This window comes from Agrobacterium sp. 20P9.1.2 (assembly GCF_057799395.1).
In genome coordinates, this window is record NZ_JBYOKI010000001.1 from 846,574 (window position 1) to 957,671 (window position 111,098).

Sequence of the window (111,098 nt, forward strand, 5' to 3'; positions counted from 1 at the left end):
GTATGACCAATGCTCCGTCTTCGCGAAGCGTCAGCTTGATATAGGCTCTGCCGCCGGCGGTATCTGCATGGTAGACATCCTGCCAGACGGTGTTGTCGCTATGGGTTGTCATCGACTTATAGAGACACTTTGCATTCAGCCTACAAATGACGTCGATCATTTCGCTGACCGTCAAATCCATCCGCCGCCCGCCATCGATGGCGGTTTTGGTGAATGCTGCCGCGCGGCGCTGTTTTACGACGGCGATAATGGTCTTGAGATCGTAATGGGCGAGCCGCTTTTCCATAACTTACATTACCCTTAAAGGGTAATTTTGCAAGATGGCATCTTTGTGGTGGCCCTGTCTCACATCGGGTCCGTACTGCCCCGTTTAGCCTTGAAAAACATCTTCAGCCGCTGGATTTCGGCGGGTGTCCAGCCCTGTGGTTGGGTCACTTCCAGCCACGCGTCGATGTAGTGTTCCGGCGCGTAGACGTGGCCGTAGCCCACGGGGGCAGTGGTGGCGGCGGCGACGTCGAGGAGCAGTTGCAGTTCGGTGACGACGGGGAACCAGCGGAAGGAGGAGGAGACGTCGCGGCCGCGCGGTTGCTTCATCCATTCCGGGCGGCGGTAAAGCGCGGCGGTTTCGAAGAAGGTGATGGGGTCGCTGGCATATTGCAGATAGACGATGCGCATCGGCCCCCATGGCTTATCCGGCATATGGGCGTTGGTGTATTGGTCTGCGAAGCGGATGACCGAGGAATCGCGGAATTTCGGCAGCCAATAGGGTGAGCCTTCGGTGCGGCCTGATGTGGCCATGCGCCATGTGGGGCTGGAGAAGGGCGGGCCGCTCCACAGCGCGCCCTGGAAGGGATCTGCCAGCACATCGTAGAGATCGGAGGATTTCTGGCTGTTCAGCGCACCGAGGCTGAGACCGTGCAGGTAGAGCTTGGGGCGGGTGTCCTTGGGCAGTGTCGTCCAGTAGCCGTAGATGGCTTCGAACAAGGCGCGGGCGGTTTCCACGCCGTAATCCGGTTCCGTCAGAAGGGCGATCCAGCTGGAGAGGTAGGAATACTGTACGGCGACGGTGGCGACATCGCCATTGTGCATATATTCAAGCGTGTCAATGGCTTCGGGATCGATCCAGCCGGTGCCGGTGGGGGCGATGACGACGAGTGTGTCTCGCTCGAAGCCACCAGTGCGCTTGAGTTCTTCTAAGGCGAGTTTGGCCCGGTCCGCTGGTGTGGCCCCGGCATTCAGCCCGGCGTAAACGCGGATGGGCTCCATGGCCGGGCGGTTGGTGAAGGCAGAAATGTCTGCGCTGTGCGGGCCGGTGGCGACGAATTCGCGGCCACGGCGTCCGAGCGATTCCCACGTCATGAGGGAGGCTTCGCTGCCGGTTTTCATGGGGTCGGAGGGGCGCGGCACATCGGGCTCGATGAGGCTATCCACCTGTTTCAGCGAGCTATCCATGAACCGCAGGCCGACATCGACCACCAGCCCGTTGAGCAGCAGCACAGCGATGATGACGGCGGCGGCAATGCCGACGACATTGGCGAGCGGACGCGGCAAAAACCGGCGGCTGCGCAGGGCAAACAGCCGCCGCACGATCTGAAACAGGCGCCCGAAAGCGATGAGCAAGGCAGAGACGCCAACGGCAATGGCCCCGGTTTTGACGCGGTGGGCGCTGTCCAGCGGGTCAAGCTCCATCAAGACACGAATGGAGTTTTGCCACGTGGCAGCCTGCCACAGAAAGCCGAGGGCAGCGACGATTGCCGCCAGCGATATGACGAAGAGAATGCCGCGCTTATCATGCCGGGAGGGCTGCGGCAGGCCGAGATAGATGGCGACGTCCTTCAGAAAAACGCCGATGAGATAACCGATTGCAAAGGAAAATCCGCACAACACGCCCTGCATGACGAAGGTGCGGGGCAGCAGCGATGGCGTGAGCGAAGCGCACAGCAGCACCGTGCCGACGACGATGCCGGTGCTGGACAGCGGCATGACCAAACGCCTGATCCATCTCAAGATTCTGCTTCCTTCCCCGGTTGGTTGTTGCGGCAGTGTAGTATGGCGGCGGGGTGGGTGGAAGGAAGGGTACGGAATAAATTTTGAGATGAATAGGAATTTAATCCTTGACGGCGTGACGGTGGTTTGGTAGTGTTTGGGTATAGTCGGAGAAGTGTGGGTGGTGGAGTTGGTAGCGGTTTTTGCCGCTGGAACTTTGGGTGTGGCTTACCCCCCTCTGTCCTGCCGGACATCTCCCCCACAAGGAGGGAGATTGGCTGGGCGTAAACGCCTCGCTCTCACCGCGAGGTTTGAGATGGGCGAGAGTTTGCCTCCTGCCGATCTCCCCACCTGTGGGGGAGATGCCCGGAAGGGCAGAGGGGGGCGAGCTTGCTCTGACGTTTAACGTTCCAACCAGCAGGCAAACCATGACATCGATGCTTGACCAAGACCTCTCGCTCTACCGCGAGTGGCCGCGCACGCCTGTTTACGCTGATAATCCTGCCGTGCTGGAGTTGAAATCCGCGCCGCCGGACAAGGCGAGCGATGATTTGTGGCGGTTGCTGAACGAGATGACCGCTGAGATGCGGGAGCAGTTTCAGTTCTTTCGCTCTCTGCGCGAAGGGGCAGGTGCGGCGCTGGATGAGGCGGCGGACGATGCCGCTGGGAAGGGCGCCCGGGCCGATGTGAAGGCCGCGACTGATGCCATGTCGCTGATCGTGCGGACGCTGGAAAAGATCGATGCGCTGCAACGGCAATTGGCCCGCGATCGCGAGGCGGCGGATGAAGACGCGGCGGGAGCGCAGGATTATGAGGACGCCGTTGCATTCTTCCAAAGGCGCATCGACGACCTCGTCCGGCAAAAAGTGCGGGCAAGGCTTGTCTCTGCCGGTGTTTCGCCGGACCAAGACCCGGCTGAAGCCGGAAAATGAGGCGGGACAGGCGGCGGTGCCGGTGATCGGCTCTCCCGTTCCTGACATTCGCAGGCAGGAGATTGCGCAAGGCATGGCAGCGCCGCTGGCAGAAAAATACCAACGGCAACACATTGCCCGCTTCAACCGCGACTGGCGCTTCGTGGGAAACCACCCGCAGCAACAGCCGGATGGCGACTGGCGCAACTGGCTGCTGATTGGCGGGCGCGGCTCTGGCAAAACCAGGGCCGGGTCCGAATGGGTGCATCTCATCGCCTCAACCGGTGACCGATCCGATCTGCGCATTGCGCTGGTGGCGGAAACGCTGGGCGATGCGCGTGAGGTGATGATCGATGGCGTCTCCGGGATATGCCGGGTGGCGCGGTTCAGGCGGCCGGATTTCGAGGCATCGCGCCGCAGGCTGGTATGGCCGAACGGGGCGATGGCGCAAATCTTCTCCTCCGAAGACCCGGAAAGCCTGCGCGGGCCGCAGTTTCATTTCGCGTGGTCTGACGAGCTGGCGAAGTGGCGTTATGCGCAGGAAACCTGGGACATGCTGCAATTCGGCCTGCGCCTGGGTGACAATCCCCGGCAGCTGATTACCACCACGCCAAGGCCGATACCGCTGTTGAAGGCGCTGATGGCCGACCCGGGCAGCCGGGTGGTGCGGATGCGCACGCATGACAATGCCGACAACCTCTCGCCGGGCTTCATCGATGCGATGATGAAGCGGTATGGCGGCACGCGGCTGGGGCGGCAGGAGCTGGATGGCGAGCTGATTGCCCAGCGCGACGATGCGCTGTGGAAGCGCGCCGATCTGGAGGCGATTTTCGATGACAGGCCGGAAACTTTGGCGCGGATCGTCGTTGCGGTGGACCCGCCGGCGGGCAGCGGCGAGGGCTCCTGCTGCGGCATTGTGGTGGCGGGCATCGGCATCGATGGGCGGTTCCGGGTTCTGGCGGATTGTTCAGCCGAGGGCGCGACGCCTGCTGGCTGGGCGCGGGCGGTGGTTGCCGCCTTCCGCCGCTTCGAAGCCGACCGGGTGGTGGCCGAGGTAAACCAGGGCGGTGAGATGGTGAGCGCCATGCTGAAAAGCATCGACGCCAACCTGCCCATTACCATGGTGCGCGCTAGCCGTGGGAAATTCACCCGCGCCGAACCGGTGGCGGCACTTTATGAGCAGGGCCGGGTGCGGCATGCGGCGCGGTTTGAGAAGCTGGAGGACCAGATGGTGGATTTCGGCCCGGACGGGCTGTCTTCCGGCAAGTCACCCGACCGTCTGGACGCGCTGGTCTGGGCGCTGACTGCGCTGGCGATGGAGACAATGGCCGAGCCGAGGGTGCGGGGGATGTGAGGGGTGGCTGCGGTGGTTATCTCTCCCCTTTTGGGAGAGAAAGCGATTTCAACATCTTAAGCTTGGCTTAAGTGTTAGAAATCGCAAGTGAGGGGTCTATGCTCGGCGCAAGCGGCGGACCCCTCACCTGAAAAATCTATGACTTAGCTTCCAGCTAAATCATGATTTTTCTTCCTCTCCCACAGGGGGAGAGGTAGCTGCGGCAATCTTCATGCGTTCACCAATGACGATTTTGTAGCAGATATCGTGAAACGCAAAACGCCCGCGACGGCGTAAAGCGCATCACGGGCGGTTTCAAACTGTTTAGCAACGGGCGGGCATCATGCCCTGACCATCACTTCTTCGTAGACTGGTCCGGCTTCTGCTGTGTCCCGACTTCGCGCATCTGGCGCCATTCGCTTTCGAGGCGGTCGTAGGTGGTCTGCGGAATTGTTGCTGTCATGGCATTCCTCCTTGGCGGTTGGGCGCTGCGTTTTGCGCGGCGTGAAACCGAGTAAGCGGGCGAAAGTTCCTCAATTCAAGGTAAAATTTTCTCTTAAAACGGTTCGCATGAATTAAAATCGATTAAGATATTTTCAAATCGATTTAGGTCACGCGCGCTGACATGTGGAAAAACGGGGGCTTAGCCACCCGTCATTCAGAAAGGTCATAATGGTGATCGACAGGCAGCGGTTTTTTGCGGCGATTCGGACAAATCCTTTCGCGGGTCGGTTGAGTGCAAAGCAGGTGCAGGCCACCGAACTGGTGCTGACAGAATTCGGAAATCGGGCGCCCGGCGCAGACCTGCGGCACCTGGCCTATATGCTGGCGACGGCGTTTCACGAGACCGCAGGCACCATGCAGCCGGTGCGGGAAACGCTGGCGGCGAGTGATGAGGCGGCTATCTGCATTCTGGACCGGGGCTATGCGGCAGGGCGTCTGGGGCATGTGCGCACGCCCTATTGGCGGCGGGATGCAGACGGCAAAAGCTGGCTGGGGCGCGGGCTGGTGCAACTGACGCACCGGCGTAATTACGACGCTATGTCGGCGGTGACAGGCATCGATCTGGTGGAACGGCCAGAGAGGGCGATGGAGCCGGAAGTTTCTGCCGCGATTCTGGTGGAGGGCATGCTGCGTGGCAGTTTTACCGGCAGGCGGCTTTCGTACTCTTTTAACTCATCCCGCGCGGATTGGGTTGGGGCGAGGGCGATCATCAACGGCAATGACAGGGCCGAGCTCATTGCGGGCTATGGCAGGTCATTCCACGCGGCGCTGACGGCAAGCCGGATTGAACCGGCGGCATTGGGGTGATAGGCGGTTTTCACCCGAGATTTTTGCATGACAGGTGCTTTCATGATCCGCCACATCGTTTTCTTCACCGTGCCAGAAGCCAACCGCGACGCTGTGCGCAAGGGCCTCTCAGGTCTCACCGCCATTTCCCACGCGCTGAAGCTTGAGATTGGCGAGAACGTGAAGAAGGACCAGTGGGGCAATTCGGTGGACTTCATCGTCTACGGCGAATTCGAGAATGAGGCGGCACTGGCAGCCTACAAGGCCGACCCAGCCTATGAGCTTTCCACCAATACGGTAAAGCCGCTGCGGGAGACGCGGGTGGCGGCGGATTTTGATAGTGATAGGGCGGTGAAAGAGCCGATCAAGTAAGTCAGCTTTCTGGCCCTCCATCTTAGCCACCTGCAGGGTGGCTTTTTTGTTTTCTTTCAAAGGAAATATCCATGCGATTTTTTGGTTCTCTGCCGTGGCGGCGCCCGGTGGGAGGTGGAACTGTGCGCGAAGAAAAGGCGGCGGGCGGGTTTCTGGTGCTTTCGGGCGAGGCGGCGCGGGCGCATTGGTCGGGGCGCGGTTATGGTGCGCTGTCTCGCGAAGGCTTTATGCGCAACCCGGTGGCGCACCGGGCAGCGCGGATGGTGGCGGAGGCTGCGGCTTCCGTCAGCTGGCTGCTGTATGAGGGTGACGCGGAGATTGGCGAGCATGCGCTGTTGCGGCTGCTGGCGCGTCCCAACGGGCAGATGAGCGGGCCGGATTTTTTCGAGGCGCTTTACGGGCATCTGCTTCTCTCAGGCAATGGCTATATCGAGCCGCTGATGGTGGGCGAGAGGCTGCGGGAACTGCATCTGCTGCGCCCGGACCGGGTCAGCATCATCGAGGGGGCGGATGGCTGGCTTGCGGCGTTTGATTACCGCGCCGAGGGCCGGGCGGCGCGGCGGATTGCGGCGGATCGGGATGGGTTGGGGCTGCTGCATCTGAAGCTGTTCAACCCGCTGGACGACCATTGCGGATTTTCACCGCTGGCGGCGGCGGGGGCGGCGCTGGATTTGCACAATGCGGCCAGCATCTGGAACAAGCGGTTGCTGGACAATTCCGCTCGCCCTTCCGGGGCGCTGGTCTATCAGCCCAAGGAGGGCGGCAATCTTTCCACCGACCAGTACGAGAGGCTGAAGCGGGAGCTGGAGGAGGGCTATGCGGGGGCGGTGAATGCCGGGCGTCCGCTGCTGCTGGAAGGTGGGCTGGACTGGAAGAGCATGGGGCTTTCGCCGAAAGACATGGACTTCATGGAGGCCAAGAATGGGGCGGCGCGCGACATCGCGCTGGCACTCGGCGTGCCGCCCATGCTGCTGGGGATTCCCGGCGACAATACCTATGCGAATTATCAGGAGGCCAACCGGGCGTTTTATCGGCTGACGGTGCTGCCGCTGATCAACCGCACGGCGGCGAGTTTGTCGGCTTGGCTTTCGCCATTGTTCGAGGGTGCGTTGCGGCTGGAGCCGGATCTGGACCGGATTGCAGGCTTGTCTGGCGAACGCGATGCGCTGTGGGCGCGGGTGGGGGCGGCGGGGTTCTTGAGTGATGAGGAGAAGCGGGAGGCGGTGGGGTATTAGTTTGGCGTTGCTTCATATTGGGCGGTGATGGGTGTGGCTTACCCCCCTCTGTCCTGCCGGACATCTCCCCCACAAGGAGGGAGATCGACTCGTTGAGATCGCTCGGCCATCTTGAAGGCTGCGAATAGAGCGGGAAGCGGGCGCCCAGCCAATCTCCCCACCTGTGGGGGAGATGTCCGGCAGGACTGAGGGGGGTGAGCCACGGGCGATGAGAGACAATAGTTGCTGCTGCAACACCCCAATTCCCCGGAGACACCATGACCTATACCACACTAACCCCGCCCCAGGCGGAGGCGTTGACGCTTGCCGATGTGAAGGCGCATTTGCGGCTGGATGGCGCGGATGAGGATGCGCTGCTGGTATCGCTGATCACCACCGCGCGCGAGCATCTGGAACGCCAGACCGGCCTGTGCCTGATGCGCCAAAGCTTTCGGCTGTATCTGGACGCGTGGCCGGAAAGCGGTGTGATTCAGATTGCGAAGGGACCGGTGCAAGCCATCGAAACGATTCTGGTTTTCGACGATGCGGGCGAGCCTGCCGATATCACCGACAGGGACAAGCTGCTGGACGGGCAGGCGCGACCGGCGCGGCTGTGGCTGCGCCAGCCGCCTGCGCCGGGGCAGCCGCTGAACGGTATCGAGATCGATTTTACCGCTGGTTTTGGCGAAAGCGGTGCGGATGTGCCGGATACGCTGAAGCGGGCGATGCTGGTGCACATTGCGCATATGTTTGCATTTCGTGGAGCGGTTTCGCCTGCCGACCAGCCCGCCGGTGTGCCGGTTGGCTATGAACGGCTGATTGCGCCGTTTTGCAGATTGGGGCTTTGAGCGATGAACCTGACCTTTCTCGACCCCGGCCAGCTGACGGCGCGGCTGGAGCTGGAGGCACCGGAAGAGCTGCCTGACGGGCAGGGCGGTGTGACGGCTGGTTGGCGGTTGCTGCGCTCTCTCTGGGCGGCCATCGAGCCAGTTTCGCAGGGGGCTTACGAGCGCGCATCTGCTGATGGTGTGGCGGTGACGCACCGCATCTGGGCGGGGTTTCGCAGCGATATCGAGGCGGGCATGCGGCTTCGCAAGGGGGCGCGGGTGTTTGCGGTGAAATCGGTTGTCGACCCGGATGAAACGGGCCGCTTCATCGTCTGCCGCTGCGAGGAGGAAAGCCGATGGCGAAGGCAAGTCTGCCCAGGCTCATTACAAGTGCATGCCGATCGACGAGATCAAGGCCATGCCAGTTCTCGATCTGGCATCGGAAAACTGCATCCTCTGGCTCTACGCGACCAATCCGATGTTGCCACAGGGTTTGGAAGTCCTGAAAGCCTGGGGCTTTGAGTATGCAACAGCGGGATCGTGGGAAAAGACCACGGTCCACGGCAAGCAGGCATTCGGCCCAGGCTACATTTTCCGTACGTCGAATGAGCCAGTTCTCATCGGGAAACGCGGTGAGCCTAAAACCACGAAGTCGGTTCGCTCGTCGTTCCGTGGGCTGGCTCGGGGCCATTCCGTGAAACCTGAAGAGGGCTATCGGCAAGCGGAAAAGCTGATGCCTAAGGCCCGCAGACTTGAACTCTTCAGCCGCACAAACCGTCCAGGCTGGACGGTATGGGGTGACGAAGCCGGAAAATTTGGAGAAGCAGCATGAGCATGCAACGCGCAATCTTTGGCGGTTTCCGCCAGTTGGATATCACAGATGAGGACGCCCAGCGCGCCATCTACACCCGCGTGACCGGCCAGTCCCGCCTTTCGCTGATGACAGCGCCGCAACAGGATGCCGTCCTGGTCGAGTTGCGCCCCCTCGGCTACAAGCCTGTCGCAGTTACCCGCCCAAACGGTCGTCGCAAGCTCGACGGCCGGTTTGCGCCGAAGATGCAGTCGCTCTGGATTGCGGCTTACAATCTCGGCATTGTCGAGAACCGCGACGACGCGGCGTTGACCGCCTTTGTCAAGCGCCAGACCGGCATCGACAGCGCCCAGTGGGTCAACAACGCCGGTGATGCAGCCAAGGTGGTCGAGGCGCTGAAAGGGTGGATCAGCCGTGAAGGCGGTGTGGATTGGTCTGATCGCAAACCGTGCCAGCCGTACGAACCTCGCTACGGCTATAAGATTGCCCTGGCACAGCATGCGATGTTGCAGGCGAGCCTTTGCGAGGGCTTCTGGCCCGTTGTCACTGCCATCCTCGATCGCGGAATCAGTTATCGCGGTGTCACGGATGCCGAGTGGGTCATGGTGATGAACCATTTCGGTAAAATGATCCGCGCCCGTAAGCCATCGGGCAAGAAAAAGGCGGTCAGCTGATGGTCGCGTACAGCTTCAAATCGTTTTTCAGTGGCCAGATCGAGAGCGGCTCGAAGTGCCAGACGGTGCGCGGTCATCGCCCGCGCCACGCCCGGCCGGGTGAGCGCGTGCAGCTCTACCAGGGCATGCGCACGAAACATTGCCGCAAGATCATGCCGGACGTTGTCTGCAAGGCCGTGCTGCCGATCGACATCGCCATCAGTGACCTGATTGATGAACTGATCGCCAGCATCATTGTGGACGGCATCCATCTTCATCGCGATGAGATCGAGGTGTTTGCGCGACAGGACGGTTTTGCGCCGGAGCTGCTCGGCGATCTGATTCCGGCAAAGCTTCGTGGCCGCACAGCACGCGAGACCATGGGAAGGTTCTGGATTGCCAACCATCCCGGTGTGACGACGTTCTCCGGCGTCCTGATCCGTTGGCAAGCGGAGGCTCTGTCGCCATGAAACAGGGCGTCGTTTCCTCTGCTGTCATGCCGCTCTTCGGCTGGCCGGAGCAGCGGGAACTCGACGCCCTGCAATCCAAACGCGATCAGCTGGCGCAACGTGCTGCCAAGCTTCCGCGTTTCTCTCACAAACGTCTCGAACTGGAAGTGCGACTGAAAACCTTGACTGAAGAGCAACTCGAACTGTCGAACAGGATTACACGGGCATGCCGCACCTGACAGACCGCGCATATATGACGCCGTTGCTCAACCGGATCGCCGATGCTGTCGGTGAACCGGCTGCTGTCATTTTGGGCCGCGAGAAAGCGGGCGAACGCATTTCTATTCCGAACACCATGTTGCCGGGCCACTGGTTGGCTCAACTGATCGGCATCGAAGCCGCCAAGGTCATGTCAGAGAAGTTCGGTAGCCAGAAACTAGACATCCCCCCAGCACTGGGAGGCGACAAGCGCCGCCGTGCCGTTACCATTGCCCAAATGATCGATAAGGGTTATTCCATCAACACGATCGTCCGCATGACCGGCGTTTCACGCTCAACGGTCAAGGAACATTTGAAGAAGCGGCCACGCGATGACGGGCAAGGATCGCTTTTTTAGAAATGGTTCCCAGGGGGCCGTTTATGGCCCGCCGACAACCACCCCGAACCGCTCCATTAGTCCAGTCTACCGAGGCGATTTAAAGCCTCTTTGACGGGGCTTTTAATGACCACCAATTCCTCAGTTTCTATTCAAGTCAGCCCCAAGGGCCGCAAGTTCATCTACGGCCATGAAGGCGTTGTCACAAAGGCCTATCGCGATGTCGTCGGTGTCTGGACGATCGGGCCGGGCCTGACCGCCGCTTCGGGTGTCATCACGCCGAAAGCTGGCATGATCATCACGTCTGAAGAGTGCGATCGCCTCTTCGATCTCGCCGTTGCCAAAAACTACCTCCCGCGTGTCAAGAAAGCGATGGGCAACCTTGCAGGTCAGCAGGCGATCGACGCTGGCGTTTCCTTCGACTGGAACACCGGCGCAATTTTGAAAGCTTCGTGGGTCAAGTCCTGGCTGGCCAGCAAAACTGCCGAAACCCGCAAACGTCTCGGCCTCTGGAACAAAGCTGGCGGCAAGGTCTATCGCGGCCTGACGCGCCGCCGCGAGGAAGAGGCCGACATCCTGCTTCGCGGTTTGTACGCCGGTCAGATCGATGCTGCCCCGGTCGTTGATGAGGCATCACGCTCTGCCGTGTTCGTTATTTCCGTCACGGCTGCCGAGGCGGACGAGATCCGCTCCGGTCTCAACAAGATCGGGTTTGACGCCGGTCTGGTCATTGGCAAGGTTCGCCGCGTGGCCGTCACCGATTTTCAGAAAGCCTACGGGCTGACGGTTGACGGCAAGATTGGCAAAGCAACGCTCTCGACCCTTCAACGCGAGATCGATGCCCGATCCAAGACGAAGAAGGGCGTGACGGCGACAGCAGGTAGTGTTGCATCCGTCGCTACGGACCAGGCTGTTTCCAGCGCGGCGACTCCAGCGCCAGTCGATCCAACGGCTGTCGTGCCAGATTACTTGGCATCATGGGTTGGTGGAGGTATCGCGATTGTGGCGCTCGCCTACCTTGCATGGCAGGCCTACCAGTATCGTGACATCATCGCAGTGCGCGTTGCCGACAAGGCTCCGCGTCTGGCGAACTGGCTGCGGAGCTTTTGATCATGAGCGCAGCCATCATCTCCATCATTCTGGGTGCGGCCGCAAAGGTCGGTGCACCCATCATCAAAAGCGTTCTGGAAAAACACGTCGGCGGGCTGGCCGGAACGCTGGCCGGTACCGTCGTTGACCAGGTCGCTGAACGCCTCGGCGTCGAGCCTGAAGCGATCCCGACCGTAGACCAGAAAGAGATCGACAACGCCGTCAGAGATGTCGATGACGCCATGCCCGAGGTTATTGCGCTTTATCAAAAGGGATTGGAGGGGCAGTTTGCCTTGCTCCAGTCCGAGCAGGCCGAAGGCTTCTGGCCGTCTGCCTGGCGCTGGGGCTGGATGTATCTGCTCGCCTTTTTCTGGGTTTGCGCGCTTTTGATATTCCCGATTTTTCGCGCACTCGGTTCCACGCTTGAAGCGATGGACCTTGCCACGCTCATGACGCTCACCGGCTGGTTTATCGGCCTCTACATGGGCGGTCACACTGTGAAGGAACTGGGGCGGCAGGCCGTTGACGCCGTAAAGACATGGAAGCGCACTCCATGAATTTCGGCGGTAATGCCGCCCTCGATCAGGCGGAACTGCGCGCCGAACAGGAGCGCGAGACAAGCATAGCTGCGGCGTCCGCCGTAGTGTCAGCGGCTGGCAGGAGCGTGTGCCAGGACTGCCCAACCATAATTTCCAAAGAGCGGCGTGCTGCGGCACCTTTCGCCCGGCGCTGCATTGAGTGCCAAGAGTTCCATGAAATGGAGAAGCGGCACAAATGACAACTGCGGAAATAGCCCTTTACGTCAGCCTCGCCTTGGGTGTGATCGCGATCTTCGGCCATGTCAAAGTCTGGATGAACTCCGGTGAAAAGGAACTCACCAAAGATGTGACAGCGATCAAAGCGGACCTTGCGGCCAATGTCGCGGCGCTCAAAACCGAAGACGAGGCGCATCAGCGCAAGCTGATTGATCACGACCGACGCATCCAGAGCATCGAAAGCGACATGAAGCATCTCCCCGACCGGGAGAGCCAGCACCGTCTGGAGCTTGCCCTTGAGAAGGTCAACGGACGTCTCGATACCCTCAACGAAACGCTAAAGCCGATCAAGGCAAACGGTGAAGCGATGAACGAGCTACTAATTGAAAGGGCTAAGCAGACCAATGTCTAACATCGGTATTGACTGGGTACGCATACGCCGCGAGCGCGCCCGGCTGATCATTCTCAAAGCGCTGGCCGAACAGGAAAACGGATCGCTCGACAGCAGCATGATTGAAGAAATCTTGCCGCTGTTCGCTATTCGTGAAACCCGTTTGTGGATTCATGAGCAGATGCAGTTCCTGGCCGATCGGGACGCGGTGACACTGGCGAAAGCCGGAACCGTCATCATCGCTACGCTGAACAAGCGCGGACGCCGTCACCTTCAGCGCGACACGACGATCGAAGGCGTGACGCGCCCATCCGAGCCAGGCGAATGAGCATGAAGGGGCGCGGTCGACTTTCAGGCATTGAGATGCTGCCCGAGGCTTGCGGGGATGCTGTCGCATGGGCTGCCTCAGAACTCCAGAATAGAGAGCGGACACAGACCGACATTTACGAAGAATTTGTTGGCAAGCTCGAAGCGATCGACCGTGAATATCGCGGCGAACTGGAGTTCTCGATTCCCTCGTTCTCGGCGTTCAACCGGTATTCGATCCGCCTTGCAACTTTAACGCAGCGGCTTAACCAGACGCGTGAGATCGCCACGACGCTTGCCAGCAAGTTCGATGCAGCTGCTTCCGACGATCTGACCCTGATCGCATCGGAGGCCATCAAGACGCTTGTGTTCGAACTGGTAGCTCCGACGGTTTGACGGCTGCAACGGCCAACCTGCACACGGATGTTGTCACTTGGAACCTTCCTGCAACATCGCAGGCTCTGCCTGCGCCACTTCCAGTCCAGCCGGGGCAGCGCTCAATCCGTATTGACAGCACCGGGCTGAAAGTCGCTAAACCCGGTTACGATGTCGATATTGCAACGCCGTCGCAGCTAGCCGTTTCCTCGGCTATGCGCCCGATCAAGATAGTTGCGGCTGATGATATAGCCATCCCGCAAGGGGCAAGCGAGCATCTGTTACCGGTCACCATTCCCGCCAACAGCGTCTGCGATGTTCAATATTACGTTGGGTCTGAGCTGGTCTATCCCGCCCTTCCTCGTACGGAGACAATAGGCGCAGACTGGCGGCTGTTGAGTGACCGCATTCAGTTTCAAAACTCTGGTGTCGCCTGCCGCGCCCGCTTTGTTGTGATGGCGAATGACCAGATCAGCCAGACCACTGGTGATAATGAGGTTTTTCGGCAGTTCGATTTCAACGGCGAAAACGTGGTGCAATTCCTGAAGCCGGGGGCAAGTCAAAATCCATCCTTTGCCGACACTGTCATAGATAGTCGTTGGCCCGCCCTGCGCATTCTCAAGGAAGGATACTTTGATGTAGCTGCCGGTGCCCAAATCACCAATGTTCCGATCGACACCACCGCCTACTTCCCGTTCGTGAAGTTCATGGTCAATTGCGGTGGCAAATCGATCAACAATATCGAAAACTATCAAGCGTCGGTCAGGCCTCCGACTGTTGGTATGGCGCGCCTTAATAGCTCTGACGGCTGGTTTGAAACAGGCGACACCACCTACGCAAAGGTAACGGCAGCCAACGTCGCCTTTCACACTTTTCGAGGTAGGGTCAAATACTACTACTGGATTTACAATTCCAGTTCCGGTTGGAGCCTGAGAACAGTCACGCCCGACGAAGTCCGTGGCATCCGCTACTACATTTTCGGCATCCCCAAAAAGGAAACACCATGACCGCTCTCTATAAAGACGGCACGATTTCGCTTGTGAACGGTTCACCCATCATCCTTGGCAACGACACAGCATGGAAGGTCTCGCTGATCGTCGGGGGGACTGTCTTCGTTGAGGTGGACGGTGGCAACCCGTTGCCCATTCTACCGGACGATAGCGGAACCGCTAACGTCCATCCGATCAGCGACACGCAAATGACCTCGGCCATCAACTGGACCGGCCCGAGCGGCACTTACAAGTATGCCCTGGTTCGCGAAGCCTCCTATACGCGCCAGCAGTCGTTGAATGCTGAAAAACTCGGGAGCCTCATTAGTTTCTACGATAACGACACCATCGCAGCGTTGTCATCCGTGGACGGTTTGCAGGACCACATCTTCGTGTTTACCGGACCAACCACCGGCGCGCTTGTTTCGCGGACTTCTTTGATCCGTGGTGCGCAGTTCAACAAGGCGGTCGCAACGCTCGACCAACTGGCGCAGTATGCGAGCGAGGCTGCAAACTTTTCCGTCCTCGTCGGTGATATCGGCGACGGTCGAGCCGCTTTTTTCATCAAGCGGAGCGATGCTGACGGTGACTGGTTGCCGCCATCGTATGTGACCGGTGTGCAGGGTGATAAGGGTGATTTCACCACTATTTCTTTTGATCCGGTTGAAACACTCCCTGCAGAAAACAATGCTGGCCTGATCGTGACGGAAGACGTTCCCGGTTCGGTTCGCATCAAGCTGCAAATCCCGCGTGGCCTTCCCGGCGACATGGTGGGGCCGAACATTGCAGTGGTCGGAACACCTGCGGGGTTTGCCGATACTACCGGTAAGACATTGCGGGCACTGGTGCCTGCCGAGTTGCGCGGCTGGCTTGGCCTGTCTGCCCAAAACGTGTCGTTCGACAACAGCACGGCGAAGATCACCGGCGTACCGGCCACGGTCCAGACGGCAATCGAAAATGTTGCTTCCGTCGCATTCTCTACCAGCTCCACCATGGCGCTTGAACTGGCCGATATCAAAGGCACGGTTTACGCGATGAGTGGTCTGATTGCCGATACTTTCGATGACCAAAGCGGCGTTAACCTCGGCGTCGGCGGCGTCGATCAATACACAGTTTCATTGCTGCACTTCGATAACGTTCCGGGTAAAAACCAGATATCGGATGTGGGTTTCCCGCAGGTAAAGCACTCTTGGTCGGCTTTGGGCGACGCGACTATTAGTTCGGCTCAATCAAAATTCGGCGGTTCATCGTTGGCGCTGGACGGAACCGGAGATTACATCATTGGTGAGAGCCACCCAGACTTCACCTTTGGAACGGGTGATTTCACAGTCGAGGCATGGATTTTCCGAAATGTCATAGGTGCCAGCCATTCGATATTCGAGGCCCGTACCGCAGCTACGTCTGTAGCGCCTTACCTGTATATTCCGGCAACTAATTTGCTTGTTTACTACGTCAATGCTGCTGCGCGTATCACTTCAACCACTGTTTTTCAGGCTAACCAATTTTATCATATTGCGATAAGCCGAACGAACGGCGTGACCAAGATGTTTGTAAACGGGGTGCAGGAAGGTGTAGATTATGTAGATGCTAACAATTACCTTTTGAACGCTGCGGGGCCACGCATAGGCGTGGACCTTAGCGCGGCAAACGGGTTCAACGGGTTTATTGATGAATTCCGTATCAGCAAAGGTATTGGTCGCTACGCCGCAAACTTCACCCCCGAAGTTGCACCTTTCGGAACAGTGAGCGGAACCGCGTCTGCAAACTACGTCTACGATCAAGCGAACGGCTGGTATGCCCCTGCTATCCATGGTCGAATGTCATGGACTACCGAACTTACCGCCGAAACAGCCTATGCAGCCTACAACTTCCGAATGGTCATCAACCCTGTAGCTATCCGGCTTTCGGGCAGTAGATTCCGCCTGCAATTCAGCGGAACGGTCGGGGCCACGAATAAGCAAATAGATAACGTCTTCATCGGAAAGAAAGCCGCTACAGGTAACGCTTGGGATTTTGCAGAAGCCCCGATCCGAGTAACGTTCAATGGTGGGCAGAACTTCGTAATCCCTCCAACCAACGGGTTTATCTGGTCTGACTGGATCGAAATGCCAATCGACAATACCCAAGCCTACGTTGTGGCGGTGCAGTTCGCATCCACTGTTTCACAACTCGTCAGGCACAACGGGGGTCTACGCGGCGGCTTGTCTTACACGGCCTTCAGCAAGGCCAGCGCCGTCGATGAAAGCTCTACGTTAGCGCCTGTGACCTATACAGCCAACGCCGGATGGACATGGTCTTTGAACGGTATGGAGGTGAAAGACACCGCCAGCGTTTACCGGGCGCAAACTCTGCAATCCAAATCGTTCAACTCGGTGACTGTGCCTAAAAGCTTGCGGCTTTCGCTTCAGGTGTACGGAACTGAGCCAATCGTGCCGAATGTCGATTTGATTGGCCGCGTTTCTCGCAATGGCGGGGTGACCTGGTCAGATGTTCCTTTGAGCCTTGGCATGGACTACGGCACCATTCGGACGTTCGAAGGCATTGCCGATGTTCAGGGTCAGCCTTCCGGCCACGCTGTCCAGTGGCAGGCCGCAACGGCAGACGGAAAGAACGTCGTTCTTTCCGGCGTCGTCGAACAATTTAAATGAGCTAATCCGGCATAGACCGGGTGGCCGGGGTGATTCTACGCACCCTAGCGATGGGCCTAAGTTTGGCGACCAGACCCATCCGACAGCGCAAATCGATAACTGTCACACCCGTACCCTGCAGGGCGGGTTTGCTGTGACTGAGTCGAGAGATATTTCAAATGGTGAATCTGATGCCGGTGGCTCCGGCCGCCCCTGCCGCTCCTTATATCGGTGGAAAACGTATTCTATCAAAGACGATTATCGCCAAGATCAACGCCACGCCGCATGAAGGCTATGCCGAGGCGTTTGTTGGAATGGGTGGCGTCTTTCTCCGTCGCAGTCTTCAGCCGCGTATGGAAGCGATCAACGACATCAATGGCGATGTGGCGAACTTCTTCCGCATTCTGCAGCGCCACTATCCGCAGTTCATGGACACGCTTCGTTTTCAGATCACAAGCCGACGAGAGTTCGATCGGCTCTCGAACGTTGATCCGTTGACGCTGACCGATCTCGAACGCGCCGCGCGATTCCTCTATCTTCAGCGCACGGCCTTCGGCGGCAAGGTCGATGGGCAGAGCTTCGGCGTCACGATGCTGGGTGCAAGGTTCAATCTAATGAAGATCGGGCCGCAACTGGAAGCAATCCACGAACGGATGGCCGGTGTCGTCATCGAGCATCTCCAGTGGCGCAAGTTCATCGAGCGCTATGATCGGCCGGGCATGCTCTTCTATCTCGATCCGCCGTACTGGGGAAATGAGCGAGACTATGGTGACGGCGTCTTTGGCCGGGCAGACTTTGCAGAGATGGCCGGTATTTTAAGCAGTCTTAAAGGGCGCTTCATACTGTCCTTAAACGCCGTTAAAGGTGTCTTCGAAACGTTCTCGGCTTTTAAAATTGAGGAGGTTGATTGCACATATTCGATTGGCGGGATTGCCAAGCCGGTTCGCGAGGTGATCATTTCGAGCCAGTAGTGCTTCAGCTCTTAGACTGGTGAGGGTGGGCCAGGCGATTATGTTCAGCGACCTGCTTATCAAAGTGTTCCTCGACGCTCCTAACCGCTTCTGATCTTGAGGGGGTGTACCCACCCTGCGGCATCACTAGAACTCTTATCTTTCTTGAGTGACCGCCGTTCCACAGCCACTGGCCCTTCATCGGGCCAGCCTCTTGGAGCGATATTCTACCCACAGCCTCGCCTTCGATGAAGCAGGAATAGTCCTCAAGCGGCTTGCCGTCTAAGCCACTCTCACCCGGCCACGTTCGACGCCATGGGTAGCGTCTTTTGTATTCCTCATCATGGTGGGTCTGGTCACTCATTCGATGGCCTAGGTCGCGTCCGTTGGGGCACAGGCTTATCGAACGAAACTGTTGCCAACCGTTCTTGCGCTTAGCGCCATTCGATTTTGCGCGCTACACCTAGAAAATCTACGACTTAGCTGATGCTAAGATCGTGATTTTCTTTCCTCTCCCACAGGGGGAGAGGTAACCCAGCCGCGCTGTCTCCATCTCATTTTCTTTTTATGAAAGGACACATCATGGTGGCGCAGAAGGGGAAAGACCTGCTGCTGAAAATCGATAATGGCGGGGCGTTCGTGACCGTGGCCGGGCTCCGCACGAAGCGGCTGGCGTTCAATGCCGAAAGTGTCGATGTGACGGATGCGGAAAGTGCCGGGCGCTGGCGGGAATTGCTGGCGGGGGCGGGCATTCAGCGGGCGGGGCTGACGGCATCGGGCATCTTCAAGGACCAGCAGAGCGATGCGCTGGTGCGTGGGCAGTTCTTTGCCGGGGCCATTCCCGGCTGGCAGATCGTGATCCCGGATTTCGGCACCGTATCTGGGCCGTTTCAGATCACCGCGCTGGAATATTCCGGGCGGCATGATGGCGAGGTGCAGTTCGAAATCGCGCTGGAATCGGCAGGTGCCATCAGCTTCGGAGCGCTGTGATGGGGGCCGCGAATTTCGGGCGGGCCAACCGCAGGCGCGGCGAGGTGGAGGCGGTGCTGGATGGCGAGCGGCGCATTCTGTGCCTGACGCTGGGTGCGCTGGCGGAACTGGAAACCGCCTTTGCCGCCGATGACCTGACGGGCTTGGCGAGCCGCTTTGCCAGCGGACGGATGAAGGCCGCCGACATGATCCGCGTCATTGGTGCCGGGCTTCGCGGTGCTGGCAACGTGTTTTCCGATGACGATGTGGGGGGCATGAGCATCGAGGGTGGAATTGCCGGTTATGCAACGATCGTGGGAGACCTCCTGACCGCGACCTTTGCCGGAACCGGCACGGAGGGGCAGGCCACGGCTTCCCCTTGAGTGCCGCAGCGGGTTCAAGCCCTGATCATGGTGCCAAGCCCTTTCCCTGGGGGCAGGTGATCCATGCGGGCCTGAGCCTGCTGCGGCTTTCTCCAACTGTTTTCTGGGCGCTGACGCCCATGGAGTTTTTTGCCATGACGGGTGGGATGAGGCCCAGGCGTGATGGGTTGGATCGCGGTGGGCTGGAGGGGTTGATGCGGCGGTTTCCTGATGGGTGAGGCCTAATTTGTCGCATAGCGGAGCTGTGGAGATTATCTCTCCCCTTGTGGGAGAGAAAGCAATTTCAACATCTTAAGCTCCGCTTAAGTGTTAGAAATTGCAAGTGAGGGGTCTGACCTCGGCGCAAGCGGCGGAACCCCTCACCTAGAAAATCTACGACTTAGCTTTCGCTAAGATCGTGATTTTCTGTCCTCTCCCACAGGGGGAGAGGTAACCCAGCCGAAACCGCAGCAATTCCAATTCCCTAGCTTCCCAATTTGAATCAGAAAGGCAAGGCCGATGGTTGATGAGACGAGTTTTGCTGGCCAGCGTGATGAGGCGCAGGCTTTGGCTGATGTGATGGAGGATCTGGAGCGGCGGTCGCAGCGGTTTGGGTCGGCTTTGACGTCTGCGCTGCAGGCCGCGACCACGGGTGGGAAGGGGTTGGACAGCGTGTTGCAGGGGCTGGGGACGCGGCTGTCCAATATTGCGCTGTCTGCCGGGTTGAAGCCACTGGAGAACATGCTGTCATCGGCGGTGAGCAACCTGACATCGGGAGCGGGATCGCTGTTTGCCTTTGCCAATGGCGGCGTGCCAGGGAGGGTGACACCGTTTGCCGAGGGCGGGGTGGTTTCGAGCCCGACGTTTTTTCCCATGGGTGGCGATATGGGGTTGATGGGTGAGGCGGGCAGCGAGGCGATCTTGCCGCTGAAGCGCGGGGCGGATGGATCGCTGGGCGTGGCTTCTGCCGGGGGCGGTGGAGGCACGCAGATCGTGTTTAATGTGACGGCGAGCGATGCGGCGAGTTTTCGGCGTAGCGAGGGGCAGATTTCGGCGATGCTGGCGCGGAGTGTGGGGCGGGGGCAGCGGGGGCTTTAGGTTGGCGTGGACGTGTTTCGTGGTTGGCGTTGCGGGTGGGGCTTACCCCCCCTCTGTCCTGCCGGACATCTCCCCCACAGGTGGGGAGATCGACTCGTGGCGGCCACTCGGCCATCTCTGATGTCGAGATTGAGGTGGGTGTTCGCGCCCAGCTGATCTCCCTCCTTGTGGGGGAGATGTCCGGCAGGACAGAGGGGGGTGAGCCACACCCGCTGTCGCTTGATGGCGGAAGAACGCAAGCGGGATGCTATCCGCAAAAAATTTCACTTAAATTTAGGAAAATCAAATCCATGGCAGCATTTCATGAGGTGCGGTTTCCGTTGCGGTTGGCGTTGGGGACCAGTGGTGGGCCGGTGCGGAGGACGGATATTGTCAATTTGTCCAATGGGCGGGAGAACCGGAACCAGCGGTGGCGCAATTCCCGGCGGGCTTATGATGCCGGGTCGGGAGTGCGCTCTGTGAGTGACCTCTATGCGGTGCTGGAGTTTTTCGAGGCGCGGGGCGGGCAGCTTTATGGGTTCCGCTTTCGTGATCCGGTGGATTTTAAATCCTGCCCACCGCTGGCGGTGCCGAGCGCGATGGATCAGCGGATCGGGACCGGGGATGGGGTGACGGCGGCGTTTTTGTTGCAAAAGACCTATGCCGATGCCGGTGGCGGGTGGACGCGGGCCATTGCCAAGCCGGTGGAAGGATCGGTGGTGGTTTCGGTGAATGGCGTCGTGACCACGAATGTCAGCACGGACCATGCGACGGGGATCGTGACGTTTGCGGCGGGGCATGTTCCTGCTGTCGGTGCGGCTATACGGGCGGGTTTCGAGTTCGACGTGCCTGTGCGGTTCGATATCGACCGCATCGATGTCAGCCTGAGCGCCTTCGAGGCCGGGCGTATTCCGTCCATCCCGCTGGTGGAGATTTTGCCGTGAAACAGGTGCCAGAGGATTTTGCCGCGCATCTTGGTGGTGAGGCGACGACGACGTGCCAGTGCTGGAAAGTGAGCCTTCGCGATGGTGCGGTGCTTGGTTTTACCGAGCATGATGAGCCGCTGACCTTCGGCGGTGTGACCTATTTGGCTGCAAGCGGATTTCAGGCGGGTGAAAACGACAGCGAGACGGGGCTCGCGGCCAGCAGTGGCGAGGTGGCGGGTGGGTTTTCCAGCGAGGCGGTGAGTGAGGCCGATCTGGCGGCGGGGCGTTATGATGGCGCGAAGGTGGAGCTTTACCTCGTGAACTGGCAGACGCCGGAGCAGCATGTGCTGCTGAAGGTGCGCGAGATTGGCGAGGTGACGCGGGCAGGCGGTGCCTTTACGGCGGAGCTGCGCAGTTTCGCCCACAGGCTGAGCCAGCCGCAGGGGCGAGTCTATGGCAGGCGGTGCGATGCGGCGCTGGGTGATGCCAGATGCGGGGCTGATATTGCGGCGTTTCGGACCGATGGCACGGTGGTCTCCGTGGATGGCAGTGGGCGGATGGTGGTGTCCGGGCTGGGCGCTTTTGCGGAAGGTTTTTTCAGGCAGGGCAAACTGATGTTTTCAAGCGGCACGAATGCGGGCCGCAGTTTCGATCTGGATGCCCATGCGCTGCGTGACGGGGTGGCGAGTTTGAGTTTCTGGCTGCCGCTGGAGGTCGCGCCGCAGGTGGGAGATGTTTTCACTGTCACGGCGGGGTGTGACAAGAGCTTTGGCGTCTGCAAAGCCAAATTTGCCAACCACCTGAATTTCAGGGGCTTTCCACATATGCCGGGGGCGGATTTCGCCTATTCCTATGTGACGAGCCGCACGCAGCATGATGGCGGAGCGCTGTTTTCATGAGCGGGATTGGCGAAAGGGTTCTGGCGATTGCCGAGGGCTGGATCGGCACGCCCTACCGGCATCAGGCCTGCATGAAGGGCGTGGGCTGCGATTGTCTGGGCCTTGTGCGCGGCATTTGGCGCGAGCTTTATGGTGATGAGCCTGAACTGCCGCCGCCCTATGCGCGCGACTGGGCGGAGCGTGGTGGCGAGGACCGGCTGATGGCGGCGGCGGCGCGGCATTTTCAGCCAGTTGCCAGCATGGCGGACGCGCTACCGGGCGACATGCTGCTGTTTCGCTGGCGGCCGGAATTTGCGGCCAAGCATGTGGGCATTCTGGCCGGACCCGACCACTTTATTCATGCCTATGAGGCGGCATCCGTACTGCGCTCGGCGCTGGTACCGTCTTGGCGTAGGCGCATTGCTGGCGTTTTTCGATTTCCGGAGATGTGACTGATGGCAACCCTTGTTCTACAGGCGGCGGGCGCTGCAGTCGGCGGTATTTTCGGGCCTGTTGGTGCGATCATCGGCAGGGCGGCGGGGGCGTTGGCGGGGAGTGCGGTCGATAGCGCGCTGTTTTCCTCTTCGAAAACGGTGAGCGGTGCGCGGCTTTCTACGGCGCGTATTCCCGGCGCAGAGGAGGGGGCGGCGATTGCGCGGGCTTATGGCACGGTGCGGATTGGCGGTACGCTGATCTGGGCAACGCGCTTTGAAGAAAGCGTGACGCGGGAGCGGCAGGGCGGCAAGAGTTCCAGTAGCAGCAGCACGACCGTCGAGACGTTTCAATATTTCGCCAATTTGGCCGTGGGCCTGTGTGAAGGCGAGGTGGCCATGGTGCGGCGGGTGTGGGCCGATGGGCAGGAATTGGATCTGACCGGCATCGAAATGCGGTTCTACCCCGGTAGCGAGACGCAGCTTCCCGACCCGCTGATCGAGGCGAGGCAAGGGGCGGGTAACGCGCCTGCCTATCGCGAGCTGTCCTATGTCGTGTTCGAGCGCTTGCCGCTGGATGGTTTCGGCAATCGCATTCCGCTGTTGCAGTTCGAGGTGGTGAGGCCCATCGGCAAGCTGGAGGGGCAGATCCGGGCGGTGACGGTGATACCGGGGGCGACCGAGCATGGTTATGCGACGGTTGCTGTGTCCGAGCGGGCCGGGGCGGGCGAAAGTCGGGTGATGAACCGGCATACGTTGGCAGCGGCGACCGACTGGCAGGCTTCCATCGATGAATTGCAGGCGCTGTGCCCCAATCTGGAAAGCGTGGCGCTGGTGGTAACGTGGTTCGGCACGGACATGCGCGCGGGGGAATGCCGCATTCTGCCCGGCGTGGAGGTGGCCTATCGCGACCGTGAGAGTGCCTATTGGTCGGTTGCGGGCATGGGGCGCGGGCAGGCGCGGCTGGTAAGCCGTCGCGATGGTGGCCCGGCCTATGGCGGTACGCCCAGTGATGAGAGCGTGCTGCAGGCCGTTGCCGATCTGAAAGCGCGTGGCCTGAAAGTATGCCTCTATCCGTTTGTGATGATGGATGTGCCGGCGGGCAATGCTCTGCCTGACCCTTATGGCAAGGTGGAACAGGACGCCTATGGCTGGCGTGGCAATATTACCTGCCATCCGGCAGCAGGGCGTGCAGGGAGTGTAGACCGCACGGGCGCGGCGCGGACGCAGGTCACGAGTTTTTGCAATCGTGCCGATGGGTACCGCCGCATGGTGCTGCATTATGCGGCGCTGGCAAAGCAGGCGGGCGGGGTGGATGCGTTTCTGATCGGCTCTGAATTGCGTGGGCTGACGCGGGTGCGAGGAGAGGGCAACAGCTTTCCTTTCGTGGAAGAGCTGGTGCGGCTGGCGGGGGATGTGCGCGCCGTTGTGGGTGCGTCGACGAAGCTGACTTACGCTGCCGACTGGAGCGAATATTTTGGGTATCACCCGGCGGATGGTTCGGGCGACGTGTTCTTCAACCTCGATGCGCTGTGGGCGAGCCAGCACATCGATGCTGTGGGCATCGACAATTATATGCCGCTATCCGACTGGCGGGATGAGGATGTGCTTGAGGGTACCCCGGATGGTTTCGATGGAGCCGATGATGCGGCGGGTTTTGGCCGCAATATCGAGGGCGGCGAGGGATTTGATTGGTATTATGCCAGTGAGGCGGACCGGGCGGGCCGCAAGCGCAGCGCCATTTCCGACGGGTTGAAGGGCGAGCACTGGGTCTATCGCAACAAGGATCTGCGCGGCTGGTGGCAGAACCGGCATCATGACCGGCTGGGCGGCGTGGAACGTGTGACGCCGAGCGCTTGGGTGCCGGGCATGAAGCCGATCTGGTTGACTGAACTGGGCTGCCCGGCCATCGACAAGGGCGCGAACCGGCCCAGCACTTTCATCGACCCGAAATCGTCTGAAAGCGCCTATCCGCATTTTTCCAGCCGCATGCGCTCCGACAGCCAGCAGCGGCGGTTTCTGGAGGCGCATCACGACCATTGGTCAGGTGGTTCGGCGCTGGCTGGCATGGTCGATCCAGCAAGGGTTTTCGTCTGGACGTGGGATTCGCGGCCTTACCCGGCCTTTCCGCAGGATACGGCGACATGGAGTGACGGGGCCAATTGGCGCACCGGTCATTGGCTGAACGGCAGGCTGGGGGCGGCGACGCTGGCCGATCTGATTGCGGCGGTGCTGACGGAGCATGACTTTGCAGATTTCGACGTGTCAGCCGTGACCGGCGATGTGGCGGGTTATGCGCAGGGCGATGTGACGGCGGCGCGCAGCCTGCTGGAGCCATTGCTGGAAGCGTTTCAGGTGGATGTGATCGAGGACGAGGCAAAGCTGCGCTTCGTCTCACGCGGAAAGGCGGCGACGAAGACGAAAGTGGTGTCGGCTTTTGCGGATATCGAGGACAGTGCACTGTGGTCAGAAGCGCGCGGGCATGAGAGCGATTTTGCGGCGGAGGCGGTGTTGACGGCGTATAATCCGGCGCTGGATTATGAGCAGGCCAGCGTGCGGTCTCGCCGCATCGACAATTCCGGCAACCGGGTGCTGCGGTATGATCTGGGCGCGGTGCTGGCGCAGGAGACCGCGCAGAATGCGGTGGAGGCGCTGTTGCGCGACAACCGGCTGGCGCGACGAACGGTACGCTTTTCGATTGCGCCGAGCGAGATTGCGCTCGATCCCGGCGACTGCGTGGAACTGGAGGGTGGGCCGAGCGGGCGGTTTCTGGTGAGCCGGATCGAGGATGGCGATGTGAGACGCATCGAGGCGCGGGAATTTGCGCCCTCGGCATTGGCACTTTCCAGCGAGGCGGAAACGCCGCGTACGGGCGGTGGCAGTGCTACCAGCGGGTTCGACCCTGACATCGTGCTGATGGATTTGCCGCGTTACGAGGCGGGCGAGGCGCAGGGCTTTGCCCGGATTGCGGCCTTTGCCAAGCCGTGGCGGCGCATGGCGCTATCGGCTTCTGCCGGAACCGAGGGTTATGAGGCGCGGGCGCTGCTGGACCAGCCTGCGAAGATCGGTGCGCTTGCGAGCGCTGTGCCGAAGGGATTTGCGGGGCGGTTCAATGCTGGTGGCGCGATCGAGATCACGCTGCCTTACGGCGATCTGGCCTCTGCCACTGACCTCGCGGTGCTGAATGGGGCGAACCGCATCGCCATTCGTTGCGTGGGCGGAGCTTGGGAGGTTGCGGCGTTTGCTAAGGCGGAAGAAGTGGCAGCGAACCGCTGGCGGCTGACACGGCTGTCGCGCGGGCTTGCTGGCACCGAGGACGCCATGGCGGTGGGAGCCATCGACGGCGCCGAGGTGGTGGTTCTGGATGCGGGCGTGGTGCCGATGGGGCTGCGCAGCGACGAACGCGGGCTGCAACTGAACTGGATCATCGAGGCGGCGGGTGGGCAAATTTCAAGCGTCGGGCCGTTTGCCTTTGCGGGTGGACTGCGGGCGGAGACGCCGCTGGCACCGGTGCATCTGCGCGGCGTGCGAAGCGCGGAAGGTGTGCGCCTGACATGGGTGCGGCGCGGGCGCGTGGAGGCCGATGGCTGGGACGCTGCCGATATTCCGCTGGATGAGGTGGCCGAGCGCTACCGGGTCGAAATCGTCTCCGGTGATGCGGTACGGCGCAGCCTGGAGGTGAGCGAGGCGGCCTGCCTTTATGCCGCGAGCGATGAGCTGGCGGATTTCGGTGCGGTGCAGACGACGCTTGCGATTCGGGTGCGCCAGCTTGGCCGGGCGGTGCCTCTTGGCATCGCGGCGAGCGCCGTTTTGCGTGTTTAAACTTCACAATAATGTCAACGAGAAAGGACAAAACATGGACGACATGAAGGCGTGGTATCAATCCAAAACCGTTTGGGGTGCGCTGATCGCGGTGCTGGCGCCGCTGCTGCATGTGGTGGGTCTAAACCTGCCGACGGGGTTCGAAGGTGAGCTTGCCGAGGGGCTGGTGACGGTGGCCGGTGGTGTGGGCGGGCTGGTTGCGCTGTATGGGCGATTGGCGGCGACGAGTGTTATTCGGTAGGGGATTGCTTCGGTAGGGCAGTGGGTGTGGCTTACCCCCTCTGCCCTACCGGGCATCTCCCCCTCAAGGGGGGAGATCGACTCGCGGGTAGGTCTCTGCCATCTCTGATGCTGCGGATTGAGTGGGGAGCAAGCGCCCAGCCTATCTCCCCACCTGTGGGGGAGATGCCGGCAGGCAGAGGGAGGTGAGCCACACGCTACCGTTCACCTTGCGCTCAACTCCACGACAGCCCACATTCATTTGCCATTCAGACGCTTTGCGATACATATTCGGCCAAGAATTCATTTCGACGTGCATCCAGTTTTTCTGTGGAAGTTTTGTGCAATGGCATCACCCCTCATCATCGCGACGCTCGCAGCCGGTCTTTCCGGTTTTCCTGCGCCGCAGGCTGATTTGCAGGTGAAAGCCGTGGATGGCCGGATCATTCAGGTGGCCAGCGATTGCTCATCCGCCGTGTCGCGCGTGGTGCGGGAAACCGGCGGGCAGCTTCTTTCCGTTTACCCGACCAATGACGGGCAGTCCTGCGTCGTGACCGTGCTGGTGCAGGGCAATGGCGAGCGCCCGCGCAAGGTGACGATGCGCGTGCCGATGTAGAGCGTCGCAATCCCGAAAAATCTGATGTAGAGATGATTTGGATTAGTCGGCGCTTCGATCGGCGACGCATGGAATGAAAAGGGACTGATGATGCGCATTCTCGTGGTCGAGGACGATACCAACCTCAATCGACAGCTGACCGACGCGCTGAAAGAAGCGGGTTATGTTGTCGATCAGGCCTTTGACGGGGAAGAGGGGCATTATCTAGGCGATACCGAACCCTATGATGCCATTGTGCTGGATATCGGTCTGCCGCAGATGGACGGGATTACCGTTGTCGAGAAATGGCGCGCCAGCGGCAAGTCCATGCCGGTCCTCATCCTCACTGCCCGTGACCGCTGGAGCGACAAGGTGGCCGGGATCGATGCCGGTGCCGACGACTATGTGACCAAGCCGTTCCATGTGGAAGAAGTTCTGGCGCGTGTGCGCGCCCTCATTCGCCGCGCGGCAGGCCATGCCTCATCCGAAATCGTCTGTGGCCCGGTGCGGCTGGACACGAAATCCTCCAAGGCGACCGTCAATGGCGTGACGTTGAAGCTGACCTCGCATGAGTTCCGTCTTCTGTCCTACCTCATGCACCATATGGGCGAGGTGGTGTCCCGTACCGAGCTGGTCGAGCATATGTACGATCAGGATTTCGATCGCGATTCCAATACGATAGAGGTGTTCGTTGGCCGTCTGCGCAAGAAGCTGGGCGTCGATCTGATCGAGACCATCCGCGGTCTCGGCTACCGGATGCAAGCACCCGCAGATGCGAAGTAACTCACTCACCGCCCGCGTTCTGCTGCTGGCTTCGGCATGGTCGATGCTGGCACTGGTGGTGATCGCGGTGGTGATTTCCACGCTCTACCGACAGGGCGTGGAGCGCAGCTTTACCGATCTGCTGCGCGCTCAGCTTTATAACGTCATCAATTCCATTACCGTTTCCAACGAAAACACGCTGGCGGGAAGCCCGCAGCTTGGCGATCTCAGGTTTTCGCAGCCCGATACCGGCTGGTACTGGGTGGTAGAGCCGCTGGGCAATTTCCAGACCGCACCGCTGGTTTCCTCATCGCTGGGCGTTTCGACGCTGCCGGTGCCGGGCATTCTGGATGTGCCCTTCGACAATCGCTACGAGCGTTATTACGTGGTGACGGACGAGGCCGGAAACCGCGTGCAGGTGGCCGAAACGGAAGTGGTTCTGGACGGTGAGGGCAGGGCGGCGCGGTTTCGCGTGACCGGCAATCTCAACGTCGTGGAAGACGATGTGCGCGATTTTTCCAACAGTCTTTATCTGGCGCTGGCAGTCTTTGGTGTCGGCAGTCTGGTCGTGAATGGCCTTGCCATTCTCTACAGCCTACGACCGCTGGACCATGCGCGTGTGGCGCTGGGCAAGATACGCGGCGGCGAGGCGGAGCGGCTGGAAGGGGAATTCCCGAGGGAAATCCAGCCCTTGGCGACGGAGATCAATGCACTGATAGAAAGCAATCGGCGACTGGTGGAACGGGCGCGCATGCAGGTGGGCAATCTGGCGCATTCGCTGAAAACGCCGATTGCCGTTCTGCTGAACGAGGCGCGCACGCTGGACAGCCACCATGGCGATCTGGTGCGGGGGCAGGTGGATGCGATGCAGGCGCAGGTGCAGTCCTATCTTTCCCGCGCTCGTATTGCCGCACAGCGCGGCTCCATTCTGGCGCGTGCGGAGGCCGAACCGGCGCTGGAGCGGCTGGTGCGGGTGATGCGCCGCCTGAACCCGGACAAGACATTCGAGCTGGACATGCAGCAGCCGGGCACCGTGCTGGCCATGGAGCAGCAGGATCTGGAAGAGGCCGTGGGCAACCTTCTGGAAAATGCGGCGCGCTTTGCCGAGACAAAAGTGGTGATTACCGTCATGCCCGGTTCGCACACCTCTTCCGACCCGGATGTGACCCGCAGGTCCTGGGTGACGCTGCTGGTGGAGGATGACGGGCCGGGGCTGGAGCCGGAGCAGATTACCGAGGCGATGAAGCGCGGCAGGCGTCTGGATGAAAGCCGCCCGGGAACGGGGCTTGGTCTCTCCATCGTAAGTGAGGTGGTTTCCGAGTACCACGGCACCTTTGCCATGTCGCGCAGCCCGCTTGGTGGGCTGAAAGCGGAATTGCTGCTGCCAGGGCTTTCGAAAGAGCTTGCATGACGGCCAAAAACTGGCAAGACATTTCATGATGAATGACCGCGCCAGGATGGCGCGTTGATAAGGAGTGTATTCTTGGTTGATGTGACAGGCAAAGCCGGATTTGCCGGAATGAACTCCCATTTTATGCGCCCTGCCGTGTTTTCGCTGATCTGCCTTTCGGTTCTCAGCTCCTGCACAACATCCAACACCCGCAACACGGGTGGCGGACTTCTGAGCCGTGGTGGCGCATCTGCCACACCTTATATTTCGGCGCTTCAGGGCGGCATTGTTGGTAGAAGTGGCCTGCAGATGGACCGCAGCGACTTCAACAAGGCGCTGGAAGCGGAATATCAGGCGCTGGAAACCGCACCCGGCGGGCAGGCCGTGACATGGGGCAGCGGCGATACGCGCGGCGAAGTGGTTGCCAATGCGCCCTACCAGGTCGGCAACCAGAATTGCCGCCAATATACCCATGATCTGACTGTCGATGGCAAGCAGGCGAAGGTGCGCGGCGCGGCCTGTCGCAATGCGAACGGTACATGGATGCCGCTGACGTAACGTCTGCTTGACGTATGTCAAGGTAAGCGCAAGGCTTGTCGTTCAAAGCTTGATCATTGGGTCTGTGCTGCCGCAGTCGACGCGAAAGCGTGAGCGGATGCGGCATACTGGCTCAAATTCACGTCATCCCGCAGCGGCTTATTTCAAAGCGGTGCGCATTCGAGTAATTGAAACGGCATGTTCTGGATTATCATCGCCCTGTTGACGGCGGCAGTCGCCATCGTTCTGACCTATCCGCTGATGCGCAGCAAAGGCGTATCCGACACGCGCCGTGAGGGCGAGGTGGCGGTTTATCGCGACCAGTTGGCGGAGTTGCAGCGGGAACGTCAAAGCGGGCTGATGGGCGAGACGGAGGCGGAATATGCCCGCGCCGAAATCGGGCGGCGGCTTCTGGCGGCAGCATCCGGCAAGGCGCAGGAGAGTTTCAAAGCCGCGCCGCGCAGCCACAATGCGCTGGCCAGCATTGTGACGATATTGCTGCCTCTGACGGGGCTCTGTCTTTACTTGTATATGGGTAGTCCGGGCATGCCGGACATGCCGCTGGCCGCGCGGCTGGAAAAGCCCGGCAATGACATGAACCTGCTGATTGCCAAGGCTGAGCGTCACTTGGCGCAGAACCCCGATGACGGTGCCGGGTGGGACGTGCTGGCCCCGATCTATTTCAAGACCATGCGTCTGGGCGATGCCGAAATGGCTTATCGAAATGCCATTCGTCTTCAGGGCGAGAATGCGCCACGTCTGACGGGGCTTGCCGAAACGCTGATTGCGGCCAATCAGGGCATCGTCATCGAGGATGCGCGATCTGCCCTTGAAGATGCGGAGAAGATGAGCCCCGGCAACCCGCGGGCGCGCTTTTATCTGGCGCTTTCACTGGAGCAGGCGGGCAAGACGGATGAGGCACGCGATGCCTTTGCCACGCTGCTGAAGGATTCGCCCGAGGGTGCGCCATGGATACCGCTGTTGCAGGCGCATCTGCAAAACACTGGTGGTGCCGATATTGCTGCCGCACCGAAGGCGCAGGCGCCGGGTGGCCCGAGCGCCGAAGACGTGGCTGCGGCCAGCAACATGTCGAGCGAAGACCGACAGGCGATGGTGGCAGGCATGGTAGAAAGTCTGGACGCGCGGCTGAAGGAAAACCCTGACAATTTCGAGGGCTGGATGCGGCTGGTGCGATCCTATGCCATGCTGAAGAATGACGAAAAGGCAAGGCAGGCTTTGGCCGATGGTCTGAAAGCTTTTCCGCCAGCCGGTGAGCAGGGCAAGCAGTTGCTGGCGCTGGCCCAGCAGCTGGGTGTGAATGCGAAAGGGATGACGCAATGACCCGCAAGCAGAAAAGACTTGTTATCATCGGCGGCGGTGTCAGCTTCATCATGATCGCGGCGTTTCTGGTGATGTTCGCCTTCGGCCAGTCCATTGCCTATTTCTACATGCCCGGTGATCTGGAAAAGACCAGCGTGGCACCCGGAACGCGCATCCGCCTTGGCGGGCTGGTTGCCGAAGGTTCGGTCAAGCGTGGCGAGGGCCGCACGGTGAGCTTTGCGGTGACGGATGGCGGTGCCAGCGTGCCGGTGAGCTATACCGGCATTCTGCCGGACCTGTTTCGCGAGGGGCAGGGCGTGGTGACAGAAGGCACCTTCGATGCCGCGACCCATGCCTTCGTGGCCGATAGCGTTCTGGCCAAGCATGATGAAAACTATATGCCCAAGGAAGTTGCCGACCGCCTGAAAGACAAGGGCCTGTGGCAGCAGGATGGAACGGCACAAACGGGTGTGGTAAAGACCGGAGCGACGCAATGATCACCGAAATCGGCCATTATGCTCTGGTTCTGGCGCTTGGCGTGGCGCTGGTGGTTTCCGTGCTGCCTGCGTTCGGGGCGCGCCGCAATGACAAGGCGTTGATGGACATTGCGCCCATCGGTTCCGTTCTGCTGTTTTTGTTGGTAGGCATTGCGTTTGCATCGCTGACGCATGCCTATGCGGTCTCGGATTTCTCGCTGAAGAACGTCTATGAGAATTCGCATTCGCTGATGCCGATGCTTTACAAGCTGACCGGCGTGTGGGGCAACCATGAGGGATCGATGCTGCTGTGGCTGCTGATCCTCGTGCTGTTCAGTGCTATGGTTGCCGTCTATGGACGCAATCTTCCAGATACGCTTCGCGCCAATGTGCTGGCCGTGCAGGCCTGGGTGACGACGGCGTTTTTGCTGTTCATTTTGCTGACTTCCAACCCGTTTGCGCGGCTTTCGCCGGTGCCAGCGGAAGGGCAGGATTTGAACCCGATCCTTCAGGATTTCGGTCTCGCCATCCACCCGCCGCTGCTCTATCTCGGTTATGTCGGCTTCTCGGTCTGTTTTTCCTTTGCCGTCGCTGCGCTGATGGAAGGGCGGATCGACGCCGCATGGGCGCGCTGGGTAAGGCCCTGGACGCTGGCTGCGTGGACTTTTCTGACGGCGGGTATTTCGATGGGCTCTTACTGGGCCTATTACGAACTCGGCTGGGGCGGCTGGTGGTTCTGGGACCCGGTGGAAAACGCCTCCTTCATGCCATGGCTGGCGGGAACGGCGCTCTTGCATTCGGCACTTGTCATGGAAAAGCGCGAGGCGCTGAAAATCTGGACCGTGCTATTGGCGATCATGACCTTTTCGCTCTCGCTACTCGGCACATTCCTCGTGCGCTCCGGCGTGCTGACGTCCGTCCACGCCTTCGCGACCGACCCGAGCCGCGGGATCTTCATTCTGTGCATTCTGATGATCTTCATCGGCGGGGCGTTTTCGCTGTTTGCATGGCGTGCGCCGATGCTGAAGGCCGGTGGGTTGTTTGCGCCGATTTCGCGCGAAGGTGCGCTGGTTCTCAACAACCTCATCTTGACCGTTTCCACCGCGACCGTGCTGATCGGCACGCTCTATCCGCTGGTGCTGGAAACGCTGACCGGCGAGAAGATCTCCGTCGGTGCGCCCTTCTTCAACCTGACCTTCGGGCTGTTGATGATCCCCATTCTGATCGTGACGCCCTTCGGGCCGATGATGGCGTGGAAACGCGGCGATCTGCTGGGTGCGTTCCAGCGGTTGTTCGTGGCAGCGGGATTGGCCGCGCTGGCGGGTCTGGCGCTATGGTATATCGAGAATGGCGGGCCGGTGCTGGCTGCGCTGGGCATCGTTGCAGGTTTTTGGCTGATCTTCGGGGCGCTGGCCGATCTGTGGTACCGCGCCAATTTTGGCAAGCTGGCTTTTGGTATTGCTTTGCGGAGGCTGAAAGGTCTGCCGCGCTCCACCTTTGGGACGGCGCTGGCGCATATGGGGCTTGGCGTGACCGTGCTGGGCATCGTCATCGTGACGACCTTCGAGACGGAAACCGTGGTCGAGATGAAGCAGGGAATGACCGTGGATGCGGGCGGCTACAGCCTGACCTTCGACGGTATTCGCCACCATGTCGGCCCGAACTATACCGAGGATCGCGGCCATTTCACAGCGCGCAAGGGCGGGGCCGAGGTGGCCGATGTGTGGTCATCGAAACGGCTCTATACGGCGCGGCGCATGCCGACGACGGAAGCGGGCATCATGACCTTCGGGCTTTCGCAGCTTTACGTGTCGCTGGGTGACCCGATGGACGATGGCGGCATGGTGGTTCGCATCTGGTGGAAGCCGTTCATTCTGTGCATCTGGGGCGGTACGGTATTCATGATGATTGGTGGGCTGGTTTCGCTCTCCGACCGCCGTTTGCGCGTGGGTGCGCCGACGCGCAAGGCGAAGGCTGTGAAGGTTGGACCAGTGCCGGAGCCTGCGGAATGACTGTTGCTCGCAGTGAAAAGAACCCCTCCCCAACCCCTCCCCACAAGGGGGAGGGGCTTAACCCGGCTTCACGCTTTTCGTTTTCATTGGGCCGCGTGATTGCCGCGTGGTTTCTCACCCCTTGTGGGGGAGACGGCCGGCAGGCCAGAGGGGGTCTTTTCCGCCACCTACGAACCATCGCCCTGTTTCTCACCCTCCTGTTCACCGCACTCCCCGCATTCGCGTTCAACCCCGACGAGGTTCTCTCTGACCCGGCGCTGGAGGCCCGCGCACGGGCGCTGACCGTGCAGCTGCGCTGCATGGTGTGCCAGAACCAGTCCATCGATGACAGCAATGCGGAGCTAGCGCGGGATTTGCGGGTGCTGGTGCGCGAGCGGCTGACGCAGGGTGATAGCGACGAGGCGGTGATGAATTATGTCGTGTCCCGCTACGGCGAATTCGTGCTGCTGAAGCCGCGGTTCAGTGCGCGGACGATTGCGCTGTGGGGTGCGCCGGTTGTGCTGATATTGATTGGGGCGACGGCGATTTTCGTTTTTGGGCGGCGTCGAGTAGCGGTGTCTGAGGGGCAGAAGCTGACGGTGGATGAAGAGGCGCGGATTCGGGATTTGTTGGGGTAGGGTGGCTGCTCGTATGCTTGAGTGCGTGGCTCACCCCCCTCTGCCCTGCCGGGCATCTCCGCCTCAGGTGGGGAGATCGACTCGTGGATAGCTCTCGGCCATCTTGAACGATGCGGATTGATTGAGGAGCGTGTGGCTTTCCGATCTCCCCCCTTGAGGGGGAGATGTCCGGCAGGACAGAGGGGGGTGAGCCACAGACGCTGCCTCTAATTTGTTGCGTCAGGTTAAAATAAAGAAACGCAAACCATTCCAATAATTTAACTATCCCTCAAACCCCTCTCTCCCGCAAATGCCCGAACATTACGGATTTTTCACGCGCCAGACACTTCGCTGTAAGGTGAAGCCTCCTATATCTTCATCATCCACCGCTTCCCCGGTCACGCCGGGCTCCAGTCTGAATGAAGAAAGAAGGTAAGTTCCATGTCTAATTCGCAAAACGGACGTCCCTCGTTGAAGACCATCCTCAAGTCTTCCGCTGTTGGAGGCCTCGCAGCACTGATGCTGACGACCGGTGTGGCAGGGCCAATCATGCATTCTTTTGCAGCACCGGTTGAAGTGACCGCGCCGCAGGTACCGAGCTTCGCCAATGTGGTCGATGCGGTTTCGCCAGCGGTTGTTTCGGTGCGCGTACAATCGAATGTGCAGCCTGCTTCCGATGACAACAGCAATTTCTCGTTTAACTTTGGCGGTCGTGGTCTCGACCAACTGCCTGATGACCACCCGCTGAAGCGTTTCTTCAAGGAATTCGGCGGCCCGGGTGCCGGTGAAGGCGACAAGCGCGCTGACCGTGGCCCGAAGGCCCATCGTGATGGCAAAGGCCCGCTGCGCCCTGTGGCACAGGGTTCCGGCTTCTTCATCTCCGAAGACGGATATCTGGTCACCAACAATCACGTCGTCGATGATGGTTCCGCATACACCGTCGTCATGAATGACGGTACTGAATATGACGCCAAGCTGGTTGGCCGCGATGCACGCACCGATCTGGCCGTGTTGAAAGTGGATGTGAACCGCAAGTTCACCTATGTTCAGTTTGCCGACGACAGCAAAATTCGCATTGGTGACTGGGTCGTGGCCGTGGGTAACCCATTTGGTCTTGGCGGCACCGTAACGTCGGGTATCATTTCGGCACGCGGTCGTGACATCGGTTCCGGTCCGTATGACGATTACCTCCAGATCGATGCCGCTGTGAACCGCGGTAACTCTGGCGGTCCTGCCTTCAACCTCAATGGTGAAGTGGTTGGCATCAACACCGCCATCTTCTCTCCATCCGGTGGTAGCGTCGGTATTGCCTTCGCCATCCCCGCATCCGTTGCCAAGGATGTGGTGCAGGATCTGATCAAGGACGGTAAGGTTGAGCGCGGCTGGCTGGGCGTGCAAATTCAGCCTGTGAGCAAGGATATTGCCGAGTCGCTTGGCCTTTCCGAAGCTAAGGGTGCACTTGTGGTTGCACCGCAGGCCGGTTCGCCCGGTGACAAGGCCGGTATCAAGCAGGGTGACATCATCACTGCGCTGAATGGCGATACGATCAAGGACGCTCGCGATCTTTCGCGCCGCATCGGTGCACTTGCGCCGAACACCAAGGTCGAGCTTTCGCTGTGGCGCGGTGGCAAGTCCCAGCCTGTGACCGTAACTTTGGGTGACCTTGCAAGTGACGACGCATCCAAGGCAACGGCGACCCAGAACGACAGCAAGAGCGCTCAGCCTTCCAGCGATAAGGTACTGTCCAGCCTCGGCTTGACGGTTGCCCCTTCGGATGACGGTGCAGGCCTTGCGATTACCGATGTCGATCCCGACTCCGATGCTGCGGCCCGCGGCCTGAAGACCGGCGAAAAGATCACCACCGTCAACAACCAGCAGGTTGCTTCTGCCGGTGATGTCGAGAAAATCCTCGAGCAGGCGAAGAAGGACGGTCGTTCCAAGGCTCTGTTCCAGATCCAGACGGAAGATGGCAGCCGCTTCATTGCGCTGGATATCGACCAGGGTTGATCATTCAGCGGGGCGGGAGGGGATTGCCTCTTCCGCCCCGCTTTGCCGTTATCAGACACCGCAACGTGGTCGGAGAAACCCCATGGAAAACAAGGCACAGGAATCGTTTCCCGCATCTGTTTCCGGTTGTGCGGTTGATACAGACAACGCTATTGTCCCGCACATGAAGATTCTTGTTATCGAAGATGATCTGGAAGCTGCGGCCTATATGACTAAGGCGTTCCGGGAAGCGGGCATTGTGGCCGATCACGCCAGCGATGGCGAGAGCGGCTTGTTCATGGGCGTTGAAAATGCCTACGACGTGATGGTCATCGACCGCATGCTGCCGCGCCGCGACGGGCTATCCGTTATCAGCGAGCTTCGCCGCCGCGGTATCGAAACGCCGGTGCTGATCCTGTCTGCACTGGGCCAAGTGGACGACCGCGTGACGGGTCTGCGCGCCGGTGGCGATGATTATCTGCCGAAGCCCTATGCGTTCAGCGAGTTGCTGGCCCGTATCGAAGTGCTGGGCCGCCGCAAGGGCAAGCCTGAGCAGGATATGATCTACCGTGTTGGTGATCTGGAACTCGACAGGCTTTCCCATGACGTGAAACGTAATGGCAAGGAGATACTCCTCCAGCCGCGCGAGTTTCGCCTGCTGGAATATTTGATGAAGAATGCGGGCCAGGTGGTGACGCGCACCATGCTGCTGGAAAATGTCTGGGACTATCATTTCGATCCGCAGACCAATGTCATTGACGTGCATGTTTCGCGCCTTCGCTCGAAGATCGAGAAGGATTTCGACAAGCCGCTGTTGAAGACCATTCGCGGCGCAGGCTATATGATGAAGGACGAGGGGTAACGCCGCCTCATGATCCGTCTTCGTCTTCTGTTCAGCTCGACGGCGGTGCGCCTTTCGGCGCTTTATATCCTCCTTTTCGCGCTTTGTGCTGCCTTCCTCGTTTTCTACGTAACTGCTCTCTCCGAAGGCCTGCTGAACCAGCAGACGCGCGATGCCGTGCAGCAGGAAGTGAACGACGTTCAGCGCGTCTATAATCGCGGCGGTATCAACCCGCTTTTGCGGATGATGGAGCGCCGTGCCCGGCAACCGGGGGCAAGCCTTTATGTGATTGCCGGGCCGAATGGGGAAATTCTGGCGGGCAATGTCGCTTCCGTGCAGCCAGGTGTTTTCGACAGTGAAGGCTGGACCGAGTTTCCCTTCGGCTACGAGCGCTATTCCGAAAGCGGCGATAGCGTGAAGCATCTGGCTACAGCCAATATCTTCCGCCTCGACAATGGCTTGCGTATTCTGGTCGGTCGCGATCTGGGCGAACCGACGAAATTCCGCCTGCTGGTGCGTAATGCGCTGATGGTGGCACTGGCCATTATGGGCAGCGGCGCGGTTCTCATCTGGTTTGCCATTGGCCGCAATGCCTTGAAACGCATCGACCGCATGTCGGATGCGACCAAGAAGATCATGGCGGGCGATCTTTCGCAGCGTTTGCCGCAGGGCCGCTCCGGGGATGAGTTCGACCGTCTGTCGGGTTCGCTGAACGCCATGCTGGGGCGCATCGAGAAGCTGAACGAGGGGCTGCGGCAGGTTTCCGACAATATCGCCCATGATCTCAAAACGCCGCTGACGCGCCTGCGCAACAAGGCGACCGAGGCACTGGAAGACCGGGATGATGCCAAGCGCCGGGCGGCACTGGAGGGCATTATTGCCGAATCCGACCAGCTGATCCGCACCTTCAACGCGCTGCTGATGATTTCCCGTGTCGAGGCAGGCTCTATCGCGGCAGAGATGAGCGATGTGGATGTGTCGGCGATTGCCGAAGATAGTGCCGAGCTCTACGAGCCCGTTGCCGACGAGGAAGGCTTGACGCTGACGGCGGATATTGCGCCGGGGCTGATCGTGCAGGGCAACCGCGAACTGATCGGCCAGGCGCTGACCAACCTCATCGACAACGCCATCAAATATGCCGGTGGGCATGAGGGCAAGAAAGCGCTGGCCGTGCGGCTGGCGCGGCAGGACAACACCATCGTTCTGTCCGTTGCGGATAATGGCCCCGGTGTACCAGAAGCCAAGCGCGACGAGGTGATCAAGCGTTTCGTGCGGCTGGATGAAAGCCGCTCCAAGCCCGGAACGGGTCTGGGCCTCTCGCTGGTAGAGGCAGTGATGGAGCTGCATGGCGGTTCGCTGCGGCTTTCCGACACCGATCCTGACAATGCCGAGGCACCCGGCCTGACTGTTTCGATGGTTTTTCCTGTTTCCACACCGTAAGGTCGTACCCAAAAACAATGAAGCCGATTCCGTGAGGATGGCATTCAGCGTGCAAGGGAGAGAGACAGTGCAAAAAGCCGCAACCGTCGAAAGACGGATGGACGATGTGCAGCCGGGGGTGATCCGGGCCTATACGCAAACGGAGCTGAAATCCGTTCTTTCCACCCTGAAGGATATCGGCAAAAGCGAGCCGGATGTTGCAGCACTTCTGGCAAGCGACAGGCCGCTCAAGGATTTTATCGCGCAGGCGTTATCGCTGTCTCCCTACCTGCGGGATGCGGTGGTGTCGGATGAGGGGTTGCTGACGCTGGCGATTTCAGGGCCGCTGGATGCAACGCTGGCGCGGCTGGTCGAAGACGCCCGCAATTGCTGGCGGCCGGATGGCGACGGTACAGTCCCAAGCGAGGCGGAGGTGATGACGCGGTTGCGTGTTGCCAAAAGAAGGCTCTCCTTCATTTCCGCTCTGGCCGATCTGGCGCGCATTTTCGTAGCGCGGGACACGACCCATTGGTTGAGCGATATGGCCGATGCGAGTCTCGCCGCAGCCATAGACCATCTGCTTTTGGCCAACCACCACAGCGGCAAGCTGACACTGAAGAATGCCGATGCGCCGAGTGAAGGTTCGGGCCTGATCGTGCTGGGCATGGGCAAGCTGGGTGCGCAGGAGCTGAATTATTCCTCCGATATCGATGCCGTTGTATTTTTCGAGCCGTCTTCCGGCATCATTCCCGACCCGCTGGATGCGTTGGAAATCTTTGGACGCATGATGCGCCGTCTGATCCGTATCATGCAGGAGCGCACAGCCGATGGTTATGTGTTCCGAACCGACCTGCGGCTGCGCCCCGACCCCGGCTCCACGCCGCTCGCCATACCGGTAGAGGCGGTGCTGACCTATTATGAGGGCAGGGGCCAAAACTGGGAGCGGGCGGCCTATATCAAGGCTAGGCCGGTTGCGGGTGACATAAAGTCTGGCGAAAGCTTCCTGCGCGAACTGACGCCCTTCGTGTTTCGCAAATATCTGGATTATGCGGCGATTGCCGATATCCATTCCATCAAGCGGCAAATCCATGCGCATAAGGGCCATGGTGCGATTGCGGTGAAGGGGCACAATGTCAAACTCGGTCGCGGCGGTATTCGCGAGATCGAATTCTTTGCGCAGACGCAGCAGCTGATTGCGGGCGGGCGAATGGCGCCTCTGCGGGTGCGCTCGACGCAGGAAGCGCTGGCGGCGCTGACGGAGGCGAAGTGGATCGACGCCAGTACCCGCGACAAGCTGACGGACGCCTACTGGTTTCTGCGCGAGGTGGAACACCGCATTCAGATGGTGCGCGACGAGCAGACGCATATTCTGCCCGATACTGAAACGGAGTTGAAGCGCATTGCCTTCATGCTCGGCTTTGCCGATACCAAGGCGTTTTCCGAAAAACTGGAAGAGGTGCTGCGGCTGGTGGAACGCAAATATTCGGCGCTGTTCGAGCAGGAAACCAAGCTGTCCGGCGAAAGCGGCAATCTGGTCTTTACCGGTCAAAAGGATGACCCTGATACGCTGAAGACACTGGCACGGCTGGGTTTCGAGCGGCCCGAATCCATGTCCGGCGTTATCCGCACCTGGCACAATGGTCGCTACCGCGCCACGCAATCCGTGGAGGCGCGGGAGAGACTGACGGAACTGACGCCTGATTTGCTCAAGGCTTTTGGTGAGAGCAAGCGGGCCGATGAGGCGTTGTTGCGCTTCGATAATTTCCTCTCTGGCCTGCCTGCCGGTATTCAACTGTTTTCGCTGCTGGGCAACAATCCGGCACTGCTGTCTCTGCTGGTGACGATCATGTCATCCGCGCCGCGACTGGCGGAAATTATCGCAGCGCGCCCGCATGTGTTCGATGGCATGCTGGACCCGGCGCTGATGACGGAAATTCCGACGCGGGAATATCTTAGCCAGCGCATGCGGGGGTTTCTGGCCCCGGCCCGGCACTATGAAGACATTCTCGACCGCCTGCGTATCTTCGCCGCAGAACAACGGTTCCTGATCGGTGTGCGGCTGCTGACGGGAGCCATCCGTGGCGAGGTGGCGGCGCGTGCCTTTACCTATCTTGCTGACCTCGTGATAGAGGCTGCGGTCAACGCTGTCATGGCTGAGATGGAGACGGCGCATGGCACCTATCCGGGTGGTCGCGTTGCTGTCGTCGGCATGGGTAAGCTGGGCTCGTTTGAACTGACGGCGGGCTCCGATGTCGATCTGATTTTGCTATACGATTACGACGATGCGGCCTCCGAATCCGATGGGGCGAAGCCGCTGGATGCCGTCAGATATTTCACTCGTATCACGCAGAGGCTGATCTCGGCTCTTTCGGCGCCAACGGCGGAAGGTGTTCTTTATGAGGTGGACATGCGGCTGCGCCCCTCCGGCAACAAGGGGCCGGTGGCGACACGTATCTCCACCTTCGAGAAGTACCAGCGTGAGGAAGCATGGACATGGGAACATCTGGCGCTGTCGCGCGCGCGGTTGATCTGTGGCGATGCCTCGCTGATCGAGGATGCCGAGCGTATCATCGCGTCCGTTCTCGCCCAAAAGCGGGATGTGACGAAGATTGCGGCTGATGTGGCCGAGATGCGAAAGCTGATCGGTGAGGAAAAGCCGCCTGCCAATATCTGGGATTTCAAGCTGATCCCCGGCGGGCTGGTCGATCTGGAGTTCATCGCGCAATATCTGACGCTGGTCGCACCCGCAAAGGGCCTGCCGCCGCATGTGGCAGGTGAAAGCACGGCGGATGTGTGGAAGCGTGTGGCGGCAGGCGCGATGGAGCCGCAGACCTATGACGACTGCATGGCTGCGCTTAATCTCTTCACTGAGCTTTCCCAGATCATTCGCCTGTGCATTGACAGCGATTTCGAACCGAAGGAAGCGCCAGCTGGCCTGATCGATCTCTTCTGCCGGGCAGGTGATTGCCCGGACATCAGCACGCTGGAGGGTGAAGTGAAACGCCTTTCGAAAACCGTGCGGAAGGCGTTTTCTGCGGTTGTGAAGGATAGCGCCTGAACGGGGAGTGACGCATGAAAACCGACTGGAACTTGGTTAGGGATATGCTCGACGCAGCAATCGATACGTGTGAGAGGATCGAGGCGGCGGGATATACGGAAAGCGACCGGGATGCTGTCATAGACGTGAACGGCCAGGCTGTCAGCGTTCAGGATTTTCTTGCAAGCGCCTGGACTACATCGAAAAATCTCCGCTACAAGATTATTCGCAGCCGACACGAAAGTGATGTCGATCTGGCCTATATTCCAGAGACGGCTCGTATTCTGGTTGCAATGGCACAGGCTGCCGCAGAGACGATCGGTGCTGGCGAACAAGAACCGCCAGCGGCGGATGACATTCGTAAACTGGTTTCGTGGTTTCATGACCACGCTGCCCCAGGCATCGAACGCGCCATCGACACGAGACGACAACAAGGTTCAGACAGGACGGAGACAGGCGAATGATTGGATACACCATGGTTGGTACGACGGATTTGGACCGCGCGGTGCGGTTTTATGATCCGGTGTTTGCCGAGATGGGGCTGAAGCAGTGCTACAAGGACGAGCAGGTTGCGTTCTGGGGAGACAAGGCGGACACGAACGCGCCGCGTTTTGCCACGGGTTATCCCTTCAATGGCGATAAGGCTGGCGTTGGCAATGGAACGATGACGGCTTTTCTGATCGATGATTCGGCGCGGATCGACAGGCTGCATGGCCATGCCATGGCGAATGGTGGATCGGATGAGGGTGCGCCGGGCCTGCGTCCCGATTACGGTGAAGGGTTCTACGCGGCCTATGTTCGCGACCCCGACGGCAACAAGATTGCCTTTGTTTGCTATGATGTGAACAAGAAAGGCTGAGGGCGGCCAGAAATAACGGCTCTTACAGGTTGGCGCGCGTCTGCGGCTGACCTACATCCGCATTCATGTTTCCGAGAGGACACACGGATCAATACACCATCTCGTGTATTGATCCGGTGGTGCGCGGCGTGCGTAGACAAGATCAAACACAAAGGCATATTCATGTTTCATCTCATATTCGGCATTCCCTGGCTGGTCGTTGTCGTCAGATTTCTCCAGCCACTGCCTTGGCTATGGTCTGTCAAAGCGGGAATTGCCGTGATCTTGCTGGTCGCCTCACAATATCACTTGTTCAATCGGCTTTCCTCCGGCTCGGTCTTTGCGCCGGAGTTTCTTCGTCCTCTGATCATCACCTTCAATGTGCTGATGGGTACCATTCTGCTGCTGGCGCTGTTTCAGATCGCGCTCGATGTGGTCTCGGTCATTCTGATCCCGTTCAAGGGGCATTTTCCGGCGGTGCCGGTGAGCGTGCGCTATGCGATGGGGTTGGCAGCGCTGGGATTGTCGTCCTTTGCCGTTGCCCAAGCGATCCGCGTGCCGCCGTTGAAAGATATAGAGGTCACCATACCAGGGCTGCCGCAGGCGTTCGATGGCTATCAGATGGTGCAACTGACGGACCTGCATATCAGCCGCCTGTTTCCCGAATTCTGGGCAAAGGCAGTGGTGGATAAAACCAATGCACTGAATGCCGATGTCATCGTGATCACCGGCGATCTGATCGATGGCAGCGTCGAGGCGCGTACGGCAGACATTGCGCCGCTGGCCAATCTGAAAGCCCGCGACGGCGTGTTCACCATTCCGGGCAATCATGAATATTTCTTCGGCTATGAAGAGTGGATGAAATATTATCAGGGCCTGAACATGACGACGCTGGCCAACAGCCATACCGTGATCGACAGGAACGGCGAAAAGCTCGTGATCGCCGGTGTGATCGATCTTTCATCCACCAGAACCGGTTTTCCGGCGCCGGATGTCGCGGCTGCAATCAATGGAGCGCCGGAGCAGGCGCCGATCATTCTGCTCGATCACCAGCCGATGCAGGCGGAGCGCAATGCGCAGCAGGGCATCGCCTTGCAGCTTTCCGGCCATACACATGGCGGCATGGTGTGGGGTCTTGACCGGCTGGTCGCGCGCGCCAATCAGGGCTTCGTGTCCGGCTTCTATACGGTCGGTGGCATGCAGCTTTACGTGAACAACGGCACGGCGCTGTGGCCGGGCTTTGCGCTGCGACTGGGAATTCCGTCAGAACTGACGCGCTTCACGCTTCGGCGAGGGTCTTGAACCTTCTCTCATCGGGGCGAAGCGTCTCGATGAGGGTGACGACCTTGGTTTCCATGAAAGGATGCTGCTGCGCGGGAACCGTGTGAGGGATCATCAGGGCGACGACGGTGCCCTTGCCCTCGCGGGAGCGGATTTTCATGGTGCCGCCATGCAGCTTGACCAGCGAGCGGGAGATGGCGAGGCCGAGGCCGGAGCCGCCCTGGCTCTTGGCATATTGGCTTTGAACCTGCTCGAATGGCTGGCCGATCTTGTTGATGGCGGCAGAGGGAATGCCGATGCCGGTATCGGCAATGGTGACCATCAGGCCCTTGTCATGAACATGGGTGCGAAGCTCCACGCGCCCGCCATTGCCGGTGAACTTCACCGCGTTTGACAGAAGGTTGAGCATGATCTGCTTCATGGCGCGGCGATCAACGGCCATGTGCATGTCATCACAGACGCGCTTCTGAATGGAGATGTTCTTCTGCGCGGCCTGAATGGCAGTGAGGCGGAGCGTTTCTTCGACCAGAGGTGCCAGATCGACTTTCTCGCGATTGATGCGCATGTGGCCGGCCTCGATCTTCGACATATCCAGAATATCGTTGATGACGTTGAGCAGATGCTTGCCGCTATCATGGATATCACGGGCATATTCGCTGTATTTCGGGGAGCCGACCGGGCCGAACATTTCCGCAATCAGGATTTCAGAAAAGCCGAGAATGGCGTTGAGCGGTGTGCGCAGCTCGTGGCTCATATTGGCCAGGAATTCGGATTTCGCCGTGTTGGCGGCTTCGGCGCGCTCTTTTTCCGCCTGATAATTCGCATTGGCGTCGGAAAGCTCAGTCTTCTGGCGCTCCAGCTTGTGGCGGGAGGCGGAGAGGTCGCCAATGGTGGCCATCAGGCGCTTTTCGGAATCGCGCAGGCGTTCTTCATGGCGCTTGAGAAGAGTGATGTTGGTGCCGACCGAAACGAGGCCTCCGTCGCGGGTACGGCGGTCGTTGATTTGCAGCCAGCGGGCATCGGCAAGCTGGACTTCCGTGGTACGCGACAGGCCGGACTGATCCGGGTCGGCCACGCGGCGTTCCACCACGGGGCGGCAGGCGGCGGCGTTTACGACGGAGCGTTCCGTACCGGCCACCAGCACGCTGTCTGGCAGGCCGTAAGCCTGCTGGAAGTGAGCGTTGCACATGACCAGACGGTCGTTCTTGTCCCACAGCACGAAGGCTTCCGATGTGCTTTCGATGGCGTCTGCAAGACGCTGGTCGGCTTCGGCGTAACGCTGGGCAAGTCGGTGCTGCTCGGTCACGTCCATGGCAATGCCGATGACGCGCGGGCCAGCGGATGTGTGGATGACCTGAGCGCGGGCACGCAGCCAGACATAATGACCATGGGCATGGCGCATGCGGAAAATCTGATCGATCTGGCGAAGGTCGCCGCAGCCGACGGAGCGGGCGAGTTCGTAGAGATTGCCGTCTTCCGAATGCATCATGCGGGCGGCATCGCTGAAGGAAAGCGGTTCGGTTCTGGGAGGCAGACCCAGAATTTCATAGAGAGAGGTGGACCAGAACATGCGCCGGGTGGAGAGATCGAAATCCCAAAGGCCGCAACGCCCGCGCGACAGTGCCGTTTCAACACGCAGGTTGGATTCGACGAAGACTTCGTCCGCCGTACGTGCCCGCTTCACTTGCATGTAATAGGCATAGAGAATGACCAGCAGAATGGCCGAGATGCCGGTGAACAGTGTGACATTCATGGCGACTTCGCTGCGCCAGAAGGAGCGGATCGGCTCCAGCGAACGGGCAGCGATGATCATGCCGCCTTCGGTGCCGAGCGACAGCATGGTTGCGTAATGCGGGACGCCTTCAATATCCGTTTCGATGGTGCCGGGCGCACCGGGGAAGCGACGAACGATGGCGATTTCCGGCAGAAGATTGGTGAGCGACGTTCCGAGATAGGTAGACGCTTCATTGCCGATGCCGCCGAAGATGCGGCCATCATTGCCAGCCACCAGCAGCAGTGTGTCATGATCGAGGCTGCCCGCCGGGAAGGAAGTGCGAAGCCGGGTTTCGGCTGTGGCACGATCCTGGATGGCGAAGAGGGTTTCGGCCCCGTTGAAGGAGGCTTTTGCGGCGAGAGCGGAGAGGGCGGTTGCCTGCCGGGCCGATTCTTCCATCCGTCCGGATTCGGCCACGATGCCCAGCATGCGCGAGGCTGCCACGACAACCAGAAAGGCCAGGATGAGAACGGGGATGAGCCGCTTCAGCAGCGATTCCAGGTGGGGTATTGGCAGCGCGCTCGTCGGACCTGCGGCCAATGCCAACAGGTTTCCGGAGAGCTTTTCGCTCCATGCAGCAATGTCCACAAATTTGGCATACGAGCGCTCATCGCCCGCAGTCGCCCGCCGCACGTCCGTCATTGTCCCGCCTTGATGTCCCTCGTGGAATTCGAAGCGCCGCCGCTCGAATCTGACACCAGTGAATCAAAGCTGATTCGGCTTGTCCAGAGCTTAAGGTTAAAAGAATTTTAACCCTTTGAACCGACTCCGTATTTTTTTGGGACAAGTTCGGCGACCTCGTTGAAAGTCGCCAAACTCACGTAACGTCAAGCCTTTAGCACACGTTCGACAATGTCGCGGACGTCTGTCGAGAGGGCAGGAGACCGCTCGATTGTGGTCAGCGCAGCGCGGGCATGATCGGCCCGAACAGGCTCCAGAGACCGCCAGGAACGCATGGATGTGAGAATGCGTGCGGCAAGCTGCGGATTGCGCTTGTCGATGGTGACGATCTGCTCGGCGAGGAAGCGATAGGCTTCCCCATCGGCACGGTTGAAACCGGTCGGATTTCCAAAGGCAAAGGTGCCGATGAGCGAGCGAACGCGGTTCGGATTGGTGCCAATGAAGTGCTTGGAGCCGATCAGCGCCTTGATGCGCGCCAGCGCGTCGCTGCCGGGAATAGCCGCCTGAATGGACAGCCACTTGTCCAGCACCAGCGCGTTGTCGGCAAAGCGGCTTTCGAACGTGGCAAGAGCCTGTGCCGTTTCCGGCGCATTCGGGAAGCGCTGCGTTAGCACGCTGAGAGCATGGGCGAGATCAGTCATGTTGCTGGCGGCGGAGAAGGCCGCAGAAGCGCGCTCCGGCGTCTGTTCCGCAAAGGATAGATAGCTCATGGAAATATTGCGCAGCGACCGGCGACCGGCGCTCTCTGCATCCGGAGAATAGGCACCCTTGTCTTCGAAGCTGGCAAACAATCTCTGGAAGGTTTCGACACCGGCCTTGGCAATGGCCGTCATGGCGGCGTTGCGGGCCTTGTGGATCGCTTCCGGGTCATTGTTGCCACCGATTTCACGGGCGACATCCGCTTCGCTTGGAAGGGCCAGCGCCTGGGCGCGGAATGCGGGCTCCAGACTGTCATCGCCTGCGATTTCGATCAGCGTTGCGATGAAGGCCGGGTCGAACTCGACGTCCGAACCATCGCGTACCGCCTGCGTCGCCTTGACGAGGTTGGGCATGGCAAGGGTGGTGAGCGCCTGCCAGCGGGAGAACATATCCGTATCATGGCGGGCGATCTGCACCATGTCGTCGGCAGATTGCTCCAGATGCAGATTGATCGGCGCGGAGAAGCTGCGGTTGAGCGACAGCACCGGGCGCGAGGAAATGCCGGAGAAGGTGAAGGTCTGGCTGCGTTCGGTCAGATGCAGCACGCCATCCCGGTAATCACCGCCTTCGACCTTCGACGGTTCGGCAATCTGGCCGTTGTCGAGAATGAGGGCTGTGGAAAGCGGAATATGCAGGGTCTGCTTGGCGCTCTGGCCTGGCGTTGCCGGAACGGTCTGTTCCAGCGACAGCGTGAAGGTGGAAGACGCCGCGTCATAGGAGGTCGATGCGCTGACCAGCGGTGTGCCGGCCTGCACATACCAACGGAAAAACTGGCTGAGATCGCGACCGCTTGCATCTTCGAAGCACTTGATGAAGTTTTCGACCGTGGAGGCCTCTCCATCATGACGCTCGAAATAGAGATCCATGCCCTTGCGGAAGTCTTCCGCACCCAGAATGGTGGCGATCATGCCGGTGATTTCGGCACCCTTCTCGTAGACCGTCGTCGTATAGAAGTTGTTGATTTCGCGGTATTTATCCGGGCGTGGCGGATGCGCCAGCGGGCCGCCATCTTCCGGGAACTGCTCGGACTTCAGGTGGCGCACATCGGCAATACGCTTGACCGGGCGCGAGCGCATGTCGGAGGAGAACTCCTGATCGCGATAGACCGTCAGGCCTTCCTTCAGGCACAGCTGGAACCAGTCGCGGCAGGTGATGCGGTTGCCGGTCCAGTTGTGGAAATATTCATGCGCGATGATGCGTTCGATATTGGCATAATCGGCATCGGTCGCGGTTTCAGGATCAGCCAGAACATATTTGTCGTTGAAGACGTTGAGGCCCTTGTTCTCCATCGCGCCCATGTTGAAATCGGACACGGCGACGATCATGAAAATATCGAGATCGTATTCGCGACCGAAGCGCTCTTCGTCCCATTTCATGGAGCGTTTCAGCGCATCCATGGCGTAGGCCGCGCGCGGCTCCTTGCCGTGTTCGACATAGATTTTCAGCGCGACATCACGACCGGACATGGTGGTGAACGTGTCTTCGATGAGGCCGAGATCGCCTGCCACCAGCGCAAACAGATAGCTTGGCTTTGGATGCGGATCGAACCAGGCCGCGAAGTGGCGGCCTTCATCGTAATTACCGCCACCGAGGAAATTGCCGTTGGACAGAAGGAAGGTGTTGCCTTCCTTCGCAGCGATGATGGTGATGGTGTAGGGCGCCAGAACGTCGGGACGATCAGGGAAATAGGTGATGCGGCGGAAGCCTTCGGCTTCGCACTGGGTGCAATAGACACCATTGGTGCGGTAAAGGCCCATCAACTGCGTGTTGGTCTGCGGATTGATGTAGTTGGTCACGCAGATTTCGAACGGTTCTGCGGCGGGCAGGTCGCGGATCGTCAGACTGTCCGGCGTCGCATCATATTGCGCAGCGGGAATGTCGATCTGGTCCAGCAGCAGGCCGGAGAGCGTCAACTCGTCACCATCAAGAACCAGCGGCGCTGACGCATCGACGCCTTCACGCCGATGGAAAATCAATCGCGCTTCGACCTTGGTATTTTCAGGGTCGAGTTCGAAGGTGAGGTCAACTCGTTCGAGAACGAAATCGGTGGGGCGATAATCCGCCAGGTGAACGATCTGGCCCGTGTCTGTTCGCATGACTATTCCTGAATGAACCTTGTCTGCCACGATTCAGGTTTCATGCCGGATGTCACCTGAAAGTAAAATTGAAATAGGGTCACGTTCATGTGAAATTCGCAAGACATTATGTCCTGCGTGTTGTCTCGCCAGACAACGGTTCAGTGAGGATCAATGAATGTGTCTCGCATTGGCACATCATTCCATTAAATGTTGAACGATTACTGAAATTATGGTCTCTCACAAATAATATTATGATAAAATATTCGATTGGTTACCAATTCTATTCAGTATCAACGCCCATGTGTTCACGCAGCGTACGTGAGCGTTCAGCTATGCCTTGAAACCAAGGCTATTGCGGATCGCCTCATCGTTTTCCGTTTGTTGGATGACGACGCCGTACCACCCCAGACCATCATAATCCTCGTATCCGAATGTCTTGGCGAAGGCGACAATTGCACCGCTGGTATAATAGCTGCCGCGCATCGCGTTGGACGGGTTTTGGAGAGGGTAATGGGTAAATCGTAGAGCCGGATCGCTGCTTGCGATGACCCGCATATCGCCATCCAGTAACATCACGACCGTTCGCTCTGCCACGGATGGCGGTAGATTGGCTTCCTTTTCGACAATGGAGCGACCCTGCGCCTGCCAGTCGAAATAGACACCCAGCGTGCCCAGCAAAGCACCATCGCTCTTGCCGCCTTCCCGAACGCCGGTGGCGTAGACCAGAACGTCGCGATCATCGTGCTGCGGGCTGCTCTTGACCTGATCGACAATATATTCATCCCCGCTGCGGCACTGCGAGGCGGCAATAAACCACGGTTCGAGCGTCAGGTTACGACCCAGCAGGTTGCGCTGATAACGTGGATTGGCAGACGCAATCACCGTGCCGCGACGGTCGGTCATGACGAAGTCTATATAGACGGTATAGAAGCGGCTGATGACGCCGAGACGCTCCGCTGCGAAGGCGGCATCCGCCTTGTCGTTGCTTTGCAGCGCTTGCCACAAAGCCGTATCGGTTGCCCACCAACGCACATCGGCGGTGCGTTCAAACAGATTGCGCACGATCAGCTGAACCAGCGTCTGCGCCATATCCATCAACCGCACGCCTTCCATCTCCTCCACCAACGCTTCAGCCATATCGCGGCTGAGTCCGATGCGACTGAGGACGGTATGTTCAAATGTCGAGGAAATATCCGAGGCGATCTGGGCGAGGCGCTGAACCTCGTTGGCCACCACGGAAAAGCCCTTGCCAGCTTCACCGGCTCTCGCCGCTTCGATCAGCGCATTGATGGCCAGAAGCCGGATTTGTTTGACGATGTGGCTGTTATCCGTGCTGAACCGCCGCAGGTCGTTCGACATACCATCCGTGACGATGCGCATGCTGCGTGGCGTTGCCGGTGGCGAGCCGCTTTTTTCAAATATCTGTGGAGCGTGTTTCATCTGTCTTCATCAGTTCTGAAATAGAGATGGACATCATCTTCAGTTCAACATCGGTAGCGAGGGCGCGCGGCGAACTATTAAGCTTGCGCAATTAGAATGTATCTTGGTTAACAAGTGGTTTTTATTGGTTGTATTTTCTCGCATCACGCCGTTACATACATGTGCCGTCAAATCTGGCATCTGCATATATTTAAATCATTTTTGGAAGAGATTTGCCAAAGCGTGGCATTTGAGCAAGTGGGTGCGCTAAAAATCACCGGAGAGATGACTCAATCTTGAGTTTATTTCAAATCTGCACGGTAATCTGATAGTCATCACAGCGTGATGTGCGGGACCATGCAGTGGCCTGTGAGATGAAACCGGTTCGCAGCCGTAACTTTTTGAATGTTCGTTCGCATGAGTGCCGCCGCCTATAACCCCATCAGGGGCATAAGCTTCAAGCTGATATCCGTTGGTTTTTTTCTTGTCATGCAGACCTGTATCAAGGCAGCGGGTCCGGATGTACCGGCAGGCGAAATCACCTTCTTTCGCTCCACCTTCGCACTCGTTCCCATCATTATTTACCTGGCATGGCTACGGAGCCTGAAAAGCGCGTTCCACACGGAAAATCTCTTCGGCCATTTCAAGCGCGGATTTCTTGGCATCCTCTCGATGATTTGCGGGTTTTACGGGCTGACATTGCTGCCGTTGCCGGAATTCATCGCCATCGGCTATGCCTCTCCCTTGATGGCCGTGGTGTTTGCTTCGTTGATGCTGGGCGAGAAAGTGCGCATTTATCGCTGGTCTGCGGTTCTGATCGGCATGAGCGGTGTGATCATCATTCTCTGGCCCAAACTGACCCTGTTGCAGAGCGGTGGCTTCGCGGCGGGCGAGGGGATCGGCGCTCTCGCCGTTCTGCTGGGTGCCATGCTGGGTGGTCTGGCCATGGTGCAGGTGCGCCAGCTGGTGGTGACGGAGAAGACGGCGACTATTGTTCTCTATTTCTCACTGACCGGCAGTCTGTTGTCTGCGTTCAGCCTGCCATTCGATTGGGAGTGGTTGGATTGGAAGCAGACGGTGCTTCTGATCTCCTGCGGGATTGCTGGTGGTATCGCTCAGATTTTGCTGACCGAGAGCTATCGCCACGCGGAAGTCTCGACCATCGCCCCCTTCGAATATTCTTCCATTCTGTTCGGGATTGGCGTGTCCTATGTCTTGTTCGGCGATATTCCGACGGTGACGATGCTGGTGGGCACGGCAATCGTCATTTCTGCCGGGATTTTCATTATTTTCCGCGAGCATCAACTAGGGCTTGCGCGAAAGGCGGCTAGAAAAGCATCTACCCCTCAGGGCTAGTCGAAATATTGCGTTCGACTGGACGGCTTCTGTAAAATTTAAAAAAAGCGGTGTTTTTATCAAAGTTTTATTCAAATTTCGCACGACTGTGTTATTGAACACATGGGTGGTAAAGGTAAATCTAAGGTGGCATAATCGTGTTTGGGGCAAAACGCGTAGAGCCTGATAGTGCGCGTCTATTGGTGCGCGTCAGTATTTGGCAGGACAGTGACGTGGCAACCAATGGTTGCTACGGAGCATATTTCTTTTCATCATTATCACGGGATCGGTCATGATGTATTCGTATGACGATCTCGTTGCGCATCCCAAATTGCTGGGAGCGATAAGAACGCTCGCCCGGACTCTGCGGGGCGCTTACAACAATAATCCGCGGATAGCGCGGTTGCTTTCGGCGCATCAGAAGTGGCTGATGACGCAGGCGGGGATGGCCCTAAACCTTGAAAGCGGTCCCCGTGGTTTCACCGTTGCGCAGGCGCGGGAACTCATCACCACCAATCATGTCGCAAGCCGCAACACGGTTCAGAACTATCTCGATCAGCTTGAAATCTATCGCTACGTTGAAAGAGTTAATCCGGCCTCTCAGCGGCCCCGTCGATACAAGGCGACGCCCGTAAGCGAAGAGGCGATCCTGATGTGGTATATCGCCAATCTGGCCGCTATCGATTGTCTTGATGGGGGAATACGTGCCATTGAGATGATGGCACATTCACACTTGCTGGCGGTGGCACAACCATTGGCCGCTCGTCTCTGCCTCATGGATCCCGCATGGGTGAACCCGCCACCACGCGTTGGACTTTTTCTATGGACCGAGGCAGGTGCTCTGGTCATGGACGAATTCATCAGTCGCATTGAAGACTCGTCGCGCCAATGCGACCGTATCGACATCGGTTTTGTCGATGCGCGGGCCATGGCCGCGGAATTCATGATGTCACGCACGCATCTTCAGCGCCTGCTCAACAAGGCAGCGGAACAGGGGATCATGGGCTGGCACGACGACAGCCTGCGCAGCGGCATGTGGTTCTCCCGCGATTTCCTCGACGAATATTGCAGCTGGCAGGCCATCAAGTTCAAGTATGTCCAGGATGCATTTATCGAGGCCAAGGCTGCCAGAGCGCTTCCTTGTTAAATGGGAACAGTTCTGTTGGTTCAAACGGGATCGACTGCTTGTCCGGACGGCGCGTGCCGTAGCCTTAGCATACGGTCAAGCCGTCCGGGCAAGCAGACGGCCCGTTTCACCCAACCCGAAGGGCCGGGCATATTTCCGCCAGGGCTAAGGCGATCGGCTCGACCGTACCTTTGGGTATGCCCTTCGCCGATCGCCTTAGCCCTGACGAAAATCTGCTCCGGCAGAACGTTTCCATTTAACAAGGAAACGCTCTAGGTCCGATACGGCGCCATCTGCGTCGTAAATCCTGCCCTAGATTACCTGCGCGACTTCCCAGACATTGCCTGCGGGGTCTGCAAAGGCTGCCGTGCGCCGGCCCCATGGTCTGTCTATGGGGCCGTTGAGCAGGGCCGCGCCGCGTTTTGCAAGTTCTTCGCAGACGGTATCGACATCATCCACCCTTATCGTCAGGAGCATCCGCGTGCCGGTGCCTGCTGGAGAGACTGCGAGCGGCGTGACCAGTTCCGGTGCTTCGCTGGCCTGAAGCAGATTGATGAGAATGCCGGAGAATTTGAGAACGGCGGAGACATCGTCCTGATAGATAATGTCGGGGTGAAACACCGTCTCGTAAAACTGCCGCGCTGCGCCGATATCCTCGACAAACAGCGTGATGACCTCGATCTCGTTTGTGAACATATCGCCCTCCCGGTGGTTGAAATTCTTGCTGGTTAGATTGACCGCTTCGCCGACATTTTTCCAGAAAGATCAAAAAGGGCGGTTTCTTCCGTTGAATAAATAAACCTTAAAGTGTGACTATTTTGGTATCGACAATGAGTTGCATTGACTCTTGATTGAAAAATACAATTATCGCGATTGTTATTCACACCTAGAGGACCACTTCAAATGAGTGAAATTATTGATATTGAAATCGTCGTAGACGTAAATAACCTGATTGCTAATACTCCCAATCCGAGCACAAATCCCGCTAACCCGACATGGGTTGGACATAACTACGCCTATATGATTGCCGCCAACGAATATGTAAAAAGCGGTCAGGCAACGGGGGATCTCAGCATTTCTGCCGATGTTGGCGACACCATTCGCTGGCGTATGGTCTCCCAATCCGGCAACACCGGCTATTCTGCCAACATCACCAATATTGCCTATCTCAGCGGTGGAAAGGTGACTGCGGATACTGAAGGCAAGCTCATTCAGCCGCAAACTCCGGTTCCAGGTACGGTTCCCGGCACCATTGCTCTTCCGCCTTCAGGCGCACAGGCTTATGCGGCAACGCAGCAATATGACTTTTACGTGCAGGCTGATGTCGTGACCGGTGGTCAGGAGAACTACAGCGTTCTCTTTGAGGTTCTTTACTACCACGGCGGCACCTTGACCGTTAAGGGCTACTTCGCCTGGGATCCGGCAATCACCGCATCCTGATAGGCAGATTGTTTTCTTAGAGAACGAAATCTGTGGGCCTGTCTGTTTGTAAAAACAGGCGGGCCTTTCAGTTTGGCCGCTTGGCGCTTTTCGGTTTGATTAGAATTGTCGTCGCAGATGGGCGTAGTTGTCTCGACTGACCTCCAAACCTTTCCGCCGGTTCTCATTTCACCGAATATCTGCTGCGGCGGAAGGCCTTCTTTCAACGGGAAGGGCCATTATCATTGCCCTGAAACGCAAAAGCGCCTCTCCATCGGAAAGGCGCTGCGAAGCGTCGTTCTATAAAAGTCTTCGATGGCGGAGCCGGAAGACTGAATGTATCAGCGCTCGCGGAAGTCCGCGAAAACGGCTGAAGGACGTGTCGTGCGAACTTGCTGGCTGGACGCGCGAGCGGTCAGCTGTTCGTTGGTGCCACCAAAGCGGTGGTAGCTATCACCCGAGCGCGGGCCGAGGCCTGCAAGCCGGAGAGTTTCGAAGCCGGAGTGAACCGGACGGAAGCGAGTGGTCATTGCCTTGGTTCCTTAAACCGTTTCCTCCCAAGACGAGGTGACTTATCGCAGTGCAGCATGGATTCGGCAATCAGGGTAAATGCGCCGCTGTTATGCGCCATTTGCATGGCTATTTTCATAAATGATTCACATTGATCAAAAAGGAAGCATTCATATTTCGCGAATGCGGGCCTGAAACGCTAATAAATCCTGCCATGCCAATGGCTTACTGGCGGGAGCGTTCAAAAGTTCCTGTGGGTGCAATGTGGCGATGGCAGGCACGATGCCGTGGCCAGATGCGACATCACGCCACTGTCCGCGCAGCGTATGGATGGTGCCGGTGCCGCCAAAGAAAAAACGGGCGGTGAAGTTGCCCAAAAGCAACAGTGCTTTTGGCTCGGCCAAAGCCACCTGTCGTTCGATGAAGGGGCGGCAGATTTCCATCTCCGGGCCGGAGGGCGGGCGGTTGCCCGGCGGGCGCCATGGCACGACATTGGTGAGCAAGAGATTGGCGCGATTGAGCCCGATGGCCGCCAGCATGCGATCCAGCAGCAGGCCTGTCTTGCCGACGAAAGGCTGGCCCTCGCGGTCGTCATCCGCATCCGGCATGGGGCCGATGACCATGATGCCGGAGGAGGGGTCTCCCTCGGCAAAAATGGTGTTGCGGGCGCTGTTTTTCAGATTGCAGCCGTTGAAGCTATCCAGCGCCGACTTGAGTTCCGACAGCGAGCGGGCCGTTTCTGCGGCAAAACGAGCGGCGGCAATGGCCTGCTCATCCGGCATGGCCACATTGGCCTGAACTGGCGGCGGGGCCGCAGCGGCAGCGCGCGAGGCGGCGGACTGGGCGGGGCGCGAGGAGCCATTATGTGGGGAAGGCTGAGATTGCGCCTCACGCTGCTGGGGCTGCTGGGCATCTCGCTGCGCAGGGCGGCTCTGGCGGGTTGCGGCAAATTCCGCAAAGCGATCCAGCGGCGTGTCTTCCAGCAGCCAGTCCACGCCCGCATCCGCGTGAAAATGCAGGAGCGCCGCCAGTTCTGCCGGAGAAAGGTCTTGAGCCAGGATCATAGGGGCAAAACTACCTTAAGTGGCCGCCCCGCGAAACCCCTGTCATCACGCTGTCCAGCGCTCAATGTCACCGCTTTCGCCGATCATGGCCAGACCATGGGCGATGGAGAGCAACTCGCCACCCGTTTCGATCTTGTCGGCATCGAAGCGGCGGGTGAAAAGCTGGCGCACGGCGGGCACGAAGGAGGTGCCGCCGGTGAGGAAGACCTTATCGATGGCCTCTGGCGCGGTCTGGGTTTTCTCCAGCACTTCGTCCAAAGCGCCTTCGATCTTGGCGAGATCATCGCTGATCCACTTGTCGAAATCCGACCGCTTGACCATCTTGCGACCGGCTTTGCCGAGTGGCGAGAAGTTGAATTCGGCTTCCTCATGGGAAGACAGCGCCATCTTGGTGGCCGAGATTGCCTGATAGAGCGGGTAGCCCTCATCATGCTCGACCAGTTCCACGAACATCTCAAGCTTTTCCGGCTCAAGGGCAGAGCGAACCAGCGACTTCAGGTCGGCAAACTCCTTGGTGGTCTTGAAGATGGAGAGCTGGTTCCAGCGACCGAAATTGACGTAATAACCGGCGGGTACATCGAGAACCTTGTCGAAGCTCTTGAACTTGCTGCCCTTGCCGATCTCAGGCGAGACCAGATTGTCGATCATGCGGAAGTCGAAATGGTCGCCCGCGACGCCCACGCCGGAATGGCCGATGGGGGTAGCCGACAGCTTGCCGCCATGGGTTTCGAAGCGGATCAGCGAATAGTCGGTGGTGCCACCGCCGAAGTCGGCCACCAGAACATTGGCGTCCTTCTTCAGGCTCTGCGCAAAGTAGTAGGCGGCAGCGACGGGTTCATAGACATAGTGGATTTCCGGGAAACCGGCGCGGGTCAGCGCATCATTATAACGCGCCAGCGCCAAGGCCTCATCCGGGTTGCTGCCTGCGAAGCGCACGGGTCGACCGGCAATGACGGTTGAGACATCATCGCGCCATTCAGCGCCCGCATAGGACTTCAGCTTGCGCAGGAAGACCTCCATCAGGTCTTCGAAGCTCTGGCGCTTGGCGAAAACCAGCGTGCCCTGAAACAGCGAAGATGCGGCGAATGTCTTGATGGATTGCAGGAAGCGACAGTCACCGGGATTGTCGATGAATTGCTGAATGGCGGCGTGGCCCGCTTCGACATGAAGGGCAGCGGCCCCCATGGAGCGATCCTTCATGAAAGACAGGGCGGTGCGCATGCTATCTGCGGTGCCGGCGCTGCTGGTAAAGCGCATCGAATGGCTGTCCGTGCCGCTGTCCGAAAGTGCCATGACCGTGTTGGTCGTGCCGAAATCGAGGCCGAGTGTCCGTGTCATTGCAATGATTCCTTGGTGTTTAGACAGGTCGAAATGGGCCGAGGCATGCTTGGGCCCGTCAGTCCGGATGCCCGTGGCATCGGTGATTTTTGAGGAGGGCGGGTCATTGCATGATGGCTGGCCTATGGCAAGCCGGGTGGCTCAGTTTTTTGCCATTTGTGCCGCCCGGCTTTGCTGCGCCTCTTCCTGCAGCCACCGGGAAAATGTGGCCATGGCAGGCGTCACGGGCCGCGATTTCAGCCGCGTCAACCAGTAGCATCCCTTGGAGACATAGACGGGGAAAGGCTGCTCCAGCGCGCCGGAGGAGAGTTGGCGGCTGAACATCAACGGCGGGGCCAGTGCAACGCCCGCACCCTGCAAGGCAGCCTCGATCATCAGGACGGACGAGTCGAACACGATGCCGCGAATTTTCGGCGGCACCACACCGGCGGCTTCGAACCACTCCGGCCATTCATCCACCCGGTAAGAGCGCAGCAGAGGCTGGGCGGCAATATCCTGCGGCGAGGTGAGCTGGCGCGCGATGGCGGGGATGCACAGCGCCGAATGCGGGGCTTCGAACAGTTCTTCCGCTTCCGTATCGTGCCAGGCGCCATTGCCGAAACGAATGGCGTAATCCAGACCCTCGGCGGCAATATCGACGCGGTTGTTGTTGGTGGAAAGCCGCACCTCGATAAAGGGGTAGCGTGCCTGAAATGCGCCAAGCCGCGGCAGCAGCCAGCCGACGGCAAAGGTGCCCACTGCCCCCAGCGTCAGCACATCGCGCAGATGCCCTTCCTCGAAACGTTGCAGTATGTCGGCCATGCGGTCGAAAGAGTCGCGCAGCGTCGGCAGCAGGGCAAGCCCGTCTTCGGTAATCATCAGGCCGCGTGGCAGACGCCGGAACAGTTCAACGCCTAGCTTCTGCTCCAGAAGCTTGACCTGATGGCTGATGGCGGTCTGCGTAACGCAGAGTTCTATGGCTGCGCGGGTAAAGCTGAGATGCCGGGCGGCGGCCTCGAAAGCGCGCAGGGCATTGAGCGGGAGATGCGGACGGACCATCGTCAAGACCAATTAAAGTTCATGTCAGAAACCAGATATCATCATTTGTCTTGAAGCGACAGGCTGGCTTACAACTGCGCTAACACAACCCAATGGAGAGTGTCCATGACGATGAAGCGGCATATCGGTTTCGTTTTTTGTTCAGCTTTTACAATTGCTTGCTTGAGTTCTTTCAGCGCCAAAGCTGCGGAGACGGTACAATGCACGGTCATCCTCGATGCCAAAAGCGGTGACGCGGTGTATCGAAAAGGTGAATGCGACAAGGCTTTCGCGCCACAATCAAGCTTCAAGCTGCCATTGGCCATCATGGGCTATGATGCCGGAATTCTGAAGGACGAGACGACGCCGCGCTGGGAGTATAAGGCGGAGTGGAAACGCCCGAAGCGCGAGCAGCAGTCTACCGATCCGACCATTTGGGAGCGGGATAGCATCGTCTGGTATTCGCAGGAAATCACGCGACGTCTCGGGAAAGAGAAGTTCGCCGATTACGTCCGTCGCTTCGATTATGGCAATGCGGATGTGCGCGGTGTGAAGGGCCGCACGGACGGGCTGACGGAATCCTGGCTGATGTCATCGCTGAAGATTTCTGCCGACCAGCAGGTGGATTTTGTGCGGCGCTTCTTGGACGGCAAGCTACCGGTTTCCAAGGTGGCTTATGACAAGACCATGGCGATTATTCCCAAATTTGCCGCTGCCGATGGCTGGCAGGTGCAGGGCAAGACGGGGTCCGGCCGTATGCGCACCAAGGCGGGCAAATATGATGGCGACAGCTGGCTAGGTTGGTTCGTGGGCTGGGCGCAGAAGGGCGACCGGCAGGTGGTGTTTGCCACGCTGAACGTGAAGGACTGGAAAAGCGACGAGCCGATCAGCTTCGCCACGCGTGACGCGCTGATTGCAGACCTGCCGAAACTGGTGAAGTAGCCTAGCGGATAAAGCGTCGCGACGCCCAGATGATGACAAGGCCGACGACGAGAACGAGCGCGCCGCGCAATATCCACGGACTTTGGTTGACCATGAAACTGGAGGCAGGGTAGGGGAAATATCCGCTGCCCTGCCCAACCCAGACAAGGCCGATGAGCGAAAGCAATGCGCCGAAAATAGTCAGAGAAACGCGAAGTATCTGCATGATGAGCCTCGAAGGGGACGTCGATGCCACAATCTACGCGTTTGTTGTGGGCGTGGGAAGCGTTTTCGGAGCGTGTGGGACGGGTGAGCCAACTGCCTGATTTAGGCTTTGACTGACACCCGCACTACCCTTGGGCTTTTTACCGAACGACTGGTCACGCCGCCAGTTGGGCGACGTGATGGGGGCCTCTGGGCAAGGCCGAGGAGCGGTCTTTAACCGCTCAGGCTTCGGCGTAATATTTCTCGATAATGCTGGTTTTCGGCTGTTCCGCGTCATTATCGTTCAGCGGGTTGGCATCCGTCTTGGGATCGCTGTTGACGATGGAGTCGAGCAGGCCACGCAGAATGCGGGATTTCTGAACTTCAGCAGCACGGCTGCGGGCGACCTCAATCTCTGCCTCTTCCTGCGCGGCAAAGCTGCGGGCGGAGGCCCTGGCTTCGACCGTGTCGACAGTGGCAGTGCCGGAATGCTTGGCTGCTGTAACCATGGGCGGTGAATGCGTGACAGGGGTGGAAGCAACCGGCGCAGTGGCAGGTGGGGCGGGAGATGCTGCCACAGGCTGGGCAGGCGATGCCGCGACGGGCTGGGATGCACCGCTGTTGCCGCCGCTAACCGGCTGGGACGGTTCAGACTGCTCACTGCCTGTCGCCGGAGACGTTGCCTCTGGCTCTTCGGTCGCGCCGTTCTCGGCTGGTGTTTCCGACGTGGCAGGTTCGGATGCAGCGGGTTCGTCGTCGGCTGGTGTGCTTGCCGTTTCCTCGGGCTGCGCTTCCGCTGCGGGAGCCTCTGTTTGGCTCTGCGACGGTGCGGACGACACTGGCTGCTGGTCTTCGTTGGTGGGCTCTGATGCAGCGGGTTGCTCTTCAGCCGGTGCGGCTGGCGTTTGCGCCGCAGGAGCCTCGGCCTCGCTTTGTGGCGGAGTGGACGATACGGGCTGCTCGCCTTCGCTGGCAGGTTCCGTTGGCGCTTCCGCCGAAGATTCGGCCTGCGCTGGCGGGGTGTTTTCGCTCGCCTGCGTTTCCGGTGCCGGTTCTACGGCTGGGGAGGGCGAGGATGTGCTTTCGCCGGATGTCTGCTCGGACGTTGTGGGCTGGGACGGTGTCGGCGAATAGGTGCCGTCATCGACGTCCTGATCGTCCGTATCGTCTTCAACCGGGGTGGAGGCGCTGGGTGCTGGCTGGCTCTGGCTGCTGCTAGGCGCGCTAGACGGCTGGCTGCTCGTGGAGCCCTGCGTTTGGCCGCTGCTCTGGCTGGAGCCGGACGAGGATGTGCCCGTCGAAGGCGCAGTGGTGGGAGTGGATGTGGGGGGAAGCAGTGTTTCGAACATGTGAGGAGGCCGGAAATTGACGATGAGCAATTCCTGCGGCATCTCCCCCCAAAATTATGTGCATTTGCGTGGTCGCATTTAATTAAAATGCTGATGCATCTGCGGTTTTTATAATAATTATCGAAAATAACTATTCTGGAGCCGCGTTTACGGCTCCAGAAACGCTCCGATCAGATGGATTTCGCCGCGCCGCCATCCACCCGCAGCATGGTGCCGGTGATGTAGCTTGCAGGTTCCGAGCAGAGGAAAGCACCGGCGGCGGCGAATTCCTCGACCTTGCCGAGGCGACCAGCTGGGATGGTTTTCAGCGAGGCTTCGCGCACCTCTTCTACGCTCTTGCCGAGCCGTTTGGCATTGGCGCCATCCAGCTCATCGATGCGATCCGTGTGGATGCGTCCGGGCAGGAGAAGGTTGGCGGTGATGCCGGAACCCGCCACTTCCGTCGCCAGCGTCTTGTTCCAGCCCACCAGCGCGCCGCGCAGAGTGTTGGAAAGGGCGAGATTGGGGATGGGCTCGAAGACACCCGAGGACGCGACGGTGAGAATACGACCCCAGCCCTGTTCCTTCATCTGCGGCAGGAAGGCGCCCGTCAGCGTGATGACGCGCAGAACCATGGACTGGAAGAAGGTTTCCAGCTTGTCGATGGTGATATCCTGCGCCGTGCCGGGCGTCGGGCCACCGGTGTTGTTGACGAGAATATCGATGCCGCCGAGCTTCTCCTTCACGGCCTCGACCATGGTTGCGACGAAATCTTCCTGCGAAAGATCACCCTGCACCCAATCCGCCTTGCCCTTGCCTAGCGCATTGATGGCCTCGGCATTGGCGGCCAGCTTTTCGCTGGTGCGCCCGACCAGCAGCACATGCGCGCCTTCTTTGGCCAGCGCCGTTGCAATGCCAAGTCCAAGGCCACGAGACGATGCCAGAACGAGTGCGCGTTTGCCGGAAATGCCGAGATCCATTGAGTATCCTCCTGAAAGTGTTGAGGGTGGTTATAAGCGGGGATGCGGGAGTTTTGAAGGTGCGGTTGGGTTTATTTGGATGAGCATTGCAGAGATGGACGCACTGTCTTGCGCATTCCCAACGTATGCTGAGGCCTCCCCACCTTGACCTCTTCACAAATCCCGTCAATTTACGTGAACGTAAGAGTAAGATATTACCAATGCACTCGATAATGTAATAAGCCTGAACAGGATTTGCCGCAGTTCAACCTCGACAACGGCTTTGTGCTTTGCGAAGAAGAATTGAGACGATGGCTGAAAAGCGGGCAAGTGCGGCGAGGGAGGTGAACCCTCCGGCTGCGGGCGCGTTGGGTAAAACAAGACCGGATGGGACCGGTTAAGCTGAGAGGATGGACATGACGGAAGCGATGGAACTGCCGGAACGCGAAGCAATGGAATTCGACGTTGTTATCGTCGGCGCTGGCCCTGCCGGTCTTTCGGCGGCGATACGGCTGAAGCAGGTCAATCCCGATCTTTCCGTCGTGGTGCTGGAAAAAGGCGCGGAAGTCGGTGCGCATATCGTTTCCGGCGCAGTGGTCGATCCCATCGGCATCGATCGTCTGCTGCCCGGCTGGCGCGAAGAGGAGGGGCATCCCTTCAAGACGGAAGTCAAGGACGACCAGTTCCTGCTGCTGGGTCCTGCTGGCTCTATTCGCCTGCCCAACTTCGCCATGCCGCCTTTAATGAACAATCACGGCAATTACATTGTTTCGCTCGGGCTCGTCTGTCGCTGGCTGGCGGAAAAGGCGGAAGCGCTGGGCGTTGAAATCTACCCCGGCTTTGCAGCAACCGAAGTGCTTTATAATGATGCGGGTGCGGTGATCGGTGTTGCCACCGGCGACATGGGCGTGGAGCGCAATGGCGAGCCCGGCCCGGCCTTCACCCGCGGCATGGAACTGCACGGCAAATATGTGCTGATCGGCGAAGGCGTGCGCGGCTCGCTGGCCAAGCAGCTGATTGCGAAATTCGACCTGTCGAAAGACAGCGATGTCCAGAAATTCGGCATCGGCATCAAGGAGCTGTGGCAGGTCAAACCGGAAAACCACCGGCCCGGCCTTGTGCAGCACTCCTTCGGCTGGCCGCTGGGCATGAAGACCGGTGGCGGATCGTTCCTCTACCATTTGGAAGACAACCTAGTGGCCGTCGGCTTCGTGGTGCATCTCAACTACAAGAACCCCTATCTCTATCCCTTCGAGGAATTCCAGCGTTACAAGACGCATCCGGCCATTGCCCCGACATTCGAGGGCGGCAAGCGCCTGTCCTATGGCGCGCGCGCGATTACCGAGGGCGGGTATCAGTCTGTACCAAAGCTGACCTTCCCCGGCGGTGCGCTGATTGGCTGTTCCGCCGGTTTCGTCAACGTGCCGCGCATCAAGGGCAGCCACAACGCCGTGCTCTCTGGCATGATGGCGGCGGACAGACTGGCCGATGCTATCGCCGCTGGTCGCACCAATGACGAGGTCATCGAGATCGAAAATGAATGGCGCGGCAGCGACATCGGCAAGGATCTCAAGCGCGTACGCAACGTCAAGCCGCTGTGGTCCAAGTTCGGCACCGCTATCGGCGTGGCGCTGGGCGGGCTTGATATGTGGACCAACCAGCTGCTCGGCCTTTCCCTGTTTGGCACGCTGAAACACGGCAAGACGGATGCGGAAAGCTTGGAACCCGCGAAATTCCACAAGCCTATTGCGTACCCCAAGCCAGATGGCGTCCTGACTTTCGACCGCCTGTCATCCGTCTTCATTTCCTCCACCAACCATGAGGAAGACCAGCCTGTGCACCTGCAGGTGAAGGACATGGACTTGCAGAAGCGCTCCGAACACGATGTCTACGCCGGACCTTCGACACGCTACTGTCCCGCCGGTGTTTACGAATGGGTGGAAAAGGACGGCGAGCCAACCTACGTCATCAACGCGCAAAACTGCGTCCATTGCAAAACCTGCGACATCAAGGACCCCAACCAGAACATCAACTGGGTACCGCCGCAGGGCGGTGAGGGGCCAGTTTACGCGAATATGTGACCGAGGTTTCGCAGAGGGCAAATCCGATGGTGAATATCCGTGCCGCGCGGATCGATGAGTTTGCGCGGCTGGCAGAGATAGAGCTCGATGCCTTTGCAGTCTGGGCGCAGGCCTGCGACGTGACATCAGAGCCATCATCGGCACCCGACTTTATTCTTCGTCAAAGTCTCGATCAGGATTTGTTGCTGGTTGCAGAAGATGCCAGGGAACGTGTAGCTGGTTTTGCCGCAGGGCATGCGACGGGACGCTATCTCTATATCGTAGAGGTCGATGTAGAGACCGCCGCACAGGGAAAAGGCATAGGCCGCGCTTTGATTTTGGCGCTGCTTGCCAAGGGTTTTGAAGCTGGACTGAAGCAAGCTGTGCTGACGACAGACCGTTTCGCTCCATTCAACGCTCCCTTTTACGCAAAGCTAGGATTCCGCATTCTGGAGGCAGATGAAATTCCTCCCTTTCTACAGGAGAGGTTGGACAGCCAGATATCTTCCGGCCTCGATCCTGAACGCCGCGTTGCCATGCAGATGGATTTGCACCACGACGTTGCGCGGTAGTTTTGAGCCGATAGTCAGTGACGTTGAAGGCACCTGATCTCTCCCGGTTTTTAGAAAAATAGTGTCGTCAATTTTTGACTGGAACAAATGTCTTCCAGTTTTGGTATTTGCAGGATTATCGCGAATGCCATACTTGTATGGGTGTAGCCCGACAGGCGTGGATGGACATGCTGGCAAGGTCGGGTGTGGGAGCAGATGATGAAGACGGCAGCAGGCAATGTTTTTTCTCAGCGCGGGCCGGGGCTTGTTTGCGGGGTGGTTCTGACGGTGTTTGCCGCGGTGACCCTGACGGCGAACCACAGCCAGGCGGCCAGCTGCCGCGCCGATGCCGGTGCCGGGATTGACTGGAGTGCGTGCAACAAGCGGCTTTTGATGCTGGGCGGCAGCATGCTGGATGGCGCGGATTTGCAGGGAACGGATTTCACCTTTACCGATCTTCGCGGCTCGTCTTTCAAGAAGGCCAATCTGGAGAAAGCCAAGCTCATCCGCACCTCGCTCGCCTCATCGCAATTGCAGGACGGCAATTTCATCAAGGTGGAAGCCTATCGCGGTGATTTCAGCGATGCGGACGCGGAAAACGCCAAGTTCAACAATGCGGAAATGCAGCGCGCCAGCTTCCAGAACGCCAAGCTCGTCGGCACGGATTTCTCCAAGGCGGAACTTGGGCGTGCGGATTTCGAAGGCGCGACGCTGACCGGCGCGAAATTCACCATGGCCAATCTTTCGCGTGCCCGCTTTGATGGCGCGAAATTCACCGGGCCGATTGATTTCGAAAACGCGTTCCTTCTTCTCGCCCGCATCGAAGGGCTGGACCTTTCGGCAGCCACCGGGCTGGAGCAGAAGCAGATCGACATTGCCTGCGGTGATCCCAAGACCAAGCTGCCGCAGGGGCTGACGACGCCGACGTCTTGGCCTTGCCCGGAGGATCCGGACGAGGATTGACCGATAGGTTTGCGGGTGGGGCTCACCCCCCACTCTCCTGCCGGACATCTCCCCCACAAGGGGGGAGATCGATTCGTGGTTAGCTCTCGGACATCTTGAATGCTGCGGATAGAGTGGGAGCGTGCGCCCAGCTGATCTCCCCACCTGTGGGGGAGATGCCCGGCAGGGCAGAGGGGGGCTGGCGGCAATCTCAGTCGGTCACTTTTGCCCGCCATCAAAACCCCGACAAAACAATCTTCCCCCTAGCAGTACCACTCTCAATCAAAGCATGCGCCTTCATAAGATTGGCCGCGTTGATGGTGCCGAAAACCTCGGTCATCGTTGTCTTGATCTTGCCCGCATCCACCAGTTCGGAAACGTGGTTGAGAAGATTGTGCTGTTCCAGAATATCAGCCGTTTCAAACACCGGGCGGGCGAACATCATTTCCCAGTGGATGGAGATTGCCTTGCGCTTGAACGGCATGGCATCGAAGCCGCCTGCGGGATCATCGATCAGGCAGAAGCGGCCTTGCGGGGCGATGAGGGCGACGCTGTCGGCGGCGTGAAGGTCGCTTTGGGTGGTGGAGAAGACGAAGCTAGGGGCGCCGAGGCCCAGCGCTTCCACCTGTGGGGCAAGCGGCTGGCTGTGGTCGATGACATGATGCGCACCGAGTGACTTGGCCCATTCCTTGGTTTCCGGGCGCGACGCGGTTGCGATAACGGTGAGGTCGGTCAGTTGCCGTGCAAGCTGGATGGCGATGGAGCCGACTCCGCCTGCGCCACCGATGATGAGGATGGCATCGGCTCCACCGGCGACGGGGTCTTTCACCTTCAGCCGGTCGAATAGCGCCTCGTAGGCTGTGATGGCGGTGAGCGGGAGGGCGGCTGCTTCTTCGAAGCTGAGGCTCTTTGGCTTCTTGCCGACGATGCGCTCATCCACCAGATGGAATTCGCTGTTGGAGCCGGGGCGGTTGATGGCACCGGCGTAAAACACCTCATCGCCCGGCTTGAACAGGGTCACACCTTCGCCGACGGCCTTGACGATGCCGGCTGCATCGAAGCCCAGAATGCGGGTCTGGCCTTCTTCCGGCGGCTGGTTGCGGCGCACCTTCGTATCGACGGGGTTGACCGACACGGCCTTCACCTCGACCAAGAGATCATGACCCTTGGCTTCCGGCACGGGCACATCGAGGTCAACAAGCGCATCTGAATCCGTAATGGGTTTTGCGCTTTTGTAACCGATAGCACGCATGGCGTTTTCTCCTTTGCTTGTTGCGTTGACCTCTATTTGATAGAGATGAGCAAACACCGCAAGAATGCACATATTCTGTATATACGCACAAAAAGGATACTGTGATGTCCCGTCCGCGCGCCAAATTGACCGGTAATTTTCCTGGTTGTCCGGTGGAATCCACGCTGAGTTTTCTGGATGGAAAATGGAAGGGCGTGATCCTCTATCACCTGATGAATGAGGGTACGCTGCGCTTCAACGAGCTGCGCCGCCACATTCCCAGCGTCACCCAGCGCATGCTGACCAAGCAGCTGCGCGAGCTGGAAGAGGCGGGGCTGATTTCCCGCAAGGTCTTTGCCGTGGTGCCACCGCGCGTTGATTATGACCTGACGCCGCTCGGGCTCAGCATGCAGCCTGTCATCGTCGCCCTGAAGGCATGGGGCGAGACGCATGTGATCTGCAAGGACGGCGAAAAGCGTGTGGTTTCTCCGCCAGATTTGATCAGGCCACTGGAGGCTGCCGAATAATCCGGCGATACTGACCATCGTTTTCGTGTGTTCGATTCTTTCAAAATTTTCCGCAGTGCAACATTGATCTGCCCGGATTGCTTCATAGCGTCGCGGCAGTGATTCTCAGTCAGGGACGACAAGCATGGGTATTGGTTGGATCGAGGCCGCGATTCTCGGTTTTATTCAAGGTCTTACGGAATTTTTGCCAATTTCCTCCAGTGCGCATCTGCGCATTGCCGGAGAGTTTCTGGGAACGGGTGAAGACCCGGGCGCCGCCTTCACCGCCATTATTCAGATCGGCACCGAACTGGCGGTTCTGGTCTATTTCTGGTCCGATATCATGCGCATTGCCATGGCATGGCTTCGCCAGAACCTGCGCCTCGGTGGCAATTTCGATCCGGCAGATGCGCGCATGGGTTGGCTCATCATCATCGGTTCGGTGCCGATCGTACTCTTGGGCCTGCTCTTCAAGGACGCCATTGAGACCTCGCTCCGCAACCTCTACATCACCGCCGTCATGCTGATCGTCTTCGGTATCATCCTCGGTTATGCTGATAAAATCGGCAAGAAGAAGTACCCGCTGAACAAGCTCATCTGGCGCGATGGCATATTGTTCGGCTTCGCACAGGCCATGGCGCTGATCCCCGGCGTTTCCCGCTCCGGCGGCACGATTACGGCAGGCCTGCTGCTGGGTTACACGCGAGAAGCAGCGGCACGCTATTCCTTCCTTCTCGCCGTTCCCGCCGTCTTCGGTTCCGGCTTTTACCAGCTTTACAAGAGCATCGGTCAGGTCAACCCGGTCGGCTGGGGCCAGACGGCGCTCGCCACGCTGATATCCTTCATCGTCGGATACGCCGTTATCATCGTCTTTCTCAAGCTGGTTTCGACAAAGAGCTATATGCCGTTTGTCTGGTACCGCGTGGTGCTGGGCGTGGTGCTTCTGGTGCTGCTGGGCACGGGTACGATCAGCGCCGCGTAATCGCGCATAACACTAGCAGGCTGCTCCGGCGTTAGAGCCGGGGCATCTCTTCTCGGCAGTGTCCGGCAAATCATGCCGCGTCTAAAACCTGCATTTCAACATGCAGGCCAGCTGCAAATGCCATGTTGACCAGAGTATCCAGCCCGAACAGATTGATCTTGCCACGCAAGAGATCCGACACGCGCGGTTGCGTCACGCCTAGCTTTTTTGCTGCTTCGCTCTGCGTCCAGCCTTTGGTGTTTATGTGTCGCTCAAGCGCCATCATCAGCCTAGAGCGCAACTTCATATTTTCCGCTTCGGCGCTAGTGTCTTCGATTGCATCCCAAACGCTTTTAAAGCTCTCGGTGGTCATTGGGATAGCTCCTTCACCAGCTCATCGTAACGTCTTGTTGCCATGTCGATGTCCGTTTTGCCGGTTTTTTGCGTTTTCTTTTGAAAGCAATGCAAAACGTAGATCGCGTCACTGAATTTGGCGACATAGATCACACGAAACGCACCACTCTCGTCTCTGATCCTGATTTCCTGAACGCCCTTTCCCGATTGTCGCCATGGGCTTCCAATCGGTCGGCATCATTTCGTTCTGGACCTTGTCCAACTGATAGCCAGCTTCTCGCCGCGCCGTTTCCGGGAAAGCACGTAAATCACTGAGGGCACTACCGCGAAACCTGATCGTCTTCATATCACAATTATACAAAAATTTATATACTATTTGCAGTTTGGCCAAAACAGGATTGTTTGGCCGCGTTATTAAACGGATCCAACCAACCTCATCCGCTTGAAATACGAAACACATCCAAACCGCCCACATCCTCTTCCAGAAGCGTAAAACCCTGTTTCAGATAATAGGGACGCTTGTCTGCGGTTGCGCAGAGGTAGCAGGTGTCGTGGCCGAGTTGGGCGACGTGTGCGCGGCTGCGGGTGATCAGTTGTGCGGCGATGCCCTGGCGTCGAAAATCCGGCTCCACCCAGAGGGCTGCGATCCATGGGGCGTAATCGGGGCGCTCGTCCAGGTCGTTTTCGATGATGAGGACGGAACCGATGTAGCGGTCGTCGTCATGGGCGACGAGTGCTGCGGGGATGCCGTCTTTTTCAAGCATCGGGGTGAGGTGGGCGCGGTAGTCTTCGAGAGGGACGCCGCTTTCCGTCCACCATGCGTGCCAGCCGCGATCTGCTATCGTGTCTGCAAATGTCGTATAGTGTCGAAGATTGGAAATCTGCAAAGGCCCGTCCCTGTTTGAATCATCGTCGCAACGCAAGGTTACAAGCTTTTGAAAAGACCAGGCAAGGGCAAGAGGTAACCGGCCGCAAATGCGATGCGACCGGTTTTTGTAAAGGTGTTGCTTACAGCAGCGTTCCGCTCAGGATCAGCAGCGCGACCGAGAAGTAGATAACGAGGCCGGTCACATCGACCAGCGTTGCCACGAAGGGTGCCGATGCGCTGGCGGGGTCTAGGCGCAGGCGCTGCAGGATGAAGGGCAGCATGGAGCCGGCCAGCGAGCCGAAGGTGACGATGCCGACGAGGGCCGAGAAGACGGTGAAGCCGACCAGCAGCCAGTGTTCGCCGTAATCATAGAAACCGGCCTGTTGCCAGACGGTGAGACGGACAAACCCGATGGCGCCGAGGATGGCACCCAGCGTCAGGCCTGTTGGCAGTTCACGCAGCAGCACCCGCCACCAATCCGACAGCTTCAGTTCGCCCAGCGCCAAAGCCCGGATGATGAGCGATGTGGCCTGCGAACCGGAGTTGCCGCCCGAGGACATGATGAGCGGGATGAACAGCGTCAGCACGACGGCCTTTTCCAGCTCTCCTTCGAAATGCTGCATGGCGCTGGCCGTCAGCATTTCACCGAGGAAGAGGGCGGACAGCCAGCCTGCGCGTTTGCGGATCATGTCGGCAAAGCCCATCGTCATATAGGGCTTGCCGAGTGCTTCCATACCACCAAATTTGTGGGCGTCTTCCGTGGTATCGGCAATCATGGTGTCGATGACGTCATCTACGGTGACGATGCCGAGAATGTGGGCGTGCTCATCCACCACAGGAATGGCCAGAAGGTCATGCTTGCGGATAAGGCGGGCAACATCCTCCTGCGACATCAGCGGATCGGCATAGGTGATGCCTTCCTTGGACGCGACGGTGAGGATGGATGCGGAGGGTTCACCCGTGACGAGGCTGCGCAGGGTGACGACCTTGGTCAGCGTTCCGTCTTCGGCCAGCACATAGATGGCATAGACCGTTTCGCGTGACCGCTCAACGATGCGGATATGTGCTAGGGTCTGTTCCACCGTCCAGCGATCCGGCACGCTGACGAACTCCGTGGTCATCATGGAGCCAGCCGTGCGGGGCGGATAGGTCATCAGGTGCTGAATGGCCGTGGCCGTTGCGCGGTCCAGCCGCGAAAACAGCTTGGCGCGGGGCTCGTCGTCCATCTCCGCCATGACGTCTGCCACACGGTCGTCTGACATGAGGTTGACGAAGCGGGCAGCCTGTTCCAGTGGAATATGGGCGACGATCTCTGCGGCGTGGTGCAGTTCCGGACGGTCCAGAACGGCAACGGCCTTTGCCTGGGGCATCTTCAGCAATGCATCGACGGCATCAGGCACGTCGAGCGTGTTCAACTGATCGACGCGTTCTGCAATGGTGGTGGGGCCAATGCTGCTGCTGAAAAGACGTGCAGCTTTGCCAGCTCTTTGGGAGAGGTTGTGAAAGTTCATGATTGCTCACCTTCGAGTCGATCCGCCGATCTCGGCGGAACGTGGTGAGCCGACAGGAGTCAGATCAGGGTACGTCTCGCCGGTCTCGGCAAAGGCAATCGACTACTACTGTCGCTAGACATCAAACGATGCTCCGTGGATATCCGCGCCAACCCGAAAGGTTGCGCGTAACTCATGTGGTGCGCCTGAATCTGCGCTTAGTCAAGCGGGCCAAATATGAAATTTTGGCAATGCTGGTTTGTGGTGAATGGGGCGCTGAATTTGCACCCTCATTCATGAGATTAAGCGCAGCAGTTACGCAGCAAATATCTTGCGGCCAAGAGCATGGGCGGTATCGAGATGATGTGTGAAATCATTGGCTTGATCAGGAACCATGAGTTCCGAGGTTATGACCTTTGCGCCGCAGTAATCAAATATCCCGTGGTCGATCTGCGTTCGCATAGCGCTGAAATAACCGTGGCGTGCGTAGGTGCGCATATCGGCACCGCCAATGGCGACCAGATGCACCTTCAGCTCATTGAGTTTCTTGATGATCTTGCCGTCGCCATTGTCGGAATAGGCCCAGCCATTTGTGAACACGCGATCAATCCAGCCCTTCAGTTGCCCAGGCATCGACCACCAGTAAACGGGATAAACGATGATGAGCGCGTCGGCGCGATCCAGCCGTGCATGTTCGGCGGTGACATCAGCAGTGGGTTCGGCCTGTCCGAGCATCAGCGCGATATCATCCTGCGTGTAGCGAGGGTCGAACGCTTCGGCTGCTAGATCTGCGAACTCATGAGAATGCCCGCCTGCCGAGCCGGCGATGCCGTCTGCAATGCGCGCTGCAACGGCGTGCGTCAATGAGCCGGGATTTGGGTGCGAGGTGACGATGATGGCATGCATGGGGAGAACTTTCTTTGATGATTGCGAACGGGTCGTCCGCGCTATATACTATTAGTAAGTTACCAATGGTATATAGCGGATGTCAAGCAGCAAACAACCAGAAGAACCAGCACGTCGCATACGCCTGACGCGGGAGCAGAGGCACCGGCAATTGATGGACGTGGCCTGGAAGCTGATTCATGACGAGGGTGCGGACGCCCTGACGCTCGGGCGTCTCTCGGAAAAAGCGGGCGTTACGAAGCCCGTCGTGTACGATCAGTTCGGCAGTCGGGAAGGGCTTCTGGCGCAGCTTTATCAGGAATTCGACGCCAACCAGACCGCGATCATGGACGATGCCTTGCGGGCCTGCGAGGCGCGGTTGGCCGATATCGCCACGGTCATTGCCTCGTCCTATGTCAACTGCGTGTCGCGGCAGGGCCGGGAAATACCGGGCATCGTGGCGGCCCTTGCGGGTTCTCCCGAACTTGCCATCATCAAGAAGCAGTATGAACAGGGTTTTCTCGAAAAATGCAGAGGGCTGCTGGCTCCCTTCGCAGGAGAAGGCGCGATTTCGTCGGCAGCTCTATGGGGCATGCTCGGTGCCGCAGAGGCGCTATCAAACGCTGCCACCAATGGTGACATAACGCCGGAAGAGGCAACCGACGAATTGTTTGCGACGATTGTTGCGATGGTGGAGAGAGTCAGCCGCTGAAAGCGTCCTGCCCTAGGAAGTGATCCATGGACAGGAATAAAGGGGGCGTGATGCCACCCAAGGCCTATTGAGCGAGGGCCTTCTCGCGCCGTTCCAGCGCCACCGCAAAAGCAAAAACGATGAGGCCGCCGAGCGAGAGAACCGCGCCGATGTAACCGGTCGAGGCATAGCCGTAACCCATGGCGATGACGACACCGCCCAGCCATGCGCCGAGCGCGTTGGCGATGTTGAAGGCGGAGTGGTTGGAGGCGGCGGCGAGTGTCTGGGCATCTGCTGCGACATCCATCAGGCGCGTCTGAACCGCAGGGCAGGCGGCAAAGCCGCAGCCTATAAGGAAGACGCACAGGCACAGCATGTATGGATTATGGGCGGTGAGGCCGAAGAGCGCCATCAACACCACGTTGAAGGCCAGCATGCCGCCAATCGTGCCATTGAGAGAGTAATCCGCCATGCGCGAGCCGACGACATTGCCGACATTCATGCCGATGCCGAAGAGTGCCAGAACCATGGAAACGGTCGAGACCGGCATCATGGCAACATCTGTCGTGGTTTTGGCGATGTAGCTGAAGACGGCAAACATGCCGCCGAAACCAACGGATGCCACGGCCAACGTCAGCCAGACCTGTACGCGTCTGAAGGCACCGAGTTCGCGCCAGATGCTGGCACCTTCCTGCACCTTGTCTCGCGGCTGGAAGAACCACAGCAGGGCAACGGTCAGCAACGCGATGCCGCCGACCATCATGAAGGCGGCGCGCCATGAGAATATCTGGCCGAAGAAGGTGGCAAGCGGCGTGCCGAGAAGAGTGGCGATGGTGAGCCCCAGCATGACGCGGCCAACGGCGCGGGCGCGCTTATGGATGGGCGCCATGGAGGCGGCAACCAGTGCTGCGACGCCGAAATACGCGCCATGCGGCAGACCGGTGATGAAACGCAAGGCGGTGAAGGTGGCGAAATCCGGCGCGATGGCGCTGAGAATATTGCCCGCTGCAAACAGCCCCATCAGCGCCAGCAGAAGCACGCGCCGCGTCATGCGCGCAGCCAGCACGGCAATGATGGGCGCGCCGATGACGACACCAATCGCGTAGGCCGCAATCACATAACCCGCCTGCGGAACAGTGACGCCATAGGTCGTCGCCACTTCCGGCAACAGGCCCATAATGGCGAATTCACCCGTGCCGATGCCAAAACCACCAGCGGCAAGCGCCAGTTCAATAAGGGCGATGGAGAGGGGTGTGAGCGTTGCCGCAGGCAAAGCCGCAACAGCTTCGGCTTCCGCATCAGGGCGGTTTTCGGAGAGATGTGTATGGGTCATGATTTCTGCGAAGAGTACGAAGAAAAAAAGGGCAAGACCGAAAGATTTCGGCCTGCCCTGACTGGAAGTGTTGGTCACTAAAATGACCTTATCACACGCATACCATCAAATTGTGCGTCGCGGTAGTATCTGATTCTGCAAATTGTGCGGCTCACGCAAAGGTGTTTGGAACGGAAATCATTTTATTTCATTTAGGGTCGCGCTTTGCGTGTAACAGGGGCTGATAAGCAATGAAGCTGGTGGCGATTTTAAACCGCGATGGCGGTACCTTCAAAACCACCGACATGGACGCTTATTGCGAGCATGCTCAGACGGTTTTCAAGAATGCGGGGCATGACATCGAGTGCCGTCTCGTCTCCGGCAAGGATATTGTCGCGGAAATGGAGCGCACCGCCGACGACAAGGGGCTGGACGGCCTGATTGCGGGCGGCGGTGATGGCACGATTTCCGCTGCCGCCGGTATTGCCTGGAAGCACGGCATAGCGCTCGGCGTGGTGCCTGCTGGCACGATGAACCTCTTTGCCCGCTCGCTGAAACTGCCGCTCGACATATGGCAGGCGGTGGATACGCTGGCCGAGGGGCATGTGCAGAATGTGGATATTGCCAGCGCCAATGGGCGGCCTTTCGTGCACCAGTTTTCCGCTGGTCTCCACGCCCGCATGGTACGGTATCGCGACAAGATGGAATATGCCTCCCGATTGGGCAAGATACGCGCGAATATCCGTGCTGCCATCGGCGTGGTCTTTAATCCGCCTGTCTTCGATATGGAATTCACCGTTGACGGCAAGACCGAGCATCGACGCGTCTGCGCCATTTCCGCTTCCAACAACGAATTTGGCCAAAGCCCGCTTCTGGTGGCCGATGACATCACGCGCGGCCATCTCGGCCTTTACATTGCCGATGCGCTGACGCCATCCGGCGTGACGGGTCTGGCGATCGATATTCTGCGCGGCAAGCTGAAGGAAAATGCCGCCGTGACGGCGATGGCGGTGCCGGAGGCGGAGCTGCATTTTCCCAAGAGCCGCCATGACGTGAAATGCGTGATGGACGGTGAATTGCTGCCGATGAAGCGTGATGTGACGCTGAAAATTCATGCGGGCGAACTAAAGGTCATTGTGCCGAAAGACTTCGCAAACCTCTGATATTGCTGACCTCTCACCTCTGTTCACAGAGGCGTGGGACATGATGCGGCGGCCTTGCAAATTGCCGCCGCCCCGGCCATGTTGCACCCATGAAAGCCAATGGGAGTGCATGACGCGATGAACGAAAATGCCGGGACGATCTCAAACCTCGCCGCCATCGACGCCGCTCACCACTTGCATCCCTTTTCCGACATGGGCAAGCTGAATGCCACCGGCACACGCATCATAGAGCGGGCCGAAGGCGTGTTCATTTACGACAGCACCGACAAGAAATATCTGGATGCCTTTGCTGGTCTGTGGTGCGTCAATATCGGTTATGGCCGTCGTGAAATCACCGATGCAGTTTCCCGGCAGATGAATGAGCTGCCCTATTATAACGCCTTCTTCGGCACCACGACGCCGCCTGCGACACTGCTGGCGCAGAAGATCGCGTCCCATGCCGGGCCGCACATGAACCATGTGTTCTTCACCAATTCCGGTTCCGAGGCCACCGATACGTGGTTTCGCATGGCGCGGGTTTACTGGAAGGCGCTGGGCCACCCGACCAAGACGCAGGTCATTGCGCGGCGCAACGGCTATCACGGCTCCACCGTGGCGGGTGCATCGCTGGGCGGTATGACGTGGATGCACGAGCAGGGCAACCTGCCCATCGAAGGTGTTTCCCATATCGGCCAACCCTATTGGTATGCCGAGGGCGGTGACCTGACGCCTGCCGAATTCGGCCTGAAGGTCGCGCGGGAGCTGGATGCCAAGATCGATGAACTGGGCGAGGAGAATGTCGCCGCATTCGTGGCCGAGCCCATTCAGGGCGCGGGCGGAGTCATCGTGCCGCCGGAGACCTATTGGCCGGAGATCGCCCGCATCTGCAAGGCACGCAACATTCTCTTGGTGTCCGACGAGGTCATCTGCGGTTTCGGACGGTTGGGATCATGGTTTGGCTATCAGCATTTCGGCTATGAGCCGGATCTGGCACCCATAGCCAAGGGCCTGTCGTCAGGTTATCTGCCCATTGGCGGCGTGCTGGTCTCGGACCGTGTTGCGGAGGTGATGTTAAGCGAGGTGGGCGATTTCAACCACGGCTTTACCTATTCCGGCCACCCGGTCTGTGCAGCGGCGGCGCTCGAAAACCTGCGGATCATCGAGGATGAGGGGCTGGTGGAGCGGGTGCGCGACGACATCGGCCCCTATTTCCGGCAAGGTTGGGAAAGCCTGCTGGGTCATGCGGTGGTGGGTGAGGCGGTCAATGTCGGCCTCATCGGCGGGCTGCAACTGACGGCGGACAAAGCGACCCGCAAACGCTTCGACAAGCCCGACGATATCGGTACGCTGGTGCGTAACCATTGCCTGGAAAACGGGCTGGTCATGCGCGCCACCGGCGACCGCATGCTGGCATCGCCAGCCTTCATCATCGCCCGGTCGGAAGTCGACCAGATCATCGAGACATTGCGCAAGGGGCTGGACCACTTGGCGCACACAGTAAGGACATAAAAGACGTGGCAGACGCAGAGCATCACTACAGGGTTCAGATCGCCTGGACCGGCAACACGGGCTCCGGCACCTCCGGTTACCGCGAATATGAGCGGTCGCATGTGATTTCGGCAGAGGGCAAGCCCGACATTGCGGGCTCCTCCGACCCAGCCTTTCGCGGCGATGCGGCTCGCTGGAACCCGGAAGAACTGCTGCTCGCCTCCGTCTCCGCCTGCCACAAGCTGTGGTACCTGCATTTCTGTGCCGTTTCCGGCGTCGTCGTGACCGACTATGTGGATGAGCCGGAAGGCGCCATGGTGCTTCGCAAGGACGGGGCAGGGCACTTCACCGAAGTGGTGCTGAAACCCGTCGTCACCATCTCCAAGGGCGACCCGCAAACGGCGCTGGAACTGCACGAAGACGCGCATGAGAAATGCTTCATCGCGAATTCAGTCAATTTCCCGATCCGGGTCGAGGCTTCGGTGCAGCGGGCAGTAAGATCGAATGTTGAGTAACAACGGCGCGCCTTGGTTTCTTCTCCCCGTCGGGGAGAAGGTGGCCCGAAGGGTCGGATGAGGGGGGGGGGGGAGGGTTAACGGATACGGAGAGCTTGCCCCCTCATCCCGCTGCCGCGACCTTCTCCCCGGCGGGGAGAAGGCGGAAAGACGCACCCTCTCGGCTATCCACGACCGCACAGTACGGGTATAGCAAGCAGTAGAGTTCGAATTTTTTTAAGAGCCTAAGCGTCACTTCGGCCCGATCACGGTCCAGGCGTAATAGAAGGCGTGCTTTTTCTCGCCATCGCCACCGGCATAGGAGACTTCCACATGCCGGATGTCTGTCGGTGGCGGCAGCGATGAGCGTGCGGCAAGTGCTGCGAGATCTGCACCGGGATTTTCCGGCAGCTTGCCCTCATCGCCCGTTCCCGCAATCAGCACGGTCGCACCTGCTGGCCACGCGGCAGGAAGAGCTTCCGTGGTGGCGTTGCCGATGAAGACTGTTGCCTTTGGGAACTGTATCTTGAGGTTTCCGCCAACCAGACCGCCAGCGGCGATAACATATTGCGGTTCGGCAAAGCCATCGCGGCGGACGGCTTGGGCAAATCTATCATAGGGAACGTGGACGAGCGAGTAGCGCCCATAATAGGGCGTTACCAACCCGCGAAACAGCAGCATGATGAGAACGCCGATGGTGAGCGCCGATGTGGCCGCCAGCATGCCGGGCAGCTTCGGCTTCACATCCACGCCCGCCGCCCGGATTTTCAGAGTGAGATAGAGCGGCAGCAGGATGAGATAAACGATCAGCCATTTCTGTCTGATATTGGTGACGCCCAGCGCAAGCACGATGACCAGAACCATGAAAAGACAGAGCAGCAGGTTTCGCCCCGTGACCCGCGTCCATTGATCGCTGGCCGTCAGGATGCGTTTGATATCCCGGTAGAAAAGCGCGGCGAAGATGGCAAGGGTGACGGCAGAGCCGCGGAGTGTGGAGACGACCAGATCGAACGCGCCGTATAATCCTTGAAACGACAAGTGTTCATGGCCTTCGGTCATTTCGCCCATGGTTTGGCCGGTGGCGATAGCCATGTTTTCCAGCACCCAAAGGCCGTGGGGTAGGACGACGAGGACTGACACCAGCACGGCCACGGCCATACGCCAGTCCAGCACGCGGGCGCGCAAATCCTTTTCCGGCAAAACGGCGAGAATGGCCGCAAGCGGAACGAGGACGAAATTGTATTTCGACAGTGCCCCAAGGCCGACAGCAAGGCCTGCCAGCAGATATCCGCCAAGGCTCGGATGTTTCAGCGTGCGGAAAAACGCATAGAGAAACAGGGAGACGGCCAGCAGCGCGATGATGGAATGGGTCAGGTCGCGCTGCGCCATCAGGAAGATCGGCGGCAGGGTCAGCACGCCGAGCGTCGCAAGCCCGCTCGAGGCGCGGTCCTGCGTCAACAGGCGCGCGGTCAACCAGAAGAAGAGGCAACAGAGGAAAAGGATCGCGTTTTTGAGAATGCTGAGCGTCGCAATCGACATGCCGAACACTTCGGCAAGGCCAAGCTGGAGCCAGTGATACAGCGGCGGCTGTGAGCCGTAGCCCCAGAAAAAGAACTGCGACAGCGCCGCCTGCGTTTCATCCACTTCCAGCGCCGGAGAGCGGATAACACGCACAAGGATCGCCAGCAGGTAATAGGCCGCAATCAAATAGATAATCACATTAGGATTGCGGGAGAGATACCTGCGCATTGACGATCACTCCGCGGTGTAGACCTTGCCTATGATGTAATTCGGGTTCTGCTCGTCGCGGTAGTAGAGCCGCGCGATCATCTCCGCCAGAATGCCCGTGGTGATGAGCTGGACGGAGGACAGCAGCAGCACGACGCCGACCATGAGCATCGGGCGTGTGCCGATATCATTGCCCAGCAGAAACTTATCGACGAAGAGATAGAGCATGATGATGCCCGAGAGGGCGCCGAGGCCAAGGCCCAGCGAGCCGAAGAAATGGCCGGGTCGTGCCTTGTAGCGCATGAAGAACATGACCGACAGCAGGTCGAGAATGACCCGGAAGGTGCGGGAAATACCATATTTCGATGCGCCGAACTGGCGCGCATGGTGCGTGACCGGCATTTCGCCGATGCGCGTGCTGGGCACCACACCCGCCACCCAGGCGGGGATGAAGCGGTGCATCTCGCCCATCAGCTTGACCTGCTTGATAACGGAGGCACGGTAGATCTTCAGGCTGCAGCCGTAATCATGCAGGCGAACGCCGGTGATCTTGCCAATCAGTCTGTTGGCGATCCAGGACGGAACCTTGCGCAGGAAAAGCCCGTCCTGCCGGTTCTTGCGCCAGCCGACCAGAAGGTCGAGCTCGCGACGCTCTAGCTCCGAAACCAGCATGGGAATGTCTTTGGGGTCGTTCTGAAGATCGCCATCCAGCGTGGCGATGAGGCGGCCCCTGGCGGCATCGATGCCTGCCTGCATGGCCGCCGTCTGGCCGAAATTGCGCTGCAAGGCGACAATCTTGAGGTTGAGACCGGCGCGGCCAACATATTCCCGCGCATTGGCAATGGTCGCATCCGTGCTGCCATCATCTACCAGAATGAGTTCCCATGGCGAGGCGTAACCCAGCATGGCTTCCATGACGCGATCGATCAGCGGGACGACGCTTTCCTGCTCGTTGAAAATCGGCACGACCAGCGACAGTTCCAGCGCTTCTGCCACGGGCATAATGTTTTCAATGGCGGCAGTTGTCGGCACGGGTGCTTTCTCCTAAAGAAGGCGGCGGAATTATATGCAAGCAAGCCCGATAGACCCCACGGCTATGTTTGTCCAGACGAGGCATATGCCCCACATGACCGGACCCGATATCCCAAAAGCTTCGTGGCTTTCGCGCAACAGGATGACCGTTTTCACGGGGCTTATTCTGCTGGCCTATGCCGCGTTCATTCAGGCCGTCTGGGGCTGGGGCTCGGTACTGGCGGTGTGGGAAGGGGCGGGGCTTTCCGCGATCGCACTGGCGCTTGCCCTTTTGCTGGGGACGTATGTGCTGCGTACATGGCGTGTCTATGATTATTTTCTGCAGGAAACACGCGGGCACTTCATGCCGCTGTTTCGGGTGGTGCAGGTCCATAATCTGCTGAATGTGATGCTTCCCTTCCGCTCCGGCGAAACCAGTTTTCCGCTGCTGATGAAGAAGGAATTCGACGTGCGCTTAGCGCGCGGAACGTCCGCTCTGCTGGTGATGCGGCTGTTCGATCTGCACGCGCTGCTGGCCGCCGCAGGCCTCGGGCTGGTGCTGGAGAAGAATGCCATACTCGTCTGGATTTTGTGGAGCGCATTTCTGCTTTTGCCGGTGATGGCTTTTTCGACTAGGAACAACGTTTTTCGGCTCGCCCGCCATATCGCGCCCAAGAAAGCGCAGGGTATCATCCACGAACTGCAGGCAGGTCTGCCGCTTGATGGCCGCGCCTTCACGCGCGCCTGGGGCGTGACCATCATCAACTGGTTCGTCAAGATCGCCGTTCTGGCCTGGGTGCTGGTGCTGATGGGCAAGATAAGCCTGCCCGCAGGTTTCGGCGGCGCGCTGGGTGGGGAACTCTCCTCCGTCCTGCCCATCCACGCCCCCGGCGGCGTAGGAACCTATCCCGCCGGCATCACCGCTGGCGCCCTTGGCTTCGGCGCGGCGGCGGATGAAGCGGCCCTGTCCTCACTTGGGCAAGCCGCCGTCAACGTGCATCTGCTGGTGATAGTGTCATCACTGGTGGGCACAGCTCTGGCGCTGTTTGTGCGGGTGCGGAAATAGTCAGGCGATGCGTAGGCCGAGATGTTCAGCCATGGGCGTGAAGTCCCGGTCGGAATGCAACAGAGCGTGGCCGTGTTCTATGCAGTAGGTGCCGATGATGAGATCGGTGGTTTTTCTGATGGTGATGCCACGTTGGCGCAGGTGCCGGTAGTTCTTCGCAGCCTTGAGGGCCAATGCGGGCGACGACATTGAGGCACAAGGAAAAGCGCGAAACTGCCGCTCCAGCATGTCAGCGTGACGATCGCTCTGCGCACCCTGAAGAACTTCAAGCAGGATGACATCGCCGATCATGATCAGGCCTTCTGGTATATAAGATCGCAGCCTTTCCGTGACATCGCTGTGCGCGTGGCGAATGAGGGAAATCCATACGGACGTGTCGACAACGATCATTTGCTGTCTTCAAGGCCCCAATCAACGCTGGGCGACCAGTCGTTGCGCATTTCGTCGAGATCGCCTTCCCAACCCATCCCGCTAAGGGCGTCTATCGCATCTCGTTGTCGTCTGATGCGCACATATTCTTCCAGAGCGCACTGAACCATCGCCTTTTTCGTGGAAAGGCCAGACATCTCCATGGCCTCAGCCATCAATGCGTCGTCAAGCTCGATATTCGTGCGCATGGCAAGTGGCCTTGGTGTACCAATTCTTGAAATTATACACCAAGGCCACCTCCGCCGCAAATCCTACTGGAACGCCGTCTCATAAAAGCTTCTCAGCTTGCGGGAATGCAGGGTTTCCTTTTGCATGGCCGCGAGCTTTTGCACAGCGCGGATGCCGATTTGCAGGTGCTGGGCGACCTGGGTGCGGTAGAATTCCGTGGCCATGCCGGGCAGTTTCAGCTCACCATGCAAAGGCTTGTCGGAAACGCAGAGCAGGGTGCCGTAGGGCACGCGGAAGCGGAAGCCGTTGGCGGCAATGGTGGCGGATTCCATGTCAAGGGCAATCGCGCGCGATTGCGACAGGCGCTTGACTGGTCCTGCCTGATCGCGAAGTTCCCAGTTGCGGTTATCGATGGTGGCGACGGTGCCGGTGCGCATGATGCGCTTCAGCTCGAAACCTTCATAGCCGGTGACTTCCGCAACGGCGCCTTCCAGCGCAAGCTGCACTTCCGCCAGTGCCGGGATCGGCACCCAGACGGGCAGGTCGTCATCCAGAACGTGATCTTCCCGCACATAGGCATGCGCCAGAACATAATCGCCCAGCCGCTGGCTGTTGCGAAGACCGGCGCAATGGCCGACCATCAGCCATGCATGCGGGCGCAGCACGGCGATGTGGTCCGTGATCGTCTTGGCGTTGGAGGGGCCGACGCCGATATTGACCAGCGTAATGCCCGCATGACCCTTTTTCTTAAGGTGATAGGCAGGCATCTGCGGCAGACGCCCCAGCGTCATATCGGTCTCGGGCCGGTCAGAACCAGCATGGGTGACGATGTTGCCGGGCTCCACGAATTCCGTATAGCCCTCGCCACCATCCGCCATCATCTTGCGCGCCCATGTGGCGAATTCATCGATGTAGAACTGATAGTTGGTGAACAGCACGAAGTTCTGGAAGTGGTTAGCGCTGGTGGCCGTGTAATGGCTGAGGCGCGCCAGCGAATAATCGATGCGTTGCGCGGTAAAGGGCGCGAGCGGCGCGGGCTCTCCCGGCACCTGATCATATTCACCATTGGCGATGAGGTCGTCGGTGTTGTTGAGGTCGGGCGTATCGAACAGATCGCGCAGCGGCACATCCGACAGCGAAGAGGCCGCAGCCGCTTCCACATAGGCACCTTCGCCAAAGGCGAAATGCAGCGGAATGGGCGTGGCGGATTCGGCCACCGTGACATGAACGCTGTGGTTCTTGATGAGAAGGCCGAGCTGCTCTTTCAGATAATGCCGGAAAAGCTGCGGACGGGTGACCGTGGTCGTGTAGACGCCGGGCGAGGTGACATGGCCGTAGGAGAGGCGCGAATCCACATGGCCGAAACTTGATGTCTCAATGCTGACCTGCGGATAACAGGCGCGGTACCGGCCTTCGATCGGCGCACCCTGGGCCAGATCGGTGAAGGATTTGATGAGGAAATTCGTGTTGCGCTCATAAAGCGCCGTCAACGCGTCCACGGCCTCTTTCGGATCAGTGAAAGTCTGCGGCGCGAAGGGCTCCGGCGTGATGAAGGCGAGGGGCGGAATCGTGTGCTTTGCTATTGTCATGGCCTATTATAGAGAGCCAATTTCGACAGGCAAGCGACAGAAATATGAGCGTTTGAAAAAGTAGCGGAAAACTCCTGGAGTTTCAGATCGTCAGATCGAACCCTTCTGTATCGATGAAAAAACCGCGTTACGAGCTTTAGCAATACTTGCTTTCGTTGTTGCAACGGATAACGTCTGGCTATGACTTTGATGGCGCTTTTGATCTTCGCCGGAGCCCTGATTGCAGATAGCATCAGCCCCGGGCCTACCGTTGCAGCATTGGTTGCACGCGTGCTGTCCCGCGGCGCACGTGATGTGCTGCCATTTTTGATCGCAATCTGGATTGGGGAGGCGATCTGGCTCAGCGTTGCACTCGCAGGATTGGCAGCGCTCGCTTCGACTTTCTATGTTCTGTTTGAAGTCATCAAATGGTTGGGCGTCGTCTACCTGTTCTATCTAGCCTGGACGCTGTTCACGGCAAAGCCCGATGTTGCGCAGGGAGAGCTTCCTGTCAGAGGACGCGGCCTGAAGGCGTTCCTTTCAGGACTGTCGGTATCTATTGGCAATCCTAAAAACATGCTGTTCTATCTGACGTTGATGCCGTCATTGATCGACATACAGGGTGTAACGGCCATGGGCTGGGCGCAATTGCTGGCAACCCTACTTATAACGCTGATCGCCGTCGATCTCTCATGGGTATTTCTTGCATCCAAAGCCCGCAGGTTCTTGCAAAATAGCCGCGCGATCCGCCGTATCAATCAAATCAGTGGCGCGGCTATGGCACTGGCCGCAGCGGCCATCGCTGCGCGTTGAAAGCGCAAAACCTTCCGGGGAAGCGCTTAGAGCGTCATGTGGCAGTTTGCGGAAAGACTGGTCTGGCAGGCAATTGATGCGCCGACATTGACCCGCTGAAAGCTGCGGTTAGGATTGACTACCAGCGCCGCAAAGGACATCGCGAAAATTGCCATCAACAAAACGATAATGCTGAACCGCCGTACCAAGATTGCCATGCCCTTTTCCCCTTTGCGTCACGTTTTTCCCTAACGTTGAACACGACATTGCCACAGTGGGACTGAACCAACCCTGAGGGTGAAGTTCATGTGGGGTTCAGGGTGGTTAATGGGACTGTTACTGGCGAAACGCACTCCGAAAGTTGCAAATGGAAAACTTTAAAAACTACTTGCCCGCGAACTAAAATGTATTTTAGATTTCTAAAAAACTGGGGGGGTATCAAGTTGACAGATTTTAAGCGGGTTACACTTTACAAGATCAAAGCGGTGAGTGGTTTTGAGGATTTTCTCATCGGTAGCACATTTGACGAAATAAAAATTGATACCGGCGTCACTGGATTTATTAAGTATGAAGAGGTTAGGAGCAAAGATAAAAATGAAGATGACGTTCCTTGGCTAGTATTTCTTAATTCGGGCCTGTCCAAAAAGAAGTATGAGTTTAAGTCTCGGAACAAATTTCCACGCGCTGTAATGGCGATGCGAATCGAAACCGAAAAAGATCCGCTCTATTTTGCTGCTACGTTTGGTCAGCACGCTGACAGTTATATTGAAAAAGATAAGATAGTATATGATTTCGGTATTAGGGTTGGAATGAATATATGTCATGATGGTGGTCTCAGACGAGTTCAGACCACTGGCCATGAAGCAATAAGCAAGCAAACTGAAAGACAGGCCAGTTCTGGAGCTCCGCTGAGTGTATTTGGCATAAACTCTGACACTGAGTTTTTAAGGACAATCTCTGGTTCAGTTAAAGAAGATTACAAGGACATAGTAGAATCTTTCAAAGGTAAAGATAGCATAACGATCAAATTTCCCAAAGATTCCGAGGTTTCTTGGTCATATCTCGTGGAGGCTTGTAGAAAATTTGAAGAGCGATATTGGTCGGACGACTATAAGACCACACAGTTTAAATCATACGATAATCTGCGTCACGAAAATGACCCTGCAATTATTGAGCAACTCGACGAGTTGTTGTGTATTAATATCGAAGCGAAAGACCTAGAGCGTGTTCATTTGGCTCCTCCGGAGTTCGTAGAAGGCGACTTCGAATTTGCTTACGTGAAAGTAAAAGAGGGTGACCCAACACCGACTACCTTTGAAGATTTGCGGATATCTGACCTTATCTCAGTACCTCGACGCCAACTAAAAGACTTAACCGCACAGCGGCTAAAGTCTTGGAAGGTATACATATACGATAGTGAACACCATGCGAGTTATCTCAAGTGGAACGCTTACAAATGTCTTGTTGCAGAAGTGGAACTTGGTAGTCGAACCTTTGTCCTTTCTAACGGGCAATGGCGTGAAATATCTGAAGATTTGAAAGCAGAGGTAGGCTCCTTTATCAATACAGAGGTGGTCGAGCTTGAGGCCCCATATCTCCCTAATGACGTCAACATTTGGAGTGCTGAACTTAATCAAAATCGCGAAGATGTTTTTAACTCAGTTGCTGGAAGGGGCTGTCCACAGCTATATATTTTAGACAAATCAAAAATTACGATTGCTGGCAGTAAAACCTATGAGGTGTGCGACCTGCTTCACCTTGACGGCCTAATCATTCATGTGAAGCGCTATTCGTCGGGCGCTGCATCGATTAGCCACCTCTTCACTCAGTGTAAGTTCTACGCTGACGCTTTCCTTACCGATGCAGAATGCCGCTCTGACATGCGTGCGTGGATTACGGATGATGCAGGTGAAGACAATGCAGGCAAGGACAAGCCTTCCTTTCTGGCGCTTGCCCCTGAGAAAAGCCAAGACGTCTTGGGAGAGAAGTACACAGTAGTATTTTGCATACTGCACACTAGCGAAAAGTTTTCGTTATCCGATCTCCCTTTCATGTCGCGCTATGAGCTAATGCTAAGTCAACGTTATTTAAGCGAGCATCGTAAGTTTAAAGTCGGCGTCATTTTTAGAAAGATTGTGCATGGTGAGAAACCTTCAAAACTCGCCGAAGCCGCTTAACTCGTAACTCTTCACACGGTCGTTTTGTCTTACAAGTGTGGCAACAGCGACAATCGATCCCCGTCTCGGCTTCGTTAGCCGAGACGGGGGCTCACTCTCACCCTACTTCTTAAAAACCTTCCCCAAAAACGCCTCAAACGAAGGTCGCCACACATCCATCTCGTGGCCGAGGTCTTTGTATTCCACGTATTCGTGCTTGATCTTGTTGTCGTCGAGGATTTTCTTGAGGCCTGCGATGTCCTTGCCTGTCACCACGTCCTTGGTGCCGACGGTGACGGTGAAGTTGCTAAGTGCCTTGTTGATCTTGTCCGGCTCGTTCAGCGTAGCTTCCACCGTCTTATTGGGGACTGTTGTGGTGGAGACACCGCTGAAATTGGCGATCCAGCCGAAGGTGTCGAGGTGGGTGAGGCCGGAGACGAGGGCCTGATAGCCGCCTTGCGACAGGCCGACGATGGCGCGGCTGTCGGCGTCGTCGCGCACCTTGTAGTGCTTCTTCATGTAGGGAATGAGATCCTGCGTCAGTTCCCGGTCGATGGCATCGGCATTGATCGGGTAAAAGTTCTTGCGGCGGTCTGCGCCGGGGAAGTTTTCGGCGATGGCTTCGGGAATATCGGCTTCAGTGTCGGGGATGACCACGATCATCGGCTCGATTTTCTTTTCAGCGAGGAGATTGTCGAGGATTTGCGGGGCGCGGCCTTGGGTAACCCAGGAGGCGACGGTGTCGCCGAAGCCGTGGTAGAGATACATGACCGGCAGGGGCTCTGATGTGTCGCTGTAGCCCGGCGGGGTGTAGACATAGGTCGCGCGCTGCGATTTCAAGGCCTTGGACGGGATGGTGACGAGACGAAGCTCGCCATGCGGCACATCGCGCACATCCAGAATGCTGCCGGGTACGAGAATGAGGCTGGTGTTCACCTGCCGCTGCGGCTTGGGGTAATTGGTGCCGGTATCGATGCTGCGGAAGCCGTCTATGTTGAAATAATATTCATAGAGATTGGGCTTTAGAACCTCGCTCTTGACGCTCCAGACGCCACTTTCGGCGCGTTTCATCTCCAGCGGCGCATTGCTGCCAAGAGTGACGGATACGGCCTTGGCCAAGGGCGCGAAAAGGCGGAAGGTGATCGAGCCGTCTTTCTCGACCGCCGTGACGAATTCATTCAGCGGTCGGTCTGCCGGTGGCGATGCGGGCGGTTCTGCAGCAAAAGCGGGTGCGGTCATGATGCAACTGGCCAAAAGGATGCAAGGCAAAAGCATACGCATAAAAATATATCCTCCAAATTACGTTACCCCCGGGCCGAAATTGACAGATGCCCCTTAGCTTTTCAACCGGGCATTGGCGGAGCGGGAATAAAGATGGGGCTGCTTGCTGAAACAGCCTTTCCCGGCTAGGACCGGGACTGGCCCCGGCAAGAGCGGCTCTCATGCGCATATATTGCGACAGAGCTGGCATGGGGCGACATTCATATGCGTAAGGAAATAGCGTGAAAATTATAAGAGTTCTGACGATGGTCGTGATCTTCGCCGTCGTGATCTTCGGTTACCGCTGGTATAGCTACGTCACCAACACCGAGAGCCCGTACAATGAAGTCGGCATTGAGCTGAACAGCCGCATGCCTGCGCCAATCAGAAAATGGGGCTGTGACAAGCTGCACCAGACCTTCGCCAATGTCCTGCCGCCTTATGGCTGCCAGGCCGGTGACGGCACGCAGTGGCTCTGACGGGTCTTTAAAGTCCTGAAGCAGAATCAAAAAGGCGCCGCATGAACGGCGCCTTTCTTATGTCTGGCGTGGCAATCAGCCGATCATTGCGTTGTCGTCGCGCTTGACGGCGATGAGGGCCGAGCGGGGCAGCTTGCCTTCGCCATCCGGGAAGGGGGCGTCTGGGTGCTGGATGCCGACGAAGTGGGTACGCTTGTCCGCAGACCATGTCTGGCCTGTGACTTCGGAACCCTTTGGAGCTGTGAGAAAGCGCTCGATGCGGCCTGTGACTGGGTCGCCTGCCAGCATCTGGTTGTTGCCCTGTCCGGCATACTGGCCGTCATTGCTGTCTTCGCCGTCCGTCTGGATCCACAGAAGGCCGGTTGAATCGAACATCATGCCATCTGGCGAGTTGAACATGTTGCCGGAGTTGATGTTGGAGGAGCCTGCATAGGCATCCTTGTGAACATCCGGGTTGCCAGCCATGCAGAACAGGTCCCACTTGAACTTGGCATCCGCGTGGTCGTCGTTCTCAGGATACCAGCGGACGATCTGACCGTATTCGTTCTTTTCGCGCGGGTTTGCGGCGTTGAGCGGCATGGCATCGCCACCGCCATTGGTGCGCAGCTTGCCGTCCTTCATTTCGCCACGGCGGCTGTTGTTGGTCAGTGCGCAATAGGCTTCGATGGCAACGGGGTTGATGGCCACCCATTCCGGGCGGTCCATGGTGGTGGCGCCAACCTTGGAAGCGGCCTGACGGGTGAAGACGCAAATCTCGTCCATCTTCATGCCTGTCGATTCGGGCGTCAGCGCAACCCACTCACCATTGCCGTCATCAGTGAACTTGGCGACGTAGAGCGTGCCTTCATCAAGCAGCTTGGACGTATCGCCGCCCGGCACGTAAATGCCGTTGGAGATGTACTTGTAGAGGAACTCGCCACGCTCGTCGTCGCCCATATAGACGACCACGCGACCATCGCGCGCGATGACGACGGCAGCATTTTCATGCTTGATGCGGCCAAGTGCAGTGCGCTTGATGGGCGTGGAGGATGCGTTGGACGGATCGATTTCCACGACGTAACCGGCACGGCGCGGCTCGTTGGGGTGCTTGGAAACGTCGAAGCGCTCGTCAAACAGCTCATAGCCGTAGCGCGTTTCGGCAGCGATGCCGTAACGCTTGTAGTCGTCAGGCATCTTGAAGGCGGCATCGGTGGAGCCGAAATAGCCGTTGAAGTTTTCTTCGCAGGTGAGGTAGGTGCCCCACGGCGTGCGGCCCGCGCCGCAATTGTTGAAGGTGCCGAGACAGTCGATACCGTTTGCGTCGGTCTTGGTCTTGACCAGTTCGGAGCCAGCGGCAGGGCCGGACAGCTTCATTGGCGTGTTGTGGTGAATGCGGCGGTTAAACGGGCTGCCGACCACGATCTGCCAGCCATCATTGCCTTCCGCCACTTCCATGACGGTCACGCCCTGCATGTGCTGGAGGATTTTGACCTCGTCCAGATTGGCAGGCATGCCCTTTTCACGGTGGGGCAGGTTGGTTTCGTTGTTCACATATTCATGGTTGACGGCAATCAGCTGATGGCTGCCGACCACGAAAAGCTCCATGCCATCGGTGTTTTCGCCGAAAACCTTGTCGGAGTTCTCAAGGCTGACACCCTTGACCGGGTCGATATCCGACACGTTGGGGAACAGCGGCTGGCCCCACTTGGCAACCGGCTTCCAGCTGTAACCCTCAGGTACATGGATTGTGTTGTCAGTGGTGGCAGCAATAGGCTTGAACGGAAAGCGCGAGGCTGCTTCCTGTGCCTGCGCGGATGTGGAGGATGCCAGATTACCGAGCGTGCCCAAAGCGGCAGCCGCAGAACCGAATGCCAGAACGCCGCTGAGAAAACCGCGACGCGAAATCGCCGATTCCACCACGCGGTCGAAATCCGTCACAGCCGGTGGCGGGTTCTGAAGTTCGTCCCACTCATCCCAGCTCAGCTTGCTCGTGTCGATCTTTGTCATAGCGCTCTCCATCCGCTTGTAGTTTGGAACAATTCCAGATAGGGCAACTAAAGAGGGTTTATTACAGCGATATGACGGAGAAAATTCGATTTAACGCATATAATGCAACTAAAAGTAATTGTGGCGTGGGCGTCAAAACAAATACAGGCGGGGTTAAGCCCGCCTGCAAACATGCGCTCAGTCCATGTCGTGCTGATTACAGACGCGACCATGTCTGGGATTTGCACAGCACCTTGAGCACGCAGCCCTTCATGCTGAGCGAGCTGCCGGAAACGGTGCCGGTGCCGGAATAGGTTTTGTCATTGGCAGGGTCGGTGATTTCGCCGGAATAGCTGTTGCCGGTGCCGCTCATTTTGCCGATCTGCTTTCCGGCATGCTTGCCGGTTTTCAGCGTCACGCAAAAAGCGGAGCCGCAAGGGGCGATGACGGCGGTCTCGCCGCTGGCGGTTTTCCAGTTGCCTTCGATGGCTTCTGCCGCAAAGGCGCTGCTGCCCATCAAAAATGCGGAAACGGCAAGTATCAACGTTCTCTTCATATGGACCTCCCAATCCAGCTTTGGCTGACCCGTGCAATCATCAAGGGTTCAGCGCTCGCAACTCCTCATGCGAATGCGCAGATTTATAGTTTACGTGGACGTAAAAGGAAATACGGGCTGCGGCTAAATTCGGCGCTTTTTCACGCCTTTGCGCCGCGAAAAATCATCCATCGAAAAATGTCGAGTTGGGACGTGGTTACGAAAGGGTTGAATTTCATCCGTAAACTTTTCGTAAAATTGTCCGCAAAGTCCTTAATTTCCGGGCCTTGTGATATTTAACAAAAACCCAACTTTACCAATCGTTTGGACTTTGTTTGTCCCCTATTAATCATGGATTTTAAGCGCCCGTTGAAGCCCGTTTGGCATAGTGGGGACATCGAAAGAGCAGGGAAAACCTGCCGACGGAAAAGGCCAGAACAAGCCGCAGAAGACGGTAAGGCCTTCAAACCGGAAAGCTCCCGCAGAGGAGCCAAGACAGAGAGAAAACGGGCAAACAGGATAAAGAAAAATGGCACGCTTTGAAGTTCGCGATATCGAAATGGCAGTCGCCGGTGGCCAAAGCCGCGCGGACGTCTTCTGCAACCTCGGCCTGATCTACGCGACAGGCCGCGGCTGCCCGGTGGACCTCATTGCTGCCCACAAATGGCTCAACATCGCCGCCATCAAGGGTTCGGAACGGGCAGCTTCGCTGCGCGCCGATCTGGCCCGCAACATGAACAAGGCAGACCTCGCAACGGCACTACGCGCCGCCCGCGACTGGATGACCACACACTAACAATCGAGCACCGGACCAACCGGCGCCAGATAAAAAGACAGAGCGGTCCCAAGACCGCCATTCTCACCGGCTGGTTTCCTCCAGTCCCGGCCGGATACAAAAAGAATACTCCCGTAAAGGGACAGCTCAGATCCACGCTGAAAACATCAAACCGTGACCGGCAGAAACAAGGCCGGCACGGTTTTTTTGTATGTCGGATTGGGTTTCCTAGGCTATAGGTCCGAGGAAGGAACCCGGAAAACGCCTTTGATTTTATCAGGGTTGCATATTGCGATCTGGGTGTGGGTTTTCTCTCTGAAGCCGGAATTGGCGTAAAGCCTCCCTCCCTCCTGAAACACGCCGCGAACTGAATCAAATTTCTGCAAGCGCGCATGTTCTCTGCTGGAATGGAGGTAATTAATCACAGCGCAGTCGAGATTTCGAAATAGTAAGTCTGGCCCGAGCTCATTGGTTGGCATTGCTAGTCCGGGGATCTTGTCGATGACAGCTTCCAAACCCCTGTAGGAATCGACAACGAGATCAACGCCACGAGAAGATGTGAGATCGAGGCAAAAGCCGAGATCAAGTACTGCGCCTACCACCGTGACATCGTCAGGGTCACGTTGTTTGCGGCTTTGAACCTCACGAAAAAATTGAATGCCTCTTCTGGGGTTGGCCTCCCAGAAATAGATGCCTTTTCCAAGCCAGTCGTAGGCATTTTCGCTTGGGCGAAATGGATCGCCATTCAGCAAGCTGTTAGCAACGGCTTTGCTACAGCCATGATATCCAAGGACGAAGGAAGTGCTGAGCGAGTGCAAGACAGATCAGGCAACTTTTTGGTGATTATACTCGGCAGCCAACTCGCCGTTTTCATCGACAATGCCAATTTCTTGCAAATAATTAAGGGCAGCTTCCTTGGAGCGTGTAGCCGCTTTACGCGTATCACGCAGTGCCTGTTTTGTTTTTTCAAACTCTTCTTTGGTCATATCAAGCGCTCATCACTACATATGCTGAACTCAGTCTCTCACAAGAACAACGCGCAATCAACCATTCGTTGTTACGTGCTTTCCATTTAACCCAACCCCGTCAGCACCTTCGGCAGCGCTTCGGCAAACAAATCCAGTTTGGCGTCTGGGGCCGCACTCACGCGGATGCAGCGGTTCAGCGGTTCTACGCCGGGCATGCGGACGAAGACGCCGTGTTCCATCAGGCCGTCCACGATGGCTTTGGCGTAAGCGCCATCCTTGTGGCAATCGATGGTGACGAAGTTGGTGGCGGAGGGAAGGGGGGAGAGGCCGTTCTGGCGGGCGATGGTGGAGATGCGCTCGCGGGCATTGGCGATGCGTTTGACCACATCGCGCAGATAGGCCTGATCCTTCAGGGCTGCCAGCGCGGCTGCGACCGACACACGGGGCATGCCGAAGTGATTGCGGATTTTATCGAAGGCCTGCGCGTTGCCAAGCGTGCCGATGGCATAACCCACGCGTGCGCCAGCCAGACCGTAAGCCTTGGAGAAGGTGCGCATGCGCAGTACGTTGGGCATGCCGATCATCGCGCGGACGCTGGGAACGGCGCTTTCCGGCGCAGTTTCACAATAGGCCTCATCCAGCACCAGCAGACAGGTTTCCGGCAGGGCCTTGGCAAAGGTCAGAACCTCGCTCGCTTCCCACCAGCTGCCCATGGGGTTATCCGGATTGGCGAAATACACCAGCGGCGCGTTTTCCTTTTTGACCTGATCGAGCAGGCCATCCAGATTTTCATGGTCATCGAAATAGGGTGTGGTGACCAGACGACCGCCAAAACCATTCGCATGGTAGTTGAAGGTGGGGTAACCGCCATAGGAGGTGACAACAGGCGTGCCGGGTTCCACCACCAGCCGCACGATCTCTCCCAGAAGTCCATCCACACCGTTGCCGATGGCGATATTGTCGCGCGAAACGCCGTGGTAGATGGCGAGCGCTTCCCGCAATTCGAAATTTTCCGGGTCGGAATACATCCAGGTCTCGGATGCCGCCTGCTTCATAGCCTCCAGCACGGAAGGAGCAGGGCCGAAGCCGCTCTCATTTGCGCCGATTCGTGCCTTAACGGCGAGCTTGCGGTTGCGCTCTATCGCCTCTGGCCCCACGAAAGGCACGGAGGATGGAAGCGAAGCGGCGAGCGACGTAAAGCGCGAAAATGCGGACATTTCAGAGAGTTCCGTTATCCGTTGAAAGACGGGCCTCACAATAGAATCAAAATTGGCCCGCGCAAGGCGGGCCGGAAATATTGTCGTTGTTTTTTAAAGGGGTGTTCGCCCGCAAGGCAGAACGGACTGGCCGTCAAACCGCCGTTTCGAAGCTCAGGCGGCGAATGTGATGCAGGAATTCCGCATCGATCAGCATGTTGAAGCCGACCGTTGCCTGTTCCACTTCGCGCCGGATCAAGGTGCAGCCGATCTCATCGCGAATGCCCAGCACTTCCAGATAGAAATTACTCGGCAAATCCAGATGTGGGCTGACTTCTATATCCGCGCCGTAAAGCGAAATATTGCGGATGAGGCAGCGCATGGTGTTCTTGGCGCTGAGATGGTGGCCGATGAAGGTGATCTTGCCGGGACGATCCACACTGTATTTTTCATACATCTCGTCCTGTGGAACGGCGTCGTTCGCATTGATGTTGATATTGAGCGCCATGACAACCTCCCGATTGCCTTTTTGTTCTTGATACAATCTTACGCCCGCTTCATTGCCGAATGCTGAATGGAAACGCTCAAATTAAAACGTTTCTGGCCTGTTTTGCCACAGCGCTTCATGCCGATGACACGGACGCCCGTGCTGAAACGTGTTTAGTCCCAGAAGGTTGCGCAAAACTGTTTCGCTGAAGCGTCTGGCCAGCAGGGCAGGCGGTCAATGTGGTTGACGTGCTGCGTACTTGGCGTTACGCCTTGGTGAACTTTAGGACTGATGGAGCAGCATATGGCAGGCACACTCGTCATCGTTGGTGCGGGCCAAGCCGCCTTTTCCCTTGCCGCCAAACTGCGCGCGTTAAAGGACGAGCGTCCGATTACCATTGTCGGTTCCGAGGCGGTTCTGCCTTACCAACGCCCACCGCTTTCCAAGAAATATCTGATAGGCGAAATGAGCTTCGACCGGCTGGAGTTTCGGCCTGCCGAATGGTTTGCCGAAAACAATGTCGATCTCCGTCTTTCTACCTGGGTCGAGGAGGTAGACCGCAACGCCAAAACCGTGCGCATGCAGGATGGCAGCCGCCTTTCCTATGATAAGCTGGCGCTGGCCACAGGCGCCACGCCCCGCACCTTACCGGCAGGCGTGGGCGGCGATCTGGATGGCGTGCTGACGGTTCGCGACAAACGCGACGCCGACCGGCTGATGGAAGAGATGCACCCGGGCCGCAAATTGCTGGTCATCGGTGGCGGCTATATCGGGCTGGAAGCGGCAGCCGTTGCCCGGCAGCTGGGGCTTGAGGTCACGCTGATTGAAATGGCGGATCGTATATTGCAACGGGTCGCTTCTGCCGAAACCGCCAGCATCATGCGCGACATTCACCAATCCCGCGGCGTTACGATTCGCGAAAAGACCGGGCTGACGCGGTTGATCGGCACGGACGGGCGTGTAACCGCCGCAGAGCTTTCTGATGGCACGATGCTGGAGGTGGATTTCGTGATAGTCGGCATTGGCGTGATCCCCAATGACAGGCTGGCACGCGATTCGGGGCTGGATATCGGCAACGGCATTCTGGTCGATGCCTTCACCCGCACGTCCGATCCGGATATTCACGCCATGGGTGACTGCGCCCTATTGCCGCTGAACGGCCAGAATGTCCGGCTGGAATCCGTGCAGAATGCCGTGGATCAGGCAGAGGCCGCTGCCGTTGTTCTGGCGGGAGAGGACAAGCCTTACCAGCCTAAGCCGTGGTTCTGGTCCGACCAATATGATGTGAAATTGCAGATTGCCGGTTTCAACATGGGTTTTGACGAGACCATGCTGCGCCCCGGCCAGCGCGAAGGCAGCCATTCCATCTGGTATTTTCGGCAGGGCCAGTTCGTTGCCGTGGATGCGATCAACGATGCCAAGGCCTATGTCAGCGGTAAGAAGCTGCTCGATACCGGCAAGCAGCCGAATCGCGCTGTCCTTGCCGACCATTCCGCCGACCTGAAATTGCTGCTTTCTTAAAGGACTTTCCATGCCCGTCTCAGAAAACCGCTTCAAGACCGCCATTCATCAGGGCAAGCCGCAAATCGGCTTGTGGCTGGACATGGGCGAGGCCATTACCGCCGAGATTGCCGGAACTGCCGGTTTTGACTGGCTGGTCATCGACGGCGAGCATGGGCCGAACGATCTGCGCAGCATCATTGACCAGTTGCGGGCGCTTGCCACATCCCCAGCCGAGCCGGTGGTGCGGGTGCCGACGGGCGAAAGCTGGATCATCAAGCAACTGTTGGATGCCGGTGCACGCACGCTGCTCATTCCCATGGTCGATTCGGCGGCGCAGGCGCAGGAACTGGTCGCAGCCATGCATTATCCACCGCGCGGCATTCGCGGAATGGGTGCCGTCGTGGCGCGGGCATCGGGTTTCAACACGATCGAGAATTATGCGCAAAGCGCCTCTGACGGCTTATGCCTTTTGGTGCAGGCTGAAACGCGTGCGGCAATTGCCGATCTCGATAACATCCTCAACGTCGATGGAATCGACGGCGTTTTCATCGGCCCGGCAGATCTGGCCGCCGATATGGGCTATCTCGGACGCATCGATGAGAAGGAAGTGCAGGATGTGATCGAAGGCGCGATCCGCAAAATCGTTGCGGCAGGCAAGGCCGCTGGTATCCTGACCTTCAACGAAACCTATAATAAGCGCTATCTGGAGCTCGGCGCGTCTTTTGTGGCCGTCGGCGCTGACGTCACGGAGTTTTCAAATGCCATCCGCGCGCTCTGCGCCCGCTACAAGGGCGGGGAAGCCGTAAAGGCTTCCAGCTACTGATTCTGCTCAATCATCATTACTGGCATTGAGCTTCGCCGGGTGGATGCCTTCTTCGCCGGAAAACAGAAAGCCCTCGCGGATCAGCCATTCTCTCAAAATGCGCTGGATCGCCTCTTCGCGCTCCAGATTGCTTTCATTGGCAAAAGCGGCCAGGGCTGTTTCCAGTTCTTCGGTAAAGTGCATCGCGGTTCTCCCTTAAGATGGTGCTGGAGCATTGGCGTTCCAGAATAACAAAAAAGGCAAGGAGAATTATTCTCCCTGCCTCTTTATGAATGGTTATGAAAACTTAGCGCCAGCGATAAAGGCTGCTGCTCTTCTGCTCATTGGCCGCTGTCGCAACGAAATAGCCGAGAGCAAAGCCCAGCGCGCCGACGACTGTCAGCAGCGATGTCGCCGTACCCGGATTTTCCTTAACGGCTTCAACCACATTGTGGCCCTGCGCCTTCACCGTCTGAGCGGCGGTCTGTGCCACGCGTTGCACACGGCCACGTGCTTCATCAACGAATTCCGAAGCATCTTCGGACAAAGTACCCGCACGCGCCGAAACGGATTTGGAAAGCGAAGAAATCTGCGAACGCAGCTCTGCAATCTGATTCTCGACTGTGTCTTCCACAACGTTCAATTTGGTCTGAGCCATTTGAAATCACCTCTTGCTGTTGGTCGAGGTGGTAACGCGGTAGGCGCACGAATGTTCCGCAGTGCAGCGACATTGATATAAGGGAAATGTAAGGGGATTGTTTTGATGGCGGAGAGGATGGGATTCGAACCCACGATACGCTTTTGACGTATACTCCCTTAGCAGGGGAGCGCCTTCGACCACTCGGCCACCTCTCCGGTAGAGGGGTGATTAGGTTCTTTCACTTTTCAAATCAAGCGCTTTTTCAATCTCATCGAGCTTTTCCGTATTTTAGTTACTTCCAGTTCCTCGCGGTTCGAAACGTAAAGCAGATTAAGGCTGAGGAGGTGAAAACGTGGCATTCACGGCGCCGCCGGATCATCTTTTTCTGCTGAACACTCCGATCAACAACTCTCCAGCTCTTTCCCATCGAGACAAATTCAGCCAAGGTTCCGCCATTATGTGCAGTTTTCACCAGATTGATACTGTTACACATGATCATCACCGTCGCATCGCGATATAGCTGAACGGCTTGGTGCAAAAGTCTCTTATTCGAGGGACTGCTACATGCAGTCTAACAAGTAAGTTTCCGCTTATTGAAATCGTCTGATCCATGCATCGTTTGGTCTATCTCCCGCACGACGTTCGATCCGTCCTTCGCGCCGATCACTGCCGCGATTATAATCGCGATTGTAACGATCGCGGCGATCGTAGTCTCTAAAACCTCTATCACGATCGTAAGACCGATAATACACTCCAGTGGAATAACCTCCACTGCGGTATCCACGGTCATCAACACATCCGCTTAGGATGCCGACGGATATAAGGCAAATCGCTGCGTTCAAAAGTTTCATTGGTTTTATCTCCCTTAAGTGAAGGCTAACGTGCATAACTATTTCCGGTTCCATGTCGCCCGAAGCAACATCGGCTCGTTAGCAGATACTGGACGGTCCGACCTTTCCGTAGATATCAAAGTCACCATGACTTCGAGGTTGGATGTGGAAAAAATTCCGGGTTCGATTCGAACTACGACGAATTGAGCAGTTGATGATTCTGTCGCCAACGGATGCCTCACACGACTGTTTTGGTCTAAATCGAGATCAGCGGGGCGATGGGATCATGCGCTCTAGTGCAAACCAAACGGCAAAAATCGTGTGGTTTTGGTAGCCTATCCTATGCTGCCCGCCCTGTGGGTTGTTTTCCACCACGCTATAAGTACCAGATTCAAAAGAGATATTTTAATATCTTGTAAACCTTTGTCATAGTTCAGGGACCCGAATGTGTGTTTTTGGCAACATCTTGAGATGAAGCAGCTTGGGAAACCTGTCATAACTGCTTTTGCCGATTGCAAGCGCGGCGAGCTTCCGTATTTTCAGCAACGGAAGCGCGGCGGTGGATCGTCCGTTTTCAGAAAACACGGGAATGGGGCAGGGAATGCTGTCCTTCAGCTTAAGAACCCAGACCCTTTTGAAACTTGACTGGAGGTCAACATGAACATCAAGAGCCTTTTGATCGGCTCCGCTGCAGCTCTCGCAGCAGTATCTGGCGCCCAGGCTGCCGACGCAATCGTCGCTGCTGAGCCAGAGCCCCTGGAATACGTTCGCGTTTGCGACGCTTTCGGAACAGGCTTCTTCTACATTCCTGGCACTGAAACCTGCCTGAAGTTCTCTGGTTACGTTCGTTTCCAGACAGACTTCGGTCGCGATGAATCCGGCACTTCTGACTGGAACACATTCACGCGCGCTCAGTTCAACGTTGACACACGTACAGACACTGAACTCGGTGCTCTGCGCGGCTTCATCGAATTCCGCGGCAATGCTGAACGTGACGGCGATTCCGCTCTCAACATCCAGCAGGCTTTCATCGAGCTCGGCGGCCTGAAGGTCGGTAAGTTCTACAGCTGGTGGGATGATGGTCTTTCTGGCGAAACAGACGACCTCGGCAACGAAACACTGTTCAACTCCATTCGTTACACCTACGATGCAGGCTCTTTCTGGGCTGGCGTTTCGGTTGATGAACTGGAAGGCACAGGCGCTGACTTTGTAGCCGTTGGTGGAACTCCAGTTCTCGGCGTTTTCCCAACAGGTACGACTGAAGCTGACAATAACGTAGGTATTGCTGCTGGCGTAGGTACGAAGCTCGGCGGCGCAACGCTTGCTCTGATTGGTGGCTACGACGTTGATCAGGAAGAAGGCGCTGTTCGTCTGATCGGCACTGCTGACATCGGTCCTGGTACGTTTGGTCTCGGTGGCGTATGGTCTTCTGGTCCTAACGCTTACTACGCGCAGGCTGAATGGGCTATTGCTGCAGAATACGCAATCAAGGCAACTGAGCGTTTGACTATCACTCCTGGCGCACAGTACTACAAGAACATCGCAAGCGCAGCATCTGTTGCCGACCTCAACGGTTCTGGCGATGCATTCGACGGCATTCGTGCTGGCGATTGGTCCAACGACGACGCTTGGAAGGCTGGCTTGACGGTTGATTACAAAATCACTGACGGCCTGACCACCAAGATGACTGTTAACTACATCGACGCCGACAACGCTGACGACCAGGTCACTGGCTTCGTTCGCCTTCAGCGCACGTTCTAATCTGATCTGACTTTTGTCAGTGATGGAAAACCCGGCTTTAGAGCCGGGTTTTTTGTTTCGTGGTTTCGTGTTGGTTATCTTGATGCGAATAGTCGCGCTGAACGATGTGGCATTAAGAGACGATTAATACCTTGGCCAGCTCGCGGTCGATTTGTGACGAAGTTGCAACAGCATGGCGGCATCGGTTCGCGATTGCTTCCAAATCACTTCTTTCAAGATTGCGCGAATCTTTCGTTATGGCTTTAATCGATTTCAAGGACAGCACTTTCCCACCCGCTGCTTCCTGACGAATTGACTTGGAGGTCATCATGAACATCAAGAGCCTTTTGATCGGCTCCGCTGCGGCTCTCGCAGCAGTATCCGGCGCCCAGGCTGCCGACGCTATCGTCGCTGCTGAGCCAGAGCCCCTGGAATACGTTCGCGTTTGCGACGCTTTCGGAACAGGCTTCTTCTACATTCCAGGCACCGAAACCTGCCTGAAGTTCGGCGGTTACGTTCGTTTCCAGACCAGCTTTGGTCGCGACCTGTCCGGCACATCTGACTGGAACTCTTTCACGCGCGCTCAGTTCAACGTTGACACTCGCACAGACACCGAACTCGGCGCTCTGCGTGGCTTCATCGAATTCCGTGGCGATGCTGAACGTGATGGCGACTCGGGCCTCAACATTCAGCAGGCATTCATTGAACTCGGCGGCTTGAAGGTCGGTAAGTTCTACAGCTGGTGGGATGACGATCTCTCGGGCGAAACAGACCTTCTGTCTTCCAACACACTGTTCAATTCCATTCGTTACACATACGATGCGGGTTCTTTCTGGGCTGGCGTTTCGGTTGACGAACTGGAAGGCACGGGCGCTGACTTCGTAAACATCACCGGTGACGACGGTCTTGGAAACCTTCTCGGAACACAGGAAGCTGACAATAACGTAGGCATCACCGCTGGTTTAGGCGCGAAGTTTGGCGCTGCAACTCTTCAGCTGATCGGTTCTTATGACGTTGATCAGGAAGAAGGTGCCATCCGCGGTATGGTGTTTGCTGACATCGGTCCTGGCACACTCGGCCTCGCAGGTGTTTGGGCATCTGGCCCTAACGCTTACTACGCGCTGTCTGAGTGGACAGTTGCTGCAGAATACGCGATCAAGGCAACTGACAAGCTGACAATTACTCCAGCTGCGCAGTATCTTGCAAACGTGTCCACTTCGGCTGACTTTGGTTCGCTGGTTGGCGGCGTGTTCGAATCCACTGGCACTGCTATCGTCACGAACGATTTCTCCAGCCGCGACGCATGGACTGCCGGTGTAACGGTTGATTACAAAATCACCGACGGCCTGTCCACGAAGGTTACTGCAAACTACTACGACGAAGATGGTGCCGACGATCAGGTCACCGGCTTCGTTCGCCTTCAGCGCGACTTCTAATCTGATCTGACTTCCAGTCAGTGATGGAAAGCCCGGCTCTTGAGCCGGGCTTTTTCGTTTTCAGTTGGCGCGTGTGCACTTCGAGCTGGTTGAAGCGAGCAACCAGCGCCGGCAAACAAAAAAGCGCCGATCTCTCGGCGCTTTACATCCTGCTCTCATCCGGCGCGCAGCTCAGCCCGGGCGGCCGTTCCTGAGGTCTGACACAATGTCGGCTTTCTGGCCAAGGCGGGTTTTGTAGATTTGGTAGTTTTCCATGACCCGCTGCACGTAGTTGCGGGTTTCGGGGAAGGGGATGCGTTCGATCCAATCGACCACGTCGTCGATGGGTTTGCCGCGGGGGTCGCCGTAGCGGGTGATCCATTCCGGAACGCGTTTGGGGCCGGCGTTGTAGGCGACGAAGGTCAGGATGTAGGAGCCGCCGAAGCTGTCGATCTGTTCGCCGAGATAATGCGCGCCGAGCGTGGCGTTGTAGCCTGCATCGGTCGTCAGCTTGGCCTGGGTGAAATCCATGCCGTGGCGGCTGGCGACGCCTTTTGCGGTGCCGGGCAGAAGTTGAAGCAGGCCGCGCGCATTGGCGGGCGAGACGGCCGCGGGGTTGAACGCGCTTTCCTGTCTGGCGATGGCGTAAGCCAGAGCCTTGCCGGAGCCGGAAATATTGGCGCTGCCGGGAATAACACCGATAGGATAGGCAAGGGCTGCGGCATCGATACCGCGGCTGAAGGCGGTCTTGCCGATTTGCAGCGAGACCTGATGATTGTTGTTTCTTTCCGCCCGCGCTGCGAGAATAGCGAGTTCACCGGGGCTGTCGATCTGTTCGGCCAGTGCCCGATACAAGCTATCGGCGCGCCAGCTATAGCCAGCGGCTTCCAGCCGCTCTATCGCGCGCACCGCTTCTCGGTCGGCAAAGGTATGTCTGTCAGCATCCGTGGGGGAAGGGTAGGTGACGTTGATCGTCGTCGTGCCGATTCGCGCTGCCGCCAGTTGGCCGTAGAATGTGCCGGGGTGGGCTGCTGCCTTGGTGAAAAAGTCACGCGCATCGCCCGGCCCACCAGCTTCGGCAGCCCGGCCCAACCAGTAATAGGCGCGCGACGATGACAGTGGGCGGTTCGAAGTCGCGAGTAGCGCGTTGAAATGTTTCGCCGCCGCAGCCGGGTCTTGCAGCGCCCGCAGCGCGTACCAGCCGGCGTGGAATTCCGCATCGGCAATATCCACCGCCGATGTCGCTGAATGGTTGGCGGTGATGAGGTAGGCCTGCTTGAAATCGCCAAGATCGGCCAGCCCGCGCGCGATGATTCGCCGCTCGTTCCACCATTCACCGGGGTTGACGAGTTTCGCCTGGTCCTTCGGCGCTTGCGCCAGAAGCTTTGCGGCGTCCTCGTATTTCTGCTGATGGCGCAGGCTTTCCACGCGGGCAAAGAGATAGGCGGGATCATTGCGCAATTCGGGGCTGACGGCAGTGAGTGCTGCCGGTGCATTCTTCGTTCGTTGCAGCACGGCGGCCCATGCGGTGTAGAGCGACGGCGCCTTGCCGAGATCGCCAAAGCGCTTCGCCTGGCTCACGCGGCTGCGATACATCAGGTAATCCATGCGCGCCTTGTGATCGGCAGCAGAGAGAAGGCCGGGAAACTGGGCCATGACCCGATCTTCCAGATCCGTATCCATGCCTTCGCTGGCCCACAGCTGGCGGATGAGCTTTTGCGCCTGCGCGGTGTTGCCGGACGCGTTCAGCGCCAATGCAAGCGCAATCGTGCCTTCCGGCGTTTCCGGGCTGGTGGTGCCGAAGGTGGCAATGACCTGCGCTGCGGGCGGGTTTTCCCGCAACAGTGCGCGTTCGGAATTGGCGCGGAAGGTGGCGACGCCCGGCCAGCCGGCAAGTTCCTTCTGGGCGATGGCAATTTCGCTCGACGCAACATCCTTCTGGCCAGAGATCGCAATGGCCCATGTCAGGATATGACGGTCGAGGCTGGTCGTGGGCAGGGCGTTGCGAATGGAAATGGCGCGCAACGCATCTCGGCTGGACAGCGCATCAAGCCCGGCCTTCAGGTCCGATACGTCAAGCGGGGCGTTGGGGCGAATGATGGAGCCGGTAACATCGGGTGTCGCAGGCAAAAAGGCAGGCACGGTGGGTGCATTCGGTTTGACGTAGGGCAAGGGCACAACGCCGTCAGGGGCCGGGCCTGCCCAGGCGCTCCACACGGTTGCGGCAAGGCCCGCGGCCACCAAGCTCAAAGCTGTTTTCTTCATGCCTCTACTCGCGACTTCGGAACGGCTCGCCTCAGCCACTCCAAGTTTGTGTTCAAGTCTGCACCGGAAACCGTTCTTTTTCGGGCCGATCTCTGGCGGGTCATATGCATTCCATTAGCCGCTTTCAGCATTAACGAAACCTTACCGAGACACCTCGCATTCGATCAAATTTCGGTCAGAGACGGCTTTGTTCGGCGCTTTGCCCGATGTTTGCCGGGTGCAATTCCGGCGTATTCACAAGCTCTGAAACTATTTGCGTTTCGAGGCTCAAAAGACGCTTTTGCCCGCTTGTCGGTGGCTTTGCCCCACACTAATGTGACATCGTTTTAACCATGGAATGCGGCTGAAGCATGAACTGGCTCACCGCAAGGAGTTTTGCATGTTCAAGGGATCCATTCCCGCCCTCATTACGCCGTTCACCGCCGATGGCGCTGTGGACGAAACGGCGTTTGCCGCCCATGTGGAGTGGCAGATTGCCGAAGGCAGCAGCGGCCTCGTGCCTGTCGGAACCACAGGGGAATCTCCAACCCTGTCCCATGACGAGCACAAACGGGTCGTTGAACTGTGCGTGGAAACGGCGGGCAAACGGGTTCCGGTCATTGCTGGCGCAGGCTCCAACAACACTCGTGAAGCCATCGAGCTTGCCCTGCATGCGCAGGAAGTGGGCGCAGATGCGCTGCTGGTGGTGACGCCCTATTACAACAGGCCGACGCAGAAGGGCCTGTTTGCGCATTTCTCCGCCATTGCCGAAGCGGTGACGCTGCCCATCATCATCTACAATATCCCGCCGCGCTCTGTCATCGACATGTCGCCGGAAACGATGGGCGCGCTGGTCAAGGCGCATAAGAACATCGTCGGCGTCAAAGACGCGACCGGCAAGATCGACCGTGTGTCGGAGCAGCGCATTGCCTGTGGCAAGGACTTCGTCCAGCTGTCTGGCGAAGATGCGACCGCTCTTGGCTTCAACGCCCATGGCGGTGTTGGCTGTATTTCCGTTGCGGCCAATGTCGCGCCGCGCCTCTGTGCGGAGTTTCAGGCGGCAACGCTTGCCGGAAATTATGCGCTGGCGCTGGAATATCAGGATCGCCTCATGCCGCTGCACAAGGCCATCTTCATCGAGCCCGGCGTTTGCGGCACGAAATATGCTCTGTCACGCACCCGCAATGGCAGCCGCAAGGTTCGCTCGCCGCTGATGGACACGCTGGAACCAGCAACGGAAACCGCCATCGACGCCGCGCTGAAACATGCAGGCCTGATCAACTGAAATGAACCTGAGGTGCGCTGGCAACGGCGCACCTTCACTTTCGGCACCTTTGCCACTACATAGGGGACCGAACCGCAGATCATTGCGGATGAATAAAAGACGGATTGAAACATGGCCCCCAAAGGCAGTCAGCGTGTCGTAAACAAGATCGTTGCGGAAAACCGCAAGGCTCGCTTCAACTACGAAATCCTCGATACTTACGAGGCTGGAATCGTGCTGACTGGCACGGAGGTCAAAGCCCTGCGCGATGGCAAGGCGAATATTGCCGAATCCTATGCGTCGGATGAAGGCAATGAAATCTGGCTGATCAACTCGCATCTGCCAGAATATCTGCAGGCCAACCGCTTCAACCACGAGCCGCGCCGCCGTCGTAAGCTGCTGTTATCCAAGCGGGAAATCAACCGCATGCGCGTGGGCATCAACCGCGAAGGCATGACGCTGGTGCCGCTGAAGATTTACTTCAACGATAAGGGCCGGGCGAAGCTGGAACTGGCGCTGGCCAAGGGTAAGAAGCTGCACGACAAGCGCGAGACGGAGAAGGAACGCGACTGGAACCGCCAGAAATCGCGTCTTCTCAAGGGCGGCGCGAGCTGAGCCGCGCCCCTTAGCGCTGATTATCTTCTGAGATTATTCGCCCAGTTCCATGACGAGCGATAGCGGCGCGCGGAAAGTGGCAACCAAGCCGCTGGGCGTGAAGTTTTTCTCCACATCGCCCGTACCGGCAATGCCCATGCGGATGAGGCGCGAGCCAAAGCCGCGACGTTCGGGCTCGGACGCGGGCGGGCCGCCTTTTTCTTCCCATTTCAGTGTCAAAATGGGCTTTTCCGTATCATCCGAAACATGCCAGCTGATGTTCACCACGCCTGCATCTGTGGAAAGCGCGCCGTATTTGATGGCGTTCGTGCCCAGCTCATGCAGCAGCAGGGAAAGCGACAGACCGGCCTTAGGCCCCAGCGGAACCTCCGGGCCGGAAATGACGATTTTGCCATCGCCAGCATGAAGGTGCATGACCTTGCCGATGACATCACGCAGCCGCGCTGTGGACCATGATTGCTGAAGCAGCACGTCATGGGCGGAGCTGAGTGCGTGAAGGCGACCGTTGAAAGCAGCGACGGCGTCCTTTTCGGTGACGTTACGCAGCGTCTGTGCGGCGATTGCCTGCACGATGGACAGCGTGTTCTTCAGCCGGTGGCTGAGCTCCTGATTGAGCAGCCGCTGTTCCGATTCGGCATTCAGCCGCGCAATGGCGGCATAAGCACGGTCGGCCACACCCCAGGCGAAATCGAGCTCCAGCTTGCTCCAGAAACGCGGCCTGGAATCATGGGCGAATAGCACGCCGACAAGCACGCCCCGGTCGATGATGGGTACCATGACGAAGGACCGCACGCCCATGGCGACATAGGCGTCCAAATCCTCTTCCAGCCAGCTGGCGGCGTTGATGTTGGGTACGGCCAGCGTATCGCCAACCTCGAGGCGGGTGATCGTCGCGCTGAAATCGCTTGCGGAATGATGACCGGCAATCGAGGGAACATTGGGCGCCAGCCAATTGAATTCAACGAAGAAATTATCGGTGGCGCTGTTGACGGTCGCATATCCGGCGCGGCTGACGGCAAGGCCTTCGGCCAGAATTTCTGCGGTGATGCGGGAGATATCCTCCACCGTCTTGCCGACACGCAGACGGTCGCCCAGCGTCAGAAGCGCTGCGATGCGGGCATCCTTACGCTTGGAATCGGTGACATCGATGACGATGCCGATCATCTTGGTTGGCTTGCCGAATTCGTTTTCGATGAATTGCGCGCGCCGCGCCACCCAGCGCACACGCTGATCGTTGCCACGGCGAATGCGATATTCCACACTCAGCGGTGCGTTGGTATCGCCCTTGATAGCCGCTTCAGAGGCGGTCTTCTTGTCGGCATCGATAATGAGCTTCTGGAATACGGACGCCTGATAATGACGGTGTTCCGGCACGCCGAAAATGCGGCAGAATTCTTCGGAAACGATCATCGCGTCTGTTTCGAGATCGACCTCGAAAATGCCGATGCGCCCTGCATCATGGGCCGCCTTGGAGCGGGCGTCGTTGACCAGCAGTTCTTCGTTCTGAGCGCCCACCTTGCTGGCGCGAATCTGTCTCTTTGCTGAAAGGCGGCGCTCCAGCGCCAGATCATGCGACATGCCCTGCATGGTGCGTCGCAACTCCAGCTGCGACATGACCTGGCGGGCAAGGGCCTTTAGTGACGCCTTTTGCGACTCCGACAGCTCCTGCGGCTCATAGCCCAGTGCGCAAACCGTGCCGATGGCCAGGCCATCATCAGATTTTAAAAGCGCACCAGCGTAAAAGCGGATATGCGGCGCGCCTGTGACGAGTGGATTGCAGTCGAAGCGCGGGTCTTTGGTCGCGTCCGGCACGACCATGAAATCCTGTTCGAGAATGGCTCTTGCGCAAAAAGAGCTGTCCAGCGGCGTTTCGCGTACGCCCAAACCTACTTCGGCCTTGAAGAACTGCCTGCCATCGCCAATCAGGTTAACCACCGCAATAGGGGTGCCGCAAATGGCGGAGGCCAGCTGCGCAATGTCATCGAAATCCTGCTCTCGCGGCGTATCAAGGACATTGTAGCTTTCGAGCGCTGCCAGTCGACGTTGTTCTTTAGAAGCGATACCTTCCATGGGCCTTTGTAATCTGTTCTTTTTATTGCCGTGCCGATCTCAAATCAGCCTGTTATCCGGCCCATTTGATACAATTATCCGCAGCATTACCATAAGAAAAAACGAATGAACTAAAATGTTTTCAATATCGACGGATGCCCGCTCACGGTGGATTGATACACTATGCGCGAATGAACAAAACGCCGTGTGATCCATCGGGATCGCACGGCGTTTTTCAACGTAACATTAGGGGCAGGGACGGTCAGGCGGCTCGATAACTCGGCTGTTCGTAGCGCATGGATTTTTGCACGTTGAAGCGGCTGACAAGGGCGGCGAGATTGTTGCTGACATCGCTCAGGCCATGGGTGGCGGCGTTGGTTTCTTCGACCATGGCGGCGTTTTGCTGGGTCAGCTGATCCATGCTGCTGATGGCGGCATTGATTTCCTGAATGCCCATGGCCTGCTCCTGCACGGCCTTGGTGATGGCGCCGATATGGTCCTGAATATGATCGACCTTGCCGCCGATGGAGTTGAGCGCTTCGCCGGTGCGGTTCACCAGCGATACGCCATTGGTTACGTCCTGCGACGATTTGTCGATGAGAACGCGGATTTCCTTGGCGGCGTTGGCGCTGCGCTGGGCCAGTTCGCGCACTTCCTGCGCCACGACCGCGAAGCCCTTGCCTGCTTCACCGGCACGCGCGGCTTCCACTCCGGCATTGAGCGCCAGAAGATTGGTCTGGAAAGCGATTTCATCGATGACGCTGACGATCTGGGTGATCTTCTGCGACGATTGCTCGATGGCGCTCATCGCTTCCACGGCTTCGGTCACCACGTGGCGTGAGCGTTCGGCTTCCTCGGCGGAACTCTTGACGATGTTCTGCGCCTGCTGGGTACGCGCGGCAGATTGCTGCGAGATGGTGGTGATCTGGTCGAGAGCGGCAGCGGTCTCTTCCAGAGATGCAGCCTGCTGCTCGGTGCGGCGGGCCATGTCATCGGTGGAGGCGGTGAGTTCGCGGGTGTTTTCGGAAATCTTGTGCGATTCCTCGATGATCTCGGAAAATGCGCCCGAGAGTTTGCTGATCGCCACGTTGAAATTGTTTTTCAGCTCATTGAATTCCGCAGCGAGGTCGCCATCGAGGCGCGATGTCAGGTCGCCCTGTGCCATGTGGTTCAGCGCGGTGTTGAGAACGGCAAGCGCCTGCGCCTGTTCTTCCTTCATGCGCTGCTGCTCGCTTTCGGATTTCGCACGCTCTTCGGCAAGCGCTTCGAGATAGACCGAGATCGAATAGTCCATGTCCAGAAGTGCGGCCTTGATGGCAATGGTCATGTCCTTGGCGACCTTCTTGCCCTTCTTTTCGACCATGAAACCTTTCAGTTCCGATTCGACGATGGCCTTGATGATGCCTTCCAGAATGAGGGCATAGCCGCCAATGTACCAGCGCGGCTCGAGGCCCAGGCGGGCATGAGTACGGCCAATGGCGGTGACGGCTTTGGTGTAATCGCTGTCGAAAGAACCCGAGGAAATCCGCGACCAATGCTGGATCTGCATGGTTTTGGCATGCTGGATATGGGCTTCATTGTTGAAGAACTTTGCCGTATCCGGCACGGCGCGTGCCTTTTTGTAAAAGGCATCCAGCGATCCATCCAGCGAGGCCGTGATGGTGGGCTTCAGCGCGGCGAGATCCTGTCGCTGTTGCGGGCCAAGACCCAAAAACTCAAGTCTCTCCGCAAGCTGTTGCCCGCCCGTCTGTCCGCTCATTCCCTGGTCCCCTAAACCGTCGCGACACGACCCCAAATCATGTCAAAGTAGAGTGTAGAGAACACTTTTATGCTTAATGAAGAGCTAAAATTGCATTCTATTTATTATCAAAAATAAAAAAGCGCGTATTCCATTTAAGGGATACGCGCTTTGATATTGCAACTTGGCGAATTGTTACTCGACTGATTCGGTCGGTTCCACAACGCGATGTGCGCGTTCACTCGGATCGCGACCGATTTCTGCTTTCAGCGACAGAAGATCGATGAAGTGATCGGCCTGACGGCGCAGATCATCGGCAATCATCGGCGGCTGTGTCGACATAGTGGAGATGACGGAAACCTTGCGGCCCCGGCGCTGTAGCGCATCCACCAGCGTCGTGAAGTCACCGTCACCGGAAAACAGCACCAGATGGTCCACCGTTTCGGACTGTTCCATGGCATCGACAGCAAGTTCGATGTCCATGTTGCCCTTGATCTTGCGGCGGCCCATGGCGTCGGTGAATTCCTTGGCGGGCTTTGTCACGACCTTGTAACCATTATAGTCCAACCAGTCGATCAAAGGGCGGATCGAGGAATATTCCTGATCTTCGATGAGCGCCGTGTAATAGTAAGCGCGCAGCAGATAGCCGCGCTTCTGGAACGCTTTCAGAAGCTTGCGGTAATCGATGTCAAATCCGAGGCTTTTTGAAGCGGCGTAGAGATTGGCCCCATCGATAAAGAGTGCAATTTTTTCGCGTGGGTCGAACATTAAAACTAAATCCTCCTAAGGCGAGCTCCCCGCCAATAATTCAAACAGTAACAGGCTTGCGAATATAAACGCATGAGTCAGTACATTATTAAGCATTCATATAAGCGTCATTATCCCCCAGTCCAGCCCCTTTCAAACAATTATGGATAAAGTTTAATCCAATTGGCGGAAATGGAGGCAAGAGGGGCTTGTGAACGGCACGGATGAGGAAAAACTTGAAATCTGTGGCCAATGCCTGTATCGGGACGGGTAATCCGCGACATTAAGACCGCAAAGGACAGGCAATGGCCCGTGTCACCGTAGAAGATTGCATTGATAAAGTAGACAACCGTTTCGAACTGGTTCTTCTTGCCAGCCATCGTGCGCGCCAGATTTCTCAAGGGTCGCAGATCACTATCGATCGCGACAACGACAAGAACCCTGTTGTTGCGCTGCGCGAAATTGCAGACGAAACGCTGTCTCCCGACGACCTGAAGGAAGACCTGATCCACTCGCTGCAGAAGCATGTGGAAGTGGACGAGCCAGAGCCCGATCCGGTCTCGATTGCCGCCGCCGGTTCTTCCAGCGACGCAGAAGACGACGATGCGCCGGAAAGCATCAACTTCGACCAGATGTCGGAAGAAGATCTTCTGGCCGGTATCGAAGGCCTTGTGCCGCCGGAAAAGAACGACGACTATTGATTAACCGAAGCGCAGCCGGGCAGGGTACCGGTTACGCTCTGTAAAGCTTTGTCGTCATAATCTGAACCCAGATTATGCAGCAGTGTGCGTCGGTCTAGATCGGCGCACTTTTTTTTCGGGGCATCCCATACATGATGCGACAGTACGAACTCGTCGAGCGGGTTCAAAAATACAAGCCTGAAGCCAATGAGGCCTTGCTGAACAAGGCCTATGTCTATGCCATGCAAAAACATGGCCAGCAAAAGCGTGCCAACGGCGACCCCTATATTTCGCATCCGCTGGAAGTCGCGGCCATCCTCACCGAAATGCATCTGGACGAATCGACCATTGCGGTCGCGTTGCTGCATGACACGATCGAAGATACCAGCGCCACGCGTGCGGAAATCGATGAGCTGTTCGGCGAAGACATCGGTCGCCTGGTGGAGGGGCTGACCAAGCTCAAGAAGCTCGATCTCGTTACCAAAAAAGCCAAACAGGCGGAAAATCTGCGCAAATTGCTGCTCGCTATTTCCGATGACGTGCGCGTTCTCCTCGTCAAGCTGGCAGACCGCCTGCACAATATGCGCACCATGGAGCATATGCCGGAGGACAAGCGCAGCCGCATTTCCGAAGAGACGATGGAAATCTATGCGCCGCTTGCCGGACGCATGGGCATGCAGGACATGCGCGACGAGCTGGAAGACCTCTCGTTCCGCTATCTCAACCCGGAAGCCTTCGATACCGTGACGAAGCGGCTTCAGGATCTGGAAGAGCGCAATCAGGGCCTCATCAAGAAGATCGAAGACGAGTTGCGCGAGCTTTTGATCGCCAATGGCGTCGAAGGTGCCTACGTCAAGGGACGCCAGAAGAAGCCGCATTCGGTTTTCCGCAAGATGCAGTCGAAGTCGCTGTCCTTCGAACAGCTGTCGGATGTCTACGGCTTCCGCATTCTGGTGCAGGATATTCCAGCCTGTTATGACGCGCTGGGCATCGTCCATACCCGCTGGCGCGTGGTGCCGGGCCGCTTCAAGGATTACATCTCCACCCCCAAGCAGAACGATTACCGCTCCATCCACACCACCATCGTCGGCCCGTCGCGCCAACGTATCGAACTGCAAATCCGCACCAAGCGCATGCACGAGATCGCCGAATTCGGTATTGCCGCGCATTCGCTCTACAAGGATGGCGAGATTGGCGATGGCGATGTGCTGTCGCCGGAATCCAACGCCTATTCCTGGCTGCGCCACACCATCGAAGCGCTGGCGGATGGCGATAGCCCGGAAGAGTTTCTGGAGCACACCAAGCTCGAACTGTTTCAGGACCAGGTCTTCTGCTTCACGCCCAAGGGCAAGCTTATTGCGCTGCCGCGCGGCGCGACGCCCATCGATTTCGCCTATGCGGTTCACACCAATATCGGTGACACCACGGTTGGTGCCAAGATCAACGGGCGGATCATGCCGCTGGTGACGCGCCTCAACAATGGCGACGAGGTGGAAATCATTCGCTCCGGCGTGCAGGTTCCACCTGCCGCTTGGGAAGAGGTGGTCGTGACCGGCAAGGCCCGCTCGGCCATTCGCCGCGCCACCCGCATGGCCATTCGCAAACAATATGCCGGTCTCGGTCATCGCATTCTCGAGCGCACTTTCGAGCGCGCCGGCAAGCCGTTCTCGCGCGAAGGTCTAAAGCCCGTGCTTCATCGGCTGG

At 58.2% G+C, this 111,098-nt stretch carries 108 protein-coding genes, 1 tRNA gene and 3 pseudogenes (2 of these 112 only partly in view); 71 read left to right on the forward strand and 41 right to left on the reverse strand.

Annotation, left to right across the window (positions count from 1 at the left end):
* Positions 1-286: the 5' portion of a type II toxin-antitoxin system MqsR family toxin gene (locus tag AC27VJ_RS04165; RefSeq protein ID WP_488682917.1), read on the reverse strand. The gene continues 23 nt to the left of window position 1, outside the view; the window shows 286 of its 309 coding nt (coding positions 1-286); its start codon is at positions 284-286; its stop codon lies off the left edge, out of view.
* A 59-nt stretch (positions 287-345) separates the two neighbouring features.
* Positions 346-1,983 carry an alpha/beta hydrolase gene (locus AC27VJ_RS04170; protein WP_488682918.1) on the reverse strand — a complete coding sequence of 546 codons (1,638 nt, stop codon included), beginning with the start codon at positions 1,981-1,983 and terminating at the stop codon, positions 346-348.
* 431 nt (positions 1,984-2,414) lie between these two features.
* Between AC27VJ_RS04170 and AC27VJ_RS04175 the strand changes: the two genes are divergently transcribed.
* From AC27VJ_RS04175 to AC27VJ_RS04395, 45 genes and pseudogenes are all read left to right on the forward strand, one after another.
* Positions 2,415-2,918: a hypothetical protein gene (locus AC27VJ_RS04175; protein ID WP_488682919.1), complete on the forward strand. Its 504-nt coding sequence runs from the start codon at positions 2,415-2,417 to the stop codon at positions 2,916-2,918.
* Positions 2,919-2,991: 73 nt separating this feature from the next.
* Positions 2,992-4,251: a DNA-packaging protein gene (locus AC27VJ_RS04180; RefSeq protein WP_488683185.1), complete on the forward strand. Its 1,260-nt coding sequence runs from the start codon at positions 2,992-2,994 to the stop codon at positions 4,249-4,251.
* A 651-nt stretch (positions 4,252-4,902) separates the two neighbouring features.
* The gene (locus tag AC27VJ_RS04185) at positions 4,903-5,541 is read left to right on the forward strand and encodes a hypothetical protein (protein ID WP_488682920.1); all 639 of its coding nucleotides are present in this window, start codon (positions 4,903-4,905) and stop codon (positions 5,539-5,541) included.
* 42 nt (positions 5,542-5,583) lie between these two features.
* Positions 5,584-5,892, forward strand: coding sequence for a Dabb family protein (locus AC27VJ_RS04190; protein ID WP_488683186.1), 309 nt, complete (start codon positions 5,584-5,586; stop codon positions 5,890-5,892).
* 71 nt (positions 5,893-5,963) lie between these two features.
* Positions 5,964-7,127 (forward strand): phage portal protein, encoded by a 1,164-nt coding sequence (locus tag AC27VJ_RS04195; protein ID WP_488682921.1) that lies wholly within the window; start codon positions 5,964-5,966, stop codon positions 7,125-7,127.
* A 257-nt stretch (positions 7,128-7,384) separates the two neighbouring features.
* Entirely contained in the window at positions 7,385-7,954 is a 570-nt protein-coding gene (locus AC27VJ_RS04200; RefSeq protein WP_488682922.1) for a head-tail connector protein, read from the forward strand.
* Positions 7,955-7,957: 3 nt separating this feature from the next.
* Positions 7,958-8,290 (forward strand): annotated as a pseudogene (locus AC27VJ_RS04205) (phage head closure protein); the annotation flags it as partial.
* A gap of 61 nt (positions 8,291-8,351) precedes the next feature.
* Entirely contained in the window at positions 8,352-8,765 is a 414-nt protein-coding gene (locus tag AC27VJ_RS04210) for an MT-A70 family methyltransferase (protein ID WP_488682924.1), read from the forward strand.
* Positions 8,762-9,418, forward strand: coding sequence for a regulatory protein GemA (locus AC27VJ_RS04215; RefSeq protein ID WP_488682925.1), 657 nt, complete (start codon positions 8,762-8,764; stop codon positions 9,416-9,418). Before AC27VJ_RS04210 ends, AC27VJ_RS04215 begins: the two co-directional genes overlap by 4 nt.
* On the forward strand, positions 9,418-9,867 hold the full coding sequence (locus AC27VJ_RS04220; protein WP_488682926.1) for an ASCH domain-containing protein: 450 nt from the start codon (positions 9,418-9,420) through the stop codon (positions 9,865-9,867). The genes AC27VJ_RS04215 and AC27VJ_RS04220 overlap by 1 nt, the downstream gene beginning before the upstream one ends.
* Positions 9,864-10,085 (forward strand): hypothetical protein, encoded by a 222-nt coding sequence (locus tag AC27VJ_RS04225; protein ID WP_488682927.1) that lies wholly within the window; start codon positions 9,864-9,866, stop codon positions 10,083-10,085. The genes AC27VJ_RS04220 and AC27VJ_RS04225 overlap by 4 nt, the downstream gene beginning before the upstream one ends.
* Positions 10,073-10,462: a helix-turn-helix domain-containing protein gene (locus tag AC27VJ_RS04230; RefSeq protein ID WP_488682928.1), complete on the forward strand. Its 390-nt coding sequence runs from the start codon at positions 10,073-10,075 to the stop codon at positions 10,460-10,462. The genes AC27VJ_RS04225 and AC27VJ_RS04230 overlap by 13 nt, the downstream gene beginning before the upstream one ends.
* A gap of 105 nt (positions 10,463-10,567) precedes the next feature.
* Entirely contained in the window at positions 10,568-11,551 is a 984-nt protein-coding gene (locus AC27VJ_RS04235; protein ID WP_488682929.1) for a glycoside hydrolase family protein, read from the forward strand.
* A gap of 2 nt (positions 11,552-11,553) precedes the next feature.
* On the forward strand, positions 11,554-12,087 hold the full coding sequence (locus AC27VJ_RS04240) for a hypothetical protein (protein WP_488682930.1): 534 nt from the start codon (positions 11,554-11,556) through the stop codon (positions 12,085-12,087).
* Positions 12,084-12,308: a TraR/DksA C4-type zinc finger protein gene (locus AC27VJ_RS04245; RefSeq protein ID WP_488682931.1), complete on the forward strand. Its 225-nt coding sequence runs from the start codon at positions 12,084-12,086 to the stop codon at positions 12,306-12,308. The genes AC27VJ_RS04240 and AC27VJ_RS04245 overlap by 4 nt, the downstream gene beginning before the upstream one ends.
* On the forward strand, positions 12,305-12,697 hold the full coding sequence (locus AC27VJ_RS04250; RefSeq protein WP_488682932.1) for a DUF2730 family protein: 393 nt from the start codon (positions 12,305-12,307) through the stop codon (positions 12,695-12,697). The genes AC27VJ_RS04245 and AC27VJ_RS04250 overlap by 4 nt, the downstream gene beginning before the upstream one ends.
* Positions 12,690-13,004, forward strand: a complete 315-nt coding sequence (locus tag AC27VJ_RS04255; protein ID WP_320202455.1) for a VpaChn25_0724 family phage protein — start codon at positions 12,690-12,692, stop codon at positions 13,002-13,004. Before AC27VJ_RS04250 ends, AC27VJ_RS04255 begins: the two co-directional genes overlap by 8 nt.
* 2 nt (positions 13,005-13,006) lie before the next feature.
* On the forward strand, positions 13,007-13,378 hold the full coding sequence (locus tag AC27VJ_RS04260; protein WP_488682933.1) for a phage protein Gp27 family protein: 372 nt from the start codon (positions 13,007-13,009) through the stop codon (positions 13,376-13,378).
* A complete protein-coding gene (locus AC27VJ_RS04265) occupies positions 13,375-14,364 on the forward strand; it encodes a hypothetical protein (protein ID WP_488682934.1) in 990 nt (329 codons plus the stop codon). Before AC27VJ_RS04260 ends, AC27VJ_RS04265 begins: the two co-directional genes overlap by 4 nt.
* Positions 14,361-16,994 carry a LamG domain-containing protein gene (locus tag AC27VJ_RS04270; protein WP_488682935.1) on the forward strand — a complete coding sequence of 878 codons (2,634 nt, stop codon included), beginning with the start codon at positions 14,361-14,363 and terminating at the stop codon, positions 16,992-16,994. Before AC27VJ_RS04265 ends, AC27VJ_RS04270 begins: the two co-directional genes overlap by 4 nt.
* 158 nt (positions 16,995-17,152) lie before the next feature.
* Positions 17,153-17,944, forward strand: a complete 792-nt coding sequence (locus AC27VJ_RS04275) for a DNA adenine methylase (RefSeq protein ID WP_488682936.1) — start codon at positions 17,153-17,155, stop codon at positions 17,942-17,944.
* Between the two features lie 561 nt (positions 17,945-18,505).
* Positions 18,506-18,913 (forward strand): phage major tail protein, TP901-1 family, encoded by a 408-nt coding sequence (locus AC27VJ_RS04280; protein WP_488682937.1) that lies wholly within the window; start codon positions 18,506-18,508, stop codon positions 18,911-18,913.
* On the forward strand, positions 18,913-19,275 hold the full coding sequence (locus AC27VJ_RS04285) for a gene transfer agent family protein (protein WP_488682938.1): 363 nt from the start codon (positions 18,913-18,915) through the stop codon (positions 19,273-19,275). The genes AC27VJ_RS04280 and AC27VJ_RS04285 overlap by 1 nt, the downstream gene beginning before the upstream one ends.
* Positions 19,272-19,493 carry a rcc01693 family protein gene (locus AC27VJ_RS04290; protein WP_488682939.1) on the forward strand — a complete coding sequence of 74 codons (222 nt, stop codon included), beginning with the start codon at positions 19,272-19,274 and terminating at the stop codon, positions 19,491-19,493. Before AC27VJ_RS04285 ends, AC27VJ_RS04290 begins: the two co-directional genes overlap by 4 nt.
* 280 nt (positions 19,494-19,773) lie before the next feature.
* The gene (locus tag AC27VJ_RS04295) at positions 19,774-20,352 is read left to right on the forward strand and encodes a phage tail tape measure protein (RefSeq protein ID WP_488682940.1); all 579 of its coding nucleotides are present in this window, start codon (positions 19,774-19,776) and stop codon (positions 20,350-20,352) included.
* A 290-nt stretch (positions 20,353-20,642) separates the two neighbouring features.
* A complete protein-coding gene (locus AC27VJ_RS04300; RefSeq protein WP_488682941.1) occupies positions 20,643-21,275 on the forward strand; it encodes a phage distal tail protein, Rcc01695 family in 633 nt (210 codons plus the stop codon).
* The gene (locus AC27VJ_RS04305) at positions 21,272-22,156 is read left to right on the forward strand and encodes a DUF2163 domain-containing protein (RefSeq protein WP_488682942.1); all 885 of its coding nucleotides are present in this window, start codon (positions 21,272-21,274) and stop codon (positions 22,154-22,156) included. The genes AC27VJ_RS04300 and AC27VJ_RS04305 overlap by 4 nt, the downstream gene beginning before the upstream one ends.
* On the forward strand, positions 22,153-22,587 hold the full coding sequence (locus tag AC27VJ_RS04310; protein ID WP_488682943.1) for an NlpC/P60 family protein: 435 nt from the start codon (positions 22,153-22,155) through the stop codon (positions 22,585-22,587). Before AC27VJ_RS04305 ends, AC27VJ_RS04310 begins: the two co-directional genes overlap by 4 nt.
* A gap of 3 nt (positions 22,588-22,590) precedes the next feature.
* Positions 22,591-26,388, forward strand: coding sequence for a baseplate multidomain protein megatron (locus tag AC27VJ_RS04315; RefSeq protein ID WP_488682944.1), 3,798 nt, complete (start codon positions 22,591-22,593; stop codon positions 26,386-26,388).
* A gap of 34 nt (positions 26,389-26,422) precedes the next feature.
* On the forward strand, positions 26,423-26,629 hold the full coding sequence (locus AC27VJ_RS04320; protein ID WP_113090048.1) for a hypothetical protein: 207 nt from the start codon (positions 26,423-26,425) through the stop codon (positions 26,627-26,629).
* Between the two features lie 324 nt (positions 26,630-26,953).
* A complete protein-coding gene (locus tag AC27VJ_RS04325; RefSeq protein ID WP_113090047.1) occupies positions 26,954-27,223 on the forward strand; it encodes a hypothetical protein in 270 nt (89 codons plus the stop codon).
* A 90-nt stretch (positions 27,224-27,313) separates the two neighbouring features.
* The gene (locus AC27VJ_RS04330; RefSeq protein WP_045231270.1) at positions 27,314-27,985 is read left to right on the forward strand and encodes a response regulator transcription factor; all 672 of its coding nucleotides are present in this window, start codon (positions 27,314-27,316) and stop codon (positions 27,983-27,985) included.
* Positions 27,975-29,375: a sensor histidine kinase gene (locus AC27VJ_RS04335; RefSeq protein WP_113090046.1), complete on the forward strand. Its 1,401-nt coding sequence runs from the start codon at positions 27,975-27,977 to the stop codon at positions 29,373-29,375. The genes AC27VJ_RS04330 and AC27VJ_RS04335 overlap by 11 nt, the downstream gene beginning before the upstream one ends.
* A gap of 108 nt (positions 29,376-29,483) precedes the next feature.
* Entirely contained in the window at positions 29,484-29,912 is a 429-nt protein-coding gene (locus tag AC27VJ_RS04340) for an RT0821/Lpp0805 family surface protein (RefSeq protein WP_488682945.1), read from the forward strand.
* A gap of 177 nt (positions 29,913-30,089) precedes the next feature.
* The gene (gene ccmI / locus AC27VJ_RS04345; RefSeq protein WP_488682947.1) at positions 30,090-31,232 is read left to right on the forward strand and encodes a c-type cytochrome biogenesis protein CcmI; all 1,143 of its coding nucleotides are present in this window, start codon (positions 30,090-30,092) and stop codon (positions 31,230-31,232) included.
* Positions 31,229-31,708: a cytochrome c maturation protein CcmE gene (gene ccmE / locus AC27VJ_RS04350; protein WP_488682948.1), complete on the forward strand. Its 480-nt coding sequence runs from the start codon at positions 31,229-31,231 to the stop codon at positions 31,706-31,708. Before ccmI ends, ccmE begins: the two co-directional genes overlap by 4 nt.
* Positions 31,705-33,699: a heme lyase CcmF/NrfE family subunit gene (locus tag AC27VJ_RS04355; RefSeq protein WP_113090043.1), complete on the forward strand. Its 1,995-nt coding sequence runs from the start codon at positions 31,705-31,707 to the stop codon at positions 33,697-33,699. Before ccmE ends, AC27VJ_RS04355 begins: the two co-directional genes overlap by 4 nt.
* A gap of 176 nt (positions 33,700-33,875) precedes the next feature.
* Positions 33,876-34,316, forward strand: a complete 441-nt coding sequence (locus AC27VJ_RS04360; protein ID WP_488683187.1) for a cytochrome c-type biogenesis protein — start codon at positions 33,876-33,878, stop codon at positions 34,314-34,316.
* 420 nt (positions 34,317-34,736) lie between these two features.
* The gene (locus AC27VJ_RS04365; RefSeq protein WP_353576246.1) at positions 34,737-36,302 is read left to right on the forward strand and encodes a Do family serine endopeptidase; all 1,566 of its coding nucleotides are present in this window, start codon (positions 34,737-34,739) and stop codon (positions 36,300-36,302) included.
* A gap of 82 nt (positions 36,303-36,384) precedes the next feature.
* Complete coding sequence (locus tag AC27VJ_RS04370) at positions 36,385-37,143, forward strand: response regulator transcription factor (protein WP_082453638.1); 759 nt, start codon at positions 36,385-36,387, stop codon at positions 37,141-37,143.
* A gap of 9 nt (positions 37,144-37,152) precedes the next feature.
* Complete coding sequence (locus AC27VJ_RS04375) at positions 37,153-38,562, forward strand: sensor histidine kinase (RefSeq protein ID WP_113087200.1); 1,410 nt, start codon at positions 37,153-37,155, stop codon at positions 38,560-38,562.
* A 37-nt stretch (positions 38,563-38,599) separates the two neighbouring features.
* A complete protein-coding gene (locus AC27VJ_RS04380) occupies positions 38,600-41,599 on the forward strand; it encodes a bifunctional [glutamine synthetase] adenylyltransferase/[glutamine synthetase]-adenylyl-L-tyrosine phosphorylase (RefSeq protein ID WP_488682949.1) in 3,000 nt (999 codons plus the stop codon).
* A gap of 14 nt (positions 41,600-41,613) precedes the next feature.
* Positions 41,614-42,042, forward strand: coding sequence for a hypothetical protein (locus tag AC27VJ_RS04385; RefSeq protein ID WP_488682950.1), 429 nt, complete (start codon positions 41,614-41,616; stop codon positions 42,040-42,042).
* Positions 42,039-42,437 (forward strand): VOC family protein, encoded by a 399-nt coding sequence (locus tag AC27VJ_RS04390; protein ID WP_488682951.1) that lies wholly within the window; start codon positions 42,039-42,041, stop codon positions 42,435-42,437. Before AC27VJ_RS04385 ends, AC27VJ_RS04390 begins: the two co-directional genes overlap by 4 nt.
* 162 nt (positions 42,438-42,599) lie before the next feature.
* Positions 42,600-43,718 (forward strand): metallophosphoesterase, encoded by a 1,119-nt coding sequence (locus AC27VJ_RS04395; protein ID WP_488682952.1) that lies wholly within the window; start codon positions 42,600-42,602, stop codon positions 43,716-43,718.
* Positions 43,719-43,797: 79 nt separating this feature from the next.
* Here the strand turns inward: AC27VJ_RS04395 and AC27VJ_RS04400 are convergent.
* The 3 genes and pseudogenes from AC27VJ_RS04400 to AC27VJ_RS04410 form a co-directional block, all read right to left on the reverse strand.
* A pseudogene (locus AC27VJ_RS04400) lies at positions 43,798-46,113 on the reverse strand (PAS domain-containing sensor histidine kinase); the annotation flags it as partial.
* A gap of 185 nt (positions 46,114-46,298) precedes the next feature.
* Positions 46,299-48,947 carry an aminopeptidase N gene (gene pepN / locus AC27VJ_RS04405; RefSeq protein WP_488682954.1) on the reverse strand — a complete coding sequence of 883 codons (2,649 nt, stop codon included), beginning with the start codon at positions 48,945-48,947 and terminating at the stop codon, positions 46,299-46,301.
* A gap of 312 nt (positions 48,948-49,259) precedes the next feature.
* Positions 49,260-50,369: a methyl-accepting chemotaxis protein gene (locus AC27VJ_RS04410; protein WP_488682955.1), complete on the reverse strand. Its 1,110-nt coding sequence runs from the start codon at positions 50,367-50,369 to the stop codon at positions 49,260-49,262.
* A gap of 396 nt (positions 50,370-50,765) precedes the next feature.
* Here AC27VJ_RS04410 and AC27VJ_RS04415 point away from each other — a divergent pair, with 396 nt between their 5' ends.
* Both AC27VJ_RS04415 and AC27VJ_RS04420 read left to right on the forward strand, forming a co-directional pair.
* Positions 50,766-51,704 (forward strand): DMT family transporter, encoded by a 939-nt coding sequence (locus tag AC27VJ_RS04415; protein WP_113087219.1) that lies wholly within the window; start codon positions 50,766-50,768, stop codon positions 51,702-51,704.
* Between the two features lie 274 nt (positions 51,705-51,978).
* The gene (locus AC27VJ_RS04420) at positions 51,979-52,830 is read left to right on the forward strand and encodes a hypothetical protein (protein ID WP_488682956.1); all 852 of its coding nucleotides are present in this window, start codon (positions 51,979-51,981) and stop codon (positions 52,828-52,830) included.
* 291 nt (positions 52,831-53,121) lie between these two features.
* On the opposite strand, the gene AC27VJ_RS04425 is transcribed toward AC27VJ_RS04420, so the two are convergent.
* Complete coding sequence (locus AC27VJ_RS04425; RefSeq protein ID WP_488682958.1) at positions 53,122-53,505, reverse strand: VOC family protein; 384 nt, start codon at positions 53,503-53,505, stop codon at positions 53,122-53,124.
* A 207-nt stretch (positions 53,506-53,712) separates the two neighbouring features.
* Between AC27VJ_RS04425 and AC27VJ_RS04430 the strand changes: the two genes are divergently transcribed.
* Entirely contained in the window at positions 53,713-54,249 is a 537-nt protein-coding gene (locus AC27VJ_RS04430; protein WP_488682959.1) for an AidA/PixA family protein, read from the forward strand.
* A 320-nt stretch (positions 54,250-54,569) separates the two neighbouring features.
* On the opposite strand, the gene AC27VJ_RS04435 is transcribed toward AC27VJ_RS04430, so the two are convergent.
* From AC27VJ_RS04435 to AC27VJ_RS04450, 4 genes are all read right to left on the reverse strand, one after another.
* Positions 54,570-54,758 (reverse strand): hypothetical protein, encoded by a 189-nt coding sequence (locus AC27VJ_RS04435; protein ID WP_112500082.1) that lies wholly within the window; start codon positions 54,756-54,758, stop codon positions 54,570-54,572.
* Positions 54,759-54,908: 150 nt separating this feature from the next.
* Positions 54,909-55,802 carry a uracil-DNA glycosylase gene (locus AC27VJ_RS04440; RefSeq protein ID WP_488682960.1) on the reverse strand — a complete coding sequence of 298 codons (894 nt, stop codon included), beginning with the start codon at positions 55,800-55,802 and terminating at the stop codon, positions 54,909-54,911.
* Positions 55,803-55,847: 45 nt separating this feature from the next.
* On the reverse strand, positions 55,848-57,140 hold the full coding sequence (locus tag AC27VJ_RS04445) for an Hsp70 family protein (protein ID WP_488682961.1): 1,293 nt from the start codon (positions 57,138-57,140) through the stop codon (positions 55,848-55,850).
* 141 nt (positions 57,141-57,281) lie between these two features.
* Complete coding sequence (locus AC27VJ_RS04450; RefSeq protein WP_488683188.1) at positions 57,282-58,178, reverse strand: LysR family transcriptional regulator; 897 nt, start codon at positions 58,176-58,178, stop codon at positions 57,282-57,284.
* Positions 58,179-58,283: 105 nt separating this feature from the next.
* On the opposite strand from AC27VJ_RS04450, the gene blaOXA reads away from it, so the two are divergent.
* On the forward strand, positions 58,284-59,099 hold the full coding sequence (gene blaOXA, locus AC27VJ_RS04455; RefSeq protein WP_488682962.1) for a class D beta-lactamase: 816 nt from the start codon (positions 58,284-58,286) through the stop codon (positions 59,097-59,099).
* A 1-nt stretch (position 59,100) separates the two neighbouring features.
* Here blaOXA and AC27VJ_RS04460 read toward each other — a convergent pair whose 3' ends face one another.
* From AC27VJ_RS04460 to AC27VJ_RS04470, 3 genes are all read right to left on the reverse strand, one after another.
* On the reverse strand, positions 59,101-59,304 hold the full coding sequence (locus AC27VJ_RS04460; RefSeq protein ID WP_488682963.1) for a hypothetical protein: 204 nt from the start codon (positions 59,302-59,304) through the stop codon (positions 59,101-59,103).
* A 220-nt stretch (positions 59,305-59,524) separates the two neighbouring features.
* Entirely contained in the window at positions 59,525-60,631 is a 1,107-nt protein-coding gene (locus tag AC27VJ_RS04465; protein WP_488682964.1) for a hypothetical protein, read from the reverse strand.
* Between the two features lie 170 nt (positions 60,632-60,801).
* Complete coding sequence (locus tag AC27VJ_RS04470) at positions 60,802-61,590, reverse strand: SDR family oxidoreductase (protein ID WP_488682965.1); 789 nt, start codon at positions 61,588-61,590, stop codon at positions 60,802-60,804.
* A 395-nt stretch (positions 61,591-61,985) separates the two neighbouring features.
* On the opposite strand from AC27VJ_RS04470, the gene AC27VJ_RS04475 reads away from it, so the two are divergent.
* From AC27VJ_RS04475 to AC27VJ_RS04485, 3 genes are all read left to right on the forward strand, one after another.
* Positions 61,986-63,650, forward strand: coding sequence for an electron transfer flavoprotein-ubiquinone oxidoreductase (locus tag AC27VJ_RS04475; protein ID WP_488682966.1), 1,665 nt, complete (start codon positions 61,986-61,988; stop codon positions 63,648-63,650).
* A 26-nt stretch (positions 63,651-63,676) separates the two neighbouring features.
* On the forward strand, positions 63,677-64,201 hold the full coding sequence (locus AC27VJ_RS04480) for a GNAT family N-acetyltransferase (RefSeq protein WP_488682967.1): 525 nt from the start codon (positions 63,677-63,679) through the stop codon (positions 64,199-64,201).
* Positions 64,202-64,399: 198 nt separating this feature from the next.
* Positions 64,400-65,143 carry a pentapeptide repeat-containing protein gene (locus AC27VJ_RS04485; RefSeq protein ID WP_488682968.1) on the forward strand — a complete coding sequence of 248 codons (744 nt, stop codon included), beginning with the start codon at positions 64,400-64,402 and terminating at the stop codon, positions 65,141-65,143.
* A gap of 214 nt (positions 65,144-65,357) precedes the next feature.
* Here the strand turns inward: AC27VJ_RS04485 and AC27VJ_RS04490 are convergent, their stop codons facing one another.
* Positions 65,358-66,374, reverse strand: a complete 1,017-nt coding sequence (locus AC27VJ_RS04490; protein ID WP_488682969.1) for a zinc-binding alcohol dehydrogenase family protein — start codon at positions 66,372-66,374, stop codon at positions 65,358-65,360.
* Between the two features lie 104 nt (positions 66,375-66,478).
* Between AC27VJ_RS04490 and AC27VJ_RS04495 the strand changes: the two genes are divergently transcribed.
* Both AC27VJ_RS04495 and AC27VJ_RS04500 read left to right on the forward strand, forming a co-directional pair.
* Entirely contained in the window at positions 66,479-66,880 is a 402-nt protein-coding gene (locus AC27VJ_RS04495) for a winged helix-turn-helix transcriptional regulator (protein WP_488682970.1), read from the forward strand.
* A 124-nt stretch (positions 66,881-67,004) separates the two neighbouring features.
* Positions 67,005-67,841, forward strand: coding sequence for an undecaprenyl-diphosphate phosphatase (locus AC27VJ_RS04500; RefSeq protein ID WP_488682971.1), 837 nt, complete (start codon positions 67,005-67,007; stop codon positions 67,839-67,841).
* A 70-nt stretch (positions 67,842-67,911) separates the two neighbouring features.
* On the opposite strand, the gene AC27VJ_RS04505 is transcribed toward AC27VJ_RS04500, so the two are convergent.
* From AC27VJ_RS04505 to AC27VJ_RS04525, 5 genes and pseudogenes are all read right to left on the reverse strand, one after another.
* Positions 67,912-68,193 (reverse strand): helix-turn-helix domain-containing protein, encoded by a 282-nt coding sequence (locus tag AC27VJ_RS04505; protein ID WP_488682972.1) that lies wholly within the window; start codon positions 68,191-68,193, stop codon positions 67,912-67,914.
* Positions 68,190-68,520, reverse strand: a pseudogene (locus AC27VJ_RS04510) (type II toxin-antitoxin system RelE/ParE family toxin). The gene AC27VJ_RS04505 and the pseudogene AC27VJ_RS04510 overlap by 4 nt, the downstream one beginning before the upstream one ends.
* Before the next feature lie 88 nt (positions 68,521-68,608).
* A complete protein-coding gene (locus AC27VJ_RS04515; RefSeq protein ID WP_488682973.1) occupies positions 68,609-69,061 on the reverse strand; it encodes a GNAT family N-acetyltransferase in 453 nt (150 codons plus the stop codon).
* A 121-nt stretch (positions 69,062-69,182) separates the two neighbouring features.
* On the reverse strand, positions 69,183-70,553 hold the full coding sequence (mgtE, locus tag AC27VJ_RS04520) for a magnesium transporter (protein ID WP_488682974.1): 1,371 nt from the start codon (positions 70,551-70,553) through the stop codon (positions 69,183-69,185).
* 294 nt (positions 70,554-70,847) lie between these two features.
* Positions 70,848-71,438: an NAD(P)H-dependent oxidoreductase gene (locus AC27VJ_RS04525; RefSeq protein WP_488682975.1), complete on the reverse strand. Its 591-nt coding sequence runs from the start codon at positions 71,436-71,438 to the stop codon at positions 70,848-70,850.
* 79 nt (positions 71,439-71,517) lie between these two features.
* Between AC27VJ_RS04525 and AC27VJ_RS04530 the strand changes: the two genes are divergently transcribed.
* Positions 71,518-72,129, forward strand: a complete 612-nt coding sequence (locus AC27VJ_RS04530) for a TetR/AcrR family transcriptional regulator (protein ID WP_488682976.1) — start codon at positions 71,518-71,520, stop codon at positions 72,127-72,129.
* A 64-nt stretch (positions 72,130-72,193) separates the two neighbouring features.
* Here AC27VJ_RS04530 and AC27VJ_RS04535 read toward each other — a convergent pair whose 3' ends face one another.
* Positions 72,194-73,441, reverse strand: a complete 1,248-nt coding sequence (locus AC27VJ_RS04535) for an MFS transporter (RefSeq protein ID WP_488682977.1) — start codon at positions 73,439-73,441, stop codon at positions 72,194-72,196.
* Between the two features lie 230 nt (positions 73,442-73,671).
* Between AC27VJ_RS04535 and AC27VJ_RS04540 the strand changes: the two genes are divergently transcribed.
* From AC27VJ_RS04540 to AC27VJ_RS04550, 3 genes are all read left to right on the forward strand, one after another.
* Positions 73,672-74,583 carry a diacylglycerol/lipid kinase family protein gene (locus AC27VJ_RS04540; protein WP_488682978.1) on the forward strand — a complete coding sequence of 304 codons (912 nt, stop codon included), beginning with the start codon at positions 73,672-73,674 and terminating at the stop codon, positions 74,581-74,583.
* A 117-nt stretch (positions 74,584-74,700) separates the two neighbouring features.
* Complete coding sequence (locus AC27VJ_RS04545; RefSeq protein ID WP_488682979.1) at positions 74,701-76,071, forward strand: aspartate aminotransferase family protein; 1,371 nt, start codon at positions 74,701-74,703, stop codon at positions 76,069-76,071.
* 5 nt (positions 76,072-76,076) lie between these two features.
* Positions 76,077-76,565 (forward strand): OsmC family protein, encoded by a 489-nt coding sequence (locus AC27VJ_RS04550; protein ID WP_488682980.1) that lies wholly within the window; start codon positions 76,077-76,079, stop codon positions 76,563-76,565.
* Between the two features lie 231 nt (positions 76,566-76,796).
* On the opposite strand, the gene AC27VJ_RS04555 is transcribed toward AC27VJ_RS04550, so the two are convergent.
* Positions 76,797-78,293 (reverse strand): glycosyltransferase family 39 protein, encoded by a 1,497-nt coding sequence (locus AC27VJ_RS04555; protein ID WP_488682981.1) that lies wholly within the window; start codon positions 78,291-78,293, stop codon positions 76,797-76,799.
* Positions 78,294-78,299: 6 nt separating this feature from the next.
* Positions 78,300-79,274: a glycosyltransferase family 2 protein gene (locus AC27VJ_RS04560; RefSeq protein WP_488683189.1), complete on the reverse strand. Its 975-nt coding sequence runs from the start codon at positions 79,272-79,274 to the stop codon at positions 78,300-78,302.
* A gap of 124 nt (positions 79,275-79,398) precedes the next feature.
* On the opposite strand from AC27VJ_RS04560, the gene AC27VJ_RS04565 reads away from it, so the two are divergent.
* Complete coding sequence (locus AC27VJ_RS04565; RefSeq protein ID WP_488682982.1) at positions 79,399-80,349, forward strand: lysylphosphatidylglycerol synthase domain-containing protein; 951 nt, start codon at positions 79,399-79,401, stop codon at positions 80,347-80,349.
* Here AC27VJ_RS04565 and vapC read toward each other — a convergent pair whose 3' ends face one another.
* From vapC to amn, 3 genes are all read right to left on the reverse strand, one after another.
* Positions 80,350-80,739 carry a type II toxin-antitoxin system VapC family toxin gene (gene vapC / locus AC27VJ_RS04570; RefSeq protein ID WP_488682984.1) on the reverse strand — a complete coding sequence of 130 codons (390 nt, stop codon included), beginning with the start codon at positions 80,737-80,739 and terminating at the stop codon, positions 80,350-80,352.
* Complete coding sequence (locus AC27VJ_RS04575) at positions 80,736-80,966, reverse strand: type II toxin-antitoxin system VapB family antitoxin (protein WP_488682985.1); 231 nt, start codon at positions 80,964-80,966, stop codon at positions 80,736-80,738. Before AC27VJ_RS04575 ends, vapC begins: the two co-directional genes overlap by 4 nt.
* Before the next feature lie 63 nt (positions 80,967-81,029).
* Positions 81,030-82,535 (reverse strand): AMP nucleosidase, encoded by a 1,506-nt coding sequence (gene amn / locus AC27VJ_RS04580; protein WP_488682986.1) that lies wholly within the window; start codon positions 82,533-82,535, stop codon positions 81,030-81,032.
* Positions 82,536-82,715: 180 nt separating this feature from the next.
* Here amn and AC27VJ_RS04585 point away from each other — a divergent pair, with 180 nt between their 5' ends.
* Positions 82,716-83,327, forward strand: coding sequence for a LysE family translocator (locus AC27VJ_RS04585; protein ID WP_488682987.1), 612 nt, complete (start codon positions 82,716-82,718; stop codon positions 83,325-83,327).
* Between the two features lie 26 nt (positions 83,328-83,353).
* Here AC27VJ_RS04585 and AC27VJ_RS04590 read toward each other — a convergent pair whose 3' ends face one another.
* Entirely contained in the window at positions 83,354-83,524 is a 171-nt protein-coding gene (locus AC27VJ_RS04590; RefSeq protein WP_353576287.1) for a hypothetical protein, read from the reverse strand.
* 225 nt (positions 83,525-83,749) lie between these two features.
* Here AC27VJ_RS04590 and AC27VJ_RS04595 point away from each other — a divergent pair, with 225 nt between their 5' ends.
* A complete protein-coding gene (locus AC27VJ_RS04595) occupies positions 83,750-85,483 on the forward strand; it encodes a DUF6119 family protein (RefSeq protein WP_488682988.1) in 1,734 nt (577 codons plus the stop codon).
* Positions 85,484-85,585: 102 nt separating this feature from the next.
* Here the strand turns inward: AC27VJ_RS04595 and AC27VJ_RS04600 are convergent, their stop codons facing one another.
* Complete coding sequence (locus tag AC27VJ_RS04600; RefSeq protein ID WP_488682989.1) at positions 85,586-86,701, reverse strand: esterase; 1,116 nt, start codon at positions 86,699-86,701, stop codon at positions 85,586-85,588.
* A gap of 287 nt (positions 86,702-86,988) precedes the next feature.
* Between AC27VJ_RS04600 and AC27VJ_RS04605 the strand changes: the two genes are divergently transcribed.
* Positions 86,989-87,201 (forward strand): hypothetical protein, encoded by a 213-nt coding sequence (locus tag AC27VJ_RS04605; protein WP_112500132.1) that lies wholly within the window; start codon positions 86,989-86,991, stop codon positions 87,199-87,201.
* A 75-nt stretch (positions 87,202-87,276) separates the two neighbouring features.
* Here the strand turns inward: AC27VJ_RS04605 and AC27VJ_RS04610 are convergent, their stop codons facing one another.
* Both AC27VJ_RS04610 and AC27VJ_RS04615 read right to left on the reverse strand, forming a co-directional pair.
* Positions 87,277-89,187, reverse strand: coding sequence for a PhoX family protein (locus AC27VJ_RS04610; RefSeq protein ID WP_488682990.1), 1,911 nt, complete (start codon positions 89,185-89,187; stop codon positions 87,277-87,279).
* Positions 89,188-89,383: 196 nt separating this feature from the next.
* Positions 89,384-89,722, reverse strand: a complete 339-nt coding sequence (locus tag AC27VJ_RS04615) for a DUF2147 domain-containing protein (protein ID WP_353576292.1) — start codon at positions 89,720-89,722, stop codon at positions 89,384-89,386.
* Between the two features lie 508 nt (positions 89,723-90,230).
* Here AC27VJ_RS04615 and AC27VJ_RS04620 point away from each other — a divergent pair.
* Entirely contained in the window at positions 90,231-90,497 is a 267-nt protein-coding gene (locus tag AC27VJ_RS04620) for an SEL1-like repeat protein (RefSeq protein ID WP_113087161.1), read from the forward strand.
* A gap of 212 nt (positions 90,498-90,709) precedes the next feature.
* Here the strand turns inward: AC27VJ_RS04620 and AC27VJ_RS04625 are convergent, their stop codons facing one another.
* The 4 genes from AC27VJ_RS04625 to AC27VJ_RS04640 form a co-directional block, all read right to left on the reverse strand.
* On the reverse strand, positions 90,710-91,294 hold the full coding sequence (locus AC27VJ_RS04625) for a hypothetical protein (protein ID WP_488682991.1): 585 nt from the start codon (positions 91,292-91,294) through the stop codon (positions 90,710-90,712).
* 6 nt (positions 91,295-91,300) lie between these two features.
* Positions 91,301-91,462, reverse strand: a complete 162-nt coding sequence (locus AC27VJ_RS04630) for a hypothetical protein (protein WP_162727727.1) — start codon at positions 91,460-91,462, stop codon at positions 91,301-91,303.
* 86 nt (positions 91,463-91,548) lie between these two features.
* Entirely contained in the window at positions 91,549-92,661 is a 1,113-nt protein-coding gene (locus AC27VJ_RS04635; protein ID WP_488682992.1) for a pyridoxal phosphate-dependent aminotransferase, read from the reverse strand.
* 133 nt (positions 92,662-92,794) lie between these two features.
* Entirely contained in the window at positions 92,795-93,148 is a 354-nt protein-coding gene (locus tag AC27VJ_RS04640; protein WP_113087158.1) for a hypothetical protein, read from the reverse strand.
* Positions 93,149-93,430: 282 nt separating this feature from the next.
* Here AC27VJ_RS04640 and AC27VJ_RS04645 point away from each other — a divergent pair, with 282 nt between their 5' ends.
* Positions 93,431-94,648 (forward strand): NAD(P)/FAD-dependent oxidoreductase, encoded by a 1,218-nt coding sequence (locus tag AC27VJ_RS04645; protein ID WP_488682993.1) that lies wholly within the window; start codon positions 93,431-93,433, stop codon positions 94,646-94,648.
* A gap of 10 nt (positions 94,649-94,658) precedes the next feature.
* Entirely contained in the window at positions 94,659-95,453 is a 795-nt protein-coding gene (locus AC27VJ_RS04650) for an aldolase/citrate lyase family protein (RefSeq protein WP_488682994.1), read from the forward strand.
* A gap of 6 nt (positions 95,454-95,459) precedes the next feature.
* Here the strand turns inward: AC27VJ_RS04650 and AC27VJ_RS04655 are convergent, their stop codons facing one another.
* From AC27VJ_RS04655 to AC27VJ_RS04665, 3 genes are all read right to left on the reverse strand, one after another.
* Positions 95,460-95,636 (reverse strand): hypothetical protein, encoded by a 177-nt coding sequence (locus tag AC27VJ_RS04655; RefSeq protein WP_488682995.1) that lies wholly within the window; start codon positions 95,634-95,636, stop codon positions 95,460-95,462.
* A gap of 103 nt (positions 95,637-95,739) precedes the next feature.
* Complete coding sequence (locus AC27VJ_RS04660) at positions 95,740-96,090, reverse strand: hypothetical protein (RefSeq protein ID WP_488682996.1); 351 nt, start codon at positions 96,088-96,090, stop codon at positions 95,740-95,742.
* A gap of 106 nt (positions 96,091-96,196) precedes the next feature.
* Positions 96,197-96,287, reverse strand: a tRNA-Ser gene (locus tag AC27VJ_RS04665).
* A 1,272-nt stretch (positions 96,288-97,559) separates the two neighbouring features.
* On the opposite strand from AC27VJ_RS04665, the gene AC27VJ_RS04670 reads away from it, so the two are divergent.
* Positions 97,560-98,663, forward strand: coding sequence for a porin (locus AC27VJ_RS04670; RefSeq protein ID WP_113087141.1), 1,104 nt, complete (start codon positions 97,560-97,562; stop codon positions 98,661-98,663).
* A 112-nt stretch (positions 98,664-98,775) separates the two neighbouring features.
* Here the strand turns inward: AC27VJ_RS04670 and AC27VJ_RS04675 are convergent, their stop codons facing one another.
* On the reverse strand, positions 98,776-98,979 hold the full coding sequence (locus AC27VJ_RS04675) for a hypothetical protein (RefSeq protein WP_113101620.1): 204 nt from the start codon (positions 98,977-98,979) through the stop codon (positions 98,776-98,778).
* Here AC27VJ_RS04675 and AC27VJ_RS04680 point away from each other — a divergent pair.
* On the forward strand, positions 98,972-100,078 hold the full coding sequence (locus AC27VJ_RS04680; protein WP_113087139.1) for a porin: 1,107 nt from the start codon (positions 98,972-98,974) through the stop codon (positions 100,076-100,078). The genes AC27VJ_RS04675 and AC27VJ_RS04680 overlap by 8 nt on opposite strands.
* 171 nt (positions 100,079-100,249) lie before the next feature.
* Here AC27VJ_RS04680 and AC27VJ_RS04685 read toward each other — a convergent pair whose 3' ends face one another.
* The gene (locus tag AC27VJ_RS04685; RefSeq protein ID WP_488682997.1) at positions 100,250-102,322 is read right to left on the reverse strand and encodes a lytic transglycosylase domain-containing protein; all 2,073 of its coding nucleotides are present in this window, start codon (positions 102,320-102,322) and stop codon (positions 100,250-100,252) included.
* 379 nt (positions 102,323-102,701) lie between these two features.
* On the opposite strand from AC27VJ_RS04685, the gene dapA reads away from it, so the two are divergent.
* Both dapA and smpB read left to right on the forward strand, forming a co-directional pair.
* Entirely contained in the window at positions 102,702-103,586 is an 885-nt protein-coding gene (gene dapA, locus AC27VJ_RS04690) for a 4-hydroxy-tetrahydrodipicolinate synthase (protein ID WP_488682998.1), read from the forward strand.
* Between the two features lie 111 nt (positions 103,587-103,697).
* Positions 103,698-104,180 carry an SsrA-binding protein SmpB gene (smpB, locus tag AC27VJ_RS04695; protein WP_113087137.1) on the forward strand — a complete coding sequence of 161 codons (483 nt, stop codon included), beginning with the start codon at positions 103,698-103,700 and terminating at the stop codon, positions 104,178-104,180.
* A gap of 33 nt (positions 104,181-104,213) precedes the next feature.
* Here smpB and AC27VJ_RS04700 read toward each other — a convergent pair whose 3' ends face one another.
* The 3 genes from AC27VJ_RS04700 to AC27VJ_RS04710 all read right to left on the reverse strand — a co-directional run bounded on the left by AC27VJ_RS04700 (position 104,214) and on the right by AC27VJ_RS04710 (position 108,735).
* Entirely contained in the window at positions 104,214-106,250 is a 2,037-nt protein-coding gene (locus tag AC27VJ_RS04700) for a GAF domain-containing protein (RefSeq protein ID WP_488682999.1), read from the reverse strand.
* Positions 106,251-106,491: 241 nt separating this feature from the next.
* Complete coding sequence (locus tag AC27VJ_RS04705) at positions 106,492-107,988, reverse strand: methyl-accepting chemotaxis protein (protein WP_488683000.1); 1,497 nt, start codon at positions 107,986-107,988, stop codon at positions 106,492-106,494.
* Positions 107,989-108,162: 174 nt separating this feature from the next.
* A complete protein-coding gene (locus tag AC27VJ_RS04710; RefSeq protein WP_488683001.1) occupies positions 108,163-108,735 on the reverse strand; it encodes a LabA-like NYN domain-containing protein in 573 nt (190 codons plus the stop codon).
* A gap of 284 nt (positions 108,736-109,019) precedes the next feature.
* On the opposite strand from AC27VJ_RS04710, the gene rpoZ reads away from it, so the two are divergent.
* Positions 109,020-109,415, forward strand: coding sequence for a DNA-directed RNA polymerase subunit omega (gene rpoZ / locus AC27VJ_RS04715; RefSeq protein WP_113087133.1), 396 nt, complete (start codon positions 109,020-109,022; stop codon positions 109,413-109,415).
* Between the two features lie 131 nt (positions 109,416-109,546).
* A protein-coding gene (locus AC27VJ_RS04720) for a RelA/SpoT family protein (RefSeq protein ID WP_353576318.1) crosses the window boundary here: on the forward strand, positions 109,547-111,098 show its 5' portion. It continues 683 nt past the right edge of the window; 1,552 of the gene's 2,235 nt are visible here — the first part of the coding sequence; the start codon lies at positions 109,547-109,549; its stop codon lies off the right edge, out of view.

Excerpts from the sequence above, each read along its gene's own strand:
- AC27VJ_RS04170 (WP_488682918.1), bottom strand. The coding sequence starts at position 1,983 with ATGCCGCTGTCCAGCACCGGCATCGTCGTCGGCACGGTGCTGCTGTGC.
- AC27VJ_RS04175 (WP_488682919.1), top strand. The coding sequence starts at position 2,415 with ATGACATCGATGCTTGACCAAGACCTCTCGCTCTACCGCGAGTGGCCG.
- AC27VJ_RS04180 (WP_488683185.1), top strand. The coding sequence starts at position 2,992 with ATGGCAGCGCCGCTGGCAGAAAAATACCAACGGCAACACATTGCCCGC.
- AC27VJ_RS04185 (WP_488682920.1), top strand. The coding sequence starts at position 4,903 with ATGGTGATCGACAGGCAGCGGTTTTTTGCGGCGATTCGGACAAATCCT.
- AC27VJ_RS04190 (WP_488683186.1), top strand. The coding sequence starts at position 5,584 with ATGATCCGCCACATCGTTTTCTTCACCGTGCCAGAAGCCAACCGCGAC.
- AC27VJ_RS04195 (WP_488682921.1), top strand. The coding sequence starts at position 5,964 with ATGCGATTTTTTGGTTCTCTGCCGTGGCGGCGCCCGGTGGGAGGTGGA.
- AC27VJ_RS04200 (WP_488682922.1), top strand. The coding sequence starts at position 7,385 with ATGACCTATACCACACTAACCCCGCCCCAGGCGGAGGCGTTGACGCTT.
- AC27VJ_RS04210 (WP_488682924.1), top strand. The coding sequence starts at position 8,352 with ATGCCAGTTCTCGATCTGGCATCGGAAAACTGCATCCTCTGGCTCTAC.
- AC27VJ_RS04215 (WP_488682925.1), top strand. The coding sequence starts at position 8,762 with ATGAGCATGCAACGCGCAATCTTTGGCGGTTTCCGCCAGTTGGATATC.
- AC27VJ_RS04220 (WP_488682926.1), top strand. The coding sequence starts at position 9,418 with ATGGTCGCGTACAGCTTCAAATCGTTTTTCAGTGGCCAGATCGAGAGC.
- AC27VJ_RS04225 (WP_488682927.1), top strand. The coding sequence starts at position 9,864 with ATGAAACAGGGCGTCGTTTCCTCTGCTGTCATGCCGCTCTTCGGCTGG.
- AC27VJ_RS04230 (WP_488682928.1), top strand. The coding sequence starts at position 10,073 with ATGCCGCACCTGACAGACCGCGCATATATGACGCCGTTGCTCAACCGG.
- AC27VJ_RS04235 (WP_488682929.1), top strand. The coding sequence starts at position 10,568 with ATGACCACCAATTCCTCAGTTTCTATTCAAGTCAGCCCCAAGGGCCGC.
- AC27VJ_RS04240 (WP_488682930.1), top strand. The coding sequence starts at position 11,554 with ATGAGCGCAGCCATCATCTCCATCATTCTGGGTGCGGCCGCAAAGGTC.
- AC27VJ_RS04245 (WP_488682931.1), top strand. The coding sequence starts at position 12,084 with ATGAATTTCGGCGGTAATGCCGCCCTCGATCAGGCGGAACTGCGCGCC.
- AC27VJ_RS04250 (WP_488682932.1), top strand. The coding sequence starts at position 12,305 with ATGACAACTGCGGAAATAGCCCTTTACGTCAGCCTCGCCTTGGGTGTG.
- AC27VJ_RS04255 (WP_320202455.1), top strand. The coding sequence starts at position 12,690 with ATGTCTAACATCGGTATTGACTGGGTACGCATACGCCGCGAGCGCGCC.
- AC27VJ_RS04260 (WP_488682933.1), top strand. The coding sequence starts at position 13,007 with ATGAAGGGGCGCGGTCGACTTTCAGGCATTGAGATGCTGCCCGAGGCT.
- AC27VJ_RS04270 (WP_488682935.1), top strand. The coding sequence starts at position 14,361 with ATGACCGCTCTCTATAAAGACGGCACGATTTCGCTTGTGAACGGTTCA.
- AC27VJ_RS04275 (WP_488682936.1), top strand. The coding sequence starts at position 17,153 with ATGGTGAATCTGATGCCGGTGGCTCCGGCCGCCCCTGCCGCTCCTTAT.
- AC27VJ_RS04280 (WP_488682937.1), top strand. The coding sequence starts at position 18,506 with ATGGTGGCGCAGAAGGGGAAAGACCTGCTGCTGAAAATCGATAATGGC.
- AC27VJ_RS04285 (WP_488682938.1), top strand. The coding sequence starts at position 18,913 with ATGGGGGCCGCGAATTTCGGGCGGGCCAACCGCAGGCGCGGCGAGGTG.
- AC27VJ_RS04295 (WP_488682940.1), top strand. The coding sequence starts at position 19,774 with ATGGTTGATGAGACGAGTTTTGCTGGCCAGCGTGATGAGGCGCAGGCT.
- AC27VJ_RS04300 (WP_488682941.1), top strand. The coding sequence starts at position 20,643 with ATGGCAGCATTTCATGAGGTGCGGTTTCCGTTGCGGTTGGCGTTGGGG.
- AC27VJ_RS04310 (WP_488682943.1), top strand. The coding sequence starts at position 22,153 with ATGAGCGGGATTGGCGAAAGGGTTCTGGCGATTGCCGAGGGCTGGATC.
- AC27VJ_RS04315 (WP_488682944.1), top strand. The coding sequence starts at position 22,591 with ATGGCAACCCTTGTTCTACAGGCGGCGGGCGCTGCAGTCGGCGGTATT.
- AC27VJ_RS04320 (WP_113090048.1), top strand. The coding sequence starts at position 26,423 with ATGGACGACATGAAGGCGTGGTATCAATCCAAAACCGTTTGGGGTGCG.
- AC27VJ_RS04325 (WP_113090047.1), top strand. The coding sequence starts at position 26,954 with ATGGCATCACCCCTCATCATCGCGACGCTCGCAGCCGGTCTTTCCGGT.
- AC27VJ_RS04330 (WP_045231270.1), top strand. The coding sequence starts at position 27,314 with ATGCGCATTCTCGTGGTCGAGGACGATACCAACCTCAATCGACAGCTG.
- AC27VJ_RS04335 (WP_113090046.1), top strand. The coding sequence starts at position 27,975 with ATGCGAAGTAACTCACTCACCGCCCGCGTTCTGCTGCTGGCTTCGGCA.
- AC27VJ_RS04340 (WP_488682945.1), top strand. The coding sequence starts at position 29,484 with ATGAACTCCCATTTTATGCGCCCTGCCGTGTTTTCGCTGATCTGCCTT.
- ccmI (WP_488682947.1), top strand. The coding sequence starts at position 30,090 with ATGTTCTGGATTATCATCGCCCTGTTGACGGCGGCAGTCGCCATCGTT.
- ccmE (WP_488682948.1), top strand. The coding sequence starts at position 31,229 with ATGACCCGCAAGCAGAAAAGACTTGTTATCATCGGCGGCGGTGTCAGC.
- AC27VJ_RS04355 (WP_113090043.1), top strand. The coding sequence starts at position 31,705 with ATGATCACCGAAATCGGCCATTATGCTCTGGTTCTGGCGCTTGGCGTG.
- AC27VJ_RS04365 (WP_353576246.1), top strand. The coding sequence starts at position 34,737 with ATGTCTAATTCGCAAAACGGACGTCCCTCGTTGAAGACCATCCTCAAG.
- AC27VJ_RS04370 (WP_082453638.1), top strand. The coding sequence starts at position 36,385 with ATGGAAAACAAGGCACAGGAATCGTTTCCCGCATCTGTTTCCGGTTGT.
- AC27VJ_RS04375 (WP_113087200.1), top strand. The coding sequence starts at position 37,153 with ATGATCCGTCTTCGTCTTCTGTTCAGCTCGACGGCGGTGCGCCTTTCG.
- AC27VJ_RS04380 (WP_488682949.1), top strand. The coding sequence starts at position 38,600 with ATGGCATTCAGCGTGCAAGGGAGAGAGACAGTGCAAAAAGCCGCAACC.
- AC27VJ_RS04385 (WP_488682950.1), top strand. The coding sequence starts at position 41,614 with ATGAAAACCGACTGGAACTTGGTTAGGGATATGCTCGACGCAGCAATC.
- AC27VJ_RS04390 (WP_488682951.1), top strand. The coding sequence starts at position 42,039 with ATGATTGGATACACCATGGTTGGTACGACGGATTTGGACCGCGCGGTG.
- AC27VJ_RS04395 (WP_488682952.1), top strand. The coding sequence starts at position 42,600 with ATGTTTCATCTCATATTCGGCATTCCCTGGCTGGTCGTTGTCGTCAGA.
- pepN (WP_488682954.1), bottom strand. The coding sequence starts at position 48,947 with ATGCGAACAGACACGGGCCAGATCGTTCACCTGGCGGATTATCGCCCC.
- AC27VJ_RS04410 (WP_488682955.1), bottom strand. The coding sequence starts at position 50,369 with ATGAAACACGCTCCACAGATATTTGAAAAAAGCGGCTCGCCACCGGCA.
- AC27VJ_RS04415 (WP_113087219.1), top strand. The coding sequence starts at position 50,766 with ATGAGTGCCGCCGCCTATAACCCCATCAGGGGCATAAGCTTCAAGCTG.
- AC27VJ_RS04420 (WP_488682956.1), top strand. The coding sequence starts at position 51,979 with ATGTATTCGTATGACGATCTCGTTGCGCATCCCAAATTGCTGGGAGCG.
- AC27VJ_RS04425 (WP_488682958.1), bottom strand. The coding sequence starts at position 53,505 with ATGTTCACAAACGAGATCGAGGTCATCACGCTGTTTGTCGAGGATATC.
- AC27VJ_RS04430 (WP_488682959.1), top strand. The coding sequence starts at position 53,713 with ATGAGTGAAATTATTGATATTGAAATCGTCGTAGACGTAAATAACCTG.
- AC27VJ_RS04435 (WP_112500082.1), bottom strand. The coding sequence starts at position 54,758 with ATGACCACTCGCTTCCGTCCGGTTCACTCCGGCTTCGAAACTCTCCGG.
- AC27VJ_RS04440 (WP_488682960.1), bottom strand. The coding sequence starts at position 55,802 with ATGATCCTGGCTCAAGACCTTTCTCCGGCAGAACTGGCGGCGCTCCTG.
- AC27VJ_RS04445 (WP_488682961.1), bottom strand. The coding sequence starts at position 57,140 with ATGACACGGACACTCGGCCTCGATTTCGGCACGACCAACACGGTCATG.
- AC27VJ_RS04450 (WP_488683188.1), bottom strand. The coding sequence starts at position 58,178 with ATGGTCCGTCCGCATCTCCCGCTCAATGCCCTGCGCGCTTTCGAGGCC.
- blaOXA (WP_488682962.1), top strand. The coding sequence starts at position 58,284 with ATGACGATGAAGCGGCATATCGGTTTCGTTTTTTGTTCAGCTTTTACA.
- AC27VJ_RS04460 (WP_488682963.1), bottom strand. The coding sequence starts at position 59,304 with ATGCAGATACTTCGCGTTTCTCTGACTATTTTCGGCGCATTGCTTTCG.
- AC27VJ_RS04465 (WP_488682964.1), bottom strand. The coding sequence starts at position 60,631 with ATGTTCGAAACACTGCTTCCCCCCACATCCACTCCCACCACTGCGCCT.
- AC27VJ_RS04470 (WP_488682965.1), bottom strand. The coding sequence starts at position 61,590 with ATGGATCTCGGCATTTCCGGCAAACGCGCACTCGTTCTGGCATCGTCT.
- AC27VJ_RS04475 (WP_488682966.1), top strand. The coding sequence starts at position 61,986 with ATGACGGAAGCGATGGAACTGCCGGAACGCGAAGCAATGGAATTCGAC.
- AC27VJ_RS04480 (WP_488682967.1), top strand. The coding sequence starts at position 63,677 with ATGGTGAATATCCGTGCCGCGCGGATCGATGAGTTTGCGCGGCTGGCA.
- AC27VJ_RS04485 (WP_488682968.1), top strand. The coding sequence starts at position 64,400 with ATGAAGACGGCAGCAGGCAATGTTTTTTCTCAGCGCGGGCCGGGGCTT.
- AC27VJ_RS04490 (WP_488682969.1), bottom strand. The coding sequence starts at position 66,374 with ATGCGTGCTATCGGTTACAAAAGCGCAAAACCCATTACGGATTCAGAT.
- AC27VJ_RS04495 (WP_488682970.1), top strand. The coding sequence starts at position 66,479 with ATGTCCCGTCCGCGCGCCAAATTGACCGGTAATTTTCCTGGTTGTCCG.
- AC27VJ_RS04500 (WP_488682971.1), top strand. The coding sequence starts at position 67,005 with ATGGGTATTGGTTGGATCGAGGCCGCGATTCTCGGTTTTATTCAAGGT.
- AC27VJ_RS04505 (WP_488682972.1), bottom strand. The coding sequence starts at position 68,193 with ATGACCACCGAGAGCTTTAAAAGCGTTTGGGATGCAATCGAAGACACT.
- mgtE (WP_488682974.1), bottom strand. The coding sequence starts at position 70,553 with ATGAACTTTCACAACCTCTCCCAAAGAGCTGGCAAAGCTGCACGTCTT.
- AC27VJ_RS04525 (WP_488682975.1), bottom strand. The coding sequence starts at position 71,438 with ATGCATGCCATCATCGTCACCTCGCACCCAAATCCCGGCTCATTGACG.
- AC27VJ_RS04530 (WP_488682976.1), top strand. The coding sequence starts at position 71,518 with ATGTCAAGCAGCAAACAACCAGAAGAACCAGCACGTCGCATACGCCTG.
- AC27VJ_RS04535 (WP_488682977.1), bottom strand. The coding sequence starts at position 73,441 with ATGACCCATACACATCTCTCCGAAAACCGCCCTGATGCGGAAGCCGAA.
- AC27VJ_RS04540 (WP_488682978.1), top strand. The coding sequence starts at position 73,672 with ATGAAGCTGGTGGCGATTTTAAACCGCGATGGCGGTACCTTCAAAACC.
- AC27VJ_RS04545 (WP_488682979.1), top strand. The coding sequence starts at position 74,701 with ATGAACGAAAATGCCGGGACGATCTCAAACCTCGCCGCCATCGACGCC.
- AC27VJ_RS04555 (WP_488682981.1), bottom strand. The coding sequence starts at position 78,293 with ATGCGCAGGTATCTCTCCCGCAATCCTAATGTGATTATCTATTTGATT.
- AC27VJ_RS04560 (WP_488683189.1), bottom strand. The coding sequence starts at position 79,274 with ATGCCCGTGGCAGAAGCGCTGGAACTGTCGCTGGTCGTGCCGATTTTC.
- AC27VJ_RS04565 (WP_488682982.1), top strand. The coding sequence starts at position 79,399 with ATGACCGGACCCGATATCCCAAAAGCTTCGTGGCTTTCGCGCAACAGG.
- vapC (WP_488682984.1), bottom strand. The coding sequence starts at position 80,739 with ATGATCGTTGTCGACACGTCCGTATGGATTTCCCTCATTCGCCACGCG.
- AC27VJ_RS04575 (WP_488682985.1), bottom strand. The coding sequence starts at position 80,966 with ATGCGCACGAATATCGAGCTTGACGACGCATTGATGGCTGAGGCCATG.
- amn (WP_488682986.1), bottom strand. The coding sequence starts at position 82,535 with ATGACAATAGCAAAGCACACGATTCCGCCCCTCGCCTTCATCACGCCG.
- AC27VJ_RS04585 (WP_488682987.1), top strand. The coding sequence starts at position 82,716 with ATGACTTTGATGGCGCTTTTGATCTTCGCCGGAGCCCTGATTGCAGAT.
- AC27VJ_RS04590 (WP_353576287.1), bottom strand. The coding sequence starts at position 83,524 with ATGGCAATCTTGGTACGGCGGTTCAGCATTATCGTTTTGTTGATGGCA.
- AC27VJ_RS04600 (WP_488682989.1), bottom strand. The coding sequence starts at position 86,701 with ATGACCGCACCCGCTTTTGCTGCAGAACCGCCCGCATCGCCACCGGCA.
- AC27VJ_RS04605 (WP_112500132.1), top strand. The coding sequence starts at position 86,989 with ATGGTCGTGATCTTCGCCGTCGTGATCTTCGGTTACCGCTGGTATAGC.
- AC27VJ_RS04610 (WP_488682990.1), bottom strand. The coding sequence starts at position 89,187 with ATGACAAAGATCGACACGAGCAAGCTGAGCTGGGATGAGTGGGACGAA.
- AC27VJ_RS04615 (WP_353576292.1), bottom strand. The coding sequence starts at position 89,722 with ATGAAGAGAACGTTGATACTTGCCGTTTCCGCATTTTTGATGGGCAGC.
- AC27VJ_RS04620 (WP_113087161.1), top strand. The coding sequence starts at position 90,231 with ATGGCACGCTTTGAAGTTCGCGATATCGAAATGGCAGTCGCCGGTGGC.
- AC27VJ_RS04630 (WP_162727727.1), bottom strand. The coding sequence starts at position 91,462 with ATGACCAAAGAAGAGTTTGAAAAAACAAAACAGGCACTGCGTGATACG.
- AC27VJ_RS04635 (WP_488682992.1), bottom strand. The coding sequence starts at position 92,661 with ATGTCCGCATTTTCGCGCTTTACGTCGCTCGCCGCTTCGCTTCCATCC.
- AC27VJ_RS04640 (WP_113087158.1), bottom strand. The coding sequence starts at position 93,148 with ATGGCGCTCAATATCAACATCAATGCGAACGACGCCGTTCCACAGGAC.
- AC27VJ_RS04645 (WP_488682993.1), top strand. The coding sequence starts at position 93,431 with ATGGCAGGCACACTCGTCATCGTTGGTGCGGGCCAAGCCGCCTTTTCC.
- AC27VJ_RS04650 (WP_488682994.1), top strand. The coding sequence starts at position 94,659 with ATGCCCGTCTCAGAAAACCGCTTCAAGACCGCCATTCATCAGGGCAAG.
- AC27VJ_RS04655 (WP_488682995.1), bottom strand. The coding sequence starts at position 95,636 with ATGCACTTTACCGAAGAACTGGAAACAGCCCTGGCCGCTTTTGCCAAT.
- AC27VJ_RS04660 (WP_488682996.1), bottom strand. The coding sequence starts at position 96,090 with ATGGCTCAGACCAAATTGAACGTTGTGGAAGACACAGTCGAGAATCAG.
- AC27VJ_RS04670 (WP_113087141.1), top strand. The coding sequence starts at position 97,560 with ATGAACATCAAGAGCCTTTTGATCGGCTCCGCTGCAGCTCTCGCAGCA.
- AC27VJ_RS04680 (WP_113087139.1), top strand. The coding sequence starts at position 98,972 with ATGAACATCAAGAGCCTTTTGATCGGCTCCGCTGCGGCTCTCGCAGCA.
- AC27VJ_RS04675 (WP_113101620.1), bottom strand. The coding sequence starts at position 98,979 with ATGTTCATGATGACCTCCAAGTCAATTCGTCAGGAAGCAGCGGGTGGG.
- AC27VJ_RS04685 (WP_488682997.1), bottom strand. The coding sequence starts at position 102,322 with ATGAAGAAAACAGCTTTGAGCTTGGTGGCCGCGGGCCTTGCCGCAACC.
- dapA (WP_488682998.1), top strand. The coding sequence starts at position 102,702 with ATGTTCAAGGGATCCATTCCCGCCCTCATTACGCCGTTCACCGCCGAT.
- smpB (WP_113087137.1), top strand. The coding sequence starts at position 103,698 with ATGGCCCCCAAAGGCAGTCAGCGTGTCGTAAACAAGATCGTTGCGGAA.
- AC27VJ_RS04700 (WP_488682999.1), bottom strand. The coding sequence starts at position 106,250 with ATGGAAGGTATCGCTTCTAAAGAACAACGTCGACTGGCAGCGCTCGAA.
- AC27VJ_RS04705 (WP_488683000.1), bottom strand. The coding sequence starts at position 107,988 with ATGAGCGGACAGACGGGCGGGCAACAGCTTGCGGAGAGACTTGAGTTT.
- AC27VJ_RS04710 (WP_488683001.1), bottom strand. The coding sequence starts at position 108,735 with ATGTTCGACCCACGCGAAAAAATTGCACTCTTTATCGATGGGGCCAAT.
- rpoZ (WP_113087133.1), top strand. The coding sequence starts at position 109,020 with ATGGCCCGTGTCACCGTAGAAGATTGCATTGATAAAGTAGACAACCGT.